At 64.2% G+C, this 111,853-nt stretch carries 110 protein-coding genes (2 of these 110 running past the window's edge); 42 read left to right on the top strand and 68 right to left on the bottom strand.

Annotation, left to right across the window (positions count from 1 at the left end; all coding sequences use genetic code 11):
* Nucleotides 1–64, bottom strand: partial view of a hemolysin family protein gene (locus F2P45_RS03500; RefSeq protein WP_166870582.1) — the beginning only. It extends 1,259 nt beyond the left edge of the window; 64 of the gene's 1,323 nt are visible here — the first part of the coding sequence; its start codon is at nt 62–64; its stop codon lies off the left edge, out of view.
* A 191-nt stretch (nt 65–255) separates the two neighbouring features.
* Here F2P45_RS03500 and F2P45_RS03495 point away from each other — a divergent pair, with 191 nt between their 5' ends.
* Entirely contained in the window at nt 256–1,953 is a 1,698-nt protein-coding gene (locus F2P45_RS03495; RefSeq protein ID WP_166870579.1) for a thiamine pyrophosphate-binding protein, read from the top strand.
* A gap of 74 nt (nt 1,954–2,027) precedes the next feature.
* Here the strand turns inward: F2P45_RS03495 and F2P45_RS03490 are convergent, their stop codons facing one another.
* The 9 genes from F2P45_RS03490 to F2P45_RS03450 form a co-directional block, all read right to left on the bottom strand.
* Complete coding sequence (locus F2P45_RS03490) at nt 2,028–2,255, bottom strand: hypothetical protein (protein WP_166870577.1); 228 nt, start codon at nt 2,253–2,255, stop codon at nt 2,028–2,030.
* Between the two features lie 102 nt (nt 2,256–2,357).
* Nucleotides 2,358–2,792, bottom strand: a complete 435-nt coding sequence (locus tag F2P45_RS03485; protein WP_166870575.1) for a nuclear transport factor 2 family protein — start codon at nt 2,790–2,792, stop codon at nt 2,358–2,360.
* A complete protein-coding gene (locus F2P45_RS03480; protein ID WP_166870573.1) occupies nt 2,789–3,556 on the bottom strand; it encodes an SDR family NAD(P)-dependent oxidoreductase in 768 nt (255 codons plus the stop codon). Before F2P45_RS03480 ends, F2P45_RS03485 begins: the two co-directional genes overlap by 4 nt.
* The gene (locus tag F2P45_RS03475; RefSeq protein ID WP_166870571.1) at nt 3,553–4,107 is read right to left on the bottom strand and encodes a DUF3833 domain-containing protein; all 555 of its coding nucleotides are present in this window, start codon (nt 4,105–4,107) and stop codon (nt 3,553–3,555) included. Before F2P45_RS03475 ends, F2P45_RS03480 begins: the two co-directional genes overlap by 4 nt.
* An 18-nt stretch (nt 4,108–4,125) precedes the next feature.
* On the bottom strand, nt 4,126–5,373 hold the full coding sequence (locus F2P45_RS03470) for an MFS transporter (protein ID WP_166870569.1): 1,248 nt from the start codon (nt 5,371–5,373) through the stop codon (nt 4,126–4,128).
* Entirely contained in the window at nt 5,370–5,912 is a 543-nt protein-coding gene (locus F2P45_RS03465; protein ID WP_166870567.1) for a chalcone isomerase family protein, read from the bottom strand. The genes F2P45_RS03470 and F2P45_RS03465 overlap by 4 nt, the downstream gene beginning before the upstream one ends.
* 1 nt (nt 5,913) lies before the next feature.
* Entirely contained in the window at nt 5,914–7,146 is a 1,233-nt protein-coding gene (locus tag F2P45_RS03460) for an SAM-dependent methyltransferase (protein WP_166870565.1), read from the bottom strand.
* Nucleotides 7,143–7,961 (bottom strand): DUF1365 domain-containing protein, encoded by an 819-nt coding sequence (locus tag F2P45_RS03455; RefSeq protein ID WP_166870563.1) that lies wholly within the window; start codon nt 7,959–7,961, stop codon nt 7,143–7,145. Before F2P45_RS03455 ends, F2P45_RS03460 begins: the two co-directional genes overlap by 4 nt.
* Nucleotides 7,948–9,246: an NAD(P)/FAD-dependent oxidoreductase gene (locus F2P45_RS03450; RefSeq protein WP_166870561.1), complete on the bottom strand. Its 1,299-nt coding sequence runs from the start codon at nt 9,244–9,246 to the stop codon at nt 7,948–7,950. The genes F2P45_RS03455 and F2P45_RS03450 overlap by 14 nt, the downstream gene beginning before the upstream one ends.
* A gap of 291 nt (nt 9,247–9,537) precedes the next feature.
* On the opposite strand from F2P45_RS03450, the gene F2P45_RS03445 reads away from it, so the two are divergent.
* The 4 genes from F2P45_RS03445 (at nt 9,538) to ftsX (ending at nt 13,384) form a co-directional block, all read left to right on the top strand.
* Nucleotides 9,538–10,491, top strand: a complete 954-nt coding sequence (locus F2P45_RS03445; RefSeq protein ID WP_229504899.1) for a MerR family transcriptional regulator — start codon at nt 9,538–9,540, stop codon at nt 10,489–10,491.
* A 134-nt stretch (nt 10,492–10,625) separates the two neighbouring features.
* On the top strand, nt 10,626–11,786 hold the full coding sequence (gene ftsY / locus F2P45_RS03440; RefSeq protein WP_166870559.1) for a signal recognition particle-docking protein FtsY: 1,161 nt from the start codon (nt 10,626–10,628) through the stop codon (nt 11,784–11,786).
* Between the two features lie 6 nt (nt 11,787–11,792).
* On the top strand, nt 11,793–12,467 hold the full coding sequence (locus F2P45_RS03435) for a cell division ATP-binding protein FtsE (RefSeq protein WP_166870557.1): 675 nt from the start codon (nt 11,793–11,795) through the stop codon (nt 12,465–12,467).
* Entirely contained in the window at nt 12,464–13,384 is a 921-nt protein-coding gene (gene ftsX, locus F2P45_RS03430; RefSeq protein ID WP_166870555.1) for a permease-like cell division protein FtsX, read from the top strand. Before F2P45_RS03435 ends, ftsX begins: the two co-directional genes overlap by 4 nt.
* Nucleotides 13,385–13,460: 76 nt before the next feature.
* On the opposite strand, the gene F2P45_RS03425 is transcribed toward ftsX, so the two are convergent.
* Nucleotides 13,461–17,948, bottom strand: a complete 4,488-nt coding sequence (locus tag F2P45_RS03425) for a putative Ig domain-containing protein (protein ID WP_166870553.1) — start codon at nt 17,946–17,948, stop codon at nt 13,461–13,463.
* Between the two features lie 483 nt (nt 17,949–18,431).
* Between F2P45_RS03425 and rpoH the strand changes: the two genes are divergently transcribed.
* The 5 genes from rpoH to ggt all read left to right on the top strand — a co-directional run bounded on the left by rpoH (nt 18,432) and on the right by ggt (nt 23,282).
* Nucleotides 18,432–19,331, top strand: a complete 900-nt coding sequence (gene rpoH / locus F2P45_RS03420; RefSeq protein ID WP_166870551.1) for an RNA polymerase sigma factor RpoH — start codon at nt 18,432–18,434, stop codon at nt 19,329–19,331.
* A gap of 242 nt (nt 19,332–19,573) precedes the next feature.
* A complete protein-coding gene (locus F2P45_RS03415) occupies nt 19,574–20,062 on the top strand; it encodes a PEP-CTERM sorting domain-containing protein (protein WP_166870549.1) in 489 nt (162 codons plus the stop codon).
* Nucleotides 20,063–20,234: 172 nt separating this feature from the next.
* Nucleotides 20,235–20,966, top strand: a complete 732-nt coding sequence (locus F2P45_RS03410) for a PEP-CTERM sorting domain-containing protein (RefSeq protein ID WP_166870547.1) — start codon at nt 20,235–20,237, stop codon at nt 20,964–20,966.
* A gap of 135 nt (nt 20,967–21,101) precedes the next feature.
* On the top strand, nt 21,102–21,527 hold the full coding sequence (locus F2P45_RS03405; RefSeq protein ID WP_166870545.1) for a hypothetical protein: 426 nt from the start codon (nt 21,102–21,104) through the stop codon (nt 21,525–21,527).
* A gap of 6 nt (nt 21,528–21,533) precedes the next feature.
* Nucleotides 21,534–23,282 (top strand): gamma-glutamyltransferase, encoded by a 1,749-nt coding sequence (gene ggt / locus F2P45_RS03400; RefSeq protein WP_166870543.1) that lies wholly within the window; start codon nt 21,534–21,536, stop codon nt 23,280–23,282.
* Here ggt and F2P45_RS03395 read toward each other — a convergent pair.
* From F2P45_RS03395 to F2P45_RS03360, 8 genes are all read right to left on the bottom strand, one after another.
* Entirely contained in the window at nt 23,279–23,992 is a 714-nt protein-coding gene (locus tag F2P45_RS03395) for an ABC transporter ATP-binding protein (protein ID WP_166870541.1), read from the bottom strand. The two genes, ggt and F2P45_RS03395, sit on opposite strands and share 4 nt — an antisense overlap.
* The gene (locus F2P45_RS03390) at nt 23,989–24,387 is read right to left on the bottom strand and encodes a GntR family transcriptional regulator (protein ID WP_187367133.1); all 399 of its coding nucleotides are present in this window, start codon (nt 24,385–24,387) and stop codon (nt 23,989–23,991) included. Before F2P45_RS03390 ends, F2P45_RS03395 begins: the two co-directional genes overlap by 4 nt.
* A 282-nt stretch (nt 24,388–24,669) precedes the next feature.
* Nucleotides 24,670–25,203 (bottom strand): PEP-CTERM sorting domain-containing protein, encoded by a 534-nt coding sequence (locus tag F2P45_RS03385; protein ID WP_166870539.1) that lies wholly within the window; start codon nt 25,201–25,203, stop codon nt 24,670–24,672.
* A gap of 297 nt (nt 25,204–25,500) precedes the next feature.
* Complete coding sequence (locus tag F2P45_RS03380; RefSeq protein ID WP_166870537.1) at nt 25,501–30,654, bottom strand: RecQ family ATP-dependent DNA helicase; 5,154 nt, start codon at nt 30,652–30,654, stop codon at nt 25,501–25,503.
* 188 nt (nt 30,655–30,842) lie between these two features.
* On the bottom strand, nt 30,843–31,424 hold the full coding sequence (locus tag F2P45_RS03375; protein ID WP_166870535.1) for a TerD family protein: 582 nt from the start codon (nt 31,422–31,424) through the stop codon (nt 30,843–30,845).
* A 17-nt stretch (nt 31,425–31,441) separates the two neighbouring features.
* Complete coding sequence (locus F2P45_RS03370; protein WP_166870533.1) at nt 31,442–32,137, bottom strand: TIGR00266 family protein; 696 nt, start codon at nt 32,135–32,137, stop codon at nt 31,442–31,444.
* A 65-nt stretch (nt 32,138–32,202) separates the two neighbouring features.
* Nucleotides 32,203–32,778, bottom strand: coding sequence for a TerD family protein (locus F2P45_RS03365; protein WP_166870531.1), 576 nt, complete (start codon nt 32,776–32,778; stop codon nt 32,203–32,205).
* A gap of 108 nt (nt 32,779–32,886) precedes the next feature.
* Nucleotides 32,887–33,924, bottom strand: coding sequence for a DUF475 domain-containing protein (locus F2P45_RS03360; protein ID WP_166870529.1), 1,038 nt, complete (start codon nt 33,922–33,924; stop codon nt 32,887–32,889).
* Between the two features lie 105 nt (nt 33,925–34,029).
* On the opposite strand from F2P45_RS03360, the gene F2P45_RS03355 reads away from it, so the two are divergent.
* Together F2P45_RS03355 and F2P45_RS03350 are read left to right on the top strand one after the other, a co-directional pair.
* Complete coding sequence (locus F2P45_RS03355; RefSeq protein WP_166870527.1) at nt 34,030–34,938, top strand: LysR family transcriptional regulator; 909 nt, start codon at nt 34,030–34,032, stop codon at nt 34,936–34,938.
* A 57-nt stretch (nt 34,939–34,995) separates the two neighbouring features.
* A complete protein-coding gene (locus F2P45_RS03350; RefSeq protein WP_166870525.1) occupies nt 34,996–36,336 on the top strand; it encodes a hemolysin family protein in 1,341 nt (446 codons plus the stop codon).
* A 214-nt stretch (nt 36,337–36,550) separates the two neighbouring features.
* Here the strand turns inward: F2P45_RS03350 and F2P45_RS03345 are convergent, their stop codons facing one another.
* Genes F2P45_RS03345 through F2P45_RS03315 form a run of 7 tightly spaced genes read right to left on the bottom strand, consistent with a single transcriptional unit; the run spans nt 36,551 to nt 42,017 of the window.
* Complete coding sequence (locus F2P45_RS03345) at nt 36,551–36,973, bottom strand: GNAT family N-acetyltransferase (protein WP_188130070.1); 423 nt, start codon at nt 36,971–36,973, stop codon at nt 36,551–36,553.
* On the bottom strand, nt 36,974–38,035 hold the full coding sequence (locus F2P45_RS03340) for an AI-2E family transporter (protein ID WP_166870523.1): 1,062 nt from the start codon (nt 38,033–38,035) through the stop codon (nt 36,974–36,976).
* Between the two features lie 41 nt (nt 38,036–38,076).
* On the bottom strand, nt 38,077–38,670 hold the full coding sequence (locus F2P45_RS03335; RefSeq protein WP_166870521.1) for an SCO family protein: 594 nt from the start codon (nt 38,668–38,670) through the stop codon (nt 38,077–38,079).
* Nucleotides 38,667–39,560, bottom strand: a complete 894-nt coding sequence (gene cyoE, locus F2P45_RS03330) for a heme o synthase (RefSeq protein WP_166870519.1) — start codon at nt 39,558–39,560, stop codon at nt 38,667–38,669. The genes F2P45_RS03335 and cyoE overlap by 4 nt, the downstream gene beginning before the upstream one ends.
* Nucleotides 39,557–40,702: a COX15/CtaA family protein gene (locus F2P45_RS03325; RefSeq protein ID WP_166870517.1), complete on the bottom strand. Its 1,146-nt coding sequence runs from the start codon at nt 40,700–40,702 to the stop codon at nt 39,557–39,559. Before F2P45_RS03325 ends, cyoE begins: the two co-directional genes overlap by 4 nt.
* Nucleotides 40,703–40,705: 3 nt before the next feature.
* On the bottom strand, nt 40,706–41,311 hold the full coding sequence (locus F2P45_RS03320) for an SCO family protein (protein ID WP_166870515.1): 606 nt from the start codon (nt 41,309–41,311) through the stop codon (nt 40,706–40,708).
* Nucleotides 41,289–42,017 (bottom strand): SURF1 family protein, encoded by a 729-nt coding sequence (locus F2P45_RS03315; protein WP_166870514.1) that lies wholly within the window; start codon nt 42,015–42,017, stop codon nt 41,289–41,291. Before F2P45_RS03315 ends, F2P45_RS03320 begins: the two co-directional genes overlap by 23 nt.
* A 36-nt stretch (nt 42,018–42,053) precedes the next feature.
* Here F2P45_RS03315 and F2P45_RS03310 point away from each other — a divergent pair, with 36 nt between their 5' ends.
* Nucleotides 42,054–42,254 carry a twin transmembrane helix small protein gene (locus F2P45_RS03310; RefSeq protein ID WP_166870512.1) on the top strand — a complete coding sequence of 67 codons (201 nt, stop codon included), beginning with the start codon at nt 42,054–42,056 and terminating at the stop codon, nt 42,252–42,254.
* A 150-nt stretch (nt 42,255–42,404) separates the two neighbouring features.
* Here F2P45_RS03310 and F2P45_RS03305 read toward each other — a convergent pair whose 3' ends face one another.
* The 6 genes from F2P45_RS03305 to F2P45_RS03280 form a co-directional block, all read right to left on the bottom strand.
* Nucleotides 42,405–43,265: a cytochrome c oxidase subunit 3 gene (locus tag F2P45_RS03305; RefSeq protein WP_166870510.1), complete on the bottom strand. Its 861-nt coding sequence runs from the start codon at nt 43,263–43,265 to the stop codon at nt 42,405–42,407.
* A 73-nt stretch (nt 43,266–43,338) separates the two neighbouring features.
* Entirely contained in the window at nt 43,339–43,551 is a 213-nt protein-coding gene (locus F2P45_RS03300; RefSeq protein ID WP_166870508.1) for a DUF2970 domain-containing protein, read from the bottom strand.
* A gap of 7 nt (nt 43,552–43,558) precedes the next feature.
* A complete protein-coding gene (locus F2P45_RS03295) occupies nt 43,559–44,098 on the bottom strand; it encodes a cytochrome c oxidase assembly protein (RefSeq protein WP_166870506.1) in 540 nt (179 codons plus the stop codon).
* Between the two features lie 197 nt (nt 44,099–44,295).
* Nucleotides 44,296–45,891, bottom strand: a complete 1,596-nt coding sequence (ctaD, locus tag F2P45_RS03290; protein WP_166870504.1) for a cytochrome c oxidase subunit I — start codon at nt 45,889–45,891, stop codon at nt 44,296–44,298.
* A 13-nt stretch (nt 45,892–45,904) separates the two neighbouring features.
* Entirely contained in the window at nt 45,905–47,089 is a 1,185-nt protein-coding gene (gene coxB / locus F2P45_RS03285) for a cytochrome c oxidase subunit II (RefSeq protein ID WP_166870502.1), read from the bottom strand.
* 412 nt (nt 47,090–47,501) lie between these two features.
* Entirely contained in the window at nt 47,502–48,416 is a 915-nt protein-coding gene (locus tag F2P45_RS03280; RefSeq protein ID WP_166870500.1) for a methyltransferase domain-containing protein, read from the bottom strand.
* 97 nt (nt 48,417–48,513) lie between these two features.
* On the opposite strand from F2P45_RS03280, the gene F2P45_RS03275 reads away from it, so the two are divergent.
* From F2P45_RS03275 to F2P45_RS03255, 5 genes are all read left to right on the top strand, one after another.
* A complete protein-coding gene (locus F2P45_RS03275; RefSeq protein WP_166870497.1) occupies nt 48,514–49,257 on the top strand; it encodes a ComFC family protein in 744 nt (247 codons plus the stop codon).
* Between the two features lie 25 nt (nt 49,258–49,282).
* A complete protein-coding gene (trmL, locus tag F2P45_RS03270) occupies nt 49,283–49,753 on the top strand; it encodes a tRNA (uridine(34)/cytosine(34)/5-carboxymethylaminomethyluridine(34)-2'-O)-methyltransferase TrmL (protein WP_166870495.1) in 471 nt (156 codons plus the stop codon).
* Nucleotides 49,754–49,890: 137 nt separating this feature from the next.
* Nucleotides 49,891–50,190, top strand: coding sequence for a hypothetical protein (locus F2P45_RS03265; RefSeq protein ID WP_166870492.1), 300 nt, complete (start codon nt 49,891–49,893; stop codon nt 50,188–50,190).
* Nucleotides 50,191–50,199: 9 nt separating this feature from the next.
* On the top strand, nt 50,200–51,684 hold the full coding sequence (locus tag F2P45_RS03260; RefSeq protein ID WP_166870490.1) for a S8 family serine peptidase: 1,485 nt from the start codon (nt 50,200–50,202) through the stop codon (nt 51,682–51,684).
* A gap of 2 nt (nt 51,685–51,686) precedes the next feature.
* Nucleotides 51,687–52,748 carry an oxidoreductase gene (locus tag F2P45_RS03255; RefSeq protein ID WP_166870488.1) on the top strand — a complete coding sequence of 354 codons (1,062 nt, stop codon included), beginning with the start codon at nt 51,687–51,689 and terminating at the stop codon, nt 52,746–52,748.
* A gap of 284 nt (nt 52,749–53,032) precedes the next feature.
* On the opposite strand, the gene F2P45_RS03250 is transcribed toward F2P45_RS03255, so the two are convergent.
* From F2P45_RS03250 to F2P45_RS03230, 5 genes are all read right to left on the bottom strand, one after another.
* A complete protein-coding gene (locus F2P45_RS03250) occupies nt 53,033–54,757 on the bottom strand; it encodes a glycoside hydrolase family 9 protein (RefSeq protein WP_166870486.1) in 1,725 nt (574 codons plus the stop codon).
* On the bottom strand, nt 54,754–56,088 hold the full coding sequence (locus F2P45_RS03245) for an MFS transporter (protein ID WP_166870484.1): 1,335 nt from the start codon (nt 56,086–56,088) through the stop codon (nt 54,754–54,756). The genes F2P45_RS03250 and F2P45_RS03245 overlap by 4 nt, the downstream gene beginning before the upstream one ends.
* Nucleotides 56,075–57,145, bottom strand: coding sequence for a glucokinase (locus F2P45_RS03240; RefSeq protein ID WP_166870482.1), 1,071 nt, complete (start codon nt 57,143–57,145; stop codon nt 56,075–56,077). Before F2P45_RS03240 ends, F2P45_RS03245 begins: the two co-directional genes overlap by 14 nt.
* 26 nt (nt 57,146–57,171) lie before the next feature.
* On the bottom strand, nt 57,172–58,491 hold the full coding sequence (locus F2P45_RS03235; protein WP_166870480.1) for a GH1 family beta-glucosidase: 1,320 nt from the start codon (nt 58,489–58,491) through the stop codon (nt 57,172–57,174).
* Between the two features lie 104 nt (nt 58,492–58,595).
* On the bottom strand, nt 58,596–61,016 hold the full coding sequence (locus F2P45_RS03230; protein WP_166870478.1) for a TonB-dependent receptor: 2,421 nt from the start codon (nt 61,014–61,016) through the stop codon (nt 58,596–58,598).
* Nucleotides 61,017–61,199: 183 nt separating this feature from the next.
* On the opposite strand from F2P45_RS03230, the gene F2P45_RS03225 reads away from it, so the two are divergent.
* Together F2P45_RS03225 and F2P45_RS03220 are read left to right on the top strand one after the other, a co-directional pair.
* On the top strand, nt 61,200–62,741 hold the full coding sequence (locus F2P45_RS03225; protein WP_166870476.1) for a tryptophan halogenase family protein: 1,542 nt from the start codon (nt 61,200–61,202) through the stop codon (nt 62,739–62,741).
* A gap of 22 nt (nt 62,742–62,763) precedes the next feature.
* Complete coding sequence (locus F2P45_RS03220; RefSeq protein ID WP_166870474.1) at nt 62,764–63,777, top strand: LacI family DNA-binding transcriptional regulator; 1,014 nt, start codon at nt 62,764–62,766, stop codon at nt 63,775–63,777.
* Here F2P45_RS03220 and F2P45_RS03215 read toward each other — a convergent pair.
* The 3 genes from F2P45_RS03215 to F2P45_RS03205 are packed head-to-tail and all read right to left on the bottom strand — an operon-like array spanning nt 63,774 to nt 65,219.
* Nucleotides 63,774–64,295 (bottom strand): HD domain-containing protein, encoded by a 522-nt coding sequence (locus F2P45_RS03215; RefSeq protein ID WP_223164668.1) that lies wholly within the window; start codon nt 64,293–64,295, stop codon nt 63,774–63,776. The two genes, F2P45_RS03220 and F2P45_RS03215, sit on opposite strands and share 4 nt — an antisense overlap.
* A complete protein-coding gene (locus F2P45_RS03210) occupies nt 64,285–64,803 on the bottom strand; it encodes a hypothetical protein (protein ID WP_166870471.1) in 519 nt (172 codons plus the stop codon). The genes F2P45_RS03215 and F2P45_RS03210 overlap by 11 nt, the downstream gene beginning before the upstream one ends.
* A gap of 2 nt (nt 64,804–64,805) precedes the next feature.
* The gene (locus tag F2P45_RS03205) at nt 64,806–65,219 is read right to left on the bottom strand and encodes a hypothetical protein (RefSeq protein ID WP_166870469.1); all 414 of its coding nucleotides are present in this window, start codon (nt 65,217–65,219) and stop codon (nt 64,806–64,808) included.
* Between the two features lie 130 nt (nt 65,220–65,349).
* On the opposite strand from F2P45_RS03205, the gene F2P45_RS03200 reads away from it, so the two are divergent.
* Nucleotides 65,350–67,257 (top strand): tetratricopeptide repeat protein, encoded by a 1,908-nt coding sequence (locus F2P45_RS03200; RefSeq protein WP_166870467.1) that lies wholly within the window; start codon nt 65,350–65,352, stop codon nt 67,255–67,257.
* Nucleotides 67,258–67,265: 8 nt separating this feature from the next.
* Here F2P45_RS03200 and F2P45_RS03195 read toward each other — a convergent pair whose 3' ends face one another.
* From F2P45_RS03195 to F2P45_RS03185, 3 genes are all read right to left on the bottom strand, one after another.
* A complete protein-coding gene (locus F2P45_RS03195) occupies nt 67,266–68,312 on the bottom strand; it encodes a nucleotidyltransferase family protein (protein WP_223164667.1) in 1,047 nt (348 codons plus the stop codon).
* 14 nt (nt 68,313–68,326) lie between these two features.
* The gene (locus F2P45_RS03190; RefSeq protein ID WP_166870463.1) at nt 68,327–68,800 is read right to left on the bottom strand and encodes an adenylyltransferase/cytidyltransferase family protein; all 474 of its coding nucleotides are present in this window, start codon (nt 68,798–68,800) and stop codon (nt 68,327–68,329) included.
* A 272-nt stretch (nt 68,801–69,072) separates the two neighbouring features.
* Nucleotides 69,073–70,245, bottom strand: a complete 1,173-nt coding sequence (locus F2P45_RS03185; RefSeq protein ID WP_166870461.1) for a PilT/PilU family type 4a pilus ATPase — start codon at nt 70,243–70,245, stop codon at nt 69,073–69,075.
* Nucleotides 70,246–70,398: 153 nt separating this feature from the next.
* Between F2P45_RS03185 and F2P45_RS03180 the strand changes: the two genes are divergently transcribed.
* The 5 genes from F2P45_RS03180 to F2P45_RS03160 all read left to right on the top strand — a co-directional run bounded on the left by F2P45_RS03180 (nt 70,399) and on the right by F2P45_RS03160 (nt 73,390).
* Nucleotides 70,399–71,337: a hydrogen peroxide-inducible genes activator gene (locus F2P45_RS03180; protein WP_166870459.1), complete on the top strand. Its 939-nt coding sequence runs from the start codon at nt 70,399–70,401 to the stop codon at nt 71,335–71,337.
* A 75-nt stretch (nt 71,338–71,412) separates the two neighbouring features.
* Nucleotides 71,413–72,267 carry a 4-hydroxybenzoate octaprenyltransferase gene (ubiA, locus tag F2P45_RS03175; RefSeq protein WP_166870457.1) on the top strand — a complete coding sequence of 285 codons (855 nt, stop codon included), beginning with the start codon at nt 71,413–71,415 and terminating at the stop codon, nt 72,265–72,267.
* A 106-nt stretch (nt 72,268–72,373) separates the two neighbouring features.
* On the top strand, nt 72,374–72,694 hold the full coding sequence (locus F2P45_RS03170) for an ElaB/YgaM/YqjD family protein (protein WP_126074441.1): 321 nt from the start codon (nt 72,374–72,376) through the stop codon (nt 72,692–72,694).
* A 5-nt stretch (nt 72,695–72,699) separates the two neighbouring features.
* Nucleotides 72,700–73,077: a phage holin family protein gene (locus F2P45_RS03165; protein WP_166870455.1), complete on the top strand. Its 378-nt coding sequence runs from the start codon at nt 72,700–72,702 to the stop codon at nt 73,075–73,077.
* Complete coding sequence (locus F2P45_RS03160) at nt 73,070–73,390, top strand: hypothetical protein (protein WP_166870453.1); 321 nt, start codon at nt 73,070–73,072, stop codon at nt 73,388–73,390. Before F2P45_RS03165 ends, F2P45_RS03160 begins: the two co-directional genes overlap by 8 nt.
* 41 nt (nt 73,391–73,431) lie before the next feature.
* Here the strand turns inward: F2P45_RS03160 and proC are convergent, their stop codons facing one another.
* Together proC and F2P45_RS03150 are read right to left on the bottom strand one after the other, a co-directional pair.
* A complete protein-coding gene (proC, locus tag F2P45_RS03155; protein ID WP_166870451.1) occupies nt 73,432–74,247 on the bottom strand; it encodes a pyrroline-5-carboxylate reductase in 816 nt (271 codons plus the stop codon).
* 29 nt (nt 74,248–74,276) lie between these two features.
* Nucleotides 74,277–74,978, bottom strand: a complete 702-nt coding sequence (locus F2P45_RS03150) for a YggS family pyridoxal phosphate-dependent enzyme (RefSeq protein ID WP_166870449.1) — start codon at nt 74,976–74,978, stop codon at nt 74,277–74,279.
* Nucleotides 74,979–75,068: 90 nt separating this feature from the next.
* Here F2P45_RS03150 and F2P45_RS03145 point away from each other — a divergent pair, with 90 nt between their 5' ends.
* From F2P45_RS03145 to F2P45_RS03135, 3 genes are read left to right on the top strand one after another with little or no spacing between them, the layout of a single operon-like run.
* A complete protein-coding gene (locus tag F2P45_RS03145) occupies nt 75,069–76,112 on the top strand; it encodes a type IV pilus twitching motility protein PilT (RefSeq protein WP_166870447.1) in 1,044 nt (347 codons plus the stop codon).
* 15 nt (nt 76,113–76,127) lie between these two features.
* Nucleotides 76,128–77,264 (top strand): PilT/PilU family type 4a pilus ATPase, encoded by a 1,137-nt coding sequence (locus F2P45_RS03140; RefSeq protein WP_166870445.1) that lies wholly within the window; start codon nt 76,128–76,130, stop codon nt 77,262–77,264.
* A complete protein-coding gene (locus tag F2P45_RS03135) occupies nt 77,261–77,746 on the top strand; it encodes a glutathione peroxidase (RefSeq protein ID WP_166870443.1) in 486 nt (161 codons plus the stop codon). The genes F2P45_RS03140 and F2P45_RS03135 overlap by 4 nt, the downstream gene beginning before the upstream one ends.
* Before the next feature lie 55 nt (nt 77,747–77,801).
* Here F2P45_RS03135 and F2P45_RS03130 read toward each other — a convergent pair whose 3' ends face one another.
* The 4 genes from F2P45_RS03130 to F2P45_RS03115 form a co-directional block, all read right to left on the bottom strand.
* Complete coding sequence (locus F2P45_RS03130) at nt 77,802–78,782, bottom strand: antitoxin Xre/MbcA/ParS toxin-binding domain-containing protein (RefSeq protein WP_370663205.1); 981 nt, start codon at nt 78,780–78,782, stop codon at nt 77,802–77,804.
* Nucleotides 78,783–78,975: 193 nt separating this feature from the next.
* Entirely contained in the window at nt 78,976–79,476 is a 501-nt protein-coding gene (locus F2P45_RS03125; protein ID WP_166870441.1) for a nuclear transport factor 2 family protein, read from the bottom strand.
* Nucleotides 79,477–79,585: 109 nt separating this feature from the next.
* Nucleotides 79,586–79,969, bottom strand: a complete 384-nt coding sequence (locus F2P45_RS03120; protein ID WP_166870439.1) for a nuclear transport factor 2 family protein — start codon at nt 79,967–79,969, stop codon at nt 79,586–79,588.
* Between the two features lie 72 nt (nt 79,970–80,041).
* The gene (locus tag F2P45_RS03115; protein WP_166870437.1) at nt 80,042–81,211 is read right to left on the bottom strand and encodes an NADH:flavin oxidoreductase/NADH oxidase; all 1,170 of its coding nucleotides are present in this window, start codon (nt 81,209–81,211) and stop codon (nt 80,042–80,044) included.
* Nucleotides 81,212–81,317: 106 nt separating this feature from the next.
* On the opposite strand from F2P45_RS03115, the gene F2P45_RS03110 reads away from it, so the two are divergent.
* Both F2P45_RS03110 and F2P45_RS03105 read left to right on the top strand, forming a co-directional pair.
* Nucleotides 81,318–82,289, top strand: coding sequence for a LysR family transcriptional regulator (locus tag F2P45_RS03110; RefSeq protein WP_166870435.1), 972 nt, complete (start codon nt 81,318–81,320; stop codon nt 82,287–82,289).
* 188 nt (nt 82,290–82,477) lie between these two features.
* Entirely contained in the window at nt 82,478–82,684 is a 207-nt protein-coding gene (locus tag F2P45_RS03105; RefSeq protein WP_166870433.1) for a hypothetical protein, read from the top strand.
* A 14-nt stretch (nt 82,685–82,698) separates the two neighbouring features.
* Here F2P45_RS03105 and glcF read toward each other — a convergent pair whose 3' ends face one another.
* Genes glcF through F2P45_RS03090 form a run of 3 tightly spaced genes read right to left on the bottom strand, consistent with a single transcriptional unit; the run spans nt 82,699 to nt 86,476 of the window.
* Nucleotides 82,699–83,925: a glycolate oxidase subunit GlcF gene (gene glcF, locus F2P45_RS03100; RefSeq protein WP_166870431.1), complete on the bottom strand. Its 1,227-nt coding sequence runs from the start codon at nt 83,923–83,925 to the stop codon at nt 82,699–82,701.
* Nucleotides 83,925–84,980, bottom strand: a complete 1,056-nt coding sequence (gene glcE / locus F2P45_RS03095; protein WP_370663204.1) for a glycolate oxidase subunit GlcE — start codon at nt 84,978–84,980, stop codon at nt 83,925–83,927. Before glcE ends, glcF begins: the two co-directional genes overlap by 1 nt.
* Before the next feature lie 14 nt (nt 84,981–84,994).
* The gene (locus tag F2P45_RS03090) at nt 84,995–86,476 is read right to left on the bottom strand and encodes an FAD-linked oxidase C-terminal domain-containing protein (RefSeq protein ID WP_166870427.1); all 1,482 of its coding nucleotides are present in this window, start codon (nt 86,474–86,476) and stop codon (nt 84,995–84,997) included.
* 73 nt (nt 86,477–86,549) lie between these two features.
* On the opposite strand from F2P45_RS03090, the gene F2P45_RS03085 reads away from it, so the two are divergent.
* The 3 genes from F2P45_RS03085 (at nt 86,550) to F2P45_RS03075 (ending at nt 88,396) form a co-directional block, all read left to right on the top strand.
* Nucleotides 86,550–87,104 (top strand): cob(I)yrinic acid a,c-diamide adenosyltransferase, encoded by a 555-nt coding sequence (locus tag F2P45_RS03085; RefSeq protein WP_166870426.1) that lies wholly within the window; start codon nt 86,550–86,552, stop codon nt 87,102–87,104.
* Between the two features lie 5 nt (nt 87,105–87,109).
* Nucleotides 87,110–87,472: a YfeK family protein gene (locus tag F2P45_RS03080; RefSeq protein ID WP_166870424.1), complete on the top strand. Its 363-nt coding sequence runs from the start codon at nt 87,110–87,112 to the stop codon at nt 87,470–87,472.
* Between the two features lie 81 nt (nt 87,473–87,553).
* Nucleotides 87,554–88,396 (top strand): hypothetical protein, encoded by an 843-nt coding sequence (locus F2P45_RS03075; protein ID WP_166870422.1) that lies wholly within the window; start codon nt 87,554–87,556, stop codon nt 88,394–88,396.
* A gap of 216 nt (nt 88,397–88,612) precedes the next feature.
* On the opposite strand, the gene F2P45_RS03070 is transcribed toward F2P45_RS03075, so the two are convergent.
* The 3 genes from F2P45_RS03070 to F2P45_RS03060 are packed head-to-tail and all read right to left on the bottom strand — an operon-like array spanning nt 88,613 to nt 91,523.
* Nucleotides 88,613–89,542, bottom strand: a complete 930-nt coding sequence (locus tag F2P45_RS03070) for an alpha/beta hydrolase (protein ID WP_166870420.1) — start codon at nt 89,540–89,542, stop codon at nt 88,613–88,615.
* Entirely contained in the window at nt 89,539–90,423 is an 885-nt protein-coding gene (locus F2P45_RS03065; RefSeq protein WP_166870418.1) for an alpha/beta fold hydrolase, read from the bottom strand. Before F2P45_RS03065 ends, F2P45_RS03070 begins: the two co-directional genes overlap by 4 nt.
* Before the next feature lie 44 nt (nt 90,424–90,467).
* Nucleotides 90,468–91,523, bottom strand: coding sequence for a sugar phosphate isomerase/epimerase family protein (locus tag F2P45_RS03060; protein WP_166870416.1), 1,056 nt, complete (start codon nt 91,521–91,523; stop codon nt 90,468–90,470).
* A gap of 130 nt (nt 91,524–91,653) precedes the next feature.
* Here F2P45_RS03060 and F2P45_RS03055 point away from each other — a divergent pair, with 130 nt between their 5' ends.
* Nucleotides 91,654–92,253 carry a TetR/AcrR family transcriptional regulator gene (locus F2P45_RS03055; RefSeq protein ID WP_166870414.1) on the top strand — a complete coding sequence of 200 codons (600 nt, stop codon included), beginning with the start codon at nt 91,654–91,656 and terminating at the stop codon, nt 92,251–92,253.
* Between the two features lie 94 nt (nt 92,254–92,347).
* On the opposite strand, the gene dxs is transcribed toward F2P45_RS03055, so the two are convergent.
* Genes dxs through F2P45_RS03040 form a run of 3 tightly spaced genes read right to left on the bottom strand, consistent with a single transcriptional unit; the run spans nt 92,348 to nt 95,364 of the window.
* Complete coding sequence (gene dxs, locus F2P45_RS03050) at nt 92,348–94,216, bottom strand: 1-deoxy-D-xylulose-5-phosphate synthase (protein ID WP_166870412.1); 1,869 nt, start codon at nt 94,214–94,216, stop codon at nt 92,348–92,350.
* Nucleotides 94,217–95,107, bottom strand: a complete 891-nt coding sequence (locus F2P45_RS03045; RefSeq protein WP_166870410.1) for a polyprenyl synthetase family protein — start codon at nt 95,105–95,107, stop codon at nt 94,217–94,219.
* Nucleotides 95,104–95,364, bottom strand: coding sequence for an exodeoxyribonuclease VII small subunit (locus F2P45_RS03040; protein ID WP_166870408.1), 261 nt, complete (start codon nt 95,362–95,364; stop codon nt 95,104–95,106). The genes F2P45_RS03045 and F2P45_RS03040 overlap by 4 nt, the downstream gene beginning before the upstream one ends.
* A gap of 314 nt (nt 95,365–95,678) precedes the next feature.
* Here F2P45_RS03040 and F2P45_RS03035 point away from each other — a divergent pair, with 314 nt between their 5' ends.
* Genes F2P45_RS03035 through F2P45_RS03020 form a run of 4 tightly spaced genes read left to right on the top strand, consistent with a single transcriptional unit; the run spans nt 95,679 to nt 99,500 of the window.
* Nucleotides 95,679–96,779, top strand: a complete 1,101-nt coding sequence (locus tag F2P45_RS03035; protein ID WP_166870406.1) for an aromatic ring-hydroxylating oxygenase subunit alpha — start codon at nt 95,679–95,681, stop codon at nt 96,777–96,779.
* A gap of 11 nt (nt 96,780–96,790) precedes the next feature.
* Nucleotides 96,791–97,699, top strand: a complete 909-nt coding sequence (locus tag F2P45_RS37190; protein ID WP_166870404.1) for a DMT family transporter — start codon at nt 96,791–96,793, stop codon at nt 97,697–97,699.
* A 14-nt stretch (nt 97,700–97,713) separates the two neighbouring features.
* Nucleotides 97,714–98,640 (top strand): DMT family transporter, encoded by a 927-nt coding sequence (locus F2P45_RS03025; protein WP_229504898.1) that lies wholly within the window; start codon nt 97,714–97,716, stop codon nt 98,638–98,640.
* Between the two features lie 8 nt (nt 98,641–98,648).
* Complete coding sequence (locus F2P45_RS03020; protein WP_166870403.1) at nt 98,649–99,500, top strand: sulfurtransferase; 852 nt, start codon at nt 98,649–98,651, stop codon at nt 99,498–99,500.
* Between the two features lie 26 nt (nt 99,501–99,526).
* Here the strand turns inward: F2P45_RS03020 and F2P45_RS03015 are convergent, their stop codons facing one another.
* The 7 genes from F2P45_RS03015 to polA form a co-directional block, all read right to left on the bottom strand.
* Nucleotides 99,527–100,099 (bottom strand): UCP032817 domain-containing protein, encoded by a 573-nt coding sequence (locus F2P45_RS03015; RefSeq protein WP_166870400.1) that lies wholly within the window; start codon nt 100,097–100,099, stop codon nt 99,527–99,529.
* Nucleotides 100,099–100,287: a hypothetical protein gene (locus tag F2P45_RS03010; protein ID WP_166870399.1), complete on the bottom strand. Its 189-nt coding sequence runs from the start codon at nt 100,285–100,287 to the stop codon at nt 100,099–100,101. The genes F2P45_RS03015 and F2P45_RS03010 overlap by 1 nt, the downstream gene beginning before the upstream one ends.
* A gap of 120 nt (nt 100,288–100,407) precedes the next feature.
* Nucleotides 100,408–100,680 (bottom strand): beta/gamma crystallin-related protein, encoded by a 273-nt coding sequence (locus F2P45_RS03005; RefSeq protein WP_166870397.1) that lies wholly within the window; start codon nt 100,678–100,680, stop codon nt 100,408–100,410.
* A 79-nt stretch (nt 100,681–100,759) separates the two neighbouring features.
* Entirely contained in the window at nt 100,760–101,026 is a 267-nt protein-coding gene (locus F2P45_RS03000; RefSeq protein ID WP_166870395.1) for a beta/gamma crystallin-related protein, read from the bottom strand.
* A gap of 221 nt (nt 101,027–101,247) precedes the next feature.
* A complete protein-coding gene (locus tag F2P45_RS02995) occupies nt 101,248–101,997 on the bottom strand; it encodes a ZIP family metal transporter (RefSeq protein ID WP_187363076.1) in 750 nt (249 codons plus the stop codon).
* Nucleotides 101,998–102,142: 145 nt separating this feature from the next.
* Complete coding sequence (locus F2P45_RS02990; protein ID WP_166870393.1) at nt 102,143–103,390, bottom strand: DUF4382 domain-containing protein; 1,248 nt, start codon at nt 103,388–103,390, stop codon at nt 102,143–102,145.
* A 38-nt stretch (nt 103,391–103,428) separates the two neighbouring features.
* A complete protein-coding gene (gene polA / locus F2P45_RS02985; protein ID WP_166870701.1) occupies nt 103,429–106,173 on the bottom strand; it encodes a DNA polymerase I in 2,745 nt (914 codons plus the stop codon).
* 412 nt (nt 106,174–106,585) lie between these two features.
* On the opposite strand from polA, the gene F2P45_RS02980 reads away from it, so the two are divergent.
* The 3 genes from F2P45_RS02980 (at nt 106,586) to F2P45_RS02970 (ending at nt 108,813) form a co-directional block, all read left to right on the top strand.
* A complete protein-coding gene (locus F2P45_RS02980) occupies nt 106,586–107,002 on the top strand; it encodes a hypothetical protein (RefSeq protein WP_166870391.1) in 417 nt (138 codons plus the stop codon).
* Between the two features lie 78 nt (nt 107,003–107,080).
* Nucleotides 107,081–108,040 (top strand): homoserine kinase, encoded by a 960-nt coding sequence (locus F2P45_RS02975; RefSeq protein WP_166870389.1) that lies wholly within the window; start codon nt 107,081–107,083, stop codon nt 108,038–108,040.
* Nucleotides 108,037–108,813, top strand: a complete 777-nt coding sequence (locus F2P45_RS02970) for a BPSS1780 family membrane protein (protein ID WP_166870387.1) — start codon at nt 108,037–108,039, stop codon at nt 108,811–108,813. The genes F2P45_RS02975 and F2P45_RS02970 overlap by 4 nt, the downstream gene beginning before the upstream one ends.
* A 27-nt stretch (nt 108,814–108,840) precedes the next feature.
* Here the strand turns inward: F2P45_RS02970 and F2P45_RS02965 are convergent, their stop codons facing one another.
* From F2P45_RS02965 to F2P45_RS02955, 3 genes are all read right to left on the bottom strand, one after another.
* Nucleotides 108,841–111,150 (bottom strand): UvrD-helicase domain-containing protein, encoded by a 2,310-nt coding sequence (locus F2P45_RS02965; protein ID WP_166870385.1) that lies wholly within the window; start codon nt 111,148–111,150, stop codon nt 108,841–108,843.
* Nucleotides 111,151–111,211: 61 nt separating this feature from the next.
* Nucleotides 111,212–111,721: a hypothetical protein gene (locus F2P45_RS02960; RefSeq protein WP_166870383.1), complete on the bottom strand. Its 510-nt coding sequence runs from the start codon at nt 111,719–111,721 to the stop codon at nt 111,212–111,214.
* A 126-nt stretch (nt 111,722–111,847) separates the two neighbouring features.
* Nucleotides 111,848–111,853 carry the 3' portion of a hypothetical protein gene (locus F2P45_RS02955; RefSeq protein ID WP_166870381.1) on the bottom strand. It continues 396 nt past the right edge of the window, so the window shows 6 of its 402 coding nt (coding positions 397–402); its start codon lies off the right edge, out of view; it ends in the stop codon at nt 111,848–111,850.

The following is a 111,853-nucleotide window of genomic DNA, read 5'->3' as shown; positions in this document are numbered from 1 at the left end:
CCAGCTCGGACATGGCGAACACGCCATTGAGCAGGATCAGGACGAGGATGATCAGCAATTCCATGGACAGCGGCGGGTGGACAAGGTCGAGCCATCCACGTTAGCCCTGCCATAAGGCCTCGGTTTGAGGCAGCACAATGTCGCGCGCGGTCCGGCGGGGATAGAAATTGTGATATTTAATGTCGTAATTTCAAAAGCTTGCCCGAATCGGCTCGCATAGAATGGCGCATACTCAACCATCCAGGCAGAGACTCCATGACGCACCCTTCCCGCAGTGGCGGCCAGATTCTGGTCGATGCCCTCAACATTCATGGCGTCGACACCGCCTTCGGGGTTCCCGGCGAAAGCTACCTCGACGTGCTCGACGCCCTGCACGACTCCGATATCCGCTTCATCATCAACCGCCAGGAAGGCGGCGCCGCGTTCATGGCCGAAGCCTACGGCAAGCTGACCGGCAAACCCGGCATCTGCTTCGTCACACGCGGCCCGGGCGCGACCAACGCCTCGATCGGCGTGCACACGGCCTACCAGGATTCGACCCCGATGATCCTGTTCATCGGCCAGGTCGGCAACGATTTCATCGACCGCGAAGCCTTCCAGGAGATCGACTACCGCCGCATGTACGGCCAGATGGCCAAGTGGGTGACCCAGATCGACCGCGCCGACCGCATTCCCGAATACATCGCGCGCGCCTTCCAGGTCGCCACCAGCGGCCGCCCCGGCCCGGTGGTGCTGGCGCTGCCGGAAGACATGCTGATCGACACCGCCAGCGTGGCCGACACCCGCCGCTACCAGCCGGTGCAGGCCTCGCCCTCCGCCGCCCAGATCGCCACCCTGCGCGAGATGCTGGCCGCCGCAACAAGCCCGGTGGTGCTGCTCGGCGGCGCCAGCTGGAACGCCCAGGCCTGCGCCGACTTGCAGACCTTCGCCGAAGCCAACGCGCTGCCGGTCGGCTGCACCTTCCGCTTCCAGGACCTGCTCGACAACGCCCACCCCAACTATATAGGCGACGTCGGCATCGGCATCAATCCGAAGCTGGCCGCGCGCGTGAAAAACGCGGATTTGGTGATTGCCATCGGCCCGCGCCTGGGCGAAATGACCACCGGCGGCTACACCCTGCTGGCCTCGCCCGTGCCAAGCCAGCGCCTGGTGCATTTCCATGCGGACGCCGAGGAACTGGGCAGCGTCTACCAGGCCGAGCTGATGATCAACAGCGGCGCCGCGCAAGCCTGCGCCATGCTGGCCGCGATGGAACCGGTCGACGCCGCCGCCTGGCGCGGCACGGTGGCCGAGGCGAAGGCCGAGCTGGCCGCCTATCAGGAACAGCCGCCGATTTTCAAGGATGGCAAATCCCCGCTCGACCTGTGGCAAGTGGTGCAGGAACTGATGGCGCAAGTTCCGCGAGATACCATCATCACGAATGGCGCCGGCAATTACGCTTCCTGGGCACACCGCTTTTATCGCTACGGCGGCATGCGCACCCAGCTGGCGCCGACCAATGGCGCGATGGGTTACAGCGTCCCGTCCGGCATCGCGGCCAAGATTGTCGATCCGTCACGCACGGTGGTGACATTTGCCGGCGATGGCGAATTCATGATGAATGGACAAGAACTGGCGACCGCGGTGCAATATAAAGCCGGCGTGATTATTATTGTTTTTAATAATGGCATGTTCGGCACCATCCGCATGCACCAGGAAAGGGATTATCCGGGCCGCGTATCGGGCACCGGATTGCATAACCCGGACTTTGGCGAACTGGCCAGGGCGTATGGCGCGCACGGCGAGGTGGTCAATGCGACAGCGGAATTTGGTCCGGCACTGGCACGCGCGCTGGAACACACGCGCGACCATGCGCTGCCGGCGGTGATCGAATTGCGTTACGACGGGAATTTGATTACCCCGAATGCGACCTTGGAAACAATTCGCAAGACGGCGCAAGCGGCCGGCAAATAACACGGCACGCACCACCGTCGTTCCCGCGAGGGAACGACGGTGGTGCCAAAACACTGGCGACGGCGGTATTGTAATTACTGGGAACTAAGCAACTGCGCCTGCGGCAGCAGTTCAAGACCAAGCTCGGCTGGCATAGGCAGCGGGCGGTCATAGGCACTCTGGGTTTGGGCAACAGGTGCCGTAAAGAAACATGCAACGGTGGCGATAAACGCCAGGCCGATGACATTGCGTATCCACATCGACCCCGCCACATGAATCGTCTCCGGCGAAATCAACAAGCTGAAATTGTCTGGGCTGTTCACACTGCCTCCTGTAATCGTTTTGTAATAATTTATACCCTTTTCAGATAAAAGCCTAGCGATTCTTACGCCGGATTGATGCATATGTAGGCCGGTCCCGACAGCCTACTTATTTGCGGCGCGTTTGAGCCAGCGCATCATGCTTCCTATTATCGGCAGCTTCTCGTAAAGCTCCTCGGCGGCATCCCAATAATCCCGGTGCGTCATTACAGCTCCGTTCGTATCGAAGCGAATCCGGGTCGCCCCGCGAATGCATTGCGGCTCCTTTGAAAAACGCTTCATCCGGAACAAAAACTCCCATGTCAAAAAGGCATCGTCACCCTGCAGCACGGTCGACGTCACCACAAAACGCGGCTGGTCGACCTGCTCGAACATATGCTGGAAGATAGCCACGATCGGCCCGACCCCGCGCACCTCGTTGAACGGGTCCTTGAACTGCGCATCGGGCGCGTAGATCTGCTCGATCCGGGCGCGCATCGACGCGCGCTCGATGCCTTCGTAGAACGCCACCAGCCGTGCCAGTTCGGGCGCGCGGTTCATAAGCCGGTCACCTTGTGGATCAGCCAGAAATACAGGCGGTACGGCAGCAGGCGCGCCAGGCGCATGCTGTTGGTGAAGCGCTTCGGAAAATGAATATGAAAGTCGCCGCGCTCGATCCCGTCCACCATCGCATAGGCGGCATCGGCGGCGCTCATCAGCGCCGGCATCTTGAAGTCGTTGCCGGCCGTGAGCGGCGTGTCGACAAAGCCCGGATTGATCTGGTACACCGAGACACCGCGCGAACGCAGGTCCAGATACAGCGACTCCGACAGGTTGATCAGCGCCGCCTTGGTCGGTCCGTACACCAGCGCCTTGGGCAGCCCGCCGTAACCGGCCACCGAGGCGACAATGCCGATCCCGCCCGCGCCCTGTTCGAGCAGGAGCGGCAGCGCCACGTCCAGGCAGTTGAAGGCGCCGCGCAGGTTCAGGTCGATCATCCGGTTGGCCGCCGCCAGGTCGATCGCGTCCGCCCGCATTTCGTTGTAGCCGCCGGCGACGATCAGCACCAGGTCGATGCCGCCCCACTCGGCCACGATGCGCTGGCAGGCCTTGTCCACGCTGGCGTGATCAAGCACGTCGAGCGCCAGCGCCAGCGCGCGCGGTTCGCCCGCCACCGTCTGTTCCAGCTTGTCGGCGCTGCGCGCGGAAAACGCCACGCGCGCGCCCAGGTCGAGCAACAGGTGCGCCGCCGCCTCGCCGATCCCGGTCGAGGCGCCGATCATCCACACGCGCTGCCCGCGCCACTCCTTGATGCGCGGGTTCATTGCGGCGCCACGAGCGCTGACGTGCGCTTGGTGAACGACAAGGTCACGCTGCCCAGGTTCACGCCGAACTTGCTCATCGCCGTGCGGTTCAACATGACCTTGTCGTCGATCAGGAACATCCAGTCGTCCATATCCATGTTGATCACCTTGCCGTCGACCGGCAGCGCCAGCACGTACTGCCAGCGCAGCGCATTGCCCGACACGGTGCCGCGCGCGGTGCCGACAACGTCCGCCGCCGTGGCGGTAAACGTGTTCGGCCCGGTGCGGGTCAGGGTCCAGATGCGCTTCTGGCGGGTACCGTCCGAGTAGACGAAATCTTCATCGAGCACGCCCGTGTCGCCATTCCACGTGCAGCGCATCTGCACCACGAAGCGCTTGATGACTTCCCCGGAGCGGTCCTGGAACATGCCGTGCGCGTCCAGCGTGCCGTTGAAGTACCGGGTGATGTCGAGCGCCGGGGTCTGCTTCGCATAGGTGTCGGGCGAGGGCGTGCCGCAGCCGGCGATGGCCAGCGCCAGCGCGCCGGCGGCAAAGATCTTGTGGAGTTTCATGGGGCTATCCTTTGGTGATCAACAGTGACGAAGCGGCGCGCGCCACAACATGGCGGCGGCCAGCAATTTGAGGGCGCACGGCAGCAGTGCGTAGGCCGCCGCCAGCGCCGCGGTACCATTACCACTGCCGCCGCCCGCGCCGGGCACGTAGCCGAGCCACGCCAGCAGCGGCAGGGCGATGCCGGCGGCCAGCGCCAGGGTCATTTGCACGCCCCAGTTCCACACGCCGAAATAGGCCGCTTCGCGCCCGCCCGCATGACCGGCGCCGGCGATCACGCCGGCCAGCAGCGCCGGCGGCAGCGCCAGGTCGGCCCCCAGCGCCAGCCCTGACAGCAGGCAGATGACGCCGAAGGCGATGCTCGCGCCCGCGCCCAGCCCGAAAGCCCAGACGAAGACGGCAGCGGCCAGCAGCATGCCGGCCGCCCATGCGCGCGCCTCGCCGAAGCGGGCGGCGGCGGCGATCCACAGCGGCATCGAGCAGGCCGCCGCGGCGAAGTAAATGATCAGGAACAGGGCCGACATGGCGCCCAGTTGCAAGCGGTCGGCGGCGAAAAACAGAAACAGCGTGGCCGGAATCGACGAGGCGATGCCGTTCACGATCAGCACCGCGAACAGGGCGCGGAACGGCGCTTGGCGAAACGGCGCGGCCATGGCGCGCCAGCCGGGCCGCGCTTCGAATGCCGCCTTGACCGGCGCACGCGGCGCGCGCACCAGCAGCAGCGCGCCGCCCACGGCCAGGGTGGCGGCGAAGGCCAGACTCAATGCGTCGTAGCCGGCCGCGCCAGTGACCGCGGCGGCCAGCACCACGCCGGCCAGGCCGCAGGCTTCGCGCACGCCGGTCACGCGCGCGCGTTCGAGCGGCGCCTGGGTGAGCGCCGCGCCCCAGCTCTGGTGCGCGATGGTGGCGATGCCAAACCCCAGGTAGACCAGCATCAGGGTGCCGAGAAACCAGGCCATGGTCGCCAGGCTGCCCAGCGCCGGCGGATGGAACAGCGCCACGAAGCCTGCCAGCAGCAGCGGCAGCGCCAGCGCCACGTAGCGCGCATAGGCGCCCTGCCCGCGCTCGATCCACCAGCCGAGCAGCGGGTCGATGAAAGCGGCGCCCACGCGCGCGGCCAGCAGCACGGCGCCGATCAGCGCCAGCGACAGGCCGGCGCGTTCGGCGTAAAACTGGGGCAGGTAAACATAGATCGGCAGCGCGACCATCGCCAGCGGCAGGCCGAACAGGCCGTACGAGAGCAGCTTCGCCAGCGACAGGCGGCTCATCGCGGCGCGGCGTCTTTGAGCAGTGCGGTGCGCAGCGCGCGCGCGCTGGTGGCGCTATCGAGCCAGATGCCGAAAAACGCGCGCGCAAAGTCCTGGTCGGGAACCAATGCCAGCGCCTTGCCATCGAGGTAAAAGCGCGCGCCCGCGCCGGGCAGGAACACGCCGCTGATATGCGTGCCTTCCTTCACATCGGGGAAGATGGTCTTCATTTTGGCCAGCCACTGGGCGCGTTGAAGCGGCGTCCCGGCGCCGATTTTTTCCATCTGCTCGGCGCTGGCCTCGGCGATCTTGACGCCATCGAGCTTGCGCGCGTAGCGCAGGTCGAGCACAAACGGCGCGGCAAAGGGAGCGTCAGGCCGGTAGCCCTGGTCGCCCACCCACAGTTCGGCGTCGTAGATCGCCAGCGAGAACCAGGTAAACGTGCCCTTGCCGGCCACCCTTGCCTGCGGCAGGTGTTCTTCGATATGGCCGGGAGCTGCGCTGGCGGACTTGACGACCATCAGCGCACAGGCGGACAGCAGGAGCTGGCGGCGCCGCATCTCAGGCTTTCGTCAGGGTGAAGTGCATGACGTCGGTGTTCTTTTCACGGAACGCGGCCTCGCAGTAGCACAGGTAAAACTCCCAGGTGCGGATGAAGCGCTCGTCGAAGCCCTGCGCGCGCACCTCGTCGATGCGCGCATGGAAGGCCTGGCGCCACGCGACCAGGGTGTCGGCGTAGTCGATCCCGAAGCGGTATGCGTTCGTCACCGTCAAGCCATGTTCGAAGGCCATGCGCTCGAAGGCCGACGGCGACGGCAGCATCCCGCCCGGGAAGATGAACTGCTGGATGAAGTCGGTGCCCTTGCGATAGCGCTCGAACAGTTCGTCGGCGATCACGATGGTCTGGATGCAGGCGCGCCCGCCCTGCTTGAGGTTGCGCGCGATGCACTCGAAGTAGCTCGGCCAGTAGCTCTCGCCCACCGCTTCGAACATCTCGATCGAGGCGATCGCATCGTACTGGCCGGCGCTGTCGCGGTAGTCGCACAGGCGCAGGTCGGTTTTATCCGATAACCCGGCCTTGTCGAGGCGCGTCCTGGCGTAGGCCAGCTGCTGCTCCGACAGGGTCAGCCCGGTCACATGGACTTCGGCGTCGCGCGCGGCCAGTTCGGCGAAGCCTCCCCAGCCGCAGCCGATTTCCAGCACCTTCTGGCCGGGCGAGACATCCAGCTGGCGCAGGATGCTGCGGTACTTGGCCTTCTGCGCCTGTTCCAGGTCGCGCCCGCTGGCCTCTGTATACAAGGCGCTCGAATAGGTCATCGACGGGTCGAGCCACAGTGTGTAGAACGCATTGCCGATGTCGTAGTGGGCGTGGATGTTCTTGCGGCTGCCGGACTTGCTGTTGCGGTTCAACAGGTGCTTGATGCGGTACGCCAGGCTGCCCCACCAGCTGCCGTAGACCAGCGTTTCGATGGCGGCGCGGTTGCGCGCCAGCAGCGCGATCAGGGCGGTCAGGTTGTTGGTCTGCCAGTCGCCCTCGATATAGGTTTCGGCAAAGCCGATGTCGCCCGAACGCAGGGCCGCGCTGAAGCAGTTCCAGTTATGCAGTTCCAGGATCACCGGAACCGACTCGTCGCCGAAGTGCCGCTGCGCGCCGTCCGGCGTGATCAAGGTCAGCGCACCGTGTTTCAGGTTTTCGAGCAGCTTGAGAATGACTTTGGCTGACGAGGGCGCGGACGTGGCCGCGCGATGGCTCGGCGCGGCCGGAACAAGCGATGGCAGGGATTGGGAGCTCATCGGGTTACCTTATGTTGGGGTGGAGTCGGTTTGGAGAAGAAGGGAACGCGCCGCAGCCACAGGCGCAGCGCCTGGAGATGGATGCGCGCCACCACGCCGGCCGTCATCAGCGGAAAACCGAAGAAGGCGCGCGCGACGCTGGCGGCGGTGATTGGCGCGGCGCTGCCGGACAAACTGGTTTGCAGCAGCGGTCCGTCAACATCAGCGTCGGCGTCGTGGTAGTCGATGCAGGCCAGCGTGCTGTCCTGCGCCTGGCCATCCTTCATGCGCACGACGTGCGTGAAGCGGAAGCGGTAGCCGCCCTGCACTTCGCAGAAGGGCGAGACGTGGAACACTTTGCGCGCGTGCAGTTCCTGGCCGTTGGCGATGTCGGCGCCGGTGTCGAGCAAATAGAAATGGCGTTCGCCGAAGGTATTGCGCACGTCGCACACCAGCGCGCGCAGGGCGCCGTCGCGCCGGTGGCAAAACCAGAACGAGACCGGGTTGAACACGAAGCCGAGCACGCGCGGCATGGTTTGCAGCCAGACTTCGCCATCGGCATCAAGAATGCCTTCCTGGCGCAGCAGGCCGTCGATCCAGTCGACCAGCGGCTGCTTGCCGTCGCCATGGTCGGCGTCGGCGAACGACAGCAGGTTGAAGCGGTTGCGCGAAAACAGCGCGCAGCCGAAGCCTTGCGCCGCCATCGCGCGCAGCGGCAGGCGCACATAATAGGTGGCGTAGGCGAAGGCGTTGAGCACGGGCCGCAGGCGCGTGTGGCGCACCTGGCCGAAGCACAGCTGCGCGCGCGGCGCGGGCGCCGGGTCAGGCCGCCGCATCGCGCGTGCCCTGCATCAGGCGGGTCAGGGCGGCGGCGGCGGCCAGGCCCGACTTGAGGCCATCTTCATGGAAGCCGTAGCCGGTCCAGGCACCGGCGAACCAGGTGTTCTGCTGCCCCTGGAAGAGCGCCAGGCGCCCTTGTGCGGCCACGGCGGCATCGTCGAACACCGGGTGCGCGTACGCGAACGATTGCAGCACGCGTGCGCGATTCGGTTCGTCGATCGGGTTGAGCGAGACGATCAGCGGCGTTTTGAAGGGCAGCGGCTGCAGCTCATTGAGCAGGTAGTGCACACACACCTGCGGCGTGGCCGACGCCGTGCTCTGGTAATTCCAGGCCGACCAGGCCTTGCGGCTGCGCGGCAGGCAGCTGGCGTCGGTGTGCAGCACGGCGCGGTTGGGCTGGTAGCGCACCGCCGCCAGCACCGAACGCTCGTCTTCGCGCGCGTCTTTCAGCAGCGCCAGCGACTGGTCGCTGTGGCAGGCCATGACGACGTGGTCGAACTGTTCGGTGTCCTGGGCGGTATCGACCCGCACCGAACGCGCGCCGCCGGCCGGATTGCGCGTGACGGACGTCACCGGCGTGCCGAGGCGGCGCCGGGGAATCGCGGCCAGCAGTTTGTCGACATAGTTGCGCGAGCCGCCGCGCACGGTGTGCCACTGCGGCCGGTCGCTCACCTGCAGCAGGCCGTGGTTGTGGCAGAAGCGAATGAAGGTGGCCACCGGGAAGGCCAGCATCTGGCTTGACGGACAGGACCAGATGCAGGCGGCCATCGGCAGCAGGTACCAGGCGCGGAACTGCTCGCTGTAGTTGTGCTGGTCGAGGAATTCACCAAGCGAGATGGCCGGCATGCGGTTGGCCGTGGCCAGGCTGCTGGCGTGCCGGTTGAAGCGCAGGATGTCGCGCACCATGCGCAGGAAGCGCGGGCGCAGCAGGTTGCCGCGCTGGGCGAACAGGGTGTCGAGATTGCTGCCGGCCCATTCCAGCACGCGCGCGCCGGCTTGCTGCCCGAGCGGCAGCTTGACCGAGAACGACATGTCGCTCGGCGCCGTTTCCACGCCAAGCTCGGCGAACAGGGCGATCAGATTGGGATAGGTGCGCTCGTTGAACACCAAAAAACCGGTGTCCACGCCGTGCGTGACGCCGTCCAGGGTGACGTCGACGGTATTGCTGTGGCCGCCGAAGTAAGCGCCCGCCTCGTACAGGGTCACGTCCGCCCCGCCATGGACAAGCCGGTAGGCACACGACAAACCGGAAATCCCCGCCCCAATCACTGCAATCTTCATCACATCCACCTGTTTTCCTTGTTTTGTCTAGGACAAACTCCCCATCTGACGGATAATCCGTGAAATAATGAAATCTGTCAACGCTTTGTCCATGACAAAACGCGGCAACATGGATATATACGTGACGGGTAGGAAATTGGATTCAAGAAACGCGATTTAATACTGAGCAGAAAAATCCACAGGCATGGCATCATGTCGCGCTGGAAGCGGACCGTGAAAACAAGCTGATATAAACAGTAGTTTTATGCGCATGATTTCAACTTACAATCAGGATGATGTCCTGAACAAACCATGAATGCGACAATGAGCGAAGTACCGACCACTGCCGTCTTCAGCAGCATCAGCGACGTTGAACGGGAGACCGGCGTCCCCAAGGAAACCCTGCGCGTGTGGGAACGGCGCTACAACTTTCCGCAGCCCGAGCGCGACGCCAACGGCGAGCGCCAGTATCCGCTCGACCAGGTGGCGCGCCTGCGCGTGGTCAAGCGCCTGCTCGACATGGGCTACCGGCCCGGCAAGATCATGCAGCTGAGTACGGAGGAGCTGAGCAACATGGCCAGCAAGTCCGGCACCGGCTCGATCGCCGGCGACGCCGACGATCCGGTGCTGCGCCAGTGCCTGGCCATGATCAAGGCGCACCAGATGCACGAGCTGCGCCAGAAAATGGCGCAGTCGCTGCTGCAACTGGGCCTGCGCCGCTTCGTGCTGGAACTGGTGGCGCCCCTGACCACGCTGGTCGGCGAAACCTGGGCCGCCGGCGGCCTGGCCATCTTCGAAGAACACCTGTTCGCCGAAATGCTGCAAAGCGTGATGAGAAATGCGATCTTTTCGGCCAACCAGCAGGTCGGCCATGCCGACGCCGTCCCGCGCATCCTGCTCACCACCGTGCCCCAGGAGCGCCACGGCCTGGGCCTGCTGATGGCCGAGGCGCTGTTCGCGCTGGAAGGCGCGCACTGCGTCTCGCTCGGCGTGCAGACGCCGCTCACCGACATCGTCGAAGCGGCGCGCGTGCAGCACGCCGACATCGTGGCGCTGTCGTTTTCGAGCGTGATGTCGCCGCGCGCGGCAATCGACAATGTGATCGAGCTGCAAAGCCGGCTGGGCGAGCGTGTGCAGGTCTGGGCCGGCGGCAGTTGCGCGGCGCTGGCGCGGCGCCAGCTCGGGCCCAACCGGGTGCTCGACCTGCACGATATCGACACGGCGGTGGCGCGCTGGCGGGTACAGAATACGGCCCTTGCCAGTTAAGTAAGTGCTTGGTACAGCGCAGCGGCCAGCCTGGCGGGGGAAACCCCGCCCTGCTCTGGTAAAATACGCGGCATCGATTTCGTCGTGCCCGGCGCCGCCGGGCATCAGCATGCTGCGCCCTCCACCACATTCCCATGTTTAGTTTTTTTAAGAAAAAACCGCCCGCTCCCGATCTTCCGCCGCCAACGCCGCCCGCAGCTCCCCCTCCGCCCGCCCCGGCCGTGCCAGTCACGCCGGTAGCCGTGGCCGCCGTCGTTGGCGCAGCCCTTGCCGAGTCGCCGCCAGCGCCGTCGCGCCGCTACGGCAGCACCTCGACCTTCGTGGCGCCGGCCGTGCCGGCCTTCGGTAGCGAACTGATTCCCGAAACCGCCGAACGCCTCGGCAGCGAGGCCGACAGCAAGAGTTCCTGGATGGCGCGCCTGAAAGCCGGCCTGTCGAAGACGTCGAGCAACCTGAGCCTGCTGTTCGTGGGCGCGCGCATCGACGAAGACCTGTACGAGGAGCTCGAAGCGGCGCTGCTGATGTCCGACGCCGGCATGGACGCCACCGATTACCTGCTCACCGAGCTGCGCCGCAAGGTCAAGGAAGACAAGCTGCTTGATGCCGCCGCCGTGAAAGCCGCGCTCAAGGTGCTCATGACCGACATGCTGCGTCCGCTGGTCAAGCCGCTCGAACTGGGCCGCCACCAACCGCTGGTGATGATGATCGCGGGCGTGAACGGCGCCGGCAAGACCACCACCATCGGCAAGCTTGCCAAGCACATGCAGAAGTACGAGCAATCGGTGCTGCTGGCCGCCGGCGACACCTTCCGCGCCGCCGCGCGCGAGCAGTTGATGGTCTGGGGCCAGCGCAACAACGTCACCGTGATCGCCCAGGAGTCGGGCGACCCGGCCGCCGTGGCCTTCGACGCCGTGCAATCGGGCAAGGCGCGCAAGATGGACGTGGTCATGGTCGACACGGCCGGGCGCCTGCCGACCCAGCTGCACCTGATGGAAGAACTGAAAAAGATCAAGCGCGTGATCGGCAAGGGCATGGAGGGCGCCCCGCACGAAGTGCTGCTGGTCATCGACGGCAACACCGGCCAGAACGCGCTGGCCCAGGTCAAGGCCTTCGACGACGCCCTGCAGCTGACCGGCCTGGTCATCACCAAGCTGGACGGCACCGCCAAGGGTGGCGTGCTGGCCGCGATTGCCCGCACCCGCCCGATTCCGGTGTACTTCATCGGGGTCGGCGAGAAAATCGAAGACCTGCAACCGTTCAGCGCCGACGAATTCGTCGAGGCGCTGCTGGGATAAGCTTTCATGATCGAATTTAGGTGTGTCTCCAAAACGTACTCGGCCGACGCCATCGCCCTGCGCGAAGTGACCCTGAACATCGCCCGCGGCGAGCTGGTCTACCTGGCCGGCCCCTCCGGCGCCGGCAAGTCGACCCTGCTCAAAATGATCGCCGCCATGGAACGCCCCACCTCGGGCAGCGTGCTGGTCAACGACCAGGATATCGGGCGCATGAACAAGGCCGGCCTGCCCTACCTGCGGCGTAACCTCGGCCTGATTTTCCAGCAGCAGCGCCTGCTGACCGACCGTTCGATCCTGGCCAACACCATGCTGCCGCTGCTGGTGACCGGCGCCTCCAGGGCCGAGGCCGAACTGCGCGCGCGCGCCGCGCTCGACAAGGTCGGGCTGGAAGGACGCGCCCTGTCCAAGCCGCTCGAACTGTCGGGCGGCGAACAGCAGCGCGTGGCCATCGCGCGCGCCATCGTCAACCGGCCGCAGATCATCCTGGCCGACGAACCGACCGCCAACCTGGACCGCGCCAGCGCCGACAAGGTGCTCGACGCCCTGCGCGCCTTTCACTCGGTGGGCGTGACCTGCCTGATCGCCACCCATGACGAACTGGTGCTGTACGACGCCGCGCGCCACAAGCACGCGCGCGTGATCCGGCTCGACCACGGCACGGTGGTGGGAGACGCCACATGAAGCGCTGGTTCCGCCAACACAGTTTCGCGATCGGCTCGGCGCTCGGCACCCTGGGCAAGTCGCCGCTCAGTTTCCTGTTCAATGTGATCGTGGTGGCCATCGCGCTGACCCTGCCGTTCGCCGGCCTGACCCTGCTCGACAATGTGCGCCCGATGTCCGAGCAGCTCTCGGTCGAGCCCGAAATCAGCCTGTTCGTCAAGGCCGGTACCACGCGCGAGCAGGCGCTGGCCATGGAACCGGCGATCCGCGCCATCCTGGCCGATCCCAAGTCGCGCATCGTGTTCGTGCCGCGCGAACAGGCGCTCGAAAGCCTCAACAGCAAGACCGGGCTGACCGACGTGCTGGCCACCCTGGGCGAAAATCCGCTGCCGGACGGCTATGTGCTCAAACTCGACAGTTTCAGGAGCGTCAACGAAGCCGGCAGCGTGGACGCCATCGCCGCGCGCCTGCGCACCCTGCCCGGGGTGGACGCGGTGCAGGTCGATTCGGCCTGGGTCAAGCGCCTGGCCGCGCTGCTGCGCGTGCTGCGCCTGATCCTGCTGCTGCTGGCCGTCACGCTCGGCATGGTGGTGGTGGCGGTGGTGTTCAATACGATCCGCCTGCAGGTGCTGACCCAGCGCGACGAAATCGCCGTCAGCAAACTCATCGGTGCGACCGACGGCTTTATCCACCGTCCCTTCTATTACACCGGCGGCTTGCTCGGCTTGTGCGCCGGCGCCGTGGCGCTCGGCGCGGTGACCTTGTCGCTGCAGCCGCTCAATCTCGCCATCGGCGACTTCGCGCGCCTGTACGGCTCGTCGTTCCAGCTGGCGCCGCTGGGTCCCGTCTTCATGGGGCTGCTGCTGGCGGTCAGCGCCACGCTCGGCCTGGCCGGCGCGGTTTTGTCGGTGCGCAGGCACCTGGCGCGCCTGCGCTAGGACGAAAAAATGGCCGCTTGCGCGGCCATCAAGACAATCGAAGGGGCCGCACCGTGCGGCCCCTTTTGCATGGCGCTTACATCAGGAAGCCGGAACCGTCGGCCAGGTTGATCGGATAGGTCAGGTACTGGCCGTCGCCGAAGCTGCTGCTGCCGATGATGTTCAAGGCCGGGACCTGGGCCACGTTGGCCAGGGTGCCGGCCGCGTACTGCTGCGCCAGGTCGCCGCCGATGGCCATGTTGCCGCTCGCCTTGATCCAGGCGCCGGCCAGCTCGGGCGCCAGGCTCCAGCTGGCCAGCGCCGGATCGGCCAGCAGCGCCAGCTCGAACTTGCCGGCCAGCGCATCGAAGTTGAACTGCTGGACTTTCTGGCTGTGCATGGCCAGCGGCGACGCGGCCAGGAAGTCGACGCTACCGTCGATGAACATCTGCAACTTGCCCACGCTGTGGTAGCTGCCCGCGCCGAACCAGTTCTTCAGGCTGATCTGCTCGCCGGCGCCGGTACCGAACACCAGGTCGCTGCCCACTTTCTTGAACGTCAGGTCGGCGTAGGTAATGCCGCGTCCCAGCGAAATCACATTGTCCGCCACGCTGCCGGGAGTGACCGTATCGCTGCCGTCGCCGCGGTTGAAGGCGATGATGTCGATCCCGCTGCCGGTCGTGATGATGTCGTTGCCGGCGCCGCCGATGTACAGCTCGTTACTCGTACCGCCGCTGAGCGTGTCGACGCCGCTGCCGCCGTCGAACAGGTTCTTGCCCATAGTATCGACCAGGCTGTCGTTGCCGGCGCCGCCCTGCAACAGGTCGTTGCCGCCGTTGCCATTGAGGAAGTTATTCCCGCTATTGCCGTACAAGACGTTGTCAGTGCCGTTGCCGTAGCCGGCCAGCGAGCCCACCCCGCCCAGTACCAGCACCTCGGCATTGGCGGGCAGGGTGTAGCCGACCGAGGCTACCACGGTGTCGCGCCCCTGGGCCGCCAGTTCGACCACCTGGTCGCCCGCCGCATCGACCAGGTAGCGGTCGTCGCCGATGCCGCCGGCCATGCGGTCGGCGCCCAGGCCGCCGTCGAGCACGTCGTTGCCGGCCTGGCCGTTGAGCCGGTCATTGCCGGCCTGGCCCAACAAGGTGTCACCCGCCGACAAGCCATCGAGCACATCGGCGCCGGCGCTGCCGCTCAGGTTGCGCGCCGCATCGGCTGCGACGTTGAGCTTGAAGCCGATGGCGCCGTTGAAGCCGCCGCTATCGGTCGCGCCCAGCGCCAGCGACAAGGTTGCCGCGGCGCCCGCCAGGGGCGTGCCGGACAGGGTACGGGTGAGCGGATCGAAGCTCAGCCAGGATGGCAAGGCGGCGCCGCCCGACTGGGTCAGGCGGTAGGTGACGGCATCGCCATCGGGGTCGACCAGGGTCCTGGCCGGCAGCGCGAAGGAAAACGGCGTGTCGCGCGCGGCGTTGAGCGTCCCGGGCGCCTCGGTCGGCACCGGGGCCCGGTTGGCATTCTTGACGACGATGTCGATGTTGCTCGATACCGTCAGGCCACCCTGGTCGGTGGCCGTCGCCACCAGCTGGTAATTGCCGGCACGGTCGTAATCGGTCACGGCCTTCAGGGTTTCCTTGCCGTCGAACCAGAGCCACGAGGGCAATGCGCTGCCGTCCGCCATGCGCACCTTGATGCTCAGGGTGTCGCCGATGTCGGCGTCGGCAAAGGTCGGCGTGCGCACGCTGAACCCGCTGTTTTCGTAGGTGGTGATGGTCTTGACAGGCAGCGCGACGGTCGGTGCGCTGTTGGCGGCGCCCACGGCCAGGATGAAGTCATCCGTGACGTGCAGCCCGACCAGGTCTTTCGCGGTCACGCGCAGCGGGATGTTGGCCTGCAAGCCCTGCGGGACCGTGCCCTCCAGGGTGGCGCTGGCCGGGTCGAAGCGCAGCCAGGCGGGCAACGGCAAGCCGTCGCTTTGCGCCATCATCAGGTTCAGCACGTCGCCCGCGTCGGGATCGGTGAACATGCCCGCTGGCAGGGTCAGCTTGAAATGCTGGCCCCCCAGCGCCGCCTGGTCGGGCAGCGGCAGTGCCAGCACGGGCGCCTGGTTGAAGTAATCGCCGACGAAGCCGGTGCTGCCATCGGCAAAGTAGATGCGCTTGATGGCGCTCTCCGTGCCCGGCTCGCCGCCAGTGGTGAGCACGATCATGTCGCCCATATTGCCATAGGCGAGTTCGAGATGGGAGCCGTTCGGCGTCACGCGCAGGTCGGCCGGCTTGATATCGGCGCCGAAGCGCAGGGTGTTGCCTTCGCCGCTGGTCTCGCGCATGTCGATCAGCATGTCGCGCCCGTCGCCCAGGTTGAATACATAGGCATCGGAGCCGTTGCCGCCGGACAAGTTGTCGTCGCCGCGCCCGCCGATCAGGGTGTCGTCGCCGCCCTGGCCAAGCAGGGTGTCGTCGCCGCCCCTGGCGTCGATCACATCGTTGCCCTCGGTGCCGGCGATGCTCTCGTTCATCTCGGTGCCCAGGTTGGCGCGCTGGGAAATGGCCGCCGCGTCCCACTTGCTGCCGTCGGCAAAGCGGATTTCCTTGAGCTGCATATTGGTGGCGTACGCCGGGTCGTTGAAGATGTAGCCCTGGACCGTGATTTCCTGGCCCGGCGCGCCGTCGACCGTCAGCAGCAGGTCGTCGAAACTGCCGCGGTTGACGCGCTGCACATGCACTTCCTCGGGAAGGATGCCGGCGCTAAAGACGATGGTCTGGTAGCGCAGCTCCGGCATCTTCAGATTGTTGAAAATGATGTCGCGCCCGTCGCCGCGCGCGAACACATAGGTGTTGTTGCCGACATTGTCGTCCAGGTAGTCCTCGCCCTGGCCGCCGTTGAGAGTATCGTCGCCCTCGCCGCCGAGCAGCGCATCGACCCCGGACCCGCCCAGCAGCAGGTCGTTACCCTGCAAGCCATGCAGCACGTCGTTGCCGCCGCGGCCGTCGATGCGGTCGTTGCCGATGGTGCCACGCAGGTCGTTATGCTCGTCGTTACCGGTCAGCAGCAGGTTGTCGATGAGCGCTTTGTCCCAGCGGGTGCCGTCGGCGAACTGCAGCGCGATGGCCGGCCCTTGCATCTCCATCGGCGGAAAATACGCGGCCACCCGCAGGCTGGCGCCGGGGCCGCCCACGCCGATCAGCAATTCGGGGCCCTGGCCGTTATCGCTGCGGGTGAGGACGATATCGGCCGCGCCGATGCCCGCTTCCAGCAGCACCGTGGTCACGCCGCTGCCGCCGTACCCGGGCAGCAGCAAGTCATGCCCGGAGGCGCGCCCGAACAGCAAGGTGGCGCGGCCCTCGCCGATCAGGAAGCGGTCGTCGCCGGCGCCGCCGTCGGCGACATCGTTGCCGTGGTAGACATCGAGCATGTCGTTGCCGTCGCCGCCGATCAGCAGGTCGTCGCCGTTCTGGCCGGCCAGGGTATCGTCGCCGCCGCCGCCGCGCAGGATGTCGCTGTCATAGCCGCCATTGAGGAAATCGGCGCCGTCGGTGCCGTTGACCGTGTTGACCGGCATCCCGCCGTAGACCCGCATGTCGATCGCCGACTTGCTCATCACGCTGCCGTCGGCGAAGTGGATGCTCACCGTGCGCGGCGCGATGAAATAATCCTTGACGGTCAGGCGCTCGCCGCTCAGCGGCAGTTCCAGCACCAGGTCCGGGCTGTCCGGGAGCGGGCGCAGCACCGTCAGGGTACCGGCCTGGACCCCGGCCGCCATGTCGATCAGCAAACTGTCGCCCTGGCCGTACTTGGGCGCGGCGATGCTGTCCTGGCCGCTGCCGTAGCCGAAACGGTAGGTGTCGAAGCCGCCTTCGCCGTCGAGCAGGTCGTTGCCGCTGCCGCCATCGAGAAAATCGTTGCCGAAGCCGCCGACCAGGCTGTCGTCGCCGCTGCCGCCGGCCAGCACATCGTCCATCTGGGAACCGATCAGGGTATCGTTGCCGCTGCCGCCGATCAGCACGGACGGGCCGGAGCCGGAGAGCATGTCGTTGCCGCCGGCGCCGTCGAGGAAGGGGCCGTACAGATAATTATCCTGGTCGTCGAGCACGGTCAACGGCCTGCCGCCGAGCTTGACCTGGCTCTGGATTGCCTGCATGTCCCAGCGGGTACCGTCGGCGAAGCCGATTTCGCTGAGCGGGTAGGCCCACGCCATGGCGCCGTTGTAGCCGACCCCCGGCATGAAAAACCCGTGCACCGTCAGGCTGTCGGTGGTGCCGGCGATGCCGAGCACCAGGTCGTCGTTGTAACGCTCCAGGCGCAGATCGGCCGGGGCCAGGTCATCGCCCAGTTGCAGCAGGTTCATGCCGGCATCGCTCACGCCGCCGCGCACGACGACGTCCTGTCCGCCGCCGCGCCCCCAGCGGTAAGTGTTGGCGCCGAAGGAGCCATCGAGGATATCGTTGCCGGCGCCGCCGTCAAGGGTATCGTTGCCATCGCCGCCGTACAGGAAATCGTCACCGCCCTTTCCGTTCATCACTTCCGCCGCTGAGCCGCCATTCAGATAGTTGTTATTGTCGTCGCCGTCGATGATGATGGGAGTCATGATGTCTTTCAAAACTGTTGAGATGTCATTGTTTTAAAGAAATTCTTTCGCCATGTCAATACATCTTCTTACATTTACATGTCTCCGTCGCGGGTACGCAACTGCGCCGCCGGCGCGCCCAGCGTGTGTGAGCGTACAGAGCCCCGCACCGTACCGGGCGATACTGGCGGCGGCTGTCGACGCGCGTTGGCGCAAACAAATGGCGATGCGCCGCAGCGCTTCCTTGATCCGTATCAAGGCGTGAATGCACTCCTCGACTAGAGTGAAACTTGCCAATTTATGGTTGCCTGCAAGCAATAAGATTTCGCTATCGCGGCCATACATTCTGCACATTGGCACTCCTAAGCAGAGAGTGCTAATATAGGGACTTGCATGGCGGGGAAGACCCGAAGCCACCGCTGGCATCAGACCGCAACAGTCGCCCCGGACCGGACTCCGGCCCGGGCATTCGATGATGCAGCACAGAACTCTACGAGGAAATACATGATGACGTTGTCCGCACAATCCGCATTGGTTCCGACCGGCAATCGTGCTTTAGGACTCGGTTTCACCGGCAACCTGGGCAATATCGACGCCTATATCTCGGCGGTGAACCGCCTGCCGATGCTGACCCACGAAGAAGAGATTTCCCTGGCCCAGCGCCTGCAAAAGAACAACGACCTCGGCGCCGCGCAGGAGCTGGTGCTGTCGCACCTGCGCCTGGTGGTGTCGATCGCGCGCGGCTACCTCGGCTATGGCCTGCCGCACGCCGACCTGATCCAGGAAGGCAATATCGGCCTGATGAAAGCGGTCAAGCGTTTCGACCCGGACCAGGGCGTGCGCCTGGTGTCGTACGCGATGCACTGGATCAAGGCCGAAATGCACGAGTACATCCTGAAGAACTGGCGCCTGGTCAAGGTCGCCACGACCAAGGCGCAGCGCAAGCTGTTCTTCAACCTGCGCAGCAACAAGCAGGGCCTGGACGCGATGAGCCCGACCCAGATCGATGCGCTGGCCAAGCTGCTCGACGTCAAGCGCGAAGAAGTGATCGAGATGGAAACGCGCCTGTCCGGCCGCGACATCGCGCTCGAAGCGCCGACCGACGACGAAGACGACAAATTCTCGCCGATCGCCTACCTGTCGTCGGACCTGTCCGAGCCGACCAAGGTGCTCGAAGCCGAACAGGTCACGCGCCTGCAGTCCGAAGGCCTGGAAACCGCGCTGGGCAAGCTTGACGCCCGTTCGCGCCGCATCGTCGAAGCGCGCTGGCTGGCCAACGACGACGGCTCGGGAGCGACCTTGCACGCCCTGGCCGACGAATTCGGCGTCTCGGCCGAGCGCATCCGCCAGATCGAAAGCGCCGCGCTGAAAAAGATGAAAGGTGCACTTTCAGCATTTATCTGAGAGTAGCGCACGTCCGGCGCCCCGCGCCGATGCCGCCTGGTGTAGACTAGGCGGCATTTTTTTTGTCGGTACAATTCGTCAAGCTTGTACAAGTCAATACACTTGATTACATATTTATAATTCGACTTTGACGTATCATGCATACCGTGCCGGTATCCGGGCGCGGCAATCATGGGGCCCCGAGCTGCCCCGAGCGCCGTCACAGCCTTTTTCACAGCTAAACATGAATAGGTAGTCTGCAAATGAAATACTTAACATGGACACGACATCTGGCCGCCCTGCTGCTGGCGCCCGGCCTGGCCGGCGCCGCTCCGGCCCTGATCGAGTCCCCTGCCCTGAATAATGTGACCAAACGCTACGCCAGCCATGGCGGCATCGAACTGGCCGACGCGCGCGCCAGCCGCGGCCTGGCCGATGTCACCCGCGCCATGCACCTGCGCCCCGGCGACGTGCTGGGCGAAAACGAACACGATCTCGCCACTGCGCTGAGCGTGGTTGCCAACAGCAATCTTGGCTCCTGGAGCGCGCCCACCCTGCGCCAGGCCTACCCGGACGTGCGCAGCTTCGACAAGCAGCCGCGCAGCGCCTTCGACACGGCCGGCACGCGCGCCAGCGTGGCCTCGCAATCGGTGCCGGAACCGGAAACCTACATCATGCTCGGCGTCGGCGTGGCCGTCATCGTGCTCACGCGCGGCACCCGCAAGCGCCTGCAGGACAGTCTCGACGCCTGAGCGCGAAGCCGCCATCCGGGCCGCCGCGATTGCCGCCGGCGGCCGCCTGTTGCTCCCAATATCTTTCTTACAATGTTGTGCTATCACGTACAAGAAGCCCTCGATTATGATGGCAACTTGAAAACGCCGTGGGGCGTTCATCGATGTGAAGACTTGAAAAGGAATGGGACCAATGAACTTGTTTACATTGCAGATGGGTGCAGTCGCGCTGGCTTTCGCGTCCGCAAGCGCAGTCGCGGCACCGACCGTCATCGAAGCTAAAACCTTCACTTTCAGCAACCCTGATTCGAACGTGGCCGATGTGCTGGTCTCCGATACCGGCGGCGCGGCCACCATCCGCTTCAGCGATTTTGCCGACAGCATGGCCGTCATGAGCAGCGATGCCGACGGCAACGGCTACTCGGGCGACGTGAGCTTCGCCGCGCGCTCGGGCTACCTGATCACCGGCTATTCCTTCTCGGCCACCTTCGTCGGCACGCTCGACGCCGCCGTGCCGCCGGGCGGCCTGGCCGGTGCCGGCAGCGCCAGCAACCGCGGTTCGGTCAGCCTGTTCGCCAGCGGCGACAACACCTGGAGCGGCAACAGCAACCGCCAGGTGAATCTGCTCAATGGAAACGACGCCTTCGTGTTCAGCTCCGGCAACACGATGCTCAAGGAAATGACCATGTCCCTGAACGGCAGCATGACCGTGTTCGCCATGCCGGCCACCTGGACCACGCCCGATGGCGTGCTGCGCAGCCAGGATTCGTTTGCCGGCCTGACCCTGCTGAACCCGACCCTGACGGTCTACACCAGCGCCGTGCCGGAACCGGAAACCTACGCCATGCTGGCGCTCGGCCTGGCCGTGATCGGCCTGACCCGGCGCACCCGCCGCCGCCTGCAAGACGGCGCGGCATCGGTGTAATTTCCCGAGCCCCCCGGCTGGCCTGGCGTTTACCCATCGCAAGGCCAGCGCGCGCCGGCTCGTCAATTGCGCGGCCACACAGTGGCGAAATTGATATGATCTATGATCGGCTTTCCCACTACTGAGGAGCCCATCATGAACAAGCTGCTATTCGCGATCGCCGCCGCCTGTGTGTTTACCGGCTGCACCGCCGCGCCAACGAAGGAACCGCCGATGCAACACAAGCGCAACCAGACCGTGGCCTTGTTGCCGCAAACCAGCACGACCTTGGCGCCGGACACCGTCCTGCGTTTCGAGCGGGTCGACGACAGCCGCTGCCCGCCCGACGTGGTGTGCATCACGGCCGGCAAGATCGTCTACCACTTCACCCTGATCTTTCCCGTTGGCGTAGAGCCATTCACCCTGGAACCGGCCGAGCCGACCTACATCTCGGTGCAGCGGCCGGACCTGGTGATCGCCCTGGCCACCACCCCGCCGCCACCGCGCCCGACCAATGCGCCGCCGGCCCCGCCGTCCGCGGTGCGCCTGACCATCAGCCAACCTGCCACCGAAAGCCCATAACGCCCTATGCGCCACGCCGCCCGCCGCTTCGCCCTCGCCTGCACCATCGTCCTGATCATTCCCGCAGGCCATGCCGGGACCCCGGTGGCCAGCGGTACCGGCGGCGCGGTCGCCACCATCAGCGAACAGGCCTCGCAGTCGGCCATGGCAATCCTCGACAAGGGCGGCAATGCGGTCGACGCCGCCGTCGCGGCGGCCGCCACCCTCGGCGTGACCGATCCCTACAGCTGCGGCATCGGCGGCGGTGGCTTCATGATGATTTACCTGGCCAAGGACAAGCGCGTGATCACGGTCGAGCATCGCGAAACGGCGCCAGGCAAGGTCGGCCCCGCCGTCTTCCACGACAACGGCAAGGAGAGCGAGCTCGATACGACCATCGCCAGCGGCGCCTCGGTCGGCGTGCCCGGCACCGTGCGCGGCTGGCACGAAGCGCTGAGCCGCTACGGCACCATGTCGTTCAAGCAGGTGCTCGCGCCCGCCATCGGCGTCGCCACCAGGGGCTTTCCGGTGAGCGAAAACTTCCATCGCCTCAGCACCGAGAACCAGAAAAAATTCCAGCTGTTTGCCAGCAGCAGCGCCCTGTTCTTAAAAGACGGCAAGCCGCTGGCGCTCGGCACGGTGCTGAAAAATCCCGGCCTGGCCAAGGCTTACCGCGAACTTGCCGCGCAGGGCCCGAAAGCCTTTTACCAGGGACCGATCGCGCGCGCCATCGTCGACGCCGTGGCCAGGCCGCCGGTGGCGGCCGGGGTGCGCGTGCGTGCCGGGGCGATGACCATGGCCGACCTGGCCAACTACGAAGCGCGCATCCGCCAGCCGGTCAGGACCACCTACCGCGGCTACGAAATTGTCGGCATGCCCTTGCCGAGCAGCGGCGGGATTGCCATCGGCGAAGCGCTCAACCTGCTCGAAGGCTACAACCTCAAGGCGCTGCCGCGCGCCAGCGCCGAACATCTGTATATGGAAGCGAGCCGGCTGTCCTTCGCCGACCGCAATGCCTACCTGGCCGATCCCGAGTATGTCGACGCGCCGGTGGCGGGCCTGCTCAGCAAGGAATACGCGGCGCGCCGGCGCGCCCAGATGAACGCCGAGCGCGCCGGTCCCAAGGTGCTGGCGGGCGACCCGTACCCGTTCCAGAACGACCCCAGCGTGCCGCAGCGTCCGCAGGCGGCGCGCCTGCTGGCCGAGAATGCCCACACCACTCACCTGGCCGTGTCCGACAAGGAAGGCAATATCGTCGCCTACACCTTCACCATCGAATCGTGGGGCGGCAGCGGCATCGTGGTGCCCGGCTACGGCTTCCTGCTCAATAACGAAATGACCGATTTCGACTTCAGCGGCCCGCACCCCAACGTGCCGGAAGCGGGCAAGCGTCCGCGCAGCAGCATGGCGCCGACCATCGCGTTCAGGAACGGCAAGCCGGCGTTTACGGTCGGCAGCCCGGGCGGCGCCACCATCATCACCACCGTGCTGCAAACCATCGTCAACCACATCGACTTCGGCATGCCGATGGACAAGGCCATCAACGCCCCGCGCCTGAGCCAGCGCAACGATGCGGCCACCGGGATCGAACCGGGCTTTGCCGGCAGCGCGCAGGCGCTGGCCCTGGAAAAGCTGGGCTACAAATGGGCCGCCAAGCCGCAAGAAATCGGCGCGGCCAACGCCATCGTGTTCCATGCCGACGGCAGCGTGACGGCCGTGAGCGAAGGCAAACGCCACGGCGTCGGCAGCGCGCTGGTGCAGAAACGCGCGAACTAGGCAAGCAGGCGGCCGGCCGGAAAGGCCGCCGGCGCCTTCACCATGCGCACCCAGCAATGGCGCGCCCAGGCGGCGCCGGCCAGCAAGCTGACGGCGCCGAGCACGCACCAGGTGGCGTTGTCGAACCTGCCGCTCAGGGCGGCATACTGCAGTGCCGAGGCAGGCAGCAGCCAGGTCGCGCAAGCGGCCAGCACCAGCAGTGCCGAGGCAGGCAGCAGCCAGGTCGCGCAAGCGGCCAGCACCAGCAGTTCCGGGTCGTGCGCCAGCGCGCGGATGATCGACAGGCGCTGCTTTTCGCCACCCGACAGCTTGCTGATCGGCTTACCGCACATGAGCCCATCGAAGCCCCAGCGCGCCAGCAGCTGCGCGACGCGCTCGCCGTTCCAGCGCGGGTACAGTGCTTCGAAGTAGGCCAGCATCTGCCGAGCCGTCATCCACGCGAACAGATCGCTCGCCTGCGGCACGTAGCCGATGCGCGCGCGCGTGGCGGACGACAGGTCGCCGACGGCTTCGCCGAAGGCGGTGACCGTGCCGCCATCGCTCTCGCGCAGGCCGAGCAGGCATTCGAGCAGGGTCGACTTGCCGGCGCCGTTACGGCCCAGCAGGCCGATCACCTGGCCCGGCCGCACCTGCCAGTCGAGCGCGTTGAGGACCGGCTGGGCGCCGAAGTGCTTGGTCAGCGACGAGGCGTGCAGGATGGGAGCGCTCATGGGGTGTCTTTCATTATCTGGGTGAACAAGGCGAGGACGGTCTCGGGATCGAGTTCGAGCTGGCGCGCTTCGAGCGCGGCGCGTTCCAGGGTCGGGCGCAGCAACTGGGCGCGTTGCGCCAGGCTGTGGCCGGACGGCGGCGCTTCGGCCACCGTCATGCCAAGACCGCGCCGGCGCGTGAGCACGCCTTCGGTTTCGAGCAAACCCCAGGCTTTAGAGACCGTCATGGGATTGACCGCCAGGGCAAGCGCAACTTCGCGCACGGACGGCATGGCATCGCCGGGAGCGAGCTGGCCGCCGGCGATCAGGCGCCGTGCCTGGTCCGCCAGTTGGCGGTAGATCGGCTCGGATGACCCGGTGGCGATCGAGAACAGATGGGCTAAAGGGATCGTCATATCAATCTACTGTATTAATTGAGTAATACAGTATGCGGAGAAAACGGCCCGGTCAAGTGTTTCCGGCAATCTTCTTGTTTGGTGTCAGGTCTGACGGGGCGCTTCTGTCGCACGCGTGCAGCAGAAGGCGGGGCGAACCCACGGAAAGCCAGATCTGGCGGCGGGTTCGGATTTACCAGGGAGGGCGACGCTGCACCGCTAACGCGTTCGGCCAGCAGCGCACGGTCGCGTTACCCGGTTGCCGGATTGCGCCGGCAACTTCTTCAAGTGCGCCCGGATGGCTCAACCAGCCTTGCGGCGGCGTACGGCAGCGCCAATGGCCAACAGACCCGCGCCCAGCATCAGCCAGGTTTGCGGTTCGGGCACGGCGCTCACTTTCCAGGTGACGTTCGGGGTCCAGTCACCACCGCCGCTGTAAGGCGCGCCTTCACCATAGACGCCTCCGGAGTCGCGGAAACTGCCCCCCGTGCGTAAGGAGTAGGAATAATAGAACGGTCCAGTATAGTTTGAACGGGAAATGTCGAACTGCGGTGCACTGCCCGGTACCCACAAGAAGCTGTCGATTGTGCACTCGGCACAGTTCGTATATTCGTGGCCGAAATAGGAAAGCGACTGCAATTCGAATTTGTCGAACTTGCCGTCGGCGTTCAGGTCGTCCACCGTGAAAGTGCCCCTGAGCGTGGTGTCGCGGGGAAATCCATCAAGGCCGGGATAGGAGAAGCCGCCAGTGAAACTCCAGTCATAGGATTGCAGGGCCGCCTGGGCCGGGGAAAGAAACAGGAAGGCCGTTGCTGCGCACGCAAGATAACGAAACATTTTTAGTCCTTTAATGTTGCAAAAATATTCATTATAGCGACGATGCCACGGCACCCATGCATTTTTTGTGTCTTATTTTGTGTCATGTATTAACATTTCGTCACGGGCTGGACAGTGTCGATGCATGCTCAAGGCCTCACTGCAGAGGCCGTGTCCGTTTGTCAGACCTGGCACCGGCCCTGTCAGACCTGGCACCGGCCCTGGCACCGGCGGTAATCATGCGCGCAGTGCGCATTACAGCAGAGGCCGTGTCCGAATGTCAGACCTGACACCGGCGGTGGGTGGTGGGCGATGGGGTCAGATGTCGAAGACGAGTTCGGGTAGCACCACTTCCCATTGCTCGCAGCGGGACAGGCGGCGGTACTCGGTCTCGTCGTCGTCGGCCCGGCGTACAAGGATGGCCGCAACCCGGCCGGCACTCCAGCGCAGATGCCGCGGCGGTTTGAACGACCTTGCCAGCTGCCCCACCACTACGCCATCTGCTGTCACCAGTTCCCACTTGGTTTCACGTTCGCGCAACTGCAGCGGATCGTCGATGCGCAGCGCGGCGATGGCGCGGTGGACCGGGTCGCCCAACGCCATCCGGCCGACGAAGCCGATGTCGACATCCTGCAGCGTGATCTGGAGATAGCGGCGCCGCAGCGCGACCGGCGCAGCTGCCATCGCCACAGGCGCCCGGCGCAGCAGGCATGGGGCGTCGGCCAGTGCGTCGAGCAGGCTCGCCGGACGGTTGCGCGATGGCGCAAAGCGCGCCAGCGTCAGGGTCTGGCGCGCGCGCGTCATGGCCACGTAGTACAGGCGGCGCGGCGCATCGGCGTCGTCGTTTTCGCCCAGCGCAGTCCAGTGGCCATCGGCCACGGCGACGTGATCGAACTCCAGCCCCTTGGCGCGGTGCGCCGTCAGCAGCAGCAAACCGCCCTGGCGCCGGCGCGCCTCGCGGCCCCACTCGGCCAGCCACTCGATGAAGTGCGCCACCGGCAGTTCGGCGCCGCCCGTTTCAAGCGCGTATTCCTGCACCGCCTGGCGCAGCAGGGCAAGCCAGATGCCGGGCGGCTGGGTGTCGAGCCAGGCCTCGATGGCCGCAGTGTCGGCCAGCGCACCGGCGTCCTGGCGCAGCCAGCGCGCCAGCGCCTGGGTTTCGCGCAGGCGCCAGAACTGCGCGGTTTCCTCGTTGGCCAGCTGCACCGGGATGGCATTCATCATGCAGAAGGTACGCACCGGTTCCAGGGTTTTCCATTCGCGCGCGATGAGCGCCACGCCAGCCCAGTCCCAGCCGGGATCGAGCGCGGCGAGGCGCTGCAGTTCGGCCATGATGGCCAGCGCCTGGCTGGCGTCGTCCACGCCGGCGTCGATGATCTGCACGCGGCCGCGCGCGACGGCATCGCGCGCCTGCCATGCGCCGCCCGCGTCGAACTTGCTGCGGGCGCGGTCGATGCCGATCGGATTCGCGCTTTTCATGCGCGCCCCGGCCGGCGCGATGACCAGGTTGGCGCAATCGATGATGTGCCGCGTCGAGCGGTAGTTCTCGGTCAGGTAGGCCGGCCTGGCGCTGTAGTCTTGTTCGAAGCGGCGGATGAAGTCGACCGAAGCGCCGTTGAAGGCGTAGATGTTCTGGTCGTCGTCGCCGACCGCGAACAGGGACAGGCGCGCATCCTCGTCGGCGCTGTTGCGCCCCGCCAGCGCGGAAATGAGCGCGTACTGGTCGGGTCCGATGTCCTGGTATTCGTCCACCAGAATCGCCCGGAAGGCGCCCAGCAGGCGGTCGCGCTGCTCGTCCGCTTCCTGCGGCGCCAGGCCGGTTCCGTTCAACAGCGCCACTGCTTGCGGAATGACTAGCCTGAGCAGCTCGTCGTCGGCGCCGAGGCGTTTGCTCAAGCTGATGCCGGCCAGGCGCATCGCCAGCGCGTGGCAGGTCAGCACGATCACGCCCGCGGCGTCGCGCCCGATCAGGGCGGCCAGGCGGCGCCGGATTTCGACAGCGGCGTGGCGGTTGTAGGTCAATACCAGGATGGCGCGCGGATTTTCGCGCCGCACCCGCACCAGGTAAGCGATGCGGTGCACCAGCACGCGCGTCTTGCCCGAGCCGGGACCGGCCAGCGCCAGCACGTTGGTGCGATCACGGTCGTCGGCGACAATGCGCTGCTGGGCGCTGTTGCCCAGGCTGTCGACAAGCGCGCGCCACGAGGCCGGCGTGGTCTGGCGTTCCAGTTCCTTTTCGCGCGCGGGCAGCCATTCGGCCAGAAACTGCTTGCGCTCCATGCTGAAGTAATCCATCGCCAGTTTGAGCGCGTCGGCCATCTTTTGCAGGCCGCGCTGCACATATTCGGCCATGACGTGGATCTGCACCACCTGTTCGCCATAGTGCAGTTCGAGCGGCGCGTAGTCGGCCTTGTAGAAGCCGCGCCGCTCGGGCGCGAGGCGGATCGTCATCGCCGGGCGGAACACCGCCATGCCCTTGTTCAGGCGGATCACGCCCTGTTCATGCAGCCACAGCAGGCTGCGGTCGACCAGCCTGGGGCACGATTTGGCACGCCCCGCCAGTTCCAGGTCGCCTTCGATGGCGGCCAGCAGCCGGCCAAGCGTGGTGCTGGCCAGCTGGTCGTTGCCACGCGCACCGGGCGCCAGGCTGGCGAGCAGGTGCTCCAGCAGCGCGCCTGCGCCGTCGCGGCGCAGGGCGGCGGTGCCGGCGACCTGGTTCCAGTTGCGCTGCAACGTGACCTGCACGTTTTCGGGGTCGAGCTGGCGCACGCTGAAACTGCCCACGCCATCGTCGCCATGGCCGTCGTTGGCGATGCTGCGCACGATGCGCAGCAGCTGGTCGGGCAGGGCCCAGGCCAGGCCCGCGTCTTTCAGGCGCGAGCTGGCGTGGCGCAGGTGCAGCACTGACGAGCCGCCCTTGGCCAAATCGGGCGCGCCTTCGCGCATGGCCGCCAGCAGCGCTTCTTCAAGCGCGCAGCTTTGCTCGAACAGGCGCTTGGACGACATCTCGACCGCCACGTGCACAAAGGCGGTCAGCGCGGTGTCGTTGCTGGCGATCTTGTACTGCTCCAGCTCATACAGCGCGGCGCGCACCTTCTCGGCCGACAGGCCGGAGGCGTTCATCAAGTCGTCGGTGGAGATGCCCTGGTCGGGGTCGGCCCCGATCAGGGCCTCCACCAATGCCAGCAAGGCGCTGCGGTGCTCCTGGAACAAGGGGTAGGCGGCCAGCTTTTCGCGCGCCTGGTCGAGCGTGGCCACGCGCAGCGAGGATGGGAAGATCTGTACCTGGTTTTCTTCGCGCGTGAGGAGTCTGGCTTCTTCCAGCCAGGCGATGGCGGTGCGCACACGGGTGTCGTCGGTGGCGGAGTCGCGCGCAAAGTCGCCGTCGGCGTCTTCGGTCAGGATCTCGCCGGCGGTGGCGACGATGTCGGCGTCGCCGTGTTTTTTGCGCTCGAGCCGCTTGATCGCCTTGAGCACCACCTGGATATCCTGCTGCGACAGACGCGAACGGGCCGACATGGCGAACTGGCGCTCCACGTCTTCCACGGTGTAGAGCAGCACGCACTGGGCGGCGCCGCAATCGCGCCCGGCACGGCCGGCTTCCTGCAGGTAGTTTTCGAGCGAACCCGGAATATCGGCGTGGATCACCAGGCGCACGTCGGGCTTGTCGATGCCCATGCCGAAGGCGTTGGTGGCGACGATGACTTTGAGCTCGCCGCCGATGAAGGCTTGCTGGCGGTCTTTTTTGTCGCGCCCGCGCAGGCCCGCATGGAAGTGCGCGGCGCTCACCTCTTTCTGGCGCAGGAAGGCGGCGATTTCCTCGGTCTGCTTTTTGGTGGCGCAGTAGACGATGGCGCCGCCGGGCGCGTGCGCAGGCAGTTCGGCGTCGAGCAGCTGGTGAATGTGCGCGAATTTTTCGGCCTGGGTGGTGGGCACCACCGAGAACGACAGGTTGACGCGCCGCGCGCCGCCGTCGAGCACAGTCAGGTCGATGCCGACCTTGTCGCGGAAGTGGGCCAGCATGTCGGCCACCACGTCCGGCTTGGCGGTGGCGGTCAGGCACAGCACCGGGGCAATGGCCCCCTCCCCGGCCCGTTCGCGGATAAAGCGCCCGACGTAGCGGTAGTCGGGACGGAAGTCGTGGCCCCATTTCGAGATGCAGTGCGCTTCGTCGAGCACCCAGGCGCCGATCTCGCGCTGTTCCAGGACGCGCCGCACGCCCGGGCTGCGCAATTGCTCGGGCGAGACGATGACGATGCCGGCGTCGCCCAGGCGCACCCGGTCCAGCGCGGCGGCCCGTTCGGGAATCGAGAGCAGGCCGTTGATCGCCACCGCGCAGCCGATGCCGCGCGCTTCCAGGCCGGCCACCTGGTCGGCCATGAGCGCCACCAGCGGCGAAATGACGACCGTCAGCGCGCCGGTCTTGTCGTAGCGCGACAGCGCCGGAATCTGGTAGCACAGCGATTTTCCGGTGCCGGTCGGGAGGATGCCGAGCACGTGGCGTCCGCGCATGGCCGCGTCGACGATCGCTTCCTGCAGGGGGCGCCCGTTGGCGTCGCACGGTTCGGCGCGGAAGGCGTCGAAGCCGAACCAGCGTTTGAGTTCCGATAGCGGGTCGTGGCGCGCTCTGCACCAGGCGCAGCCCGGGTCGGCGCAGGCGGTATCGCGCAGGCGCCGCACCAGTTGCGCCGCCTGCGGGAACTGGTGGCGCACCCAGGGCGGCATGACCGAGCTGGCGCCGGCCACCGAGAGCCAGGCCAGCGCGTAGGCCAGCGCCCAGCCGAGGGCGGGCGCGTCGGCGGCGATGGCGCGTGCCTGGTTCAGGCAGGCCTGGCCGTCCAGGCGGCGCAGGATGGCGGCGATGGCATCGGCGTCAAGCGGGCGTGCCTGGCGGCGCACCATCATGAACAGGGAATTGAGACCGGACAGGGTGGCGGCGCTGGTGGCGAGCCAGTGCCAGGCCAGCAGCAGGTCGGGCGCGCTGTCGTGCGTCTCGCGCAGGGCGGCCAGCTGGTCGGCGAACACCTGGAGCGTCAGGCGGGCGTCGCGCTCGGGGTCGTTGAGGGCGCCGCGCTGGAGCTGGCCGTGCTTGTAGTGCTTGACCAGATGATGGTAGGGGTGGCGCGGAAAGGCGAGCGGGTTCAGGCGCAAGGTGTCGACCATCGGCAGCTGGAGCAGGCGCAGTTGCGGCGCGCAAGCGGCCAGGTGCGGTGCGTCGAATTCGATCAGGTTGTGGCCGAGCAGAAAGGCGACCGGGTCGGCGAAGTCGTCGAGCTGCGCCAGCGCGTGCTGCAAATTGCCTTTGGTGAAGACGAAGGCCGCGCCGGTATCGCCGCGCACGGCGGCGAACTGGTGGATCAGGCCGTCTTTCAGGCCCACTTCGAGATCGATCGAGAGGCAGCGCGGAGCGATGGCGGCAGCGGCCGCCGGCCGCTCCGGCTCGACGTGCGCGCCGGGCTTGTGAAGATTCATACAACGCTTTGCAATGAAGAGGGTCGCACCGCGGGGTATTCCTCGCTTGCTTTATGAGGCGAATTCTAGCAGCGGGCACTTCATCAAGGCACAAAAAAAGCGCCCCGCCCCAAAAAACCCGCATCGCATGACGAGGGGATGGGTGCAGGGCGCTGCTGGCGCGCCGGCCGGGCGGCCGGCGCAAACAATTACAGGTGCGGCGTGATCTTCGGCATCAGCTCGTCGAAGGTACGGCCGCTGCCGTTTTCGCCGATCGCGTGCATCTTCCACTCGCCGCCATGGCGGTACAGCTTGGCCATGATCTGGGCCGTGTGCTCGCCCTGCACCGACAGGTTGAAGCGCGCCACTTCCTTCTGGTCGGCACCGTTGATGATGCGGCAGTAGGCGTTTTCGACTTGCGCGAAATTCTGGCCCGTGAAGCTGTTCACGGTAAACACCAGCGACTTGACGCTGGCCGGCACCGCCGTCAGGTCGACCAGGATCTGCTCGTCGTCGCCGTCGCCGGCGCCGGTGCGGTTGTCGCCCGTGTGCACGATGCTGCCATCCTTGCTCTTGAGCTGGCGGAACCAGACCACATCGACCGGGCTGCCGCTCTCGTCGAACAACAGGCAGGATGCGTCCAGATCGACCGACTGGGTCTTGCCGCCAAAGCCGAACAGGCCCTTGGTCTTGATGGCATCCCACCCCAGACCCATGGTGATGCGGGTCAGGGTGCTGCCGGCTTCTTTATCCAGAGAAATTTTCTGGCCTTTTTGCAGATTGACTGACATGGTATGACTCCTTGGTGTTAGCGCGCGCCGCCTGCCGCCCAGGCTTGGAACGAGGCACGGTTGCGCGAACAAATATAGACTTTGCCATTGCCGGAGAAGCGTAGCACGATGCCCTCCCCGCTGGTCTGGCTGTTGATCAGATTGCCGAAAAAGCCGCCGCTGGTGCCGGTGGTGATGCTCGGCGCGTATTGCAGGCTGCTGTCCCAGGCGACCACGTGCGAATTGTCGATCGTGATGTCCTTGCCCTTCTCGACCATCAGCTCATGCATCGAGCCGAAACCGGACACGACCACCTGGCCATTGCCGCTGGTTTCGGTCACGAAAAAGCCGCCGCTGTCGGCGAACAGCGCATTGCCGAGACTTTGCGTGCGCACCTTGAGTTCGACCCTGGCGCTGGCGGCCACAAAGGCGCCGTCGCTGAGCAGGTACTGGCGCTGGCCGACGTCGATGATCTGCATCGCGCCCGGCAGGGTCGGCGAGAGCAGGCAATCGCCATCGCCGCGCACCGCTTCGATGTGCTGCTGGAAGAACGATTCGCCGTTGGCGAAGCGCCGCATCAGCGCGCTGCCGATGCCGCCCTGCATCTTGCCCTTGAGGTCAAGCGCCGACTCCATCATGACCATCGCACCCGACTCGCAGTAAATCGTGTCGCCGCGCGTCATCGAGACGTGCAGGAAAGGATCGATATCGCCTGTGACGGTAAAAACTGGCATGTTGACTCCTTGTTGGCGACCCGCGCCGCAGACGAATGTCGCTGCGCGGGCCGCCGCAAAAAAGGTTAAACGTTGACGCCGTAGCTCGTTGCCAGGGGGCCCAGGCCGCCCTGGAAGCCCTGGCCGATGGCGCGGAATTTCCAGTCGGCGCCAGCGCGGTAGACTTCACCGAAGATCATGGCCGCTTCCGTCGAGCCGTCTTCCGACAGGTCGTAGCGGGCGATTTCGGCGTTGCCGGCGGCGTTGACGCAACGGACGAACGCTTTCGATACCATACCGAAGTTCTGGCGGCGTGTCTCGGCATCGTGAATCGTCACGGCCAGCACGACCTTGTCGATATCGGCCGGCACGTTGGCCAAGTCGATGGTCACGCTTTCGTCGTCGCCATCGCCATCGCCGGTTTTGTTGTCGCCCGAGTGGGTGATCGAGCCGTCAGCCGATTTCAGGTTGTTGTAGAAAATGAAGTCGGCGTCGGAACGGACCTTGCCGCTGGCGTTCAGCAGGAACACAGCACCGTCCAGGTCGAATGCGCTGCCGTCGGTGGCGCGCGTGTCCCAGCCGAGGCCGACGATCATCTTGGTCAGGCCAGGTGCTTCTTTACTCAGGTTGACGTTACCGCCTTTTTGCAAGCTGATAGGCATACTTTATTCTCCAAAAGTTATTAAAACAATGAACACCGGGGAATGACGCGGCAAACTGGTGTTCGTCAGTTTGCCGCCGTTGTATTACGCAGGGCTTGGTAACGCGAGTTACGCAAGCAGCTGCTGTTTCTTGTGCTGCACCGACGACCACAGCGAGGCGACGATAAAGGCCACGCCAATCAGGCCGGTGAAGATTTCAGGCACATGGAACTTCATGCTTGCCAACATAATCAGCGCCAGGATACCGATCGCATAGTGTGCGCCGTGCTCCAGGTACACGAATTCGTCCAGCGTGCCCTTCTTGACCAAAAACACCGTCATCGAGCGCACGAACATGGCACCGATCGCCAGGCCCAGCATGATGATCACGACGTCGGTGGTGATCGCAAACGCGCCGATCACGCCGTCGAAAGAGAACGATGCGTCCAGCACTTCCAGGTACAGGAAGCCACCGATACCGCCGCGCTTGACCATGTCGCCGACATTGCTGCCTTCGGCATCATCGCCTTCGAGCAGGCTGCTGATCGTGTCGACACCGACGTAAATCAGGATACCCCACAGACCGGCCATCAGCACGACCATCTTTTGCGCTTCGGCGACCATCGTCATGCTGGCCATCAAGGTACCGAGGGCAATCATCACCGAAATCGAGCCGACTTTACCGAGCGCGCCGAGCTTTTCTTCCAGGCTGCCCAACCAGTGGGTTTCTTTTTCATCATCCAGCAGGAAGTTCAGGAACACCAGCAACAGGAACATACCGCCAAAGGCCGCCACTTCCGCATGGTGGGCCGTCAGGTGAGCCGAGTAGGCTTTCGGATCGGACAGTGCCAGGTTCCATACTTCGATAATGCCCAAGTCGGCAGCTTGCGCCACGATCACCAGCGGGAACAGCAAACGCATACCGAACACGGCGATGATGATACCGACGCCGAGGAACAGCTTTTGCCAGTAGTCATCCCAGGTCTTGAGCACCGAAGCGTTCACGACCGCGTTATCGAAGGACAGCGACACCTCCATGATGCCCAAAATGGCCGCCACGCCCAGCGCCGAGAACATGCCGCCGATGCCATGGTGCGAGTAGCCCCACCAGCCGGCCACCGCAAGGCAGACGAAGGTGACTAGAAATGAAATTCTGAAATGCTTCATGTATTGATTTCCCTCATTTGTTATTGTTGATACAGGGAGTGTATCCGTAAGCAACATTTTTAAAAATAGGAGATAATCGGAGCATTACTTCTGAAAAACCGAAGCATGAAAAATACCGGGATGAATTTTCGCCACCTGTACTACTTCTGGGTGGTGGCCAAGGAAGGCGGCGTGACGCGCGCCGCCGAACGGCTGGGACTGGCGATCCAGACCATCAGCACCCAGCTCAGCCAGCTGGAGCAGTCGATCGGCAAGTCGCTCTTCATGCAGCAGGGCCGCGGCCTGGTGCTGACCGAGGCCGGACGGCTGGCGCTGGCGTACGCCGACCAGATCTTCCTGCTGGGCGAACAATTGCAGGAAGCGCTTGGGGAAGCCGACAGCGGGCGCACCCGGCTCACGGTCGGCATTTCCGACTCGCTGCCGAAGCTGACCGCCTTCCGCCTGCTCGAAGCGACCCTGCACCTGGCCACGCCGGTGCGCCTGGTCTGCTTTGAGGACCAGTTCGAAGCCCTGCTGGCCGACCTGGCTCTGCACAAGCTGGACGTGGTGCTGACCGACCGCGCGGTGCGCTCGGGCACCACCTTGCGCGTGTTCAGCCACATGCTGTTCGAAAGCGACACCATCGTGGTCGGCACGCCGGCCCTGGCCGGGGCCTACTCCGAGGGCTTCCCGGGCAGCCTGAACGGTGCCCCGTTCCTGCTGCCCACCCGCAACAACGCCCTGCGCGGGCGGATCGACGAATGGTTCGAGCTGCACAATGTGCGGCCGGACGTGGTCGGCGAATTCGAAGACAACGCCCTGCTCAACACCTTCGGACGGCGCGGGGCGGGCCTGTTTTTCGCGCCGGCGGCGCTGGCCGGCGATCTGGCCGACCAGTTCGGCGCGGTGCTGGCCGGCCACGTGCCGCAGGTGCGCGAGCACGTCTATGCCATCTCGAACGAGCGTAAAATCAAGCATCCCGCGGTCGAAGCGATCCTTTCCGCAGTACATCAAGGTGTGTTCAGCACGCCATGAACGGTACAATGACCATCCCGGTCCTTTGACCTAAGCGAAAAGCTAACCCAACTCTTTATGCAAAATGCCTTACTGGTCTTGCTCGCCCTGTTCCTGGTCGCGCTCAATGGCTTTTTCGTGGCTGCCGAATTCGGCATTGTCACCCTCCGAAAAACCCGCGTGCGCGCGATTGCCAAGAGCCAGGGGGTGCGCGGGCGCCTGCTGGGCAAGGTCCACGGCCAGCTGGACGCCTACCTGTCGGCCTGCCAGTTAGGTATTACCCTGGCCTCGCTCGGCCTGGGCTGGGTCGGCGAGCCGGCCTTTGCCAGCATCCTCGAGCCGGTGTTCGGCATGATCGGCGTCGAATCCGAGAAAATCATCCACACGGTCTCGTTCGTGGTGGCCTTCAGCGTGATTTCCTTCCTGCACATCGTGGTGGGTGAACTGGCGCCGAAATCGCTGGCGATCCGCAATCCGGAAGTGGTCGGCCTGTGGACCGCGCCGGCGCTGTATATCTTCTACTGGTCGATGTACCCGGCCATCTACGTGCTCAACGGCAGCGCGAACATGGTGCTGCGCCTGGCGGGCCTGTCCGGCAAGGGCGGGCACGATGCCCATTACTCGACCGAAGAACTCAAGCTGATTTTGCGCACCAGCCAGCCGGGCGAAAAATTCACCCGCGACGAGCGCCACATCCTGGCCCAGTCGCTCGACTTCAGCCAGCTGTCGGTGGCCGACCTGATGCGTCCGATCAACGAAGTCATTGCCCTGCACGCCAGCAAATCGATGGAAGAAAACTTGCAGACCGTGGTGAGGAACCGCTTCAGCCGCTACCCGTACTTCGACACCAATGGCGAAGACGTGCTCGGCGTGATCCACCTGAAAGACCTGTTCTTTGCCCAGCAGGCCGGACGCCAGATCAAGGATCTGACCCAGTTTTTGCGCCCGGTCGAGACGATGTCGGCGCGCACGCCGGCGCAGCAGATGTTCCGCCGCTTCCGCGACGGCGCGCCGCACTTTGCGCTGATTGGCGAAAAGGGCAAGCGCCCGGTCGGCTTCATCACCCTCGACAACTTGCTCGGCGCCATGGTCGGTGAAATCCGCGACGAATTCCGCCTCAACGAGAACGACTGGCTGCGCCAGCCGGACGGCACGCTGATCGGCAAGGCCAGCCTGCCGATCTTCTCGCTGGAACGGATTCTGGGGATCGATATCGACAACGAGACCCTGGGCCTGGATGAAGTCGAATCGGTTGGTGGTTTGCTGATGGTCAAGCTGGGCGACATACCCAAGCAGGGCCAGCGCATCGAATTCCCGCACTTCGACATCGTGGTCAAGAAAATGAATGGCCCGCGCATCGTGCTGATCAAGGTGATTCCGCAAGTGCAACGCACGCCCGATCTGGACGAGCAGGACTGACAACAGTCGGTGTCAGGTCTGACATTCTGACAACAGCCGGTGTCAGGTCTGACATTCGGACACGGGCTCTTCTTTAAAGCCGGTGTCCTACAGCTGGTGTCTGGTCTGACATTCGGACACGAGCTCTTCTGTTCTGCCACCTCCCAGACTCGGCATTTGGAAATATAGCCGGGTCCGTGTCCGAATGTCAGACCTGACACCGGTGGTGGATATGTTATACGGAGCGTGAAAAGAACACGATTTCCGGATCGTTGTCATCCAGATTGTCGATGAATCCGCTGGGTCGAAAACCGGCCGACTTGAGCAGTTCTTGCATGCGCAGGTTGGACAGGTTTGTCGACGCAAAGAGTTTCGGTGTCGTACAGCGCGCCTGGAAAAAACGCACAAGCGCCATCCCCAAGCCATGGCGGCGAAAACGTTCGCCTACCATGACCATCTCAATGAACCCGTTACCGAAAAAATGGTATCCCAGGACGCCATAGGCGCCGACCGAATCGCCGATGCGCGCCACATGGCACGTTCCGCTCTCGATCCACTGTCTGATCTGAGCACGGCGCCCAGGGTCGCAAACCGCCACGGTATCGAGCGCGGCCAGCAATTCCAGGTCGGCCATGGTGGCGGCTCTGATGTCCACCATTTAAATATCGTTGACGACAGCCGGCTCGATGCCAGTCCACTCGCGCATCAGCGAATACCCCACCGCCAGCAAGGTCGGCCCGATGAACAGCCCGACAAAACCGAACGCCAGCACCCCGCCCAAGACCCCCAGCAACACCAGCAGGAACGGCAGGCTGCTGCCGCGGCTGATCAGCATCGGCTTGACCACGTTGTCCACCCCGCTGATCAGCACCAGACCCCACACCACCATGAAGATACCCCAGCCGGTCTGGCCCTGGTTGAACAGCCAGATCGCCGCCCCGCCCCAGATGATCGGCGGGCCGACCGGCACCAGCGACATCACGAAGGTGGCCACGGCCAGCAGCGGCACGCCGGGCACGCCGGCGATCACGAATCCGATCGCGGCCACCACGGCCTGCGCCAGCGCCGTACCCAGCAAGCCGTACATCACCCCGCGCACGGTCTGGCTGACGGTGGTGGCGATGCGCTCGGCGCGCTCGCCGATGATCCTTTGCATGGCCACGCCGATGGCGACCAGCAAGGTATGGCCGTCGCGGTACAGGAAGAAGCTGACGAAGGCCGCCAGGCTCATCTGCGCGACGCCGGTGCCCAGCACGATGCCGCCGCCCAGCAGGTAGTGGCGCGCCGGTTCAAGCAGGCGCTGGGCCAGCACCATCATCTGCTCGCGGCTCGACACCAGGTTGCCCACGTAGCTGTACAGCGTCTCGCCCACCAGCGGAATCTGGCGCAGCCAGGCCGGCGGCTCGACGTGCCCGGTGGCGACCGCGGCCTTCAACTGCTCGTAGAAGCGCCCCACATCGTCGGCCAGGTTGTAGGCCACCAGCGCGATCGGCAGGATCACCAGGAAGGTCAGGGTCAGGGTGAGCGTCAGCGCGGCCAGGGTGCGCCGTCCGCGCATGCGCGCCAGCACGTACAGGTAGATCGGCCAGGAGGAAATGACAATGGCGGCGGCGAACAGGATCGCCGCCAGGAACGGCCGCAGGACGTACAGGCAACCGATGGTGAGCAGCGCGATCGCGCCCATGTATGCGTAATTCTTGCCGGCGCGCTCTTGGTCCATGGTCACCCAGTCAGGTCAGTGTGGCGGATCAGCGTAGTGGATCAGTTCAGCAGTTGCTTGATATCGTGCACGATCGGCGCCGGCCCCTTGCCGTGACGCACGAACAGGCGGATCTTGCCGTTGCGGTCGAACACGTAGCTGGCGGCGGTATGGTCCATCGAATAGCTGCCTTCGGTCTTGCCCTTGACCTTGGCATAGAAGACCTTGAATTCCTTGGCCACCTTGGCGGTCGCGTCAAGGTCGCCATACAGGCCCAGGAAGCGCGGATCGAAGGCCGGCACGTACTGCGCCAGCAGTTGCTGGGTGTCGCGTTCCGGGTCGACGGTGACGAACAGCACCTGCACCTTGTCGGCCTGGGGACCGAGTTCCTTCATCACCGCGGCCATCTCGGCCATGGTGGTCGGGCACACGTCGGGACACTGGGTGAAGCCGAAGAACATCACCACCACCTTGCCCTTGAAGTCGGCCAGGGTGCGCGCCTTGCCGTTGTGGTCGGTCAAGGCGAAGTCGCGCGCGTAGTCGAGACCGGTCAGGTCGGTGTTCTGGAAACTCGGCGGCGTGGGCGGCGTGGCCACCTTGTCGCAGGCGCTCAGGACGATCGACAAGGTGCACAGGGCGAGCAGTTTTTTGATCATAATTTGATGTAGTGGTCGAGCAGCAGCGCGGCAAACAGCAGCGACAGGTAAATGATGGACCAGGTGAAGGCCTTGCGGGCGACCTGGTCGGAATAGTGGCGGTACACCTGCCAGCCATGCCACAGGAACACGGCATTGAGCAGCACCGCCGATCCCAGGTAGATGTGCCCGCTCATGCGCACCGCGTACGGCAGCAGCGTGGTGGCGGCCAGCGCGATCGAGTACAGCCAGACATGGAAGCCGGTGAAGTTCATGCCGTGCGTGACCGGCAGCATCGGCAGGCCGGAGCGGGCGTAATCGTCGCGCCGGTACATGGCCAGCGCCCAGAAGTGCGGCGGGGTCCACAGGAAAATGATCAGCACCAGCAGCCAGGCTTGCATCGGGACATCGTTGGCGACCGCCGCCCAGCCGAGCGCCGGCGGCATCGCGCCCGACAGGCCGCCGATGACGATGTTCTGCGGCGTGGCCGGTTTCAGGATCATGGTGTAGATGACCGCGTAGCCGACAAAGGTCACAAAGGTCAGCCACATGGTCAGCGGATTGACCAGCAGATACAGCACGGCCATGCCGGCGCCGCCGATGATGGCGGAAAAAACCAGGGTCTGGGTCTTGCTCAGTTCGCCCATGGCGGTGGCGCGGCGCGCGGTGCGCGCCATGCGCGCGTCGATCTCGGCCTCGACCAGGCAGTTGACGGCGAACGCGGCCCCGGCCAGCAGCCAGATGCCGATCGTGGCCGGCAGCAGGATGCGCCAGTCGGGCATGCCCTCGGTGGCCAGCAGCATGCCGATCACCGCGCAGAATACGGCCAACTGGGTCACTCTCGGTTTGGTCAGCGCCCAGTACTGGGCGGCGCGGTTGGCGGATTTATGGGTTGCGGTCTGGGTTGTCATTGTGGGTGGCTTGCTTGCAGTACCGGTCCGGAGGGGTACTTGATCTTGTAGTTTAACATGGTCACCATCAGCACCAGCAGCGCCGCGCCGGCGTTATGCAGCACGGCGATGGTCAGTGGAAAGTTCAAATAGACGGTGGCGATTCCGCTCGCGGCCTGCAGCGCGAGCACGATGCCGATCGCGCGCGCATGGCGTCCCGCGCCGGGATGCGCGCGCGCGCGCCAGGCCGCCAGGCCCAGCACCGCCAGCACCACGAAGGCGAAGTTGCGGTGCACCCAGTGGATCGCGGTCAGGGCCGAGAACGGCAGGTAGTGGCCGGCCGCGGTCTTGCCCAGCTCGCGCCACAGGTGGAAACCGTGCTCGAAGTCCATCTCGGGCACGAGTTTGCCGTTACACAGCGGGAAATCGGTGCAGGCCAGGGTGGCGTAGTTGGTACTCACCCACCCGCCCAGGGCGATCTGCACGGTCAGCACCACGGCCGCCGCCAGCGCCAGGCGCCCCAGCCTGCTCGGCGGCGCCGTGGCGTCGACCGCGTCCGGCGCAGTAAAGCGTCCGTGCGCCAGCGCGCTGGCGCGATTCTGGCGCGCGCCCAGCCACACCAGCATCGACAGCAATCCCATCCCCAGCAGCAGGTGGATGGTGACGATCACCGGTTGCAGCTTGAGCGTGACAGTCCAGGCGCCGAAAGCGCCCTGCACCAGCACGAACACGAACAGCATGGTCGGCAGCGCCGGCGCGTATTCGGCGCGGCGGGTCTTGCGCCACTGCACCCAGGCGGTCGCCATCAGCGCCATGATCAGCACGCCAATGCCCATCGCCAGGTAGCGGTGGATCATTTCGATCCAGGCCTTGACGACGGTCACCGGTCCGCTCGGCATCAGGGTTTCGGCTTTGATGATCTCGGCGTGCGCCAGGAAGGGATTGGCGGCGCCGTAGCAGCCCGGCCAGTCCGGGCAGCCGAGGCCCGAATCGGTCAGGCGCGTGAAGGCGCCGAACACGATCAGGTCGAACGTGAGAAAGACCGTGATCCAGACCAGCTTGCGGTATTTGTTCGGGTCGGACGACATCCACACCATCGACAGCGGCAGGCAGGCCGCCAGCAGGCCGGTCAGGCCCAGTTGCACCATGGACGAGAGCTGCATCGCTTAGCCGATCGCGGACGCTTTGAGCAGCTTGTACATGTCTTTCTTGACCTTGGACGGCTCCGGATTCTTGGGGAAGCGCATCATCAGGTGGCCGCGCGGGTCGATCAGGTAAGTGTGGTCGGCAATATTGCCACCCGGCTCGACCGGCAGCCAGGATGTGACGCTGGCGGCCGGCACGCGCAGCATGCGGGTGCCGTCGACCACGCGCATCAGCATGGTGTCGATCGGGGTGGCGTCGGTGATCAGCCAGACGCGCTCGATGCGCTCCATTTCCTTGCCCTGCATCAGGCGCAGCTGGCGCATGGCGACCAGCTGGTCGCGGCAGGCCTGGGCGCACTCGCCCGGGCCGACCTGCAGCATGATCCATTTGCCCTTGTAAGCGTCGAGCGCGATCGGCTTGCCGTCGAGCGTGGTGGCGCCCATGGCGGCCGGGATCGGGTGCTTTTGCGGCTCGATCAGGGTGCCGTAGTTGGTGCGCCCGGTCGGCTTGATCACGTAATAGGTCAGGTAGGAAAACAGCATCGGCGCCGCGCACACGAAGACCACGGCCAGCAGTTTCCAGCGGCCGCTCCATTGACTTGCTTTAGTCGTTTTGTTTTGTTCCACGTCGAAATCCTGTAATCACGAAAAAGAGCAGCGCCATGACCGCCAGCGCGTACCATTGAAATGCATAACCCTGGTGTTTTTCCACATTCAGGGAGGGGGCCGGCCAGTTGCGCACCAGCTTGTCGCCGGCCGGCGCCGGGCCGCTTTGTTCGATAAAGAACGGTTGGACCGTCAGGCGGCTCGCTTGCGCAAACTGGTCCGGGGTCAGGTTTTGCAGGATGGCTTTCGGCGCCACCGGCGTCGCCGTGCCCAGTTGCATCACCTTGCCCATGCCCGATCGCGCCAGGCCGCTGACGGTCACCGTGCCGGACGGCGTATCGAATTCCGGCAAGCGGTCGAACTGGCCGGTGTAGCGCGGCAGCCAGCCGCGCGCCACCAGCACATGGGTATCGGTGCCGTCGATGCGCAGCGGCATGACCAGGTAGAAGCCGGCCTTGCCTTCCTGCGGCCGGTTGTTCAAGAACAGCGGCCACTCGCGCACAAAAGTCCCGCTCACCGTCACCGGGCGCAGGTCGACCTGCGCCGGCGTCAGCGGGGCCGCGCCGAGCACCAGCGGGGCGGCGCCGGCGCGTTCCGTGATGGCCTGCTGCAGGGCGATTTTCCCGGCGGCGCGGCCATCCTGCCAGCGCCCCAGCACGATGCCGAGGGCCACCAGCAGCACGGTCGCCACGAAGGGAATCGCCCGAAAACGGAAGCCGATACGCATTACAATGGTGCCTTACTCAAAAAATTCGCGCTCATTATGAAAATCCTCGTCGCCTTTGCCTTCATCCTGATCCTCGGCAGCCTGGGCTCGGCCCTGTTCTTCCTGATGCGCGACAAGGGCAAAAGCAACCGCACGGTGCACGCGCTGGCGCTGCGCGTGGGCTTGTCGATCACCCTGTTCCTGATGCTGCTGGGCAGCTACAAGATGGGCTGGATCGCGCCGACCGGCATCCGCTGAGGCGCTGCCCACCCTGGAACGGGCGACCCTGCGCCCGGCAAGGTTATACCCCAGCCGCAAAAAACCGGGGACAGGCCACCGCTTGGTGGACTGTCCCCGGTTTTTCTCATGTCAAACCTGCCGGAGGGCGCACCCTCCCGCTTGCCGCCATTACAGCCAGTAGACGACGACGTACAGGCCGAGCCAGACGACGTCGACAAAGTGCCAGTACCAGGCCGCGCCTTCGAAGCCGAAGTGGTTGTCGGCGGTGAAGTGGCCCTTCATGACGCGGTACAGGATCACCGACAGCATGATCGCGCCGAGCGTCACGTGGAAACCGTGGAAGCCGGTCAGCAGATAGAAGATCGAACCGTAGATGCCCGAGGTCAGTTTCAGGTTCAGGTCGCTGTAAGCGTGCATGTACTCGTAAGCCTGGAAACCCATGAAGACAAAACCGAGCAAGATGGTCGCGGCCAGCCAGAACGCGGTCTTGGCACGGTGGCCGGCGCGCAGGGCGTGGTGCGAAATGGTCAGGGTCACGCCCGACAGCAGCAGCAGGCAGGTGTTGATGGTCGGGATCGGGAACGGACCCATGGTCGTGAAGCTGTCGATGGTGCCGGCCGGGCTGGCGCCGCCCCACTGGGCTGCGAAATCAGGCCAGATGATCTTGTGATCGAGGTCGCCCAGCCACGGCGTGGTGATGGTGCGCGCGTAGAACAGCGCGCCGAAGAAGGCGCCGAAGAACATGACTTCCGAGAAGATGAACCAGCTCATCGACCAGCGGTACGACAGGTCGATGCGCTTGCTGTACTGGCCGGCTTCGGATTCGCCGATGGCGTCGCCGAACCAGAAGTAGAAGACCAGCAGGGTCGCCAGGATGCCGGCGATATTCAATGCCGGGCCCCACGACAGATCATTGACCCAGGCCGAGGCGCCGATCATAGTCACGAGCAGCGACAAGCCGGCGGCCATTGGCCATTTGGACGGGCCTGGCACGAAATAATGCGGTGCGGCGGCGTGTGGTGAACTCATCTTCATCTCCTAAATCAAACTGTATGCGGTGAATTTATTGCTAATTTTGTAAAACTTGAATCCAGCGGCCGGCTTACGACACGGCAAACTTCACCAATGCCACCAGCACGCCGATGAACAACATCACCCCAATCAATCCGGCAATAACCACATGCACCGGATTCAGGCTGGCCGAATCTTTTTCGTAATCGCTGCGCTTGCGGATGCCCAGGAAAGACCAGAACACCGCTTTCATGGTGGCGCCGAACGACGCATTGCGTTCGGGAGCCTGGTGCTTGTCGGTCATGGCGGCCTTACTTCGCCGCCACGGCCTGGGTACCGGCAATTTCAAAGAACGTGTACGAGAGCGTCATCGTCTTGACGTCGCGCGGCAGGGCCGGATCGATGTAGAACACCACCGGCATCTGCTTGGCCTCGTTCGCCTGCAAGGTCTGCTGCTTGAAGCAGAAGCACTCGACTTTCTTAAAGTGCTGCATCACCAGTTGCGGCGCGAAGCTCGGAATCGCCTGCGCCTGCACGGTGCGGTTTTGCGTATTGACCACTTCGTACATCACGGTGGTCAGTTCGCCCGGATGGACTTCGACCGAACGCTTGGTCGGGCGGAAACGCCACGGACCCTGCGAGTTGCCGTCGAACTCGATCGTGATCTTGCGCGACTGGTCGATCTGGGTATTCTTGTCGTACGTCACCGTGCCATCGGTCTGGGTCAGGACGTTGATCCCGAGCAGTTCGCACATGTGCTTGTACACGGGGATCAGGGCGTAGCCGAAACCAAACATCAACACCGCGACGACCAGCAGCTTGCCGAGCATCGCGCGATTCAGTTTCAACATGCCGGATTGTTCGTTTGCCACGTCAGCTCACAGCCAAATACGTTTGATGAAAACCATCGAGAAGAAAAATACCGCCAGCGCGCCGATGATCAGGCCCGTGCGGAGGTTGTTCGGCTTTTTTGGATCGGACATGGTGCTCACTTACAAGTTCAGTGGCGTGGGCGCCTATTCGGCCGCCCACGCTGCTGTCAGACTGATTACTTCACCGTCGGCGGAACTTCGAAGGTGTGGAACGGCGCCGGGCTCGGCACGGTCCACTCCAGGCCTTCAGCGCCATCCCATGGCTTGTCGGCCGCTTTGGCGCCGCCACGAATGGTCGGCAGGATCACGAAGAACAGGAAGTACACCTGCGACAGACCGAAACCGAAGGCGCCGATGGTGGCGATCGTGTTGAAGTCGGTGAACTGCGCCGGGTAATCCGCATACCGGCGCGGCATCCCCGCCAGGCCCAGGAAGTGCATCGGGAAGAAGGTGATGTTGAACGTGATCAGCGACAGCCAGAAGTGCATCTTGCCGCGGAATTCGTTGTACATGTAGCCAGTCCACTTCGGCGACCAGTAGTAGAAACCGGCGAACAGGGCGAACAGGGAACCTGCGACCAGCACGTAGTGGAAGTGGGCCACGACGTAGTAGGTATCTTGCAGCTGGATGTCGATCGGGGTCACAGCCAGGATCAGGCCGGTGAAACCACCCATGGTGAACACGAAGATGAAGCCGACCGAGAACAGCATCGGGGTTTCGAAGGTCATCGAACCCTTCCACATCGTGGCGATCCAGTTAAACACTTTCACGCCGGTCGGCACCGCGATCAGCATGGTGGCGTACATGAAGAAGAGCTGGCTGGTCACTGGCATGCCGGTGGTGAACATGTGGTGAGCCCAGACGATGAACGACAGGATCGCGATCGAGGCGGTCGCGTAGACCATCGAGGCGTAGCCGAACAGTGGCTTGCGGGCAAACGCCGGCAGGATCTGCGAGACGATACCGAAGGCCGGCAGAATCATGATGTACACCTCGGGGTGACCGAAGAACCAGAAAATGTGCTGGTACATGACCGGGTCGCCGCCACCGGCGGCGTTAAAGAACGAGGTGCCGAAGTGACGGTCGGTCAGGGTCATGGTGATCGCGCCAGCGAGCACAGGCATCACGGCGATCAGCAGGTAGGCGGTGATCAGCCAGGTCCAGCAGAACATCGGCATTTTCATCAGGGTCATGCCAGGAGCGCGCATGTTCAGGATGGTCACGATGATGTTGATCGAACCCATGATCGACGACGCGCCCATCAGGTGCATCGCGAAAATCGCCATGTCCATGCCGGGGCCCATCTGGGTCGACAGCGGTGCGTACAGGGTCCAGCCGGCGGCGGTTGCGCCGCCAGGCACCAGGAACGAGGTCGCCAGCAGGATTGCCGCCGGCGGCAGCAGCCAGAACGAGAAGTTGTTCATGCGTGCGAAGGCCATGTCGGACGCGCCCACTTGCAGCGGGATCATCCAGTTGGCGAAGCCGACGAAGGCCGGCATGATCGCGCCGAACACCATCACCAGGCCGTGCATCGTGGTCAGCTGGTTGAAGAACTCGGGCTGAAAGAATTGCAGGCCCGGTTTGAACAGTTCGGTACGGATCATCAAGGCCAGCACGCCGCCGGAGAGCAGCATGATGAGCGAGAACCACAGGTACAGGGTACCGATATCCTTGTGATTGGTGGCGAACAGCCAGCGGGTCATGCCCGTCGGATGATCGTGGCTATGATCGTGGTCATGGCCGTGTGCGTGATCTAGTGTGCTTGTGCTCATGAGTTACTCCCGATTACTTGTTACGTGCAGCCAGGACTTCGGCTGGTTGAACGATGTTTTCCGCTGCCTTGTTCGACCAGTTGTTGCGGGTGTAGGTAATCACCGCAGCAATATCGGAATCCGACAATTGTTTCCAGGCTGGCATCTCAGACGGGTACTTGCCCGATTTCTGGCCATGCAGCAGCACGTTGATCTGCTCGGCTTTGGCGCCCAGCACGACCGGCGAGCCATCCAGCGCGGCGAACGCGTTCGGAACGCCCTTGCCGGTAGCCAGGTGACAGACCACGCAATTGGTCGCGTAGACTTTTTCGCCTTTGATTTTCAGTTCGTCGATGGTCCACACTTTCGATGGATCGTCGGCCAGGGCAGCCATTTTCTTTTTCTCGCCGGCGACCCACTTGCTGTAGTCGGCATCGGAAACGACATTGACCACGATCGGCATGAAGGCGTGTTCTTTACCGCACAACTCGGCGCACTGGCCGCGGTAGACACCGATCTTCTCGGCCTTGAACCAGGTGTCGCGCACGAAACCGGGAATCGCATCCTGCTTGACGCCGAAGGCCGGGATCATCCAGGCGTGGATGACGTCGTTGGCGGTCAGGACGATACGGATCTTCTTGTTGACCGGCACGTAGACTTCGTTGTCGACTTCCATCAGGTAGTTGACGCCGCGCGCCTGGGTTGGCGCAATGCCTGGCTCGCCGACCTGCGAACGCGGGGTCGACAGGCTCGACAGGAAGGAAATGCCTTCGCCCTCGCCCTTCAGGTAATCGTAGCCCCATTTCCACTGCATGCCGGTGGCTTTGATGGTGATGTCGGCGTTCGAGGTATCTTTCATTGCCACCACGGTCTTGGTCGCAGGCAGCGCCATCACGATGACGATCAGGAACGGTACGACGGTCCAGGCGATCTCGACGGCAGTCGATTCATGGAAGGTGGCTGGCTTGTGGCCCAGCGAACGGCGGTGTTTGAAGACCGAATAGAACATCACGCCGAACACCGCGACGAAGATCACCAGGCAGACGACCATCATCCAGGTGTGCAGGTCGTTGATTTCCGACGCAATCTTCGTCACTGGCATTTGCAGGTTCAGCTGGTAATCCACCGGACGTCCCTCCACCGGTGCGGCCAGCGCTGGGATGCTGGCCGAAATTGCCAGACCGAACATCAAGGTCTGAAGTCGCTTTGCATATGTCATGTTTTCCCCAACCACCCAAAAATAAGAATATTTTTCTACGCCAGTCATCCTGATCGGATCCCGGCGCTCCGAAACCATCGCACAAAAAGGGCCCATACCGTCCCGGCGCGCTCACGGCACGGCGGACCCGACTGGAACCCTGACATCGGCCATTGGCGCACAAAGCACACTGATGAACGCTGACTTGCTATCGCTTTCGACTGCTGCACCGTTGAAAAACTAGTGCGCTTTCCACCAGAATCAACACAGTCGCTAAAATTAGTCCTTGATTATACTCAAGTATGCCCAACGTCATCAAGGGAAAATCCTCCCGTAACGGGTCAGCGCCCCTCTGTTTGCCCCGCTTTGACGGCCGTTTTGTACCATGCCGGGTACAAGTGGCCGCCCCTGCATGAAAACCGTTGACGCCGCATCAACGCCCCTTGCGCGGCTCGAAGCGGATGATTGCTTCGCCCGCCGCCGTCACCCGCGGCGCCGGGCGGAAGGCGTGGCCGTAGATCACTTCGAAGCTCAATGCGAGCTTGCCGTCGGGCCTGCGCTGCTTCTCCAGCGCCGCCAGCATGCGCGCATGCGCCGCGCGCCCGAAGAGACCGCGCGCGCGCGTCTCCAGGGGATTTCCGCCCAGCGCGCGCGCGTCGGCCAGCAGGGCCTCGGCCGTGTCGTACGTGACGGTAATGACTTCCATGTCCATCACCGGCGTGGAAAACCCGGCCGCCACCAGCTGGTCGCCGAAGTCGTGCATGTCGACGAACGGCAACACGCGCGGCGACCGGGCTGCATCGGCGCCGGCCTCCGCAAAGGCCGTGCGCAGTTCGCGCAGGGTATCCGGGCCGAAATTGGAAAACATCAGCAAACCATCCTGGCGCAGTACCCGGCGCCATTCCGCAAATACACGGTCGGGCTGGGGATGCCAGTGCAAGGCCAGGTTGGACCACACCAGGTCGACCGAGTTCGGCCCCAGCGGCAAATTGCCGAAATCGCCGCACAGCAGGTCGACCCCGGCCTTGCCGGGCAACAGGCGGCTGATCAGGGTTTTGAGGGCCGAGGCCGGCACCTTGGCCGCCTCCGCCATTTCACTGGCGGCGTCGAGGCCGACGATATGCGCGGCGGGATAATCTTTTTGCAACAAGGCCAGGTCGGCGCCGCTGCCGCAGCCGGCGTCGAGCACGCGTGTGGGCGCGACTTTGACCAGCATCAGCCGCTCATGCATGCGCGAAGCGATCTCGCGCCGCAGGAATTCGGACCGCTCCACGCGCTGCGGGCGCGAAAACAGGAAACGCACGCGCGCCAGATCGATCGGCGCGCTCAAGGTGTCGGGGGTGTTCATAGGACTGTGAGATGAGATAATGCGGGCAGTGTACCCGTTTGCCGTCCTCGCTGCCGTCCACCCGTCGGGCGCGAGCCGATTTTGAAAGGGCCGTCCGATGAGCGAATTTGTGCGCCGCTGGCTTGGCGCCGCCGTGCGGGCGGGCGCCGGCGCCGTGCTGCCATCGGCCTGCGCCTTGTGCGGCGGCGACGCCGATGCGCCCGTCTGCACCTCGTGCGCGCGCCAGTTCGTGCACGGCGACGGCGCGCGCTGCCGCTGCTGCGCCAATCCGCTCGGCGCGGCCGACGCCGGCCATCTCTGCGGCGCCTGCCTGGCCGAGGTGCCGTCATACGACGCCACCGTGGCCGCCGCCGACTACGCCAGCCCGCTCGACCAGCTGGTGTTGCGGCTCAAATTCGGCGGCGCCCTCGCGCTGGCGCCCTGGTGCGCGGGGGCGCTGGCCCGCGCCGTGCTGGCCGCGCCCGGCTTCGCGCCGCCAGAACTGCTGTGTCCGGTGCCGCTGGGACCGGCCCGCCTGGCCGAGCGCGGCTACAACCAGGCGCTCGAAATTGCCCGGCCGCTATCAAAGCTGCTAGGCATCGCGCTGTACCCGGCGCTGACCGTGCGCCCGCGCGACACGCCGGCGCAATCGAGCGTGGCGCCGGGCCAGCGCAAGAAGAATATGCGGCATGCATTTCTGGTCGCGCCCGACATGCTGACGCTGGTGCGCGGGCGCCACATCGGCGTGGTCGACGACGTCATGACCAGCGGCCACACATTGAATGCGCTGGCGGCCACCCTCAAGCGCTTCGGCGCCGCGCGCGTCAGCAATATGGTGTTTGCACGCACGCCACCGCACTAATCAGAAGCTATTTAAGGAGAATGCATTGTTTCACGTCGTACTGGTAGAACCCGAAATCCCGCCGAACACCGGCAACATCATCCGCCTGTGCGCCAACACCGGCGCGCAGCTGCACCTGATCGAACCGCTCGGCTTCCCGCTGGACGACGCCAAGATGAAGCGGGCCGGGCTCGACTATCACGATTACGCCACCATGAAAGTGCACAAGAACTGGGATGCGTATATCGGCGCGTGCCGGCCGGACCCGGCGCGCATGTTCGCGCTGACCACGCACGGCTCGTCGCCGTTCGCCGAGGCAAAATTCCTGCCCGGTGACGTGTTCGTGTTCGGTGCCGAAACGCGCGGCCTGGCGCCCGCGCTGCGCGAATCGTTCCCGGCGCAGCAACGCATCCGCCTGCCGATGCGTCCCGACAACCGCAGCCTGAACCTATCCAACACGGTGGCCGTGGTGGTGTTCGAAGCCTGGCGCCAGAACGGCTACGCCGGCGGCGCCTGAGTCCCCGCCGGTATCAGGCCTGACACCGGCTTTTTGACACCGGCTTTGACGCCGGCGCGCACGATTGCCTGTGACCGGCAGAAATTTCCGCAAAGCCTTACTATCATGTCATCAGCGCTCCTTCTGTCCGCACCATCATGATCAAGCTCCAGCTCCTGCTGCGCGATCCCGCCCGCGATCGCAGCGATGACCCCGCCCTGTGCGCCTTGCTTGAGGCGCACGGCATGCACGTGACCGCCTGCGGCATGGCCACCATCTCGGCCGAATCCTCTCCGGCCGAGGCAGAAAATTTATTCGGACCAATTCCAAATGTAAGGGCTGGGTTCGCATCCGATGTAACATCGACCCCGGCACTGGCGATTCCTGCAGATCTGCAACACGCCGTCAGCCTGATTACCATCGCTCCGCGCCATGCGACGCCGGGCCCATCCACCTAGGGGGAATCCATGCAGCCTTTCAAACCCAGCCAGCCGCGCCCTGCCCTCGACGAGTCCGCTCCGCCGCAGGCAGAGTTGCGCATCGCTATCACTTTCAAGGGCCGCGCCAACGCCGGCCCGACCAAGCTGGCGGCGCGCCTGTCCTCGCGCAGCATCCTCAGCTTCGCGCCCGAGCCGGGCGAAATGGAAAAGGCCATCGAGGCACTGCGCCAGCGCGGCTTTATCGTCTCCGGCCGCGGACGCATGACAGTGTCGGTGCGCGGCAGCGTGGCCCAGTTCGAGCATGTGTTCGGCACCCGCCTGACCCCGTTCAAGCTGAGCCAGAAGCAGAGCTATTCGAGCGACAAGGTGTTCTACCCGGCCAAGGGCGCGCCGTGGAATCCCGATCCGTCCCTGTCCGCCCTGATCGACGACGCGTATATCCAGTGGCCGCACATCTACCTGGCCGACCCGGGCGCCAGCGCGCGTCCGCCGTCGGTCGGGTATTACCATCTCGACGTGCTCAAGGATGTGCCGGCCAAGCTGAACGTGACGAATATCCACAAGGAACGCCAGCACGGCGAAGGCATCCGCGTGGCCATGATCGACACCGGCTTCGACCATTCGCATCCTTTCTTCACCCGCAACGGTTTCACCTCGTCGGTGGTGCTGGCGCCCTCGGCCACCAATCGCCATACCGATCCCGGCAGCCACGGCACGGGCGAGTCGGCCAATGTGTTCGCGGTGGCGCCGAAAGTGACCTTCATCGGCGTCAAGCTGGGCGACGATGCCGATCCGAACGGCGGCGCCAGCATCCTCGAAGGTTTCCAGGAAGCGCTCAAGCACAAGCCGCATGTGATTACCGTGAGCATGTGCTACGACTTGCGCGATGATAATGGCGTCGCCGAACTCGGCGAGTTGCCGAACGGCCTGAAACCGCTGGAAGCCGAAATCCAGGCGGCCATCGCCAGCGGCATCGTGGTGGTTTTCTCCGCAGGCAACGGCCACTACGCTTTCCCGGCCTCGATGCCGGAAGTGCTCAGCGTGGGCGGCACCTTCGTGGCCGAAGATGGCGCGATGACCGCGTCCGACTACGCCTCGGCCTTTACCAGCGGCATCTATTCCGGCCGCCATGTGCCCGATGTGTGCGGCCTGGTCGGCATGTTGCCGAACGCCGACTACATCATGCTGCCGGTTCCGCCCGGCGCCGAGATCGACACCGGCAACGCCGAGCATGACGGCACCACCGCCGGCGACGGCTGGGCCGTGTTCAGCGGCACCTCGGCCTCGGCTCCGCAGGTCGCCGCCGTGTGCGCCCTGCTGCTGCAGAAAAACCCCAAACTCACGCCGGCCGAGATCAAGGCGCTGCTGGTGCGCACCGCGATCGACGTGCTCGACGGCTCGGCCAGTCCGGCCAGCGATCCGGAAGGCCTGGGCATCAAGGCCGGGCCGGGCATCGACGGCGCCACCGGGGCCGGCCTGGTCGACGCCTACGCCGCCTGGCAGCAGGCATGACGATGGAGCCAACTCGCGAAGTGCGCGTCGGCCTGATCGGCTACGGCTTTTCCGGCGCCACCTTCCAGGCGCCGCTGATTGCCTCAACGCCGGGCATGCGCATCACGCGCGTCTGCTCCAGCCAGGGCGAGCGCGTGCTGCGCGACTTTCCCGGTGCCGTGGTGGTGCCCGACCCGGCCGGCCTGATCGATTCAAGCGAGGTCGATCTGGTCGTCGTGGCCACCGCCAACGCCAGCCACGCGCCGCTGGCGAAGCAGGCGCTTTTGGCCGGCAAGCACGTGGTGGTGGAAAAGCCGTTCACCATTACGCTCGACGATGGCGCCGAACTGATTGCGCTGGCCGACGAGCGGCAACTGGTGCTCAGCGTGTTCCACAACCGGCGCTGGGACAGCGATTTCCTGACCCTGCGCCAGACCATTGAAGCGGGCCTGCTGGGGCCCATCAACACCTATGAAGCGCATTTCGACCGCTACCGGCCGCACGTGCGCGGGCGCTGGCGCGAACAGGATTTGCCCGGTTCGGGCCTGCTGTACGACCTGGGCGCGCACCTGATCGACCAGGCCCTGGTCTTGTTCGGCAACCCCGATTGCGTCAACTGCGACATGGGCGTGCAGCGCGGCGGCGCGCCCAGCACCGCCTCCGACGACTACTTCCACCTGACCATGCGCTACGGCGCCCGCCGCGTGATCCTGCACGCGGCCTCGCTGGTGCTGCAGGCCGGCCCGCGCTTCATCGTGCATGGCGAAAGCGGCAGCTTCATCAAGCATGGCATGGACCCGCAGGAGGCGGCGCTGATCCGGGGCGAGCGCCCCGGCGCGCCGGAATGGGGCGTGGAAGCCGAAGCGCAGCACGCGCAGATCAGTTTCGTGAAGGGCGGCTTGACGGTGACCGGCAAGGCAGCCTCGCTGCCCGGCAGCTACCAGGAATACTACCAGCGCGTGTTCGACGCCATCGTCAATGGCAAGAGCGCGCCGGTGACGGCGCGCGAAGGGCTGGCGGTGATCAAGATCATCCGCCTGGCGATGCAGAGCCACGCGCAGCAGCGCAGTGTGACGTTTGAATAAGCGACAGCTTTAGAGCCTTCAATAAGCGACGCATTTAGAGCCGTCTTCCCCGCGAAGACGGCTCTACGGTTTGCGGTTTGCGGTTTGCGGTTTGCGGTTTGCGGTTTGCGGTAATCTTATCAACGCTACAGCGTTTCACTGACCTTCAGGTAATCCGGCAGCACGCGCACCACCATTGCCTCAGCGCCGCGAATTCGCGGGCATCGAACGTTTGAACACATCGAACTGCACCAGCTGCTCCTGCCTCACCAGCATCGCCAGAATGGCATAAGGATCGTCGCGTTTCACCGGCCCGCCCCGCCCAGCACATCGAGCGCGGCCGACACGTACACCAGCGGCGCATTCCAGTTGATCGCCACTTCATTACTGGCGTAGCTGCAGTCGTCGTCGATATACGACAGCGCCGGCAGCGCCGACGGATACGCCGCCTTGCAGTCGCCCTTGTCCTGCTGCCCCGCATGCGGCCCGCCGGCCAGGAAGCCCGGCACGGGCGCGGCCACCTTGCCGGCCATCGATGGCCGGTGATGCGGATGCATGACCTGGCGCGTGCCGAAGCCGGTCACGAACGCATAGCCGGTGGCGTTGCGCCCCAAAATATAATCGAGGCCGGCCTGCGCCGCGTCGAGGTAATCGCGCTTGCCGTTCAGGCGGTACGCTTGCAGCAGCATCATCGACTGGTTCAGCGCCACCGCATTGCTGCCCCAGACGAAATCGCCGCCCTGCATCGGCACGCCGTAGGCGGATGAGCGCCAGGTGGCCGCTAGCGACGCCGCCAGCCCATCGACGCGCGCGGCGATCAGCTTGCGGTCGGCCACCGCGCTCAAGCTGTTGCGGTGATGCGCGAGCGAGATCCAGGCCAGAGCGCGCACATCGGCCCATTGCGGCACGCTGGCCGTCACGCCCGCCGGCTGCATGGCCGCGTAATAGCTGTCCTTGCCGCTGCTGATATACAGTTCGGCCGCGGCCCACGCGAATTCATCGTCGAAGCTGGCGTCGCCGTATTCGCCGGTTACCACGCCGGCTGGATTGCGGAACGCCACGGCAGGATTGGCGCGCGCCCATTCCCACGCCGCTTCGGCCGCGCGCAGCATCTTCGCCGGCAATCCGGGCAACTGCCGCTCATACGGCTTGAGCACGCGCGCGGCGGTGGCCATGGTGGCGGCAAAATCGAGCGTCGCCGCCGTCCCCTTCCGCACCACGTAGCGCGGCTCCGCGCTGGCCTGGGCCGGCATGACGATGCCGTCGAAGCGCTCGTTGGTCAGCTTGTTGTACACACCGCCGTCATGCGGGTCCTGCATGGTCAGCATCCACTCCAGGTTCCAGAGCGCTTCGTCGAGGATGTCCGGCAGCCGGTTGCCACTCTCCGGAATGCCGGTCCGCTTGCGCGCAAAATAGCCGGGATAGTGCTCGAACGCGGCCAGCAGGGTGTAGGTCGAGATGCCCGAATTGACGATGTACTTGTTATAGTCGCCGGCGTCATACCAGCCCTTGGCACTGGCAATCACCGTGCCTTCGGGCCGGGCTTTCGAGGCCGCCGAGGCGTGCACCAGAACCCGGGTATCGGGATGCCCCGCCGCGCGCGCGTACGGGCCGGCGTGGTCCGCGTCGAGCGCCATGCCGGAACGGTTGAAGTAGAACGCCTTGAGCGCGGCACGATTGAGTTCCGAGTACACGCCGGCGCGCACCGCGAAGCGCTCCGACTGGCCGGCGCCGTCAGCGCGGATGCGGTATTCGCCGGGCCGGGTCAGGGCCGAAAAATCGGCCAGCATGACAGCTTCGCCCGATTCCTTCCAGGTGGCGGCGGGCTTGGCGCGGCCGCGCCAGGCGAGCGCGCCGCTGGCGGCGTCGATGACTTGCACCTCCCCGCCGGCGCCGGCCGGCAGCACCGCCACCTTGTGCGCCTGCGGACTGAAACCGAGCTGGTTGACGCGGATCGCGCCCGGAGCGGCAGCGGCGCTTGCGCCGGCCGCCAGCAGAACAAACAACAGGCAGGCCGGCGCGCGCGTCATGCCGGTACCGCCCGGCCGGATGCCGTCTCGTCAGGGGCCGCTTCGTCGATATGGAACGGCGCGAACCAGGTGGCGATGAACGAGGGGATGGTGGCGACCATCACGAAGATGAAGTAGTTGATGTAACCCATCCACTCCTGCAGGTGGCCGCTGACCGCGCCCGTCACCAGCCCGCACAGGCCCATGATGCCGGTGCCGAAGGCGTAGTGCGTGGTGGTGTACTTGCCCGGCGCGAGCTGCTGCATCAGGTAGATCATGAAGCCGACCGCGCCGAAGCCGTAGAAGAACTTCTCGATCATCACGCCGGCCGTGATCAGGTACAGGTTGGCCGGCAGGTAGATGGCCATGATCAGGAACGTCACGTTCGGGATGTTGACCGCGCAGCACAGCACGAACAGGGTCGGCTTCAAGCCTTTTTTGGCCACGTACCAGCCGCCCAGCAGGGACCCGAGCAGCACCGCGGCCAGGCCGTAGGTGCCGTAGATGACGCCCAGCTTTTCGTTGGTCAGCCCCAGGCCGCCCTTGCCGGCCGGGTCGACCATGAAAAACGGTCCGATCTTTTCGAGGAAACCGATACTGAGACGGAACAGGAACGCAAACGCGATCATGCGCCACACGCCGCGCTTCTGGAACAGGGTGACGAAGGAGTCGGCCAGAAAATGCCCGATCTGCTTGACGCTGGCCGGCGTGTTTTCGGCGCGCGCGCCGTCGGGCATGAAGCGCGCATGCCAGAGCGCCATCAGCACGGTCACGCCGCCCACCAGGAAGAAGATGATGCGCCAGGAATCGATCCAGTCCGGGCCGAACACGGCGGCGTCGTGGTGGAACATGTTCACGTGCAGCCAGCCGCTCAGGTACACCATGCCGCCGGCGGCCACGATCGGCCCCACGTTCCAGCTCAGGCTCTGGATGCCGCAGTACAGCGACTGCGCGCGCGAGTCGAGCGAGGTGACGTAGACGCCGTCGCTGGCGATGTCCTGGGTCGCCCCGACGAAGGACATGGCCCAGAACAGCGCCATCAGGATCGTCATGTAGTTCGGCAGCGCCATCACCAGCGCGATGCCGATGAAGCCGAGGCCGAGCAGGGTCTGCGCGCACAGCACGAAGAACTTCTTGGTGCGGTACATTTCGACGAACGGCGCGAACAGCGGCTTGATGGTGTAGGCCAGGATCAGCAGGCTCGAATACTCGGCCGCCTTGCCGTTGTCCATGCCGAGATTCTTGAACATGATGGCGGTGACGGAGGTCAGCATGACATACCCGAGCGCCATCGTGAAGTAACCGGTCGGCACCCACAACAGAGGCCAGACGGTCGGTTTAGAAGCGTGCATGGTCGTTTTCCGTTTCAAGAAGGGGCGGCGGCAAAGGCGCCGGCAAGGCGGCGCGCGGCGTGGAAGTACTTGCCGCCCGGTCGGCCAGATGCTCCGACAAGATCGCCGCCGCACCCAGCATGGCTGGATACGCAGCGGTGATCACCAGGGTCGGAATCTGCGAGGTAAAAGCGGAAAAGCGGCCCTTGTTCTCGAAGCGTGCGCGAAACGGCGAGCGGGCGAAATACGCGCCCAGGCGCGGCACCACGCCGCCACCGATATACAGGCCGCCGCGCGCGCACAGGGTGACCGCCAGGTTGGCTGCGACGGTGCCCAGCATACCCGAAAAACAGTCCAGTGTTTCGCGGCAGAGCGGGTCGCTGCCGGCCAGGCCGCGCTCGACGATGTCGGCGGTGGACAGGCTGGCGTCGACCGGGAGGCCGCTCCTGGCGGCGAGCGCCTCGCGAATCAGCACAATCCCCGGACCGGAGACGATGCGTTCGGCCGAGACGTGCTCGTAACGCTGCCAGCAATGCTGGAGCACCGCCACTTCGCGTTCGTCGAACGGCGAAAAGGCGACGTGGCCGCCTTCGCTCTGCACCGCCACCCAGCGCCCGTCGACCGGCACCAGGCCGGCCACGCCCAGGCCCGTGCCGGCGCCCACCAGGCCGATCACGCCGGTGGCAACGGCCTGGCCGCCGCCGATCTTGTCCAGGTCTGCGCGACCGAGGGCCGGCAGCGCCATCGCCAGCGCGGCGAAGTCGTTCACCACCAGCAGGGTGTCGAGGTTGAGGGCGGCGCGCGAGGCGCTGATCGAAAACGCCCAGTGGTGATTGGTCATCTTGATGGCGTCGCCATCGACCGGATTGGCGATGGCGATGACCGCGTGGCGCACGCGCCGCGCCGGCAGCCGGTTTAAATAGGCGCGGACGGCGTCGTCGAAGTGTTCGTAATCGGCGCAGGCCAGGGTGTGCGCGTCGCCCACCCGCCCGGCGCCGTGTTCGAGCGCGAAGCGCGCGTTGGTGCCGCCGATGTCGGCCAGCAGGCGCGGACCATCGGCATAGGAATCAGGAACCATGTTGCCTCCAATGGAAGAACGGTCGATCAGCGCTGGCGCTGGGTCACGAAGTCGCGGTACCAGATGGCACTGTCCTTGAGCGTGCGCTCCTGGGTCGCGTAATCGACATGCACGATGCCGAAGCGCTTGGCGTAGCCGGAGTTCCATTCGAAGTTGTCGAGCAAACTCCAGAGGAAGTAGCCGCGCACGTCGACGCCCTGCTCCATGGCCGCCTTGAGCGCGTCCAGGTGCATCTGCACATAGGCGATGCGCTCCGGGTCGGCGACTTTGCTGTCGCTGACGGCGTCCGGATTGGCCATGCCGTTTTCGGTGATGTAAATCGGCGGCAGCATGTATTCGGCATTGAGCTTGACCAGTAGTTCGGTCAGGCCCTGCGGATAGATCTCCCAGCCCATGTCGGTGAAACCGAGTTTGCCGGGCGCCGTGCGCGGCGGCGTTTCGGCGCTGCAGAAGGAGCGGAAGTAGTAGTTCACGCCGAGGAAGTCGATCGGCTGGGCGATGGCGGCCATGTCGCCCTCGTGCACCACGGGCGCGTTCTCGCCGTGCGCGCGCAGCGCCAGCTCCGGGTAGCGGCCCATGAAGATCGGGTCCATGAACCACTGTACCGAACGCGCGTATTCCAGTTCGGCCATGGCACGATCGGCCTCGGAATCGGTGGCCGGATCGGCCGTCCACTGGTTCAGCACAATGCCCAGCCGCGCCGAGGTGGCGGCGGTGCGCATCGCGCTCATGGCCAGGCCGTGCGACAGCAGCAGATGGTGCGAGACTTGAATGGCTTGTCTGGCGTCGGCCACGCCGGGCGCGAACTGCGCATTGCCGTATCCCAGATTGGCGGTGCACCACGGCTCGTTGTGGGTGGCGATGGCCTCGATCCGGTTGCCGAAGCGGCGCGCGACTTCCTGCGCGTAGTCGGCGAAGCGGCAGGCGGTGTCGCGATTCATCCAGCCGCCGTCGTCCTGCAATCCTTGCGGCAGGTCCCAGTGGTACAGGGTCAGGTGCGCCTTGAGGTCTTTGGCGGCCAGTTCGTCGAGCAGGCGGTCGTAGAAACCGAAGCCGGCTTCGTTCCAGGCGCCCTTGCCGGCCGGCTGCACGCGCGCCCAGGCCATCGAGAAGCGGTAGGCGTCCACGTTCAGCGACGAGATCAGGCTCACGTCGTCGCGATAACGGTTGTAATGGTCGCAGGCGACGGTGCCGTCGCTCTGGTCCTTGATGTTGTTCGGATTCAGGCAGAAGGTATCCCAGATCGATGGCCCCTTGCCGTCAGCGTTGGCGCCGCCCTCGATCTGGAAAGCGCTGGTCGCGACTCCCCACGTAAAGTCGGCGGGAAATTGATTGGATTGGTTCATGGTAGAGCTCGATATCGGTGGGGCGATGACGGGACGCGCGGCGCCCGTCCGGGCACGCCGCGCCGTGTTCCGCTTCCCGTGGGAAGCGGACGGATTGACGCGACTTAGAAGTCGACGCCGGTGTTAAAGCCGATGGTACGCGGCGGCAGGTACTGCGCCACCCAGATGGAATTGAAGCCGTTCGCCGCGCTGGTCTTGACGTTTTTGTCGGCCACGTTACGCACGAAGGCATCGACCCACCACTTGTTGCTGGTGTAGCGCAGGCCCAGGTCGGTGCGGGTGTAGGCTTTCTGGCGGTCGCCCTCGCCCAGGTTGAACACGCTCAGCCAGGACGCGGTTTCGTAGTGGGTCGAGATGCGCGGCACGACCGTGGCGCCGCCGGCCAGTTCGAAGGTGTGCTGGTATTGCAGCTGCATCGAGAACTTCGGCGCGTGCGGCATGGTGTTGCCGCTCACGTCGAGGCAGTTGCCGATGCCGGGGATGCTGCAAACCGGCAGAGTGTAGTCGTTACTGCCGCCAATCAGCGTGCCGAGCTTGGCGCGGGTGTAGGCCAGCGTCAGTTGCAGCTTGTCGTCGCGGGTGAGCTTGGCGGCGATTTCCGACTCCACGCCGAACACGGTGGCGCCGTCGGCGTTGTTGGTGGCCAGCCCGCGGGTGCCGTCGGGATTGCTGACCGGCGCGCTGAACTGGAAGTCCTTGAAGTCCGAGTAGTAGATCGCGTTGTTCACCTTGATCATGCCGCCCATCAGGGTGCTCTTGCTGCCGATTTCGTAGTTGGTCAGGGTTTCGGCGCCGTACGGACGGCCGCCATCCTGCAGGCCGCCCGACTTGTAGCCGGTCGAGACGCTGGCGTAGACCATGTTGCTGCGGTCAAGTTCATAGTTCACGCGTACCAGGCCGGTGGTCTTGCTGCCGTGGTAGACGCCGTCGTTCGATGGGTTGTTCGGCACAAAGCCCTGGCCCGGAAGGCGTGGATCGATCGACGGGCTGACCGGCACTTGCGGCACGTCGGCCTTGCCGTCCCAGGTGTAGCCGTTGCCGCCCTGGTTGGTGCGCTTGTCCTTGGTGTAGCGCAGGCCGCCGGTCAGGTGCAGCTTGTCGCTGATGTTCCAGGTGGCCTGGCCGAAGGCGGCGCTCGACGCGACCGTCTGTTTCGGCTGGATGAAGGAACCCTGCCAGTTGACCGTGCCCTCCTGGGTGCCGTTGAAGATCGGGATGTCGAAGCGCATGTCGTTCTTTTCGGCCGCGTAGTACAGGCCGAGCTGCCAGTCGATCTCTTTCTTGCCGAGCGACTGGAGTTCCAGTTCATGGCTGTGGTTCTTGTAGTGCGAGGCCACGGTGTTGTTGGCCTGGTATTTCGCGCCGGTGGCGAAGCTGGTCGGAATCTCCACGCCGCCATCCTGGTCGAAGGTCGACGAACCGGAGAAGCGCGCCACGCCGGCGATGTAGTGCAGCGCCAGCGATGGGTTGATGGTGTATTCGAGGCGCGAGCGGATCGCGTCGGAATCGCGCTTGACGGTCGGCGCCACGTCGGACAGGGTCGACCACAGGTCGGTGCCGGCGCGCGGGCTTTGCAGCAAATTCATGCTCGGGGTGCCGCGGTCGGCGTATTTTTCGTACGAGACGTTCCACTTCACGTCCGGCGTGATGTTCCACAGCAGGGACAGGCGTACCGCGGTCTGGTCCTGGGCGCCGTATTGCGGGCCGTTGGCGATGAACAGGTTCGGGTTGATCGGACGGAAGTCGCTATCCTTGCCGCCGCCGGCCTTGAAGGCCGCGCGCTGGTCCGCCACCGAAATCCTCGGCAGCTTCTGGTAGTCGACATAGCCTTCGTGCTGTTCGTGCACGGCGGCGATGCGCAGGGCGGCGGTTTCGCCGAGCGGAATGTTAAAGGCGCCGCGCGTGCCGAGGCGCTTGTAGTCGCCCATGCCCGCTTCGATGTTGCCCGAACGCTCGCCGAGCACCGGTTTGGTGGTCTGCATGTTGACCGCGCCGACGGTGGAGTTGCGGCCCCACAGCGTGCCTTGCGGGCCGCGCAGCACTTCGATCGCTTCCAGGTCGAACAGCAGCGAGGTGGCGCCTTCCGGACGCGGCGAGTAGATGCCGTCGATGAAGCTGGCCACTTCGGGATCGGCGTATTCGGTCTTGGCGCTGTCGTTGCCGATACCGCGCAGGGTCATGGTGATGACGCCGTGGTCGCCCTGGCCGGTGGCCTGGAAGCCCGGCACCAGGTTGACCACGTCCTGGATCGTTTGCACGTGGTTGTCCTGCAGTGCGGCGGCGTTGATGGCGGTGATCGCGATCGGGGTTTTTTGCAGCGGGGTCGAACGCTTGGTCGCGGTGACGACGACTTCGGGAATCACGTTCGAGTCGGCGCTGCCGATGCTTTTGCTGACCGCGGGCGCTGCCGGAGCTTGCGCCACATCCTGGGCGTGGGCCGCGCTGATGCCTGCGAGCAATGTCAGGATGGCGAGTTGAATTGGGGCGCGAGCGCGGCGAAACGCCTGGGTGGCGGTAGATTTCATGCAGTCTCCATTCGGAATTGTCCGATTTTTGTTGTTCAAAACTTGGCTGGGCGAGAAAACGTTTTCAGATTGCGTGAAAACGATTTCATGGTACATTTCTGTGCATTCCAAAGTCAAACGAAATATTATGGTGCGAGCCGATTTGTCATATTCGCCACACATCGCCACAAAAAGGGGCAATTCATGAAAGCGTTTCATAACGTATTGATCGTCGGCGGCGGCACCGCCGGCTGGCTTACCGCCTGCTATCTGGCGCGCTCCCTGGGCGCGGCCGATGCCGGCGCGGCCGGCATCGGCATCACCCTGGTCGAGTCGCCCGAGATCGGCATCATCGGCGTCGGCGAAGGCACCTTTCCCTCGATCCGCGCGACCCTGGCGGCGATCGGCATCGACGAAGCGCGCTTCGTGCGCGAATGCCAGGCCACCTTCAAGCAGGGCGTGCGCTTCAACAACTGGGTGCGCCCGGCCGGCGCGCCCGGCGCCGACCACTACTTCCATCCCTTCAGCCAGCCGAGCCAGCGCCAGGGCGGACCGGAACTGCTGCCGCACTGGCTGCAGGGCGGCGCCGGCATTCCGTTCGCCGAAGCGGCGACCATGCAAAAGCGCGTGGCCGACGCCGCGCACGGACCGAAGCGCCTGGCCGACGCCGACTACACCGGGCCGATGAACTACGCCTACCACTTCGACGCCGGGCGCTTCGCCGCCCTTCTGGCCGAACATGGCCGCTCGCTCGGCGTGCGCCATGTGCAGGCCAATGTGGAACGGGTCGAACTCGATGCCGACGGCGCGATCGCCTGCGTGCACACGCGCGAACACGGCGCGCTGGGCGCGGATTTGTACGTGGACTGCACCGGTTTCCGGGCCGCGCTGATCGGCGAAGCACTCGGCTCCCCGTTCCGCAAGATGGACGACGTGCTGTTCGTCGACCGCGCGCTGGCGATGCAGGTGCCCTACCCCGCGCCGGATACCTTGATCCCGTCGTACACCATCTCCACCGCGCACGAAGCGGGATGGACCTGGGACATCGGCCTGCAGCAGCGGCGCGGCATCGGCTACGTGTATTCGAGCCGCCACACCACCGACGAACGCGCCGAGCGGGTGCTGCGCCAGTACATCGGCGCGGCGGCCGATGGGCTTACCCCGCGCCAGCTGAAACTCAACATCGGCTACCGCGACGTGCAGTGGGTGAAAAACTGCGTCGCGGTCGGCCTGTCGGGCGGCTTCCTGGAGCCGCTCGAATCGTCCGGCATCGGCCTGATCGAAACGGCGGCCTACCTGATCGGCCACCTGTTCCCCTTCAACGGCGACACTGCGCCGGTGGCGGCCCAGTACAACCGCCTGATGCGCGAGCGCTACGAGCGCGTGGTCGACTTCATCAAGCTGCACTACTGCCTTTCCCAGCGCACCGATTCGGCCTTCTGGACCGACAACACCGACCCGCGCTCGATTCCCGCATCGCTGCGCGACAAGCTGGCCATGTGGCGCTGCCGCGCGCCGCACCGGCTCGACTTCGTGGCCGATGTGGAGATGTATCCGACTTCGAGCTGGCAGTATGTGCTGTACGGGATGGAGTTCGCCACCAGCCTGCATCCGAGCGCCTGCCATCCGGCCCGGCGCGAGGAAGCGGCCGCCGAATTTGCCATGATCGCCAAACTGGCCGGCCACGCGCTGGCCGACCTGCCGCCGCACCGCGTGCTGGTCGAACACTTGTGCCAACGACGATGAATCAAACGACGAGAATCACGCGATGAGGACCAACGACACCGGCCCCGTAACCTTGCACCAGGTGGCGCATGCCGCCGGCGTGTCCCCGGCCACCGCGTCGCGCTTCATGAACGGCACCGCCAAGGTGTCGGACGCCAAGCGGCGCAGCATCGAAGACGCCATCGAACGCCTGAACTACAAGCCGAACCTGGTGGCGCAGGGCCTGAAGATGGGCAGTACGCGCACCATCGGCGTGCTGACGCAGTCGCTGGTCTCCGGCTACTTCAACGACGCCATGGTCGGCATCGAAGATGCGGTCAAGGCGTCCGGCTACGCGCTCCTGATCATGAGCGGGCACTGGCACGCGGCCGAGGAAGCGGAGCGGGTCGAACTGCTGATCGGGCGGCGCGTGGACGGGGTGGTGATCCTGACCGGGAACATGAGCGACACCCAGATCCTCGATTTCTCGCAGCGCGTGCCGATCGTGGCGTTCGGGCGCAAGCTCGAAGGCGAGCGGGTTTTCGGCTTTTTCCTCGACAATTACGGCGCCGCCTGCGAGGCGATGGAGCTGCTGATCGAACAGGGGCACCGGCGCATCGCCTTCATTCGCGGCTCGGACGACCAGGAAGATGCGCACGCGCGCCTGGCCGGCTACCGCGACACGCTGGCCAAGCACCGCATCGAACCCGATCCGGGCCTGATCGTGGCGGGCGACTTCCAGGAGTCGGGCGGGCTGCAGGCGGTCAACCAGTTACTCAGCTCGGGGGTGCGCTTTTCGGCCATCTTCGCGGCCAACGACCTCTCCGCCTACGGCGCGCGCCTGGCGCTGTACCGGCGCAGCATCCGGGTGCCGGAAGACGTGTCGATCATCGGCTTCGACGACCTGCATAGTTCGATGTACACCACGCCGCCCCTGACCACGGTGCGCCAGCCGCTGTACGACGTCGGTTCGTGCATCGGAACCATGATGCTGGGGATGATCGCGCATGACGAGGTGAAGGTACCGCTGCCGGCACTGAGCCTGGTGGTGCGCGAGTCGGTGCGGCGCCTGACTTAAGCGCTGCTGCGCCGCAGGCGTTCGCTGCCGCCGGCGGCGATGTCTTCGAACGCGGCATCGAGCGTGGTGAACACGTCCCAGCGCGATTGCCCGCGTTGTGCGGCGATCAGGTCGATGACGCGAAGCTCAAGTTCTTCTTCGCGCTTGCCCTTCCAGAGTTTGTCGGCCAGCGCGACCGACAATTCCTCGAACGCGTTGCCCGGCTCCCGCCATGCCGCGTGCGATACGCAGCAGCGCGCCACCGCCGGGGGCACGCCGTTGGCCAGCATCAGGGCCTGGCCTGCCGGTTCGTGGCGCGAACCGGGGCCGTCGAGTTCTTCGGGGAAGGTGATTTTGCCGGCGTCGTGCACCGCCGCGCCAAGCTCGATCAGGCGCGCGTCGAAGCGCAATTCCAGGCTGTTGTAGGTAGCGATCAGCGCGTCGGCGGCTTCGCCCACCAGTTGCAGGTGACGCAGCAGGCGCGCGCTGGCGCCAAGCGCGTGCAGCAAGGCGTAGGCGTCGGCACGGTTATCCAGCATGTTGTTCAGCATCGCGCACGCGGCAACTCAGGGACGCATATTTTCCTTTCGGAAGCGTGTTCCTGATGCCGAACGAACGCAATGCTTTGCCGGGATCGACATTTTCTTCCAGCGTGCAGCGATTCTGCGCCGCGAACTTTTTCAGCGCCCCGATGCTGCCCGCCACGCCGACCGTGACGCCAATCCCCTTGCTGACGCAGCAGCCGGCATAACGCGTCATGTATTCCTCTTCAATCAGCACCAGCGGGTGTCCCAACAAGGTCGCCGGCTTATTGAGAAGGTAGTAATCGGTGTAATCGGCGCGCCCGTTCGGGCGGGGATTGACGTAGCCGGCTTTCATATAGGCCTGGATGGCTTTTCCGGAGCTGCCGATGCGTTTTTCCGATGCCTGGTCAAATTTCATGGCTTTCATCAAATTCGCTTCGAGATCGGGATTACCGGCAGCGGCCACGCCGCCGCACAGCGCGACAGCGAAAAGGCCGAGTAAAGCTGTATGGTGCATGGTCATGATCAGTCAGAAAAAAGTCTGCGCGGCGTCGTATCGAGCGGCGCTGGTTCCGGTGCGGTATCGCTTGCCGGTGCAATCGGAAAAACAAAGGTATACGCGATCACCGCCGCTAGCGGCGCGATCCAGACCGCCAGCCAGGACCAGCCGAGCTCGCCTGGCAAAATGATCAGTGCGAGTATCAGTGCCAGCAGATTATATATCGCCAGCATGGTCACTTTTTCGTGCATGGGCCGGCCCGAGCAGAACAGGTAGAAACCGAGGCCGAACAAGCATACAAGGAAAGGAATGCCCACCCCAATCAACCTGGCCGCGTCCTCGACCGCTTTCCCATCCATGATGACGGCCACTGCTGGCGAGGACATGCACAACCCTGCCGCGAGGGTGATGCCATACAAAAAAGTGCGCTGCGCTTTCATCGTTTTCCAATTCGTTGTTCGCATCGGTCATGCCGTCGATGACCGATTATGCACGCATCAGGGGCGGTATTGCCCGCGTGCGACAATATCATCCGCGATTTGCATATTCAATCACTATCGGGATAGCTACATGAATTGGCTTAAGAAACTCACCGGCCAGATAACAGGCAAAAAAGAAGAAGCGAACAACGCCCGGATAGATTCTGCGACACCTACCGATGCCGCCGCGCCGATCGATGCGGCCCCGCCGGGCGACGCCGGCCAGGAGCTCACCCTGCGCGAAGGCTCGCCCGAATTCCACCTGTTTGTCGCCAGCGCGACGCTCGATAGCGGCACCGGCCTGGCCCACGGCGCAGCGCACCTGGCATCTCTGCTGGCGGTCGATCCGGGCCGTGCCGACTGGCAGGCGCTGGCCGCGCGCTATCTGGACGCAGCGGACGGCGATGTCGATGCGCTGCTGCCGATCGGCGACGAGCGCTTTGCCAATAGCGAGGCCTTGCGTGCCTGGTTCTGGCAGCGCCAGGGCAAGACGGCCGAAGCGGTCGGCCTGCTGCTGGAGGTCGCGCGCGCCGCGCGGCATGCGATCTATCTGCACGCATGGGCGCTCGACTGGCTGGAGCAAGACGGCGCGCTGGCCCGTGTCGACGAAGCGACCATGATGCAGTTGCTGGCGACGGTGCTCAACAGCGTCGAAGAAGCGCACGAATCCTCGGCCGGCACTGTGCGCGCCATGGGACGCTGGGCCAGTGTGGCAGAACGCGCCAGCGCCGGCTATGCGCCATCGCCGATCCTGTTCCTGGTGCGCGCCGGCCTGCAACGCAAAGCCGGCAATTTCGACGCCGCGCTGGCGATCACGGGGCCGATCGAGAAGGCCGCTTCAGCCGAGCAGGCCAACGCCATTGGCCTGCTGCTGCGCTGCATGCGGCGCTTCGACGAATCCGAACAGGCCTTCATCCATGCCAACAGCTTCGATCCCGATGACATCACGCCCAAGCTGGAAGCGGGCGACACCTGCTTCGAGGCGGGTAACTGGCACAAGGCGCTGGGCTGGTACGAAGCGGTGCTGGCGGTGGCCGACGAGCAGGCGTGGGCGTTGGCCTCGTCCTGGTATTGCCGCTACAAACTCGATGGCGACGACGCCTGGATGGAGCGCTTGTGGGAAGCGATGCGCGGCGGCGACAACCGGGCGCACCAGCTGGTGTTCCGTGAGCGCGGACGGCTGGCGCAATCGTCGGACGCCACTGCCAACCTGCTGCGCCAGATGCGCGAAGGCTGGCTGAAAAACGGCGGCGGTGGTGGCGGCACCGTCAACATCGGCGTCAGTTCGCTGGAAGCGCCCAGTAACCAGCTGGCGTTCGCACTTGAATTCGCGGCGCACAATCCGACCGCGCGGCTTGAGATGGACAGCGGGGCCATCCCCGCCGTCGACCTGCGCCTGGCGCTGGCGCCGGTCGATTATCCGCTGTGGGCTTACCAGGGCAGCGTGCCGCATCCGGCCTTGCCGGCGCCCGATGAAGCGGTGCGGGACGCCATCGCGGCACTGGCGCTGGCGCCCTACCATCCGAACGAGAACTGGGCCCGGGCCAGCCACGTGGCGGCGCGCTTCGGCACGCGCCATGTGCGCGACATCCTGGCGGTGATGGTGTACCCGCCGCCGCTGCCGCAGGGCGTGGGCGCGCTCGAATGGCTGCCGCGCGTGCAGCTGGCGGCGGCGCAGGTGCTCGGCCAGGTCGACAGCGGCTGGGAAGAATCGGAGCGGCGCCGCGCGCTGGTGTCGGTCCTGTTCGGGCCGATGGACTGGACCACCTGCGCGGCGATCCGCGTGCTGGCGTCGATCGCCGCCGCGGAGCCGGCGTGCGCCACCGACATCATGCGTTTGTTCGCGCAGATGGAACGGCATATTCCCGAGGTGGGCCATTGGGACTGGGTGGTTCTGCTGTACCAGCAGTGGCTGGAGATTCCCTCCCTGTTCGATGCGGAGCGCGAGGAACTGCGCCGCAAGCTGGCGGCGCATGAAGACGATGCGGCGGAGGAGTAGGTAACTAACTAGCGCCAGCTTTGCCGATACGCGCCGATGTGCGCGGCGATGTCGTCCGCACCGAGGGTCAGCACCCACTGCTCGAACGACAGCGCCGCATCGTGCGGCGCGCCGAGGAAGCCGGCGCGGCACGCGGCCATGAACTCGCCCAGTTCGCGGCCCTGGTAGCCGGTGTGCGCGGCGACAATGGCGCCGTTCCAGACCACCTTTGCGCGCTTGTGGGTGTCGTGCTCCTCGATCGCCGCCAGGTACTGCGGACGCGCTTCAGGGAAGATGCCGCTGAAAATGCGCTGTTCCCAGTCGGCCCGTTCGGCATCGCGCTCGGGCGACTTGCGCCCGCCGTCCCAGGCCGACCAGCTGTAGCGGTCCAGTTCCGGCTTGTCTGCGATCCATGCCAGGAACGCGGTGTACGAGGGCCGCTTGGCGTCGCGCACGCGGCTGGCGGCGTTGCGGTTGTCGAGCAGGTAGATCTGGCGGTGAAAATACGGGGTCGAGGCGGCAAATTCAAACACGTCCTCGAGGCTGTCGAAGCCTTGCAGGTATCGCGCATGGTCGTAGCCGAGCAGGGCGAAGGTCCTGGCGACATCGCGCGTGATGAGGATCTCGGCGAACACCTGGTCGTTGTCGCGCAGGAGTTTCCACAACCCGTCATGGCCGTATTTCAGGCCCATCTTGTGGGCGATGCGGCCCATCAGGTTGCCCAGGTCGTTGAAGGCGTAGTACGACGCGGCGAAGGCCATTTCGTCGGCCGGGGTGGTGATCAGGTCGATCTGCATGGAGCGGAAGTCGAACGAGACCACATCGCCGTTGACGATCAGGTCCTGCGGCGCGAAGGCGGCCTTGACCTGCTCGATCCAGTCGAGCGGCAGGTGGGTCGATTCGATCAGGATGTCGCTGTCGCCGAAGCTTTCCTTCTGCCCGTAGGCGAGGATCGGCTGGCAGCCGATGGCCGGGAACAGCGCGCGCAGCTTGTCGATCGCGGCGGCGGTGATGGCCTGGTAATCGGCGGCCGACTGGCGGGCGACGCCGACGTGTTTCATGGCGTTTCCACCCATGGCAGACTCCTTGGTTACGTGCGGATTTTCGAGAGCAGCTTGGTGGTCGAGCGGTCGTGTTCGAAATCGATGGCGACCGCCTGGCCGCCGTAGGCCAGCACGGCCTGGCCTTCGGGAATGGCGTGCATGTCGTAGTCGCCGCCCTTGGCGTAGATGTCGGGGCGCGCTTCGAGGACGACGTCGAGGGCGGTGTCTTCGTCGAAGTCGACCACCAGGCTGACCGATTCGAGCGCGGCCAGGACGGCCATGCGGTCGGCGCCGTTGTTGAGGGGACGGTCGTCGCCCTTGCCGAGGCGCTTGACCGAGGCGTCGGTGTTGGCGGCCACCACCAGCGAGGCCCCCAGCGCGCGCGCCTGGGCCAGGTAGGTCACGTGGCCGCGGTGCAGGATGTCGAACACGCCGTTGGTCAACACCACCGGTTTGGGCAGGGCGGCCACGCGGGCGGCGAGGTCAAGGCGGGTGCAGATTTTGTTTTCGAAGTCGGGCATGGGATTGGGCTACATCGTCATTGAATCAAAAGCCCCGTCGTTCCCGCGCAGGCGGGAACGACGGGGTGAGGGAAGTGGGCAAAGGACGCTACTAAGTAAGTGCACATAAATTCTTGTCATTTCCAGCTTCCATAAGCGGCGCCTTGCTGCGTTGCCCACCGCTAGCAGTGCTCGCACTGCGTCGCGGCGTGCGCCTTGCCAGGCATCCGCTTCTGTTCGCTATAAATGACAATAATTTCTGTACACTTACTTAGAACGCCATCGGCGCAGGATTACTCTTCCTCTTCCTCATCCATCGCCATCGACAAATCGTTCGACTTCGATCCCACGGCGCCACCCGGCTCCTTGCGCTCGCCGCGCAGTTTGATCTGCAAACGCAGGCCGTTGGCCGAGTCGGCGTTGCGGATCGCTTCATCGTAGCCAATCTGCCCGCGGTTGTACAACTCGTACAGCGCCTGGTCGAAAGTGCACATGCCCAGCTCGCGCGACTTGTGCATGATCTCCTTGATCGACTGGAAATTCCCCTTCAGGATCATCTCGCTGATGGTCGCCGTATTGAGCAAAATCTCGATCGCCGCCTTGCGCCCCTTGCCGTCCTCGGTGCGCACCAGCCGCTGCGAGACAATCGCGCGCAGGTTCGACGACAAGTCCATCAGCAACTGGTTGCGCCGCTCTTCCGGGAAGAAGTTGATGATCCGGTCCATGGTCTGGTTGGAGTTGTTCGCGTGCAGGGTGCCCAGGCACAGGTGGCCCGTTTCGGCGAACGCGATCGCGTGCTCCATGGTCTCGGTATCGCGGATCTCGCCGATCAGGATCACGTCCGGCGCCTGGCGCAGCGTGTTTTTCAGCGCCGCGTGCCACGAGTGCGTGTCCACCCCCACTTCGCGGTGGGTGATCAGGCAGCTCTTGTTCTTGTGGACGTACTCGACCGGGTCTTCCACCGTGATGATGTGTCCCGCCGAGTTGGCGTTGCGGTAATCGATCATCGCCGCCAGCGTGGTCGACTTGCCCGACCCCGTGCCGCCCACCACCAGCACCAGGCCGCGCTTGGTCATCACGACCTCTTTCAGCACTTCCGGCAGGTCGAGCTTTTCGAAATTCGGGATTTCGGACGCGATCGTCCGCACCACCATCGCCACGCATTGCTGCTGTACATACACATTCACGCGGAAACGACACACATTCGGCAACGAAATTGCGAAATTACATTCCATTTCCTTCTCGAACTCATTGCGCTGCTTGTCGTTCATCAACGACAGCGCCAGCGCGCGGGTGACTTCGCCGGTCAGCTTTTGCTGGCTCATCGGCTTCATCGACCCCTGGTACTTCATACTCGGAGGAAAATCGGCCGAGATGAACAAGTCGGAGCCGCCCTGATGATGCATTACGGTCAGCAATTTATGGATGTAGGCCTGCGCTTCAATCGGGCCAAAAGTGGTGGACATGCTCGCCTTTCAAGTGGTCGGCGGGTCGAAAATCCGCCTGCGGCCCAATTATATCGACTGCATTCCGGTAGAATATAATTTCTTTGCTGAGCTATAAGCAACATCGTGTCACGACAGTCGCGCCGCGCCTGTCCTCTTCCAGCCCTCACCTTTATGACCCTGACTGAACTGAAATATATCGTTGCCGTCGCGCGTGCGAGACATTTCGGACACGCCGCCGAAGCGTGTTACGTCGCCCAACCCACCTTGTCGGTCGCCATCAAGAAGCTCGAAGACGAGTTGGGCGTGGTGCTGTTCGAACGCGGCGGGGCCGAAATTTCGGTCACGCCACTCGGGGCGCAGATCATCGCCCAGGCCGAACGCGTGCTCGAACAGACCGCCGCCATCAAGGAACTGGCCAAGCAGAACAAGGACCCGCTGGCCGGGCCGCTGCGCCTGGGCGTGATCTACACCATCGGCCCCTACCTGCTGCCGCCGCTGGTGAAGAACATCATCGAGCGGGTGCCGCAGATGCCCCTGATCTTGCAGGAAAACTTTACCGTGCGCCTGCTGGAACTGCTGCGCCAGGGAGAACTGGACGCGGCCATCATGGCGCTGCCGTTGCCGGAACACGGCATGTCGATGCAAACCCTGTACGACGAACCGTTCGTGGTGGCCGTGCCGCAAAACCATCCGTGGGCCAAGCGCAAATTTGTGTCGTCCCAGGATTTGAAATCCGAAACGATGTTGTTATTAGGCAACGGTCACTGTTTCCGCGACCAGGTGCTGGAAGTGTGTCCGGAAATGGCGCGCTTCTCGTCGCCGGGCAACGGCATGCAGCGCACGTTCGAGGGCTCGTCGCTGGAAACGATCCGCCACATGGTGGCCAGCGGCATCGGCCTGACCGTGCTGCCGCGCGCGTCCGTGCCCGACATGCAATCGCGCAGCAATATGCTGGCCTTCATCCCCTTCGAAGAGCCGGTGCCCTCGCGCCGCGTGGTGATCGTGTGGCGCAAGAGTTTTACCCGCCGCGCCGCCATCGAGGCGGTGTGCGAAGCCATCGCCGCCTGCGACTTGCCGGGCGTGGAGATGTATACGCAAGAGGCAGCCTGAAACATTGCCAATGCCCCCACCCAAACACAGTAAAATCCCAGCCTCGCCCACGACCGTCGCGCCCGCGACCCGACCATGAACAAGCTGTCGCTGTACTTCCGCCTGATCCGCCTGGACAAGCCGATCGGCATCGTGCTGCTGCTCTGGCCCACGCTGATCGCCCTCTGGATCGCCTCGCGCGGCATGCCGGACCTTGCCATCCTCCTGATCTTCACCCTCGGCACCATCCTGATGCGCTCGGCCGGCTGCGCCATCAACGATTACGCCGATCGCGATATCGACAAGCACGTCAAGCGCACCGCCGAACGTCCCCTTACCAGCGGACGCATCAAAAGCTGGGAAGCGCTGGCCGTGGCCGCCGTGCTGTCCATCGTCTCCTTCCTGCTGATCCTGCCGCTCAACACGCTCACCAAGCAGCTCTCGGTGGCGGCGCTGATCGTCGCCGGCAGCTACCCCTACTTCAAGCGCTTCTTCGCCATTCCCCAGGCTTACCTGGGGATCGCCTTCGGCTTCGGCATCCCGATGGGTTTTGCCGCCGTGCAGAACCAGGTGCCGGCCGTGGCCTGGTGGCTGCTGGTGGCGAACATATTCTGGGCCGTGGCCTACGACACCGAATACGCCATGGTCGACCGCGACGACGACCTCAAGATCGGCATCCGCACCGCGGCCATCACCTTCGGCCGCTTCGACGTGGCCGCCGTCATGCTGTGCTACGGCGCCGCGCTGGCCATCATCCTGGTGTGCGGCTGGCTCGAAGGCTTGCGCGCCTGGTTCGTCGGCGGCATCGTCGTGGCCGCCGCAATGGCGCTTTATCACTACACTTTGATCCGTGGACGCGAGCGGATGGCTTGTTTTGCTGCTTTTCGCCACAACAATTGGTTGGGTGCGGCCCTTTTTGCCGGTGTGGCGTTAGACTACGCGTTCAGCTGATGTTGTTCCGATAACACGGAAAGTCAATGTTACTGGCGTGCAAGATTCAGTCCGACGCGCCAGGAAGACTGGGCTTTCTTATAAATTCACTTACGAGGTAACAAAAATGATCGAATCCATCCCAACCAAGCCAGGCGCACGCGACCAGTTGATGAACGACCTGAAATCGGTGATCCAGGATGCCGAACAGTGGCTGCGCCACGGCAGCCAGCTGACCGGCGAAGAGCTGCAAGCGGCCAAGGCCAAGTTCGAGCGCACCCTGACGACCGCCAAGGCGGACCTGATTCGCCTGGAAGAAGCGGTGGTCGAGAAAACCAAGATCGCGGCCAAGGCCACCGACGAGTACGTGCATGAAAACCCATGGAAATCGGTCGGGATCGGCGCCGCGGCTGGCGTCATCATCGGCATGCTGATTTCGCGCAGGTAAGCGGCGTGGCGATCGTCGAATCGGTGGGGCGGATCGGGGCCACCCTGATCGCCATGGTGCAAACGCGGCTGGAACTGGCCGCGGTCGAGGTGCAGGAGGAGCTGCAGCGCTTCCTTGGGTATGTCGTGCTTGCGCTGGTGTCGCTGATCCTGTTCGGCGTCGCCCTGTTGCTGCTGGTGCTGCTGGTGGTGGCGATCTTCTGGGACAGCTACCGGTTGGAAGCCATTGCTGGCCTGGCGCTGCTGTTCGGCGTTGCCGGCGGCGTGATCGGGCTGCGGCTCAAGCGCAGTTTCGACGCCCGTCCGCGCCTGCTGGGAGCGACCGTGGCTGAACTGAACAAGGACGTCAATTTCGTCAGGAATGCGGGGCACGCCGATGAGTAAGGCACCGATGAGTAACAGCAAGCTGTCGCTGGCCGAACGGCGCGAGGCACTGATTGTGCAGTGTTCGATGCAGCGCCGCGATGCCGCGCGCGAGATCGGTGCACTGATGACGCCGTTGACGCATCCGACCGGCGGCATCGGCAAGCTGCTCGGCGGCGGCGGCGGGATGAAACTGCCGCTGGGGATTGTCGGCACGGTGGCGGGACTGGTCATGGCCAGGTCCGGCAAGATACTGCCGATGCTGACCGTGGGACTGTCGCTGATCAAGGCCGCGCGCAGCGTGATGGGGCTGGTGCGCAAGAAGCGCAGCTAACGCCGGTCCTTGCGCTATCACCAAAACGACGGGGGTAGCGCTTAATCCGCCCCCAACTCATCCCCCAATTCCCTGCCGCGCGCCGCAGCCGCCTTGATCGCGGCAACCACCTTCTCTTTCACCCCGCTGCCTTCCATGCTGCTCAACGCCGCATAGGTCGTGCCGCCCTTGGACGTGACGCGCTCGCGCAGCACCGACACCGCCTCATCCGACTGCGCCGCCAGCTGCGCCGCACCAAGGAACGTGGCCAGCGCCAGCTGCTTGCCCTGCTCGGCCGACAAACCCATCTCCTCGGCCGCCTGCTGCATCGCCTCGATAAAGTAGAACACATACGCCGGACCGCTGCCCGATACCGCCGTCACCGGATCGATCATGTCCTCGCCATCGAGCCACACGGTCTGGCCCACGGCCTTCATGATGCCGTCCGCCGCCGTCTTCTGCGCCGCGCTCACGCCGGCCGTGGCCACCATGCCGGTGATGCCCAGGCCAATCAGGGCCGGGGTATTCGGCATGGTGCGCACGATCGCGCCGTAATCACCGAGCCAGCGCGACAAATCGGCCGCGCGAATTCCGGCCGCAATCGACAGGATCAAGGGCGCGCCCGTCAACTGCGGCAGCAGCGTCGCGGCCACCTCGCGCATCTGCTGCGGTTTGACCGCCAGCACGATCGCATCGCACGCGGCCAGCGCGCCGCCGATCGCGCCGCTGGTGCTCACGCCGTGCTGTGCGCTCAGGCGCGCCAGCGCATCGGCGTTCGGATCGACCACGTGAATATCCGCCCCCGCAGCCAGCTTGCCGGCCAGGCCGGCGATCAGCGCCGACGCCATGTTCCCACCACCGATAAAGCCAATCTTCATAGTCACCCTCATGATTATCCGTACTGCGGTTATTCGTATTTGCGCGAGCCGAAAATCGCACTGCCCACGCGCACGATGGTCGCGCCTTCCGCCACCGCCGCGCCAAGATCGGCCGACATTCCCATCGACAGGGTATCGAGCGTCATCCCGTCCGCGCGCAAACGCTCGTACAGCACGCGCAATGTGCGAAACGCGGCGCGCTGCTTGTCGACCTGCACTTGCGCTTCCGGGATCGCCATCAGCCCGCGCAGGCGCAAGTGTGGCAGTTGCGCCACTGCGCGCGCCAATTCAGGTAATGCTTCCGGCGTGACACCACTCTTGCTAGCCTCACCACTGATGTTAACTTGCAGACAAATATTCAAGGGCGCCAGCTGCGGCGGGCGCTGTTCCGATAAACGCTGCGCTATCTTGAGCCGTTCGACGGTATGCACCCACGCGAAGGACGCCGCGATCGGGCGCGTCTTGTTGCTCTGTATGGGTCCGATGAAGTGCCACTCCATCGGCGCGGCCGGCAAGGCGTGCGAAACGGCGGCAATTTTATCTAATGCTTCTTGCAAGTAATTCTCTCCGAACGCATACTGCCCGGCGGCGGCGGCTTCAAGTACGGCCTCGGCAGGAAACGTCTTGGAAACGGCGAGCAATTGCACGGCGTTCCGGGGGCGGCCTGCGGCGGCGGCCGCGGCAACAATACTCGCATCGACAGCTTGCAAGTTCTGGACGATTGTGGACATAATCATTTTCGGCGGGCAATTCAATGCAGTCGGTAGTTGCGAAACGCACACATTATCGGCATGCGCCCATTCACGGCACAGGGATTATAAATGGACATCTCCGAATTACTCGCATTCTCCGTCAAGAACAAGGCATCCGACTTGCACCTCTCATCCGGCCTGCCGCCGATGATCCGCGTGCACGGCGACGTTCGCCGCATCAACTTGCCGCCGCTGGAGCACAAGGATGTGCACGGCATGATCTATGACATCATGAATGACGGCCAGCGCAAGCAGTACGAAGAAATGCTCGAGTGCGATTTCTCGTTTGCGATTCCGGGCCTGGCGCGCTTTCGCGTCAACGCCTTCAATCAGGAGCGCGGCGCGTCGGCGGTACTGCGGACCATTCCATCGAAGATCCTGAGCCTGGAAGATTTGAACGCCCCGCGCATTTTCGCCGACCTGGCGATGCGTCCGCGCGGCCTGGTGCTGGTCACCGGCCCGACCGGTTCGGGCAAGTCGACCACCCTGGCGGCGATGGTCAACCACCTCAACGAAAACGAGTATGGCCACATCCTGACGATTGAAGATCCGATCGAATTCGTGCACGACTCGAAGAAGTGCCTGATCAACCAGCGCGAAGTCGGCCCGCACACGCTCTCGTTCAACAACGCGCTGCGCTCGGCGCTGCGCGAAGATCCGGACTGCATCCTGGTGGGCGAGTTGCGCGACCTGGAAACCATCCGCCTGGCCCTGTCGGCCGCCGAAACGGGCCACCTTGTGTTCGGCACCCTGCACACCTCCTCGGCCGCCAAGACCATCGACCGTATCGTCGACGTGTTCCCGTCCGAAGAAAAGGAGATGGTCCGCGCGATGCTGTCCGAATCGCTGCAGGCGGTCGTCTCGCAAACCCTGCTCAAGACCAAAGATGGCTCGGGCCGCGTGGCCGCGCACGAAATCATGATCGGCACCCCGGCGATCCGCAACCTGATTCGCGAAGCGAAGATCGCGCAGATGTACTCCGCGATCCAGACCGGCAGCTCGGTCGGCATGCAAACGCTGGACCAGAACCTGACCGACCTGGTTCGCCGCAACGTCATTTCCGGCGCTGCTGCGCGTTCGGCCGCCAAAACGCCGGAAAACTTCCCCGGCTAATTTTTAGGATATTTAATGGAACGCGACCAGGCCTCAAAATTCATGTTCGATCTGCTGCGTCTGATGACCAGCAAGAACGGCTCGGACTTGTTCATCACAGCCGGTTTTCCGCCGGCGATCAAGATCGACGGCAAGATCACCCCGGTGTCGTCGCAGCCGCTCACGCCGGCCCACACCGCCGACCTGGCGCGCTCGATCATGAGCGACAAGCAGACCGCCGGCTTCGAGCTGACCAAGGAAGCGAACTTCGCGATCAGCCCGGGCGACCTGGGACGCTTCCGCGTGTCGACCTTCATCCAGATGAGTTCCGTGGGCATGGTCCTGCGCACCATCACCACCGCCATTCCGCGCCTGGAAGACCTGGGCCTGCCCGAGGTCCTGAAAGACATCGTGATGACCAAGCGTGGCCTGGTGATCATGGTCGGCGCGACCGGTTCGGGTAAATCGACGACCATGGCCGCGATGGTCGGGCACCGCAACGAAAACAGCTACGGGCATATCATCACGATCGAAGACCCGGTCGAATACGTCCACCCGCACAAGAACTGCGTGATCACGCAGCGCGAAGTGGGAGTCGACACCGACTCGTTCGAAATCGCGCTGAAAAACTCGCTGCGCCAGGCGCCGGACGTGATCCAGATCGGCGAGATCCGCGACCGCGAAACGATGGAACACGCGATCGCCTTCGCCGAAACCGGTCACCTGTGCATGGCCACCCTGCACGCCAACAGCGCCAACCAGGCGCTCGACCGCATCATCAACTTCTTCCCCGAAGAGCGCCGCCAGCAGCTGCTGATGGACTTGTCGCTGAACTTGAAGGGCATGGTATCGCAGCGCCTGATTCCGATGAAGGAAGCCAAGGGCCGCTGCGTGGCGATCGAGATCATGCTCAACTCCCCGCTCATTTCGGACCTGATTTTCAAGGGCGATGTGCACGAGATCAAGGAGATCATGAAGAAGTCGCGCGAACTGGGCATGCAGACCTTCGACCAGGCGCTGTTCGACCTGCACGAAGCCGACAAGATCACCTACGAAGACGCGCTGCGCAACGCCGACTCGGTCAATGACCTGCGCCTGAACATCAAGTTGAACGGCAAGGAAGCGAAGAACCGCGATCTGTCGGCCGGTACCGAGCACCTGGGCATCGTGTGACGGGGGCGCTCGATTTCAAGGCTGCCGATCTCTCGGGCACCCCGGTGGACCTGGCCAGGTACAAGGGCCAGGTGGTGCTGGTTGTGAACACGGCCAGCGAATGCGGCTTCACCAAGCAGTACAAGGGCCTGGAAGTGGTCTACCAGCAGTTCCGCGACAAGGGCGTGGCGGTGCTGGGCTTTCCGTGCAATCAGTTCGGCGGACAGGAGCCGGGCAGCGAAAGCGAGATCGGCGCCTTCTGCGAGAAGAACTTCGGGGTCACGTTTGCGCTGTTTGCGAAGGTTGACGTGAATGGCGAGAACGCGCATCCGCTGTTCCAGCACCTGAAGAAAGCGGCGCCCGGATTGCTGGGCACCGAGCGCATCAAATGGAACTTCACCAAGTTCCTGATCGGGAAGGATGGCAGCGTCTACAAGCGCTACGCGCCGGCGACCAAGCCGGAAGAACTGGTGGCCGATATCGAGAGGCTGCTGGCAAAGTAGCCGAACTTCTGATCCAAGCACGCAAACGGGCAGATCGGAAGGTCGATCACGAGCACTAATTGTTAGTCTCACCCCGATCAGCAACATACTTCGCTATGTAAGCCAACACTTTCGCCGCTCCTTCATCGGTGTCGATCAGGTTCACCGGAGCCTGACCGTCCAGGTAGGGATTGTCGTCTTCCATCCATTTGAATGCCTTGCCAGACGTACCGAGGATTGGGACAGCCGCGTCAAGGACCTTTTCGAGCAGATCCGGCCGCGCATACCAGGAAAGTGGTTTGAGGGTTGGTTTTCTGCCAGGGATAACACGCGGCAGTTGGGAATTTGCAAGCTCATATTCCGCGATCTGGTTACGCACCCAATGGGCCTGATCGGCCAATTCCGTATTCGCCTTACGCATGCTTGGTCGGGTTGGGATGACCAGGCCGATGATGACGTCTGTATGTGCCCGTATCAAATTGAGCGCTGGCGCGATATCGGTGTCGTTGGTGACGATGATCACTTGGTCGACGTCACCACTGACGGCGTCGTGATAGGTTTGCAGTGCCAGGTTAACGTCCGATTGTTTCTCTTCCAACTTCCAAACCAGGATTTCCTCGCAATCGCGTGGCCATTTGCCGCCGCCTACAATGCGCGCATGTTGTTTTGTGACGGAATAATACCCTTCGATGAGTTCAATCTGGCCAGGGTACAACTTACGTAACGCTGTGTGGTATCGCGCTTGGCAAGAAACTGAATCGACGGCTTTAGCGGCGCTCTCGACGATCCTGGCCGTGAAATACTTGATGGAAAGAGGTAATAGAACCGAGGTCAAGCCGGGCGGCATGCTGGACGGAATAATGTGCTGCTTGAACAGGTTGAGCGGATCTAGCCACTTGTATCTCGTGCCTTTCAGGCAACCAAAGTACAGGTTGTAGCCATCGATATACACACGTGTACGGAGTGCCGACGCCCCATTCATTTGCGCCCCCCCTGGAAACGAAAAAACCGGCTTGCGCCGGCTTTTTCCCCCGCGCTCCAGATGGTCAAGCCACACCAGAGTTACGGATTAGTTGTTACTGCTAATCGTAGCGCACCGCTAAGGTAAGGTCAAGCGCCACGCGTCGGCGACCAAGCCCGAAGAGCTGGCGGGCGATATCGAGAAGCTGCTGGCGAAATAGCGCGGCTTGCCACGCCGTGTTGGCAAGACAGCGCAACGCATGCCGTCATCAACTGCTTGTGCGTCGAGATCAGGGGGCGATGTGGGTGTGGTAGATCTTGCTCACGATCGTCCACTTGCCGTCGACCTTCAGCAGGTTGAAGAAGTCGCTGAAGAAGAAGCCCGAAACGTCGCTCGAGTCGATACGCGCACTGGCGGCGGTGCCCACAATGTCGACGTTGACGATCGCACTCTGCGCTTCGGGTGATGGGCGAAATGGCGGTTTGTCGATAGCGTCGAACAGCTCCTGAATCGGACCGCCAGTCAGCTTGCCCCTGGCATCGACACTGAAGATAGTCGCTCTTTCACTGAAGGCTGGCTTCATGATGCTGCTCCTGACCTGTTTGCAGCCGTCGATATACAGGTTCAGTACCTGGGCGATGGCCTGATAATCTTTCACATATGTAGGTTTGCTGACGCTCTTGCCAGCGGCAGCCTGTTGACCGCCCTGCCGGTCTGCGGCTTGAGCAGCCGTGCCCAAGCCAGACATCACTGCCACCAACAACAAGGTTTTGAAGAAGGTCATTTTCATTGAGTCACTTTCGATAGGGCTTGCAATGGCCGATGGCGGCGGCAGACCTGGCGCGAAGCCCGATCTGCCGCCCGTGTTCCATGCGGACGGGACGATGCGGACCGGAGCTTCAGGGCGCGACGTGGGTGTGGAAGATCTTGCTCACTACCGTCCACTTGCCCTCGACCTTCAGCAGGTTGAAGAAGTCGGTGAAGCAGAAGCCCGAGACATCGTTGGTGTCGATGCGCGCACTGGCGGCAGTGCCCACGATGTCGACGTTGACGATCCCTCCCTGGGCTTGCGGAGACGGGCGGAACGCGTTGTCGATGCCGTCGAACAGGCCCTGGATCGGGCCGCCGGTCAGCTTGCCGTCGCCATCGACGCTAAACATCGTTGCCTGCTCGCTGAACGCTGGCTTCATGATGCTGCTCTTTGCCTGTTTGCAGCCTTCGTTGTACTTGTTCAGCACGTCGACGATGGCTTGATAATCTTGCACGTAGGTAGGTTTGTTCATGTTTTCACTCCGGGTTGTTAATGCAATCATGCGAGTCATGGTAAAAACCGGCCGCCTTGGCCGGCATGGCGTTCAATCCTTGTGGGCATTCGCAGACGTGTCCTCCATCGGTGCCCATGGTCCCAACTGGACCAGCTTGCTTGCGCGCTGGTCGAGCCACCAGCCGGCCTGCACATTCCAGTTGGCATATGGCACGTCCGGGCTGACCGCCCCCAGCGTCTGCTGTGCATGCAAGGGAAAGTGTGGGTCGCGCAGCGCCGCATGCCCAAGCGCGACCAGGTCGGCCTGGCCCGAGGCGATGACGGATTCGGCCTGCCACGGATCGACGATGATGCCCACAGCCATGGTGCCGACGTTTGCTTCGCGCCGAATCTGCGCAGCGAACGGCACCTGGAAGCCATAGCCGTTGGGGTAGTCGTAGACGCCGAAGCCACCGGACGAGCAATCGATGACATCGACGCCAACCGCCTTCAAGGCCTCGGCGAAAGCGACGCTGTCGGCGATGGTCCAGCCGCTGCCGCTGCCATCGACCGCCGACAAGCGCACGAACAGTGGCTTGTCCTGCGGCCAGACCTCACGCACCTCGCGCGCGATCTGCAGTGGCAGCCGGATGCGGTTCTCGAAGCTGCCGCCGTATTCATCGCTGCGGTCGTTGGTCAGCGGTGACAGGAAAGCGTTGAGCAGGAAGCCGTGCGCGTAGTGCAGCTCGAGCACATCGAAGCCTGCCTGCAAGGCGCGCCGTGCCGAAGCGACAAAGTCCGCACGGACCTTGGCGATACCGTTTGCATCGAGGGCGGTGGGCACCAGCCAACCGTCGGTGACCGGGCGCGCGCTCGGCGACACCACTGGCCAGGCGTGTTCACCGCGTGCAGCGTCAACCTCGTTCAGTGGGCCGTTACCTTCAAACGCTCTCTGGATGCTCGCTTTTGGACCTGCATGGCCAATCTGGATGCCAGGTGTCGCACCATAGGCCCTGGCAAACGCGGCGATGCGCGCGAGGCCCAGTATATGGGCGTCATCCCACAGGCCCAGGTCGCCATGTGTGATCCGTCCTTCAGGCGACACGGCGGTCGCTTCGACCATCAGCAGGCCGAATCCGCCAAGAGCGAAACGTCCGTAGTGGATGGTGTGGTAATCGCCGACGTAACCATCTTTCGCCGTGTACTGGCACATCGGGCTGAGGACATAGCGGTTGCGCAGGGTGACACCGCGCAATGTCAGGGGTTCAAAGATTTTGCTCATGGTTCTTTTCTCGAAAGATGGCTTGCGTCGCCGGATTGATTTGCTTGATGTGATCAGTATGCAGATCGGGGATAATGACGTGAATAATCATAGATCGAGATACAGTATGAACAAAAAGGTCATAATCGAGCCTTCAGGCAGCGTGGACTGTGTTGAAAGCGCACTCTCTACGCCGCCGCTGCATCTGCCAGGCCTGCTGACGTTTGAGGCTGCCGCCAGGCATTTGAACTTCGCTCGCGCCGCCGCAGAAATAGGCGTCACGCCGACTGCGGTATCGCGCACGATCAAAAACGTGGAAGCACAATTGAATGTGCGGCTGTTCAATCGCACCACACGCAGTGTCAGTCTGACCGAGGCTGGCGCGTCATTGAACGCGGCATTGGGGCCCGCGCTTGCCTTGATCAGAAACTCCTTGTCGCAAGCGTTGCTCGCGACTGATCAACCGTCGGGCATGTTGCGCGTCAGTTCATCCTACGTTGCCTACCATATCCTGATCGAGCCGCACATCGCGTCGTTCCTGGAACAATTCCCGCTGATTAATGTCGAGATTTCACTCGACAATCAACTGAGCGATATCGTCAGCGCCGGTTTCGATATCGGCATCCGCATGGGGAGGAAACTGCAAAATGACATGATTTCCGTACAGCTGGGAGCAGTACAAAAGAGAATTGTGGTGGCAGCGCCGGATTACTTCCGCGAGCGCAGCGAACCACAAACGATGGCTGAACTGCTCCAGCACAACTGCATACGCCAGCGCTTTTCTGTCGGGGGCAGATTGTATGACTGGAAGTTCGAAGATCGCGGTCAGAAGGTTCACATCGATGTGCAAGGACGCTTCATTTTTGACGAAATGCGCTCCGTGATGGAGGCGGCAATACGAGGCCACGGCATCGCTTTCATCCTGGAAGAGTTTGCGAAACAAGAGCTGTCGGACGGCGTCCTGAGGCAGATACTGAAGCAGCACTGGGCACTCGACGACGCTTTTCATCTCTACTATCCGCATCGCGAGCACATGCCCGGAAAGCTGCGTGCGTTCGTCGATTTCATGCGCACCGCCAATCAACCGACAAGGTCTTGATTGAATGGCTCCTGTCACCTTGCACCCATCCCGATCGACATTCAGAAAACAGATATCGATCATCAAATAATGTGCTTACGTGATTCACGTTGTGAATGATATCCATTCGAATTTGAAATTGGAGTTATATGTTGCAATGCCGCATAATGCCTGCATACCAAATCAAAACACAACGAAAAAGGATCGATATGAACATCGTGAAGAACATGGAAGCCGTCGTCATCGCCGCAGTTGCACTGACCTTTGTCACCGCCATGGCCTCGGCCGAAGCACCGCGCGCCCGCGCAGTATCGGCCGCACCAGCTGCCGCGGTCAAAGCCGACACCGAGATGACCACCATCGTCGTCACCGGCAAGCGTCTGACCGCTGCGCAAAAAGCCAACCTGGCCGCGTAAGAATCAAGTAAAAATCAGGCCAGCGCCTGATCGATCAACTCGATCCAGTGCGCAACCGGCGTTTCCGTACCCGACTGGAGATGTGTCTGGCAGCCGATATTGGCCGACACAATGACTTCCGGATCGGTGGCCAGCAAACTGGCCAGCTTGCGGTCCCGTAGTTCCGTCGCCAGCGCCGGCTGCAGCACCGAGTAGGTGCCGGCCGAACCGCAGCACAGATGGCTGTCGGCGCACAAGGTCACATCGACGCCGGCGGCACGCAACACCCCTTCCACCTTGCCCCGGATCTGCTGTCCGTGCTGCAGGGTGCAAGGCGGATGAAACGCCACCCGCTTCGCCACTTTCCCTTTCAGCTTCGCTCCCAGTTCGGCCTCGAACTGCGGCATGATTTCGCTCAGGTCGCGCGTCAGCATCGCGATGCGCGCCGCCTTGGCGGCATAGGCGCTGTCGTGCGCCAGCAGGTGCCCGTATTCCTTCACCGTGACCCCGCAGCCGGACGCCGTCATCACGATCGCTTCGATCTGTCCGTGCTCGACCAGCGGCCACCAGGCGTCGATATTGCGGCGCATGTCATCGAGGCCGCCATCCTGGTCGTTCAGATGGTAGCGCAGCGCGCCGCAGCAGCCGGCCTTGGGCGCGGCCAGCAACTGCACGCCGAAGGCATCGAGCACGCGTGCCGTGGCCGCGTTGATATCGGGCGCCATGGTGCTTTGCACGCAGCCTTGCAGCACCAGCATCTTGCGTGCGTGTTCGCGCGCCGGCCAGCGGCCAGCGCCGCGCGTTGCGGGCAGCTTGTCCTGCAAGGCCGGCGAGAGCAGTGGCCGGAACAACTGGCCCGCCTTGAACGCCGGCCTGAAAATCCACGTGCGCGGCAGCGCTTCTTTCAGCACCGCGCGCTTGATGCGCTCGGCGAGCGGACGCTGGACGCGCTCTTCGACCACCCGGCGGCCGATATCGGCCAGCCGTCCGTAACGCACGCCCGAGGGACAGGTCGTCTCGCAATTGCGGCAGGTCAGGCAGCGGTCCAGATGGGTCTGGGTCTTGACGGTGACCGGCGCGCCTTCGAGCACCTGCTTGATCAGGTAGATGCGTCCGCGCGGGCCATCGAGTTCGTCCCCCAGCAGCTGGTAGGTGGGACAGGTGGCGGTGCAGAAGCCGCAATGCACGCAGGCGCGCAGGATCGCTTCGGCTTCGTCGCCGTCGGGCGTGCCTTTGATGAAATCGGCGAGATTGGTTTGCATCAGTACATCCGTCCGGGATTGAAAACCTGCGACGGATCGAAGGCCGCCTTCAGGCGTTGATGAATCCTGGCCACGCTAGGGGCCAGCGGCTGGAACACGCCCACGCTCTTGTCGCCTCCACGGAACAAGGTGGCGTGGCCGCCCACCGCCGTGACGGCGCGCCGGATATTCTGCGCCATTGCGCTATCGGCATCGACCTTGAGCCAGCGCTGCGCGCCGCCCCACTCGATCAGCTGTGCGCCGCGCAGGATGATGGCGCCGGTGGCGGACGGCACCGACAGGCGCCACAGGCTCCCTGCTCCGTCGAAGAACGCGTGCCGCTGTTCGCGCAGCGTGGCCCAGAAAGCCGCGCCCTCTTCCACCGGCTCGCCGCCCAGCGTGCGCGCGGCGGCATCCACCGCCGCCTGCGCGCCCGACAGGCGCAGTGTCAATACGCCGGCGTGCCAGCAACTGGCCGAGATGGGCAAGGGCAGGCCGGCCCATTCGTTCAGGCGCCCGAGCGCGTCGATTTCGTCCATCGCAAAACGCACGGTGGTGTCGCACAGCGCGCGCGGCAGCACCTTGATGGAATGCTCCAGCATCAGCCCCAGCGTGCCCATGGAACCGGCCAGCAGGCGCGATACGTCGTAGCCGGCCACGTTCTTCATGACCTGGCCGCCGAAGGTGAGCACCTCGCCCTTGCCGTCCATGAGGAGCGCCCCCAGGACGAAGTCGCGCAGCGCGCCGCTGCTGGCGCGGCGCGGGCCGGACAGGCCGCTGGCCACCACGCCGCCGATGGTGGCGTTTATGCCGAAGTGCGGCGGCTCGAACGCCAGCATCTGATTGCGTTCGGCCAGCGCCGCCTCGATCTCGGCCAGCGGCGTGCCGCAGCGCGCGGTGATGACGAGTTCGGTCGGCTCGTAGTCGACAATGCCGCTGTACGAGCGCGTGTCGAGGATGTCGCCCTCGCTGGTCTGGCCGTACCAGTCCTTGCTGCCGCCGCCGCGAATGCGGAGCAGGCGGCCGTCGCTTGCCGCCGCCAGCACCTGGTCCCTGAATCGTTCGATCTGCCGCACTTTATCTTCCATGGTCAAAAACGCGGCAGGCCGGCGAACGGCAGCACACCGCTTGACACGCGCATCTTGCCGAATTCGGCGCAGCGGTTCAGGGTGGGGATGGCCTTGTCGGGATTGAGCAGGTGTTCGCAATCGAAAGCGCGCTTGACGGCGAAGAAGGCATCGAGTTCGGCGCGCGTGAACTGGATGCACATCGAATTGATCTTTTCCTTGCCCACGCCATGTTCGCCGGTGATGGTGCCGCCCACTTCCACGCACAGCGCCAGGATGTCCGCCCCAAACGCTTCGGCGCGGTCGAATTCGCCGGGCTGGTTGGCGTCGAACAGGATCAGCGGGTGCAGATTGCCGTCGCCGGCGTGGAACACGTTGGCGCAGCGCAGGCCGTGCGTGACCTCCATTTGCGCGATCCCGGTCAGCACCTGCGCCAGGTTCTTGCGCGGGATGGTGCCGTCCATGCAGTAGTAGTCGGGCGAAATGCGGCCCGCCGCCGGAAAGGCGTTCTTGCGGCCCGACCAGAAGCGCAGGCGTTCGGCCTCGCTCTGCGACACCGCGATCGCACTGGCGCCCGCAGCCCGCAGCACCGCCGTCATGCGCTCGATTTCCTCATCCACTTCAAGGTGGGTGCCGTCCGCTTCGCACAGCAGGATCGCTGCGGCGTCGGTGTCGTAGCCGGCGCGCACGAACGGTTCGACCATGCGCGACGAGGTCTGGTCCATCATCTCCAGCCCCGCCGGGATGATGCCGGCGGCGATCACGCTGGCCACCGCGTTGCCGCCGGTGACCACGTTGTCGAACGAGGCCATGATCACGCGCGCGGTGGCCGGCTTGGGGATAAGCCGCACCGTCACTTCGGTGACGATGCCCAGCATGCCCTCGGAGCCGATGAACACGGCCAGCAGGTCCAGTCCCGGTGCGTCGAGCGCTTCGCCGCCAAGTTCGATGATGTCGCCATCGATGGTGGCCACGCGCACGCGCAGCACGTTATGCACGGTGAGTCCGTATTTGAGGCAGTGCACGCCGCCGGAATTCTCGGCCACGTTGCCGGCGATGGTGCAGGCGATCTGGGAGGACGGATCGGGCGCGTAGTACAAACCGTGCGGCGCGGCCGCATCCGAAATGGCCAGGTTGCGCACGCCCGGCTGCACCACCGCCAGGCGCGCGTAAGGCTCCATGCGCACGATGCGGTTCATGCGCGCAGTCGACAGCACCACGCCGTCGGCGATCGGCAGCGCCCCGCCCGACAAGCCGGTGCCGGCGCCGCGCGGCACGATCGGCACCTTCAGCTCGCGGCACACGTTCAGGATCGCCAGCACCTGTTCCTCGTCGTCCGGCAGGGTGACGATCATCGGCAACTGGCGGTAGGCGGCCAGGCCGTCGCACTCGTAGGGGCGCGTGTCTTCCGGGTCGGACAGCACGCAGCGTTCCGGTAGCACCGCCAGCAGCGCCTGGGCGACTTGGCGGCGGCGTTCGGGATCGATGGGAAGGGAGGCAGACATGTCTTGATTGTATGCGTAAACGCCGCTTTTGTCGTATGCTGGCTCATTCTGATTCAGTTACGGGAAAACAATCATGGGCAACCGACTTTCTAAAATCGCCACCCGCACCGGCGACAACGGCACCACCGGCCTCGGCGACGGCAGCCGTACCGAAAAAGACAGCGTTCGCGTGCACACCCTGGGCGAGGTCGACGAACTCAATTCCTTCGTCGGCCTGCTGCTGTGCGAAGACATGCCGGCCGAGCTGCGCGAAGAGCTGGTCTCGATCCAGCACGACCTGTTCGACCTGGGCGGCGAGATCTGCATCCCCGGTTACACCCTGATCACCGACGAGCATGTGGCGCGGCTGGACGACCTGCTCGAAAAATACAATGCCGACCTGCCGCCGCTGAAAGACTTCATCCTGCCGGCCGGCTCGCGCGCGGCCTCGATCGCGCACGTGTGCCGCACGGTGTGCCGGCGCGCCGAGCGCAGCATCGTCACGCTCGGCAAAACCGACACCATCAACGACCACCCGCGCCAGTACGTCAACCGCCTGTCGGACCTGATGTTCGTGCTCTCGCGCGTGTTGAACCGCTTTGCCGGCGGCAGCGACGTGCTGTGGCAGCATGAGCGCAAGCGCGGATAATCGCCATGAAAAGGACACTGATTGCCACGCTGGCCGCAGCACTTTTGAGCGCCGGCAGCGCGTTCGCCGCAGCGCCCGACGCCACCCGCACCGAAGTCGCGCGCCTGCTCGATGCCGTCGAAAAGTCGCAGTGCCAGTTCAACCGCAACGGCAGCTGGCACGACGCCAAAGAGGCGCGCGGGCATCTGCAAAAGAAGTTCGACTATCTTGAGAAGAAAAAGCTGGTGACCACCACCGAAAGCTTCATCGAGCGCGGCGCCTCGGCCAGCAGCATGAGCGGCGATCCGTATCAGATCCGCTGCCCCGGCACGGCGGCGGTGACCAGCGCCGCATGGCTCAAGGCCGAACTGGCGCGCCAGCGCAAGTAGGTGGGCAAGCATCATCGGGCGCCTGCGGCCGGCATTCGCTGGCAGCCAGGGACTGGCCCCGACCCGGAAGCGCTTGCGCGCATGGCGAAGACGGCGCGTAAACCCGCAAAAGTCATGGGCGAAGCGTGGTTCATGGGTGACGACCGGGCGATGTTCGACTATCTGGGCACCACGCCGGTCGATGCCCTGTCCGACCAACAGCTCGACAACGTATTGTCGGAGATCGCCGGCGGCACGCGCAGCTTTGGCCACATGGATGAATGGGATGACTGGCTCGCCTATCTTCTGCCCCAGCTTATCCTGGTCAAGCAGGCCCCGGCGCATCGTCGGATCATCGAACTGGCGGCGACCGCCTTTTTCAGCCTGCATCCGCAGCGCGAGGACCATACCGATTACAACGACGCCTTGCAGACGCTGGGCCAGGTCATCATGGGGCCGTCGCGCTGGCATGACGGCCGCCTGATCCTCGAGCATGTCCTGAACGGTACGCCCGCGGGGTCGTCTGACTCGTGGGGCTGGTGGAATGTCGGCGGCGACCTGTCTGTGTCGCTGTTCTTCTGCCTGAAGTACCTTCATCCAAAACATATCAAGGAGTGGGTCGAGTCGATCTTCGCCATCGGCGATCAGCACTGGCGCGCGCAGATACTGGTGTGGCTGTCCGCGACGCGGGAGCTGTGGGACGCCGGCAGCGTGTTCCCATCCGGCCTGAAAAACCGGTCTCCGGACGTGGGATGGCCCGAATCTTATCTGATCAACGACAAGCTGGCCGCCACGTTCATCAGCGAGGAAAACCGCAGCGCGTTCAAGGATGCATTGTGGCCCGTGCTGGCCCTGCACCTTCACAGCTGGCGCGAATCGATCGCGCAGATCGATTATCTGGAGTTGGAAGCGCTGCCTTTCATCGTCGACCCCGACACCCCTTAGCGTAACGCCCTGCCCAATCATGCCCTGCACGCGCAGTGACATCATCAGTTACCGCTGCATGCATCGCGCGAGGTCGCACCAGCGCATTCCCCACTGCCGCGTCCCGCGCCGCGCCATCCCCCCTGGCTTGAGCGCAATCCATGGCTCGAACAGGACCTGGTGCCGCTACGGCGTGCGCGGATCGATGCCATCTTCAGAAAACGATGGCTTTGCGCCTCATGCCATCCGGCGCAAACCGGCGGCCGCCGCATCGAACAACTGGCGCGCCGCCGGCGTCAACCCGAGCATGTGAATGCAGCCATGGATCATGCCCTCGAGCGTGATACACGAGGCATCGACCGACGCGCCCCGCAACCGCCGCGCATACGCCACAGCCTCATCGCGCAAGGGATCGAATTCGCACGCCATGACCGTGGCCGGCGGCAGCCCATGCAGCGATTGCGCGCGCAGCGGCGCCGCGTAGTCCGAGTCCGCACCGCCAGCGTCACCCAGATAGGTGGACCAGCAAAAGCGCATCGTCTCGAGCGTCAGCGAGTAGCCCTCGGCGAATTCGCCGCAGGATGCGCTCGACAGCCGGTCGTCCAGTGCCGGATACATGAGCAACTGGTGCGCAATCGCCGGGCCGCTGCGGTCACGCGCCAGAAGCGCGGCCCCAGCGGCCAGGTTCGCTCCCGCGCTATCGCCGCCGACAGCGATGCGCGCGGGATCGATCCCGAGTATGACGGCATGCTCCGTCGTCCACACGAGTGCCGCATAGACGTCTTCCAGCGGCGTCGGAAACGGATGTTCAGGCGCCAGGCGGTAGCCCACCGACAACACCATGCAGCCGGTCGCATTGGCCAGGGCGCGGCACGGATTGTCGTACAGGTCCACGGAACACAGGCACCAGCCGCCTCCATGGGCGAACACAATGGCCGGCCGCGCGCCGCTTGCAGGCGCATTGGCCGGCATGTAGGCACGCAGCGCGATCGGGCTGCCGGCGGCGCCCGGAATCTCGTAGTCGGTCACCGACGCCACCGGCTCCGGCGCGCCGTGCAAGCGGCGCAGCTCAAGGTCGGTCGCGGCACGGATGCCGGCCAGCGAATCGGGTGCGACAGCGGCGCCGGCCTGCGCCAGGTAGGCGGCGATGTTCGGATCGAGGCTCATCGCGACACCCCCTCTGCAAGGAACGGCAGCAGATGGAGCAAGAACTGCTCGGGATTTTCTTCCATCACAAAGTGACCGCAGTCGGCAATCACGGCGCCGCGCAGATCGGGAGCATGAGCGCGCATCGTATCCTGCGGCGCATCCCTGGTGGCGTGTTCGGCGCCGATTGCCAGCACCGGCATGGCCAGTTTTGTCGTGGCGCGCAGCGTGTTCTGGCGAATCGTCTCGGGAATCGCGCGGTAATAGGCAAAGCCGGCGCGCATGGCGCCCGGGCTGGCGTAGGCTTCGGCATAGACCTCGACCGCGACCCGCTCGCGCCGGTACGACCATTTGTCGAACATGAAGCGTATGTACTCGCGTTCCTTGCCGGCGATCAGAAACTCCGGCAAGTCGAGTACCTGGTTGAACATGAAATGCCACAGGAACCGGTTGTCGGCCGGCGCCACGAAGATCGGCGGCGCCACCGCCAGGCCCGGGATCACCGCCTCGGTCACCCCCAGCTTGGTCACCGCGGCCGGATAGTCACTTGCCAGCGCATACGCAACCCACATGCCGATGTCGTGGCCGACCACGTCATAACGCGCGTGGCCGAGATGCTGCATGCACTGGTGCAGAATGCGCGCCACCGAACCGGTGTCGTAGCCATCCGCAGCACGGTCTGACAGGCCGGTCCCCGGGGGATCGACAGCAATCGCCTGGAAACCTGCTTGCGCCAGCGCCGTCATCACATGACGCCATGCGTACCAGGTCTGTGGCCAGCCGGGAATCAGCAGCACCGGCTTGCCGGCGCCGGCGGTGACCAGGTGCAGGCGCTGCCCGTCTACCTGGAGGTAAGCGTGGTCCATAGCAACAGCGCTGTCGTGGTGGGTGGGAGTCTTCATTGGTTTTCCTTGCTGTGTGTATTAAGAACTTGTCTCGGCCGGCTCTAAGCGATGCCAAGCAGTTGTTTCAGTTGCGCCGCGTCGATCGGCACGCCGGCGAAGTCGTCGAACACCTTGTCGGTGACTTCAATGATGTGGCGATTGACAAAGTCGACGCCTTCGCGCGCTCCCTGGTCGGGGTGCTTCAGGCAGCATTCCCATTCCACGGTGGCCCAGCCGGCGTAATCGTATTGCGTCAGCTTCGAGAAGATCGCCTTGAAGTCGACCTGGCCGTCGCCCAGCGAACGGAATCGGCCGGCGCGGTTTTCCCAGGATTGATAGCCGCCGTAGATGCCCTGGCGCCCGCTCGGATTGAACTCGGCATCCTTGACGTGGAACATGCGAATGTGGTCTTTGTAGATGTCCAGATAGTCCAGGTAGTTCAACTGCTGCAGCACGAAGTGACTGGGGTCGAACAGGATTGCGCAACGCTGGTGGCCACCGACGCGCTCGTGGAACATCTCGAAGGTGACGCCGTCGTGCAGGTCTTCGCTCGGATGGATTTCGTAGCACAGGTTCACGCCGTTCTCGTCGCAGGCGTCGAGAATCGGCAGCCAGCGGCGTGCCAGTTCGTCGAACGCGGTCTCGATCAGCCCGGGCGGACGTTGAGGAAAGGGGAACAGATATGGCCAGGCCAGGGCACCGGAAAAAGTGCCCATCTCGGTGAGGCCGAGACGGCGCGAGGCACGTGCGGCCAGCAGCAGCCGTTCGCGCGCCCATGCGGTGCGCGCCGCCGGATTGCCGCGCACCTGCGGCGGCGCAAAACCGTCGCACAGTACGTCGTAGGCCGGATGCACCGCCAGCAGTTGGCCGAAGATGTGCGTGGTCAGTTCGCTGATCACGAGGCCGTGCTCGGCCAGTACGCCGCGCACCTGGTCGCAGTAGGCCTGGCTTTCGGCCGCCAGTTTCACATCGAACAAGCGTTCCTCCCAGGCGGGCAGTTGCACCGCCTTGTAGCCCAGTTGCGCCGCCCAGGCGGCAATCGAAGGCAAGTCGTTGAAAGGCGCGGCCACGTCGCTGAACTGGGCCAGGTGGATACTTGGGCCTTGAATGGTTTTCATCGGGTTTCCTATTCTTTGTCGATTGACAAAGAATAGGACATGGCGACGTTTCGGTCAAGAGGATTTTTACGTCAGGCGCGCACGGCGAGGCGGTATACTGGTCGACTGACGAATCAGGCGGGAGCAGTAAATGGCGGGAAGGCCGAGGGAATTCGACCGCGATCTGGCGCTGGTCAAAGCCAGGGATGCGTTTTGGGAGCGTGGTTATGAAGGTGTGTCGATGTCCGACCTGGTCCAGGTGATGGGCATTGCGTCAGCCAGGATTTATGCCGCCTTCGGGTCCAAGGAAAACCTGTTTCGCGAAGCGATTGCGCTGTACGAGGCCGATGAAGGCGGGTTTGCGGAGCGCGCCCTGGCGCAGCGAGCACCGGCACGCGCTGCCATCGAGGCCATGCTGCGCGACGCGGTGCTGGCGTACACCCGGCCGGGGGCGCCGCAAGGTTGCATGGTGGTGTCGGCGGCGACCAATTACAGCAGCGGGAACGACGCCATCAACGCCTGGCTGGCCGGGCATCGACGGGCGCGCACCGATTCGATCATCGAGCGGCTGCGCCGTGCCGCGCAGGATGGGGAACTGAAGGCGGACGCCGACGTCGCCGCGCTGGGCGATTGTTACGCCGTCCTGCTGCATGGCATCTCGGTGCAGGCCCGTGATGGCATCGGCAGCGCGCGGCTGCTGGCCATGATTGCCCCGGCGATGCGGGCGCTGGACCAGGCGCTGGCCGATTAGGCTGTCGGACCGGTGTTCGGCTCCACTGCGAGCGCGGTCAAGAAGAACAGAGCGTTCACCGCGATGAAGCGAGCGCCGGGTCGCAGGACAATACTTAGATGTTGTTGACCACCAGCCGCGGTTCGACTGCGCCGAAGCGCTGGCGGATCGACGCGGCGATGCCCTTGGCGTCAAGTCCCACGCCCGCCAGCAACGCTGCCGGGTCGCCATGGTCGATGAATTTATCGGGCAGGCCGAGGATCAGCAGGGGTTTGAGGATGCCAACGGCTGCCAGCGCTTCGGCCACCGCCGAACCGGCGCCGCCCATGACCGCGCCCTCTTCCACCGTCACCAGATAATCGTGGTCCTGCGCCAGCTGCTTGACCAGTTCCACGTCGAGCGGCTTGATGAAGCGCATATTGGCCACCGTCGCGTTCAACTCCTCGCCCGCCACCACGCTGCGCGCCACCATCGAGCCGAACGCCAGGATCGCCACGCTGGCGCCCTGGCGCTTGATTTCGCCCTTGCCGATCGGCAGCGTCGTCAATTCTTTTTCGATCACCGCGCCAATGCCGGCGCCGCGCGGATACCGCACCGCCGCCGGGCCGTTGTACTGGTAGCCGGTGCTGAGCATCTGGCGGCATTCGTTTTCGTCCGAGGCGGCCATGACCACCATGTTCGGAATGCAGCGCAGGTACGACACGTCGTAGTTGCCGGCGTGGGTGGCGCCGTCGGCGCCGACCAGGCCCGCGCGGTCGAGCGCGAACAGCACGTCCAGGTTTTGCAGCGCCACGTCGTGAATCAGCTGGTCGTAGGCACGCTGCAAAAAGGTCGAGTAGATCGCCACCACCGGCTTCAAGCCTTCGGTCGCCAGCCCGCCGGCGAAGGTCACCGAATGCTGCTCGGCGATGCCGACGTCGAAATAGCGGTCCGGGAACTGCTCTTCGAAGCGCACCATGCCCGAGCCTTCGCGCATGGCCGGCGTGATGCCGACCAGGCGCTTGTCGGCGGCGGCCATGTCGCACAGCCAGTTGCCGAACACTTCGGTGTAGGTGGTCTTGCCGGCCTTGGCGGGCAAGATGCCTTCGGTCGGATTGAACTTGCCCGGCCCGTGGTACAGCACCGGATCGGCTTCGGCCAGCTTGTAGCCCTGGCCTTTGCGCGTGACCACGTGCAGGAACTGCGGACCCTTGAGCTTCTTGATGTTTTCCAGGGTCGGAATCAGCGAATCGAGGTCGTGGCCGTCGATCGGGCCAATGTAGTTGAAGCCGAATTCCTCGAACATCGTGGCCGGCACCACCATGCCCTTGGCATGTTCTTCGAAGCGCTTGGCCAGTTCCAGCACGGGACCGGGCAGCACCGACTTGCCGACGTTCTTGGCGGCCGCGTAGAACTGGCCGGACATCAAACGCGCCAGGTAGCGATTCAGTGCGCCGACCGGCGGCGAGATCGACATGTCGTTGTCGTTGAGGACCACCAGCAGGTTGATGTCTTCCTGGACGCCCGCGTTGTTGAGCGCCTCGAAGGCCATCCCGGCGGTCATGGAGCCGTCGCCGATGACGGCGATCGCGTGCCGGTTTTCGCCCTTGATCTTGGCCGCCTGCGCCATGCCCAGCGCGGCCGAAATCGAGGTCGACGAGTGGGCCGTGCCGAAGGTGTCGTATTCGCTTTCGTCGCGGCGCGGAAAGCCCGAAATGCCGTTCAGCTGGCGCAGGCTGTGCATCTGGTCGCGCCGGCCGGTGAGGATCTTGTGCGAGTAGGTCTGGTGGCCCACGTCCCACACGATGCGGTCGTGCGGCGTGTTGAACACGTAGTGCAGCGCAATCGTCAGCTCCACCGTGCCCAAATTGGAGGAGAGGTGGCCGCCGGTCTTGGATACCGAATCGAGCAGAAAGTGACGCAACTCGTGCGCCAGCGGCGTCAGTTGTGCGCGCGCCAGCTTGCGCAGTTCGGCCGGTTCGTTGATTGTCTCTAGCAAGTTCATTTACGCTTTCCGCTGCACGATCAGGTCCGCCAACTGGCGCAGCCGATCTGCTTTTTCACCAAACGGCGCGAGCGCGTCATGCGCGTCGTTCCGCAATTTTTCTGCCAAGACCCTGGATGGCTCCAGGCCCAAAATCGATACGTAGGTCGGCTTGTTGGCCGCCGCGTCCTTGCCCGCGGTCTTCCCGAGGGTGGCCGAATCGGCGGTCGCATCGAGCACGTCGTCGACCACCTGGAAGGCCAGCCCGATCGCTTTGGCGTAGGCGTCGAGCGCGCGCATCTGGTCGGGGCCGACATCGGCGCCGGCCAGCGCGCCCAGCACCACCGAGGCGCGCAGCAAGGCGCCGGTTTTGAGCTGGTGCATCTGTTCGAGCTGTTCGAGCGTGAGGCTGATGCCGACACTGTCCAAATCGATGGCCTGGCCGCCGCACATTCCGCCCGACCCGGCCGCGTGCGCGAGCAGGCGCAGCATGGCCACCTGGCGCGACGCGGGAATATCCATGCCTTCGGCCAGCGCCAGGAAGGCCTGCGATTGCAGCGCGTCGCCGACCAGCAGCGCGGTCGCTTCGTCGTAGGCCACGTGCACGGTCGGTTTGCCCCGGCGCAGGTCGTCGTCGTCCATGCAGGGCATGTCGTCGTGCACCAGCGAGTAGGCGTGGATCATTTCGACAGCGGCGGCGGCGCGCGCCAGTGCGTGCGCATCGGCGCCGAACAGCGCGCCGCTGGCAAACACCAGCAGCGGGCGTACCCGCTTGCCCCCGCCGAGCACCGTGTAGCGCATCGCTTCGTGCAGCTTGTGCGGCACCACGCTGGCCGCCGGCAGCAAGGCGTCCAGCGCTTCTTCGGCGCGCGCCTGCACGGTTTTCATCCAGTCGTCGAACGGGCCGCTCATTGCATGCCCTCGCCGGCGCCATCGGCCGCGAAGGGACGGAGCATGTCGCCTTCGAGCACCTTGACCTGGGACTCGACTTTTTCGAGCTGGGCCGCGCAGTAGCGCACCAGCTCCGAGCCGCGCGCGTACGCCGCGACCGACGCCTCCAGCGGCAACTGGCCGGCTTCCATCTGGCTCACCAGCTGGGCCAGTTCGGCCATGGCCTGTTCGAACGATTCAGGCGCCGCTGCGGGTTCCACTAATAATTTCTTTGCCATAGTTACTTTATGTGAGTCCGCAGCATGCAACTTGTGCGCGGCGCGCCAGTCTAATCGCTTATTCTAGAACAATCCATCCTAACAGGTGGCGATTTGGCATTTTATCGTATTGAGGCTGGATCGATGAAAACCATGTTTTTCCTTCAATATTTACGTCCGTCCACACCACATTCCCGCGCCGGACCGAGACGGTAGGGCCCGTTCCGCGCTATAATCTCCGGTTCTGTCCGAAATACCGTATTCCGCACTCCAAAATACTGGTCTTTGGATTCTTTCTCTTCTTTACTCGGTGCACATATAAAAGGGGGGTTGGGATGTCCGATCTGGCTATCCACGCCAAGCTGGCGCGCTCATGCGCGCAGCTTCCGGTAGATGCTTACTTTGATGAAGCGCTGTTGAAGCGCGAAATGCAGCAATTGTTCCAGCATGGCCCGCGCTATGTCGGCCATACGCTGATGGTGCCCGAAACGGGAGACTTTGCCACGCTCGCTTCCGAGAACGAGGGCCGCATGCTGGTGCGCAACGCAAACGGGATCGAGGTCCTGTCGAACGTGTGCCGTCATCGCCAGGCGCTGATGTTCAATGGACGCGGCAACGCAAACAATATCGTCTGCCCGCTGCATCGCTGGACCTACGACCTCAAGGGTGAGCTGATCGGTGCGCCGCACTTCCCGGAAACGCCGTGCCTGAATTTGTCCAAGACGCCACTCCAGGAGTGGAACGGGCTGCTGTTCGAGCAGAACGGCTACAACGTCATGGACAAGCTCAAGAGCCTGTCGGTGGCCAGGGATTTCGATTTTTCGGGCTATATGTTCGACCACGTCGAGGTGCAGACCTGTAATTACAACTGGAAGACCTTCATCGAAGTCTACCTGGAGGATTACCACGTCGAGCCGTTCCACGCGGGCCTGGGCGGCTTTGTCAGCTGCGACGACCTGCGCTGGGAGTTCGGACGCGATTACAGCGTGCAGACGGTCGGCGTCAATCGCGGCCTGGGCAAGGCCGGTTCGCCCATCTACCAGCGCTGGCAGGAGCAGGTGCTCAAGTTCCGTGGCGGCGTGCCGCCCGACAAAGGCGCGATCTGGTTCACCTTGTACCCGAACATCATGGTCGAGTGGTATCCGCACGTGCTGATCGTCTCGACCCTGTGGCCGGACGGCCCGCAAAAGACGCGCAACGTGGTCGAGTTCTACTACCCCGAAGAGATCGTGCTGTTCGAGCGCGACTTCATCGAGGCCGAACGCGCCGCCTACTTCGAGACCTGCGTGGAAGACGACGAAATCGGCATGCGCATGGATGCCGGACGCCGCATCCTGCTGGCGCGCGGGGTCAACGAAGTCGGTCCCTACCAGTCGCCGATGGAAGACGGCATGCAGCACTTCCACGAGTGGTACCGCAGTAACCTGGCGCTGTAGGCGCCGACTTCGTGGCCGCGCTCTGGATCCTGCTGGCGAGTTTTCTGTTCTCGCTCATGGGCGCGGCCGTCAAACTCGCTTCGAACGAGTATTCGGTCGCCGAAATCGTGTTCTACCGGGGCCTGGTCGGCATCATCCTCCTGTTTCTGTTCATCCGCCACCAGGGCGGCAAGCTGCGCACCGAGCACCTGCCCGGGCATCTGTGGCGCGGCGCGATCGGCGTGGTGTCGCTGTGGATGTGGTTTTACGCGGCCACCAAGCTGCCGCTGGCCACCGCCGTCACCCTCAATTACATGTCGCCCATCTGGACCGCAGTGGCGATGATCGCCTTCGCCTGGTGGCAGGGCAAGGAGCGCATCGCCCCGCCCCTGCTGGCGGCGATTTGCGTCAGTTTCGGCGGCGTCATGCTGGCCCTGCGCCCGGCCTTCGAGGCGCAGCAGTGGTTCGGCGCGCTGATGGCGCTGTTGTCGGGCGTGCTGGCCGCCATCGCCTACACCATGGTGCGGCGCCTGAGCCGCGCGGGCGAGCCGGAATACCGGGTGGTGTTCTACTTTTTGGCGGTGAACATCGCGGCGGGCATCGCAGGCAGCCTGCTGCCGGGCGGCTCGCCCGACGGTGCGGCGTGGCATGCGCACTCGCCGCGCGGCGCGGCTTTGCTGCTGTTTATCGGGGCCTCGGGCGTGTTCGCCCAGATGGCGCTCACGCGCGCCTGGCGCACCGGCAAGGTGCTGGTGGTGGCCAACCTGCAGTACACCGGCATCGTGTTTTCCAGCGTCTGGGGCATCCTGATCTGGCATGACGTTTTCGACTGGCATGTCTGGCTTGGCATGGTATTGATCCTCGCCTCCAGCGTGGCCGCCACTTTCTATAATACCGTCACCGAAAAGCGCGCCGCGGCGGCCCGCGCCGGCGACCAGTAAGAAGCAAGGAAACCATGGCAGCAGCACTGTGGATGTTATTCGCCAGCTTCGCCTTCGCCGCTATGGGCGCGGCCGTGAAACTGGCTTCAGGCACGTATTCAACGTCGGAAATCGTCATGTACCGTGGGTTGATCGGCACCGTCATGCTGCTCATCATGGTCAAGCACCGGGGACTGAGCCTGCGCACCATGTTCGTCAACGACCACCTGTGGCGCAGTTTTGTCGGCGTGGTGTCGCTGTGGATGTGGTTTTTCGCGATCGGCAAACTGCCGCTGGCCACCGCCGTCACCCTCAACTACATGGCGCCGATCTGGATCGCGGCGTACCTGTTCTGCGCCGGCTGGTGGCATGCCAAGGACCATGTGGAGTGGCCGCTGGTCGTTGCTGTGATCATGAGTTTCGTGGGCGTGACGCTGGTGCTGCAACCGGCGATAGCAAGCAACCAGTGGCTGGGCGGCGCGGTCGGCCTGATGTCGAGCGTGCTGTCGGCGATGGCCTACATGCAGGTGCGGCGCCTGGGGCAGCTGGGCGAGCCGGAATTCCGCGTGGTGTTTTACTTCTCCGCCATGACGGCCAGCGCCGGCCTGGTGGGCACCCTGCTCGAAGGGCGCGCCGCCGGCCTGCCGCTATTCACGGCGCATAGCCTGCACAGCGCCGGCCTGCTGCTGGCCATTGGTGTATCGGCCCTGTTCGCGCAGATCGCCATGACGCGCGCCTACCGCATCGGCAAGGTGCTGGTGGTGGCCAACCTGCAGTACACCGGCATCGTGTTTTCCAGCCTGTGGGGCATGCTGCTGTGGGGCGACAGATTCACCTGGTACGTGTGGCTGGGGATGGCGGTGATTCTTGTGTCGGGCATCGCCGCGACGTTTTACAATACCCAAAGCACGCCACGCGGCGCCGCCGTCAGCAAGACCGATCCCATCGCAAGCGAACTTTAAGGACGCCCATGTACACGACACTGATTTCCGCAGCCGACCTGGCCGGCCATATCGACAACCCATCGTGGGTGATCGTCGACTGCCGCCACGACCTGATGAACCTGTCCGCCGGCCGCGAGGCCTACGCCGCCGGCCACTTGCCGCACGCGCTGTTCGCCGATATCGAAACCGCGCTGTCGGGCGCCAAGCACGGCGCGGACGGCGCGTTTCGCGGGCGCCATCCGCTGCCGGTGCGGGCCGACCTGGTCGCCACCCTGCGCAGCTGGGGCATCGACGACGACAGCCAGGTCATCGCCTACGATGCGCACGGCGGCATGTTCGCGGCGCGCCTGTGGTGGATGCTGCGCTGGGTCGGCCATCCGGCGGTGGCGGTGCTCGATGGCGGCATGGCGGCATGGCAGGCGGCGGGCCTGGCGCTGTCGACCGCTGCCGCGGCGCCGAAGAGCGGCAGCTTTGCCGAACGCGCGCCGCTGGTGACCACCGTGTCGGCGGCCGACGTGCTCGATAATATCCAGAGCGGCAAGCGCGTGGTGCTCGACGCGCGCGCGGCCGACCGCTTCCGCGGCGAAAACGAAACCATCGATCCGGTGGGCGGGCATATTCCGGGGGCGAAGAATCACTTCTTCAAGGATAACCTGGCGCCGGACGGGCGCTTCAAGGATGCCGCCCGCCTCAAGGCCGAACTGGCGCCGCTGGTGGGCAATCCGCAGGACGCCATCATGCAGTGCGGCTCCGGCGTGACCGCGTGCCACAACCTGCTGGCGCTGGAAGTGGCCGGTTTGCCCGGTGCCGCGCTGTATCCGGGTTCGTGGAGCGAATGGTGCGCCGATCCGGCACGGCCAGTGGCGACCGGGGCCTGACAACAGCAGCGGCGACTGACCCTGCCTTAGTCGCCCCCACCGCCGCAAGCGCCGCCGCAGCCGGCGTCCCCGCCGCCTTCGTAAGCGCCGGTGCCGCACGGTGAATGGCGGTCGCTGGTGCCGCGATCGCCCTTGACGCGCGTCTTGCGCGCGTGCGGCCGGTACTCCGTTTCGCTGATCAAGCCGGCCGCCAGCAACTGCTCCGGCGTCAGGCTATCGACACAGGCCGGCACGCCGATCACGCGTCCGCGCTCGTCGAGCGCCAGCGAGGCCACCTGGCCGTTGAACAGCAGGTAGCCGCAACCGCGCGGCATGGCCAGCATGCGGTCCAGCGCGAACAGGCGCGGCAGGTTGGAACCGGCCACCGGCATGCGCTCGATGCGGCGCGCCCGCACCAGGCATACGGCCAGCGCGCGCCCCATGCCGCCGCTCATCTCGGGCGCCTCCACGTGCGGGATCACGCGCCCGAAGTGCTTGCGGCAGAAGGCGTTCAAACCGGTCGGCGAGAGGCGCATCCAGGCGTGCCACACCGAGTCGGCCGCCATCGAGGGCAGGCCGCACGGCAGCTCCGCCTGGCGCACGCAGTCGAAAAACGCCATCAGCCCTTCGGCGGCGCGGGCGAAAAAAAGGCATCCTGTGGGATGCCTTTGAATTCGTGCTGCGCCGTGCGCTTCCAGAAGGGGTACAGCGTGGCGGGGAGATCGGCCATTTCGGCCCGGTACGGCGACTGGTGCGTGAGGCGGGCGGCGCGGAAGGTGTTGATGTGGCTGGTAACGGTACTGAGCATGTTCTCTTTCTCCCTTGTTGTTTTTTTATGAGCACAGCCTCGCATACGATCATGACAGCTTGATGACAAGCGCTTGGAATGATTCACCACTGCGCTTGCCATGCTGAGGGCGGCCGTGAATCAGGCCGACATCAGCCGCACCGACGAGACGGAATCGTTGGGAATATTCACCGCTTCCACCCACGAATAGCGGCCCGGTCCGAATACGCGCGATGCGGGTCCGCGATAATTACTGTCGCGATAAAACTTCCAGCGCCCCGCTACCACGACGAATGAGGAACATTTATCATTGAAGAAATTATCGTCCGGCGCATTCAGGTTCGGTTCCGACCCATACAAATGTTTTTCGCGACCGCGAAAGTTAATATGTTGGTATAACACGACTTCAGCCATATATCCTCCTTACCTGATAATAGCGGCGAGCGCGTCCGATTTAACTGCCGCGAGCACCGCCATGGCAACCCTGTTTCAGTTACACGTGCCTGACCGATGAGATGGAATCGTTCGGAATATTCACCGCTTCGACCCAGTTATACAGACCCGGCCCGAATACCCGCGACGCCGGCCCCTGGAAATTGGCATCGCGATAGAACTGCCAGCGCCCCGACAAGATGACAAACGACGAAATCTTGTCATTGAAAAAATTATCATCGGGCGCATTCAGATTCAGTTCCGAGGTGAACAAATGTTTATGGGCACCGTGATAATTGGCATGTTCAAACAGGACGATTTCAGCCATATATCCTCCTAAACTGGCTACGAGGCAAAAGGTGGTCTCGCTTCACCGGATTGCTGCTTCAGTCTTCATTATTGGGGAGGCTGGCGGACTTAACAATAGCGCGGACTTGACCGGGACTAAATGCATGGCGCATTCCCGCCCAAGGTGTATGACAGAAAGAAATTTGATATCCGGAGCGGAATATCTCGATTGCCAGCGGCAATAACATGCCGCTGTGAAGTTTATCGTCCGTTGGTGAGAAACAAGACAATCAGCACGCCTACGCCGATCAGCAAGACTTGCGGAATGGATTCGCGCACGGTGGCCCGGCGTTGCATCTGCGGCATCAAATCGCTGACGGCAATGTACAGGAAGCCCGAGGAGGCAAACACCAGCACGTAAGGAATCAGCCCGCTGGCGCGGTCCAGGGTGAAATAGCCGAGCAAGCCGCCGGCCACGGCCATGAGGCTGCACAGCAGGTTGAACAGATAGGCGCGGGTGCGCGAAAAGCCGGCATTGAGCAAGACGATGAAGTCGCCGATTTCCTGCGGGATTTCGTGGGCGATGATGGCCAGCCCGGTCACGATGCCCAGTTCCGGATTGGCCAGGAAGGCGGCGGCGATCAGGATGCCGTCGGTAAAGTTGTGCATGCCATCGCCCAGCAGGATCATCCAGCCGGCCTTGCCTGCCTCGCGCTTGTCGTGCCCGTGGGCATGGTGGTGACCGTCGCCTTCGTGATGGTGCGAATGGCGCAGGATGGCGAATTTTTCCAGCATGAAAAATGCCAGCAAGCCGGCCAGCAAGGTGGCGAACAGGCTGCGCGGGTCGGCGCCCGATTCGAACGCTTCCGGCAAGGCATGCAGGAGCGAAGTCGACAGCATGATCCCGACCGACAGGCTGACCATCCGCTCGACCATCTTCGAGAGCAGGGCGAACGAAAACACTGCGGCGGCGGAAATGCTGAGCACACCCCCGATGGTCGTTGCCAGCAGGATGGAAATGAGGATTGGATCGATTTGGAAGCCTCTTGAACGAACTTGCGATGGTCGCAAGCAGGGCATTGTACCGCTCCGCGCAGAGGATTGCCCAGTTCGGTGCCAATGGCGCCGGGCGGCCAGCCCGGCGCCAGGCGTCGCCTTACGGCGTCAGTTGCAGGTTGATATTGGCCTGGTCGCCGTTCAGGACATTGACTGGCGACACCGATTTGGCGGTGTAGCCGGTGGCGACCGCATCGATGCGATAGTTGCCCACGCCCTGGGTTGGCGCGGCGCTGCTGAACACCAGCGGCGCGGTGGCGCTGTAGGCGGCGTACTGCGGCGCGCCGACCGGCAGCGAGCCGATCGTGTAGGCGCCGGTGCCGGCGGCCGCATCCATCGCCTGGATCACCACCGTCTTGCCGCTCACCACCGTCTGCGAGGCGGAGACGTAGGGCTTGACGCTTGGCGCCAGCGGCAGCAGGCTGACCGCGCCGCTGACCGAGCGTGTCAGGCTGGCCGGCATGGTGATCGGCGAGGCCGTCGTGCCGAGTGCGATATTGCTGGCGCCGCCGGGCACGCTCACGTCGCCGATGACGGCTGCGGCGCGGCCGGAACCGACGAACACGACATCGTAGGCACCCGGGTTCAGGCGGCTGATCGCAAACGCGCCGGTGGTCGGATTGACCGTGGTGCTGGCGACCACCTTGCCGTTTCGCTGGGCGCTCACTACCACGCCGCTGCCGGAGACCAGGGTACTGACATAACCGCTGATGCCGCTGCCCGCAGCCGCCATGGCGGTCACGGACGGCGTCAGCAGATAACCGCCGCCCGCCTTGGTGACGACCGAGCGGCAGGCGTCGAAATCGAGCACCAGGTTGTACGGCTGGCCGGCCACGACCTCGAAATCACTGGTGATCTTGACGCCGGCCTGCACCGCCGCCGGGGTTTCCAGGGTGGTTTCGACCTTGGTCGAGGTCGGCGTGACGCTGTTGGCGAAGCCGCTGCCGGTATTCGGATCGAGCATCAGGCGCACCTGGGTGTAGCGCCCGGCGGGCACGCTGACCGAACCGAGCGGATCGAGCACGCCGTTGGTCAGGTTGAGCAGATTGATCTTGCGCGCCGGCGCAAGTACCACCTCGGACCAGCCGGTGTCGGCATCGGCCGCCGTCGCGCTCTGGTGCACGCGCACCTTGCTGACGGTGACGTTGACGGCGTCGAAGCCGCAGGCCGGGGCATCGGTCAGCGCGATGTTCAAGGTGCCGGACGTGCCGCCGAGCGCCGGCGGCGTGGTGCCGGGGTTGCTCACGCTGTTTTTGCCGGGGCTGCCGCCGCCGCCGCCGCATGCTGCCAGGGCCATCGCGGCCACTACGGTGCTTGCCGTGCCAAGGCGGATAAATGTGCTCTTCATCGTTCCCTCTTTCAGTAGGTAGATCAATTAATTAGTTATTAGTGTGCTTCATCCCAGTTTTTACCGATACCCACCTCGGCCAGCAGGGGCACTTTCAGGGCCGCCACGCCCGCCATCAGTTGCGGCAGCCTGGTTTTGACCAGCTCCAGTTCCGCCTGCGGCACTTCGAGCACGAGTTCATCGTGCACCTGCATGATCATGCGCGTGCCGAGCCGGTCGGCCTCGAGCCAGTCCTGTACCGCGATCATGGCCAGCTTGATCAGGTCGGCCGCGGTGCCCTGCATCGGCGCGTTGATCGCGGCCCGTTCCGCGCCCTGACGGCGCGGGCCGTTCGGGGAGTTGATCTCCGGCAGCCACAGGCGCCGGCCGAACACGGTTTCGACATAGCCGCGCGCCTTGGCCTGCATGCGCGTGTCTTCCATGTACTGGCGCACGCCCGAAAAGCGCGCGAAGTACTTGTCGATATAGTGTTGCGCCGCCGAGCGTTCGATGCCCAGGTTGGCGGCCAGCCCGAAGGCGCTCATGCCGTAGATCAGGCCGAAGTTGATCACCTTCGCATAGCGGCGCTGCTCGCCCTGCACGTCGGCCGGGGGAATTCCGAAGATCTCGGCGGCGGTGGCGCGGTGGATATCCTCGCCCTCGGCAAAGGCGCGCAGCATGGCCGCGTCTTCCGAAATATGGGCCATGATGCGCAGCTCGATCTGCGAATAGTCGGCCGAGACGATCACCTTGCCCGGGCCGGCGATGAAGGCTTCGCGGATGCGGCGCCCTTCGGCGGTGCGGATCGGGATGTTCTGCAGATTCGGCTCGTTCGACGACAGGCGCCCGGTGACCGCGACCGCCTGCGCGTAGTTGGTGTGCACGCGGCCGGTGTCGCGGTTGACCATCTTGGGCAGCTTGTCGGTGTAGGTCGACTTGAGCTTGGACATGCCGCGGTATTCGAGCAGGATTTTCGGCAGCGGGAAGTCTTCGGCCAGCTTTTGCAGCACTTCCTCGTCGGTCGACGGCGCGCCGCTCGGGGTCTTCTTGATCACCGGCAGCTGGAGCTTACCGAAGAAGATCTCGCCGATCTGCTTGGGCGAACCGAGGTTGAACGGACCGCCGGCCAGCTCGTAGGCTTTTTGTTCGAGCTCCATGATGCGCGCACCGAGTTCGCCCGACTGCACGCCCAGCAGCTCGGCATCGATCAGCACCCCGTTGCGCTCGATCTTGTGCAGCACCACGGAGGTCGGCAGCTCGATCTTGCGATAGATGAAATCGAGCTTCTCGTCGCTCTCGACATGGCCCTTCATGGCCTGGTGCAGGCGCAGGGTGATGTCGGAATCCTCGGCCGCGTATTCGGTCGCGCGCTCAAGGTCCACCTGGTCGAAGCAGATCTGGCCGGCCCCCTTGCCGCAGACCTCGGCGAAGGCAATCGTGGTGTAGCCCAGGTGGCGCAGGGCCATGCTGTCCATGTCGTGCGGCTTGTGCGACTCGAACACGTACGACTCGAGCAGGGTGTCGTGCACGATCCCGCGCAGGGTCACGCCGTGGTTGGAGAAAATGTGGCTGTCGTACTTGAGGTTCTGGCCGACCTTCGGCTTCGCAGCGTCTTCCAGCCATGGCTTCATGCGCGCCAGGACCGCCTCGCGGTTCAATTGCTCGGGCACGCCGGCGTAGCGGTGCGCCAGCGGGATGTAGGCGCCCTTGCCCGCTTCGACCGACAGCGAGATGCCGACCATCTGCGCCGTGAGCGGATCGAGCGAGGTGGTTTCGGTATCGACCGAGGTCAGTTCGGCGGCATCGACCAGGGCCAGCCAGCGTTCCAGGGCGGCCTCGGTGACCACCGTTTCGTACTCGCCGCGCATGACCGGCAGCGCGGCGCCGGGGAACAAGTCGCCCTCGGGAGAATTGAGCAGCGCGCGCGGGGCGCCCTCGTCGTCGCGCTGGACCACTTCGCGCAGCAAGGTCTTGAAACCATAGCGCTCGAAGAAGGCCTTCAGGCCCTCCTTGTTTTCCGGCTGCGCCACCAGGGTATCGGCGATCGACACCATGTGCGCGGCCAGGTCGCAATCGGTCTTGACGGTGATCAGGGCGCGGCCCTGCGGCAGCCACGGGAGCGCCTGGCGCAGGTTCTCGCCGACCGCGCCGCCGATCGACGCCGCGTTGGCGATCACGCCATCGAGGCTGTCGTGCAGCGCCAGCCACTTGAGGGCCGTCTTGGGGCCGCACTTGGCCACGCCCGGAATGTTATCGACCGTGTCGCCGATCAGGGTCAGGTAATCGATGATGCGCTGGGGCGGCACGCCGAACTTGGCCAGCACGCCGGCTTCGTCGAGCTTTTCGTTGCTCATCGTATTGATCAGCATGACCTTGTCGTTGACCAGCTGCGCCAGGTCCTTGTCGCCGGTGGACACCACCGTATTCATGCCCAGGCTGGAGGCCTGGACCGACAGCGTGCCGATCACATCGTCGGCCTCGACGCCCTCGACCATCAGGATCGGCCAGCCCATGTGGCGCACCACTTCGTGGATCGGCTCGATTTGCAGGCGCAGGTCGTCCGGCATGGACGCGCGCGTGGCCTTGTATTCCGGATACATATCGTCGCGAAAAGTCTTGCCCTTGGCATCGAACACGCAAGCGATATACGCGGCCGGAAAATCCTGGCGCAAGCGGCGCAGCATGTTGACCATGCCATGCATGGCGCCGGTGGGATGTCCATCCGGGCTGCGCAGATCGGGCAGGGCATGAAAAGCACGGTACAGATAACTGGAACCGTCGACTAACAGCAGGGTATTTTGCATAGTGCCAAAAATGAGGTTGAGCCGGGACAGGAACAGGCGCGGCAGCGTACCGGTCATTATCGCAGAAAGCACGCCCGCCTCGAAGCCCGAACCGGGGTCAGAGCTCTGACTAGCAACGTTTAGCCTCCAAACCGGGGTCAGAGCTCTGACTAGCAACGTTTAGCTGCCACGAACGGGCGTTGACCCGGTTCTGGCGCCTTCAGTCGGCGATTGTTTGGCAAACCCAAGGTTTGTGCGCAGTATTGAACCGGCATGACAGCTTTCGGCGCTTTCGTTGCTAATCAGAGCTCTGACCCCGGTTGTAGGGGGAAGACGGGGCGGTGTAGGAATTACAGGGGCTTGTACGATGTGTTTCCACAGGCGGGGCGGGGGTTTGTTACAATGGTCTACACGACCAAAAGGCGACCCTATCATGCTGCGCACTTCTTCTTTCCGCAATCTCCTGGCCTTGTGCCTGCTCGCTTCGGCCAGCCTGGCCGGCGCCCAGCAATCCAAGCCGAGCGATGCTCCGCCGAAGCTCGAACGCCTCGACGATGCCAACCTGGCGCCCGCGATCGTGGCGCCGCGCGCCAACGAGCCGAAAATCAGCGAGAAACGCGAGAACGGCCGCACCACGGAAGTGAAAGTTAAATCCGGCAAGAGCAGCTATACGATGAAGGGCACCAATCCCGCCGCCGGCAGCTCCGGCCTCGATGCCAACGGCTCCAACCTGCGCGGCCCGCAATGGCAAGTCGGCGAATTCGACCTGAACAAGAAGAAAAAGGCCGCCAGCGAAGCCGCCGCCGAGACCGACGCTGCACCGGTGCCGGCACCGCCCGCAGCCAAGTAATCCGCCCCATCCGCCCGCGCCTGCTCAATGGCGCGCGGGCGCTCATATCGACCAACTTACCTTACCCTTCGCTTTCACATGGCAGTTTTTACCGCGGTCACCCTGGATGACCTGACTTTGTTGCTGAAAAAGTTTCCATTAGGAAATGCTATCGGCATCAAAGGGATCAGTTCCGGCATCGAAAACAGTAATTTTTTCATCGATACGGAGCGCGGCGAGTACGTGCTGACGATTTTCGAGAACCTCTCCTTCGCGCAGCTGCCGTTTTATCTGCAGCTGATGCGCCATCTGGCCGAACGCGGGGTGCTGGTGCCGGCTCCGGTGCCGGACGAGGCGGGCGAGCTGGTGGTGCCGCTGCACGGCAAGCCGGCCGCCATCGTCAGCAAGCTCGAAGGCGGCTCGCAAATGGCGCCGCAGCCGGTCCATTGCGCCGCCGTCGGGACCATGCTGGCGACGATGCACATGGCCGGACGCGACTTTGCGCTGCAGCAGCCGAACTTGCGCGGGCTGGACTGGTGGAACGACACCACGCCGCTGGTGCTGCCTTTCCTCGATGAGCGCAACGCCCATCTGCTGCGCGCCGAGATGCATTTCCAGAGCGCGTTTGCGGCCTGCGACCATTACCACCACCTCGGGCGCGGTCCGATCCATGCCGACCTGTTCCGCAACAACGTGATGTTCGTCGGCGAGCGCCTGACCGGTTTCTTCGATTTCTATTTCGCCGGCTGCGACACCTGGCTGTTCGATGTGGCCGTCACCGTGAACGACTGGTGCATCGACCTCGGCAGCGGCGTGCTCGATCCGGCCCGCGTGCGCGCCCTGCTCGACGCCTACCACGCGGTGCGCCCGTTCACGGCCGACGAGCAAGCCGCCTGGCAGCCGATGCTGCGCGCCGCCGCGCTGCGTTTCTGGCTCTCGCGCCTGTACGACCTCTACCTGCCGCGCGAAGCCGAAATGCTCACGCCGCACGACCCGACCCATTTCGAGCGTATTTTGCGCGAACGCATCGCCACCCCCGCCCCAGGATTACTCGCATGAGCCGCCTTCCCGCCATCACCGGATGGCACTGGATCAAGCAGGGTTTCGCCCTGTTCCGCAAGCAGCCCGCCATCCTGACGATGCTGCTGTTCGCCACCCTCTTGATGAGCCTGACCCTGGCCACCATTCCGCTGCTGGGGCAAATCATGACGATGGTCCTGATTCCCTCGTTCAGCATGGCCATCATGCAAGCCTGTAACCTGATCGGGCAAGACCAGCCGGTCACCCCTGGCGTGCTGCTGACCGGCTTTCGCCAGCCAGCCCTGAAGCGCCTGTGCAAGCTGGGCCTGATTTACCTGTTGATCTCGATCGTGCTCGGCTTGATTCCGGCGTTCATGATTTCGCCCGAATTCATCAAGCAGATGAGCGTGCCGCTGGCCGAGCGCGGTGCCATCAAAATCAGCCCGGCCGACATGCAGGTGGTGCTGCTGGCCGGCCTGCTGCAAGGCGTGGCGCTGCTGCTGATGTGCTTTGCGCCGCCGCTGGCCTACTGGCAGCAGATGAAACCGGGCAAGGCGACCTTTTACAGCGTGTTCGGTATCTTCGGGGCGATCCGCCCCTTCGTGGTGATGCTCATGGCGTGGACCGCCATGTTCTTCGGCGCCACGTTGCTGATTGGAATGATACTAGGCAGCAGCAAGGGCGGGCAGATTGCCGTGCTCTGGCTGATGCTGCAGTTCATGCTGCTGATGCAATGTGCGATCTTCGCCGCCTACCGCCAGATCTTCGGCGATCCGTCGCTGCTGTCCAAACCAGTCGATCTCGCGAAGTAGGCTAAGTAAGTGCGCCGGCGCGCCCTGTCAGCGCCCTACCCGTTCCAGCTTGGCAACCGACAGGTCGAGCACCTTCATGCCGGCCTTGCCGAAGTTGATCTGGGCGCGCGCGTTGCTCCCACCGCCTTCGATATTGACAATCACCCCTTCGCCGAACTTGGCGTGCGCCACCGATTCGCCGATGCGCCATCCGGGCCCGTTGCTGGCCGCTTTTTGCGCGATCTGCTGGGCGATCTTGTTGTCCGAGCCGCCGCTGAATTTGGCGTCGTCCCAGGCCGACTTCTTGTTCCCGAACCAGTGCGACTGCACCCGAGGCGACAGCCACTTGAGCGCCTCTTCGGGCAGCTCGTTGAAGAAGCGCGACTTCATGTTGTAGCGGGTTTGCCCGTGCAGCATGCGCGTCTGCGTAAAACTCATGTACAGGCGCTTGCGCGCGCGCGTGATGGCCACGTACATCAGGCGCCGTTCTTCGTCCACACCATCCATCTCGCGCGAACTGCTCTCGTGCGGGAACAGGCCTTCTTCCAGGCCCGTGATGAACACGGCGTCGAATTCGAGTCCCTTGGCCGAGTGCACCGTCATCAGTTGCAGCGCATCCTGCCCGGCCTGGGCCTGGGCGTCGCCCGCTTCGAGCGAGGCGTGCGACAGGAAGGCCGACAGCGGCGACATGACGATGTTGAGCGGTGTGTCGGCGTCGATGATCTCGACGCCGTCGCCCTCGACCAGCAATTCGCCCGCGCTGGCGTGGGTCCTGGGGCCGAGGTAGGCCGGCGCGCCCTGGCCGAAGCCTTCTTCCTGCACGAACTGGGTGGCCGCATTGACCATCTGCTCCAGATTTTCGATGCGGTCGGCGCCTTCTTTTTCGTTCTGGTAGTGCAGCAGCAGGCCGCTGGCTTCGAGCACCACGCGCACCATCTCGGGCAGCGCCAGTTGCTGGGTCTCGAAACGGGCGCCTTCGACCAGCTTAACAAAACTGTTCAGCGAGGAACCCGATTTGCCGGCCACGTACGGCACCGCCGCGTACAGCGAGATGCCCTGCTGCTCGGCGGCCGCCTGCAGCGCTTCGATCGAACGCATGCCGATGCCGCGCGTGGGAAAGTTCACCACCCGCAGAAAAGCCGAATCGTTGTGCGGATTGTCCATCAGCTGGAGGTAGGCAATGGCGTGCTTGACCTCGGCGCGCTGGAAGTAGCGCTGGCCGCCGTACACAATGTACGGCAGCCCGGCCGCGAACAGGGCGTGCTCGATCACGCGCGACTGCGCATTCGAGCGGTACAGAATCGCGATCTCGCGCCGCAATGAACCTTCGGCCATCAGGCTCTTGGCTTCCTCGATGATCCACTGCGCCTCTTCCAGGTCGGACGAGGCTTCGTAGATGCGCACCGGCTCGCCATGACCGGCGTCGGTGCGCAGGTTCTTGCCCAGGCGCTTGCTGTTGTTGGCGATCAAGTGGTTGGCGCTGTCGAGGATGTGGCCGTGCGAGCGGTAGTTCTGCTCCAGCTTGATCAGGTTCTCGACCCGGAATTCGCGCTCGAAGGCGCTCATGTTGCCCACATTGGCGCCGCGGAAGGCGTAAATGCTCTGGTCGTCGTCGCCCACGGCGAACAGCGCGCCGGCCACCTGCTGGCCCTGCCCCGCCAGCAGCTTGAGCAGGTTGTATTGCAGGTCGTTGGTATCCTGAAACTCGTCGACCAGGATGTGCTTGAAGCGCGCCTGGTAATGCTCGCGCAGCGGCTGGTTGCGTTGCAGCAGCTCGTAGGCGCGCAGCAGCAGTTCGGCAAAATCGACCACGCCTTCGCGCTGGCACTGGTTGTCGTACAGCTCGTACAACTCGACCATCTTGCGTTCGATCGGGTCGTGCGCCTCGACCCGGTTGGCGCGCAGGCCCTGGTCCTTGGCGTTGTTGATGAAATACATCAGGTTCTTGGCCGGATACTTTTCGTCGTCGACATTGTTCGCTTTGAGCAAACGTTTAATCATCGACAACTGATCCTGCGAATCGAGGATCTGGAAGGTTTGCGGCAGCGCGGCATCGCGGTAATGGGTGCGCAGGAAGCGGTTGCACAGGCCGTGGAAGGTGCCGATCCACATACCGCGCGTGCTGACCGGCAGCATGGCCGACAGGCGGGTCAGCATTTCCTTCGCGGCCTTGTTGGTAAACGTCACCGCCATGATCCCGGCCGGCGAGACCTGGCCGGTCTGGATCAGCCAGGCGATGCGGGTCGTCAGCACGCGCGTCTTGCCGGAGCCGGCGCCCGCGAGAATCAGGGCGCTCTGCGGCGGCAGGGTGACGGCGGCGAGTTGTTCGGGATTGAGGTTGTGGAGGAGATTTTGCATACCGTGATTATACCGGCGCGCCGCCGCGCGAACGCGGCGGGTTTGCTGGCGAACGGGCTTCTCAGGCGCCGGCTTCCGGTTTGGCCGCGGTGTCGGTGTCGGCCTCGGCCTTGGCCTGGGCCTTGGCCTCGGCCTTGGCCGCGTCCTTGGCCTGGTCCGGCCCGGCGCGGCGATAGGTCGACACCAGCGCGCTGGTCGGGTCGTTGACCGACAGCACGCCATCGTTGACGCAATACGCCAGCGGCTTGGGCAAGGCAGCCATCAGCAAGTTGACGCACTGCGGCTTGTTCGGATCGGCGGCGGCGATCTTGTAGGGATAGCTGAGCGGCTCGCCCTCGCCACCGGCAAGCGACAGGCTCACAGTTTTGGCATCGATCACCATCACGCCGCCCTTGAAGGTGCGCTCGAGATTGGCAATCTCCTTGGCGCCGCCCTTCATGGCCTTGGCCTGCGCGACCATGGGCGGCAGGTCGATGACCCAGCGCCCCTCGATGTCAAGCGGGGCGGCCCGCGACTGGGCGGCGCACAGCACGGCAAGCGCCGCAAAACCAGCGTGTAGAGCTTTGTTCATGTTTTCCTTTACGGTGAGCCGATGGTGGTAACGCTTCCGATACGAGCCGAAGCGTGATTCTAAACCATTGCACAATAAACATGTAATTAAGTTAACAAGGACAAGCCGGGCCTTGCCCCAAGCGTGTTATTG

The organism is Massilia mucilaginosa (assembly GCF_011682145.1).
GTDB classification, from domain to species: domain Bacteria; phylum Pseudomonadota; class Gammaproteobacteria; order Burkholderiales; family Burkholderiaceae_D; genus Telluria_A; species Telluria_A mucilaginosa.
This window is presented reverse-complemented; position numbering and strand designations above follow the sequence as displayed.

Coding starts and splice junctions, on each gene's coding strand:
- F2P45_RS03495 (WP_166870579.1), top strand. CDS start 256: ATGACGCACCCTTCCCGCAGTGGCGGCCAGATTCTGGTCGATGCCCTC.
- F2P45_RS03485 (WP_166870575.1), bottom strand. CDS start 2,792: ATGAACCGCGCGCCCGAACTGGCACGGCTGGTGGCGTTCTACGAAGGC.
- F2P45_RS03480 (WP_166870573.1), bottom strand. CDS start 3,556: ATGAACCCGCGCATCAAGGAGTGGCGCGGGCAGCGCGTGTGGATGATC.
- F2P45_RS03475 (WP_166870571.1), bottom strand. CDS start 4,107: ATGAAACTCCACAAGATCTTTGCCGCCGGCGCGCTGGCGCTGGCCATC.
- F2P45_RS03470 (WP_166870569.1), bottom strand. CDS start 5,373: ATGAGCCGCCTGTCGCTGGCGAAGCTGCTCTCGTACGGCCTGTTCGGC.
- F2P45_RS03465 (WP_166870567.1), bottom strand. CDS start 5,912: ATGCGGCGCCGCCAGCTCCTGCTGTCCGCCTGTGCGCTGATGGTCGTC.
- F2P45_RS03460 (WP_166870565.1), bottom strand. CDS start 7,146: ATGAGCTCCCAATCCCTGCCATCGCTTGTTCCGGCCGCGCCGAGCCAT.
- F2P45_RS03455 (WP_166870563.1), bottom strand. CDS start 7,961: ATGCGGCGGCCTGACCCGGCGCCCGCGCCGCGCGCGCAGCTGTGCTTC.
- F2P45_RS03450 (WP_166870561.1), bottom strand. CDS start 9,246: ATGAAGATTGCAGTGATTGGGGCGGGGATTTCCGGTTTGTCGTGTGCC.
- F2P45_RS03445 (WP_229504899.1), top strand. CDS start 9,538: ATGAATGCGACAATGAGCGAAGTACCGACCACTGCCGTCTTCAGCAGC.
- ftsY (WP_166870559.1), top strand. CDS start 10,626: ATGTTTAGTTTTTTTAAGAAAAAACCGCCCGCTCCCGATCTTCCGCCG.
- F2P45_RS03435 (WP_166870557.1), top strand. CDS start 11,793: ATGATCGAATTTAGGTGTGTCTCCAAAACGTACTCGGCCGACGCCATC.
- ftsX (WP_166870555.1), top strand. CDS start 12,464: ATGAAGCGCTGGTTCCGCCAACACAGTTTCGCGATCGGCTCGGCGCTC.
- F2P45_RS03425 (WP_166870553.1), bottom strand. CDS start 17,948: ATGACTCCCATCATCATCGACGGCGACGACAATAACAACTATCTGAAT.
- rpoH (WP_166870551.1), top strand. CDS start 18,432: ATGATGACGTTGTCCGCACAATCCGCATTGGTTCCGACCGGCAATCGT.
- F2P45_RS03415 (WP_166870549.1), top strand. CDS start 19,574: ATGAAATACTTAACATGGACACGACATCTGGCCGCCCTGCTGCTGGCG.
- F2P45_RS03410 (WP_166870547.1), top strand. CDS start 20,235: ATGAACTTGTTTACATTGCAGATGGGTGCAGTCGCGCTGGCTTTCGCG.
- F2P45_RS03405 (WP_166870545.1), top strand. CDS start 21,102: ATGAACAAGCTGCTATTCGCGATCGCCGCCGCCTGTGTGTTTACCGGC.
- ggt (WP_166870543.1), top strand. CDS start 21,534: ATGCGCCACGCCGCCCGCCGCTTCGCCCTCGCCTGCACCATCGTCCTG.
- F2P45_RS03395 (WP_166870541.1), bottom strand. CDS start 23,992: ATGAGCGCTCCCATCCTGCACGCCTCGTCGCTGACCAAGCACTTCGGC.
- F2P45_RS03390 (WP_187367133.1), bottom strand. CDS start 24,387: ATGACGATCCCTTTAGCCCATCTGTTCTCGATCGCCACCGGGTCATCC.
- F2P45_RS03385 (WP_166870539.1), bottom strand. CDS start 25,203: ATGTTTCGTTATCTTGCGTGCGCAGCAACGGCCTTCCTGTTTCTTTCC.
- F2P45_RS03380 (WP_166870537.1), bottom strand. CDS start 30,654: ATGAATCTTCACAAGCCCGGCGCGCACGTCGAGCCGGAGCGGCCGGCG.
- F2P45_RS03375 (WP_166870535.1), bottom strand. CDS start 31,424: ATGTCAGTCAATCTGCAAAAAGGCCAGAAAATTTCTCTGGATAAAGAA.
- F2P45_RS03370 (WP_166870533.1), bottom strand. CDS start 32,137: ATGCCAGTTTTTACCGTCACAGGCGATATCGATCCTTTCCTGCACGTC.
- F2P45_RS03365 (WP_166870531.1), bottom strand. CDS start 32,778: ATGCCTATCAGCTTGCAAAAAGGCGGTAACGTCAACCTGAGTAAAGAA.
- F2P45_RS03360 (WP_166870529.1), bottom strand. CDS start 33,924: ATGAAGCATTTCAGAATTTCATTTCTAGTCACCTTCGTCTGCCTTGCG.
- F2P45_RS03355 (WP_166870527.1), top strand. CDS start 34,030: ATGAAAAATACCGGGATGAATTTTCGCCACCTGTACTACTTCTGGGTG.
- F2P45_RS03350 (WP_166870525.1), top strand. CDS start 34,996: ATGCAAAATGCCTTACTGGTCTTGCTCGCCCTGTTCCTGGTCGCGCTC.
- F2P45_RS03345 (WP_188130070.1), bottom strand. CDS start 36,973: ATGGTGGACATCAGAGCCGCCACCATGGCCGACCTGGAATTGCTGGCC.
- F2P45_RS03340 (WP_166870523.1), bottom strand. CDS start 38,035: ATGGACCAAGAGCGCGCCGGCAAGAATTACGCATACATGGGCGCGATC.
- F2P45_RS03335 (WP_166870521.1), bottom strand. CDS start 38,670: ATGATCAAAAAACTGCTCGCCCTGTGCACCTTGTCGATCGTCCTGAGC.
- cyoE (WP_166870519.1), bottom strand. CDS start 39,560: ATGACAACCCAGACCGCAACCCATAAATCCGCCAACCGCGCCGCCCAG.
- F2P45_RS03325 (WP_166870517.1), bottom strand. CDS start 40,702: ATGCAGCTCTCGTCCATGGTGCAACTGGGCCTGACCGGCCTGCTGGCG.
- F2P45_RS03315 (WP_166870514.1), bottom strand. CDS start 42,017: ATGCGTATCGGCTTCCGTTTTCGGGCGATTCCCTTCGTGGCGACCGTG.
- F2P45_RS03310 (WP_166870512.1), top strand. CDS start 42,054: ATGAAAATCCTCGTCGCCTTTGCCTTCATCCTGATCCTCGGCAGCCTG.
- F2P45_RS03305 (WP_166870510.1), bottom strand. CDS start 43,265: ATGAGTTCACCACACGCCGCCGCACCGCATTATTTCGTGCCAGGCCCG.
- F2P45_RS03300 (WP_166870508.1), bottom strand. CDS start 43,551: ATGACCGACAAGCACCAGGCTCCCGAACGCAATGCGTCGTTCGGCGCC.
- F2P45_RS03295 (WP_166870506.1), bottom strand. CDS start 44,098: ATGTTGAAACTGAATCGCGCGATGCTCGGCAAGCTGCTGGTCGTCGCG.
- ctaD (WP_166870504.1), bottom strand. CDS start 45,891: ATGAGCACAAGCACACTAGATCACGCACACGGCCATGACCACGATCAT.
- coxB (WP_166870502.1), bottom strand. CDS start 47,089: ATGACATATGCAAAGCGACTTCAGACCTTGATGTTCGGTCTGGCAATT.
- F2P45_RS03280 (WP_166870500.1), bottom strand. CDS start 48,416: ATGAACACCCCCGACACCTTGAGCGCGCCGATCGATCTGGCGCGCGTG.
- F2P45_RS03275 (WP_166870497.1), top strand. CDS start 48,514: ATGAGCGAATTTGTGCGCCGCTGGCTTGGCGCCGCCGTGCGGGCGGGC.
- F2P45_RS03265 (WP_166870492.1), top strand. CDS start 49,891: ATGATCAAGCTCCAGCTCCTGCTGCGCGATCCCGCCCGCGATCGCAGC.
- F2P45_RS03260 (WP_166870490.1), top strand. CDS start 50,200: ATGCAGCCTTTCAAACCCAGCCAGCCGCGCCCTGCCCTCGACGAGTCC.
- F2P45_RS03255 (WP_166870488.1), top strand. CDS start 51,687: ATGGAGCCAACTCGCGAAGTGCGCGTCGGCCTGATCGGCTACGGCTTT.
- F2P45_RS03250 (WP_166870486.1), bottom strand. CDS start 54,757: ATGACGCGCGCGCCGGCCTGCCTGTTGTTTGTTCTGCTGGCGGCCGGC.
- F2P45_RS03245 (WP_166870484.1), bottom strand. CDS start 56,088: ATGCACGCTTCTAAACCGACCGTCTGGCCTCTGTTGTGGGTGCCGACC.
- F2P45_RS03240 (WP_166870482.1), bottom strand. CDS start 57,145: ATGGTTCCTGATTCCTATGCCGATGGTCCGCGCCTGCTGGCCGACATC.
- F2P45_RS03235 (WP_166870480.1), bottom strand. CDS start 58,491: ATGAACCAATCCAATCAATTTCCCGCCGACTTTACGTGGGGAGTCGCG.
- F2P45_RS03230 (WP_166870478.1), bottom strand. CDS start 61,016: ATGAAATCTACCGCCACCCAGGCGTTTCGCCGCGCTCGCGCCCCAATT.
- F2P45_RS03225 (WP_166870476.1), top strand. CDS start 61,200: ATGAAAGCGTTTCATAACGTATTGATCGTCGGCGGCGGCACCGCCGGC.
- F2P45_RS03220 (WP_166870474.1), top strand. CDS start 62,764: ATGAGGACCAACGACACCGGCCCCGTAACCTTGCACCAGGTGGCGCAT.
- F2P45_RS03215 (WP_223164668.1), bottom strand. CDS start 64,295: ATGCTGGATAACCGTGCCGACGCCTACGCCTTGCTGCACGCGCTTGGC.
- F2P45_RS03210 (WP_166870471.1), bottom strand. CDS start 64,803: ATGACCATGCACCATACAGCTTTACTCGGCCTTTTCGCTGTCGCGCTG.
- F2P45_RS03205 (WP_166870469.1), bottom strand. CDS start 65,219: ATGAAAGCGCAGCGCACTTTTTTGTATGGCATCACCCTCGCGGCAGGG.
- F2P45_RS03200 (WP_166870467.1), top strand. CDS start 65,350: ATGAATTGGCTTAAGAAACTCACCGGCCAGATAACAGGCAAAAAAGAA.
- F2P45_RS03195 (WP_223164667.1), bottom strand. CDS start 68,312: ATGGGTGGAAACGCCATGAAACACGTCGGCGTCGCCCGCCAGTCGGCC.
- F2P45_RS03190 (WP_166870463.1), bottom strand. CDS start 68,800: ATGCCCGACTTCGAAAACAAAATCTGCACCCGCCTTGACCTCGCCGCC.
- F2P45_RS03185 (WP_166870461.1), bottom strand. CDS start 70,245: ATGTCCACCACTTTTGGCCCGATTGAAGCGCAGGCCTACATCCATAAA.
- F2P45_RS03180 (WP_166870459.1), top strand. CDS start 70,399: ATGACCCTGACTGAACTGAAATATATCGTTGCCGTCGCGCGTGCGAGA.
- ubiA (WP_166870457.1), top strand. CDS start 71,413: ATGAACAAGCTGTCGCTGTACTTCCGCCTGATCCGCCTGGACAAGCCG.
- F2P45_RS03170 (WP_126074441.1), top strand. CDS start 72,374: ATGATCGAATCCATCCCAACCAAGCCAGGCGCACGCGACCAGTTGATG.
- F2P45_RS03160 (WP_166870453.1), top strand. CDS start 73,070: ATGAGTAAGGCACCGATGAGTAACAGCAAGCTGTCGCTGGCCGAACGG.
- proC (WP_166870451.1), bottom strand. CDS start 74,247: ATGAAGATTGGCTTTATCGGTGGTGGGAACATGGCGTCGGCGCTGATC.
- F2P45_RS03150 (WP_166870449.1), bottom strand. CDS start 74,978: ATGTCCACAATCGTCCAGAACTTGCAAGCTGTCGATGCGAGTATTGTT.
- F2P45_RS03145 (WP_166870447.1), top strand. CDS start 75,069: ATGGACATCTCCGAATTACTCGCATTCTCCGTCAAGAACAAGGCATCC.
- F2P45_RS03140 (WP_166870445.1), top strand. CDS start 76,128: ATGGAACGCGACCAGGCCTCAAAATTCATGTTCGATCTGCTGCGTCTG.
- F2P45_RS03125 (WP_166870441.1), bottom strand. CDS start 79,476: ATGAAAATGACCTTCTTCAAAACCTTGTTGTTGGTGGCAGTGATGTCT.
- F2P45_RS03120 (WP_166870439.1), bottom strand. CDS start 79,969: ATGAACAAACCTACCTACGTGCAAGATTATCAAGCCATCGTCGACGTG.
- F2P45_RS03115 (WP_166870437.1), bottom strand. CDS start 81,211: ATGAGCAAAATCTTTGAACCCCTGACATTGCGCGGTGTCACCCTGCGC.
- F2P45_RS03110 (WP_166870435.1), top strand. CDS start 81,318: ATGAACAAAAAGGTCATAATCGAGCCTTCAGGCAGCGTGGACTGTGTT.
- F2P45_RS03105 (WP_166870433.1), top strand. CDS start 82,478: ATGAACATCGTGAAGAACATGGAAGCCGTCGTCATCGCCGCAGTTGCA.
- glcF (WP_166870431.1), bottom strand. CDS start 83,925: ATGCAAACCAATCTCGCCGATTTCATCAAAGGCACGCCCGACGGCGAC.
- F2P45_RS03090 (WP_166870427.1), bottom strand. CDS start 86,476: ATGTCTGCCTCCCTTCCCATCGATCCCGAACGCCGCCGCCAAGTCGCC.
- F2P45_RS03085 (WP_166870426.1), top strand. CDS start 86,550: ATGGGCAACCGACTTTCTAAAATCGCCACCCGCACCGGCGACAACGGC.
- F2P45_RS03080 (WP_166870424.1), top strand. CDS start 87,110: ATGAAAAGGACACTGATTGCCACGCTGGCCGCAGCACTTTTGAGCGCC.
- F2P45_RS03075 (WP_166870422.1), top strand. CDS start 87,554: ATGGCGAAGACGGCGCGTAAACCCGCAAAAGTCATGGGCGAAGCGTGG.
- F2P45_RS03070 (WP_166870420.1), bottom strand. CDS start 89,542: ATGAGCCTCGATCCGAACATCGCCGCCTACCTGGCGCAGGCCGGCGCC.
- F2P45_RS03065 (WP_166870418.1), bottom strand. CDS start 90,423: ATGAAGACTCCCACCCACCACGACAGCGCTGTTGCTATGGACCACGCT.
- F2P45_RS03060 (WP_166870416.1), bottom strand. CDS start 91,523: ATGAAAACCATTCAAGGCCCAAGTATCCACCTGGCCCAGTTCAGCGAC.
- F2P45_RS03055 (WP_166870414.1), top strand. CDS start 91,654: ATGGCGGGAAGGCCGAGGGAATTCGACCGCGATCTGGCGCTGGTCAAA.
- dxs (WP_166870412.1), bottom strand. CDS start 94,216: ATGAACTTGCTAGAGACAATCAACGAACCGGCCGAACTGCGCAAGCTG.
- F2P45_RS03045 (WP_166870410.1), bottom strand. CDS start 95,107: ATGAGCGGCCCGTTCGACGACTGGATGAAAACCGTGCAGGCGCGCGCC.
- F2P45_RS03040 (WP_166870408.1), bottom strand. CDS start 95,364: ATGGCAAAGAAATTATTAGTGGAACCCGCAGCGGCGCCTGAATCGTTC.
- F2P45_RS03035 (WP_166870406.1), top strand. CDS start 95,679: ATGTCCGATCTGGCTATCCACGCCAAGCTGGCGCGCTCATGCGCGCAG.
- F2P45_RS03025 (WP_229504898.1), top strand. CDS start 97,714: ATGGCAGCAGCACTGTGGATGTTATTCGCCAGCTTCGCCTTCGCCGCT.
- F2P45_RS03020 (WP_166870403.1), top strand. CDS start 98,649: ATGTACACGACACTGATTTCCGCAGCCGACCTGGCCGGCCATATCGAC.
- F2P45_RS03015 (WP_166870400.1), bottom strand. CDS start 100,099: ATGGCGTTTTTCGACTGCGTGCGCCAGGCGGAGCTGCCGTGCGGCCTG.
- F2P45_RS03010 (WP_166870399.1), bottom strand. CDS start 100,287: ATGCTCAGTACCGTTACCAGCCACATCAACACCTTCCGCGCCGCCCGC.
- F2P45_RS03005 (WP_166870397.1), bottom strand. CDS start 100,680: ATGGCTGAAGTCGTGTTATACCAACATATTAACTTTCGCGGTCGCGAA.
- F2P45_RS03000 (WP_166870395.1), bottom strand. CDS start 101,026: ATGGCTGAAATCGTCCTGTTTGAACATGCCAATTATCACGGTGCCCAT.
- F2P45_RS02990 (WP_166870393.1), bottom strand. CDS start 103,390: ATGAAGAGCACATTTATCCGCCTTGGCACGGCAAGCACCGTAGTGGCC.
- polA (WP_166870701.1), bottom strand. CDS start 106,173: ATGCAAAATACCCTGCTGTTAGTCGACGGTTCCAGTTATCTGTACCGT.
- F2P45_RS02980 (WP_166870391.1), top strand. CDS start 106,586: ATGCTGCGCACTTCTTCTTTCCGCAATCTCCTGGCCTTGTGCCTGCTC.
- F2P45_RS02975 (WP_166870389.1), top strand. CDS start 107,081: ATGGCAGTTTTTACCGCGGTCACCCTGGATGACCTGACTTTGTTGCTG.
- F2P45_RS02970 (WP_166870387.1), top strand. CDS start 108,037: ATGAGCCGCCTTCCCGCCATCACCGGATGGCACTGGATCAAGCAGGGT.
- F2P45_RS02965 (WP_166870385.1), bottom strand. CDS start 111,150: ATGCAAAATCTCCTCCACAACCTCAATCCCGAACAACTCGCCGCCGTC.
- F2P45_RS02960 (WP_166870383.1), bottom strand. CDS start 111,721: ATGAACAAAGCTCTACACGCTGGTTTTGCGGCGCTTGCCGTGCTGTGC.